Genomic DNA, 114841 nt, shown 5'->3' on the forward strand with positions numbered 1-114841 from the left:
CCATACGGTCCAGCAACGGCGCAGGAATGTTCATCGAGTTCGAGGTAGCAACGAACATCACGTCGGACAGATCGTAATCCACTTCCAGGTAGTGATCGTTAAACGCCACGTTCTGTTCCGGATCCAGCACCTCAAGCAGGGCAGAAGCCGGATCGCCACGCATGTCGGAAGACATCTTGTCGATCTCATCCAGCAGGAACAGCGGGTTTTTCACCCCGACCTTGGCCATTTTCTGGATCAGTTTACCCGGCATCGAGCCGATGTAGGTACGACGGTGACCGCGAATTTCCGCTTCGTCACGCACGCCGCCCAGCGCCATACGCACGTACTGGCGACCGGTCGCTTTGGCGATCGACTGTCCCAACGAGGTTTTACCTACGCCAGGAGGCCCCACCAGACACAGGATAGGCCCTTTGATTTTGCTTACGCGGCTCTGTACTGCGAGATACTCAAGAATACGGTCCTTGACTCGCTCCAGGCCATAGTGATCGATATCGAGCACTTCTTGCGCTTTAACCAGGTCTTTTTTAACCTTGCTGCGCGCATTCCACGGCACCTGCAGCATCCAGTCGATGTAACCACGGACCACGGTCGCTTCCGCAGACATCGGTGACATCATTTTCAGCTTTTGCAGTTCCGCTTCGGTTTTTTCACGCGCGTCTTTCGGCATTTTCGCCGCTTCAATCTTGCGCTTCAGCGCTTCATGCTCGTCCGGCGCGTCGTCCATCTCGCCCAGTTCTTTCTGAATCGCCTTCATCTGCTCATTCAGATAGTACTCGCGCTGGCTTTTTTCCATCTGCTTTTTGACGCGGTTACGGATACGTTTTTCAACCTGAAGCAGGTCAATTTCCGATTCCATCATCGCCATCAGGTATTCCAGACGTTCGGTGATATCGAACATCTCCAGTACCGACTGCTTGTCGCTGAGTTTCAGCGGCATGTGCGCGGCGATGGTATCCGCCAGGCGTGCAGCATCGTCGATGCTGTTCAATGACGTCAGCACCTCCGGTGGAATTTTTTTGTTCAGTTTGATGTAGCCTTCAAACTGATTGATTGCGGTGCGCACCAGGACTTCTTGTTCACGTTCGTCAATCGCCGGTGACTCAAGATATTCTGCCTGGGCGGCAAAGTGCTCCCCGCTATCGGAAAGCGTAGTAATACGTGCCCGCTGCAGGCCTTCTACCAGCACTTTTACCGTGCCGTCTGGCAGTTTTAGCATCTGTAAAATCGACGCTACGGTGCCGACAGAGAACAAGTCATTAATGCCAGGTTCATCCGTTGAGGCCTCTTTCTGTGCCACCAGCATGATCTTTTTATCATGATCCATTGCTGCTTCGAGGCACCGAATCGATTTTTCCCGGCCAACAAATAACGGGATCACCATGTGCGGATAAACCACCACGTCGCGCAACGGCAAGACGGGGATTTCAATGCGTTCGGAACGCTCAGGGTTCATAGAGCTCTCTCTTAAGTTTAACTTCCGCCAGGTTGAGGGGAATCTCATGAGACGCAAGCATCAAACGTTTCATAAAATCTGGTTAATGAGTATATGGGGATGAATCTCTTACATTCAACGGCAAGAATGCAGGAAAAAGAAATGGGGGATAAAATCCCCCATTTTGACATTAACTTTCTGGTTTGACTGGCGAATTATTCGCCTGAAGCCTGTGCTTCCGGTTTGCCGTAAATCAGCAAAGGTTTGGACTGGCCGGCGATAACCGATTCATCGATCACCACTTTATCGACGCTGTCCATGGATGGCAGGTCATACATGGTGTCCAGTAACGCGCCTTCTACAATGGAGCGCAGACCACGTGCACCGGTTTTACGCGTCATGGCCTTCTTGGCGATGGCGTTCAGCGCTTCTTCACGGAATTCCAGTTCCACGCCTTCCAGATTGAACAATGCCTGATACTGTTTGGTTAAGGCATTTTTCGGCTCTTTCAGGATCTGGATCAGCGCTTCTTCGCTCAGTTCGCTCAGGGTTGCCACGACCGGCAGACGACCGATGAACTCAGGGATCAGGCCAAACTTGATCAGATCTTCCGGCTCAGCCTGCAGCAGCAGCTCGCCTTCGGTCGCTTTCTCAGCTTCACCCTTCACGGTCGCGCCGAAGCCGATACCGGAACCGGTATTGACGCGCTGACCAATCACCTTATCCAGGCCGGCAAATGCGCCGCCGCAGATAAACAGGATTTTCGAGGTATCAACCTGCAGGAATTCCTGCTGAGGATGCTTACGGCCACCCTGCGGCGGAACTGCGGCAATGGTGCCTTCGATCAGCTTCAACAGGGCCTGCTGCACGCCTTCACCCGACACGTCACGGGTGATGGACGGATTGTCTGACTTACGGGAAATCTTGTCGATTTCATCGATGTAGACGATGCCGCGTTGTGCTTTCTGCACGTCGTAGTCGCACTTCTGCAGCAGCTTCTGGATGATGTTCTCCACGTCCTCACCCACATAACCGGCTTCGGTCAGCGTGGTAGCGTCGGCCATGGTGAAAGGCACGTCCAGGAAGCGCGCCAGCGTTTCTGCCAGCAGGGTTTTACCGCTACCGGTCGGGCCAATCAGCAGAATGTTGCTTTTGCCCAACTCGATACCGTTGCTGGTATCGCCGTTACGCAGGCGTTTGTAGTGGTTATACACCGCTACCGCCAGCACTTTTTTCGCCTGCTCCTGGCCAATGACATAATCATCCAGGTGGTGGCGAATTTCGTGCGGCGTCGGCAGCGCACTGCGCTCACGATGCGGGGCAACTTCTTTAATCTCTTCGCGAATAATGTCGTTACACAGGTCAACACATTCATCGCAGATATACACTGACGGACCGGCAATCAGCTTACGCACTTCATGCTGGCTTTTGCCGCAGAAAGAGCAGTACAGCAGCTTTCCTGAACCGTCTTTGCGCTTATCTGTCATCAGTAAACCTCTTCTTTAGTCTTTGTCCCGCAGGAATATCACGGCGGCAGTGCGCCCAAAACGCATACCGGGAACGCCGATTATGCTCACCAGAGCGAGCTGCGCCCGCTCTGATTACTATAGCCTATCGGCTCGCACATATACCTCGCCAGCCGCGTGGTACTTACTTGCGGTGCGTCAGAATGCCGTCAACCAGACCGTATTCTACCGCTTCTTCCGCGGTCATAAAGCGATCGCGCTCGGTATCGCGTTCGATCTGCTCCAGTGACTGGCCGGTATGCTCTGCCATCAGCTCGTTCATGCGTGCCTTCACCTTCAGGATTTCACGCGCATGGATTTCGATATCCGTCGCCTGGCCCTGATAACCGCCCAGCGGTTGGTGGATCATCACGCGTGAGTTCGGCAAGCAGAAGCGTTTGCCCTTGGCACCTGCGGTCAGCAGGAAAGAGCCCATCGAGCACGCCTGGCCCATACAAATGGTGCTGACGTCCGGCTTGATGAACTTCATGGTGTCATAGATTGACATGCCGGCGGTGATCACGCCACCCGGGGAGTTAATGTACAGGTAAATGTCTTTTTCCGGGCTTTCCGCTTCGAGGAACAGCATCTGCGCCACAATCAGGTTGGCCATGTGATCTTCGACCTGGCCGGTCAGGAAAATAATGCGCTCTTTCAGCAGGCGGGAATAGATGTCGTAAGAACGCTCCCCGCGTGAAGTCTGCTCTACCACCATCGGCACCAGGGCCATGTTAGGTGCAAATTGATCTCGTTCGCCACTGTATGACATTACCGTCTCCTAATAGAAATTGCCTTGGCGGCCAGGGTTACACCCTATTACACCGATTCTACTTGAGAACGGTCATGATGACTATGCTCAAGCATTCGACCCGCGCCACACGTACCCGACGGTTTTTCTCATACCGCGCACTCTGGCAAACAGCCCATACCCATCATCTTTCAAGTCGCAGCGTTCAAATCTGTTCCCGACAGATTTGTCGCTCACCCCAGTGACTTACTCGAGTAAGCGCCTGAGGATGAGCGAGCTGGGCGCCTGACTGCGACTTGAAAGCTACAGGGTATATATACATTTTACAGATTGGGGCCGCTGACAGAATTTCAAGCCCAACTGCGTATTTTAACGCGGCCAGCATTGTCGACGATGACCATCATGCCAGACTGTCCCAAGAGCAACAGGGTAAATATAGTGCATATTGTCACGCTTAACCTGAGATTAATCAGCTACGTGGCAAAAAGAAAAGCCCGCAACCGAAGGTTACGGGCTTTTTTAACGCCGGGACCGGCAAGCCAGCCCCGAAGGCGCGTTAGATTGCGCCCTGGCGTACAGACATTACGCCTGTTGAGTCTGGTTCATCAGCTCGCTGAAGGTAGTGGCTTTTTCAGTCACTTTCGCTTTTGCCAGCAGGGCTTCAACCGCTTGTTCTTCCAGAGCAACGTTGCGCATGTTGTTCATCAGCTCTTTGTTTTTGCTGTAGAACTCAACAACTTCACTTGGATCTTCGTAAGCGGAAGCCATTTCTTCGATCAGCGTCTTAACGCGATCTTCGTCAGCTTTCAGATCGTTGGTGCTGATCACTTCGCCCAGCAGCAGGCCAACAACTACGCGACGCTTAGCCTGCTCTTCGAACAGTTCGCGTGGCAGTTCCAGCGCTTGCTTCTCGTTGCCGCCGAAACGCTGTGCAGCCTGACGGCGCAGAACGTCAACTTCGCCGTCGATCAGCGCAGCAGGAACGTCGATTTCGTTAGCGCTGACCAGGCCGTCGATTGCCTGAGTCTTGATGCGGTTACGCACTGCGCCTTTCAGCTCGCGCTCCATGTTTTTACGCACTTCAGCACGCAGGCCTTCGATAGAACCATCAGCCACGCCGAAACGTTTGATGAATTCTTCAGTCAGCTCTGGCAGCTCACGCTCTTCCACTTTCTTCAGAACGATAGCGAATTTAGCCGCTTTGCCCTTCAGGTTTTCAGCGTGGTAATCTTCTGGGAAGTTAACGTCGATAGTGAATTCTTCACCGGCTTTATGACCAACCAGACCTTCTTCGAAGCCTGGGATCATGCGGCCCTGGCCCATAGCCAGTACGAAGTCAGAGGCTTTGCCGCCTTCAAACTCTTCGCCATCGATAGAACCGGAGAAATCTACGGTTACGCGGTCTTCAGCTTGCGCTGCGCGATCGCTGTCTTTCCAGGTCGCCTGCTGCTTGCGCAGGGTGTCCAGCATGGTGTCAACGTCGGCGTCGTTAACTTCAACAACCGGCTTCTCAACTTCGATGCTGTCCAGGCCTTTCAGCTCAACTTCCGGATACACTTCGAATTCAACCGCGAAAGTGAAATCTTCACCTTCTTTGTACTCGCCCGGCACGTAGTTTGGTGCGCCGGCCGGATTGATCTTTTCTTTGATGATCGCATCAACAAAGCTGCGTTGCATCGCTTCGCCCAGCACGTCTTGACGAACGGAAGCGCCATAACGTTGCTCAACGATGTTCATCGGTACATGGCCTTTACGGAAGCCATCGATACGAACGCTTTTTGCCGCGTTGATCAGCTCTTTTTTAATAGCCTGCTTGATAGTATCAGCGGGTACAGTAATAGAGAGACGGCGCCCAAGGCCTTGAGTGGTTTCTACTGAAACTTGCATCTTGTTACCTCAAAAAAATCACAGTGCTCGGTCAACTCCGTTCCAAGAACCAGGACGGCTACATTACAGAACCGAGTTTCCTGATGACAGAAGCGTCCCGAAACCATTCCGGAAAAATAAGACGCGACATTATAGCGGCGCAAGCGGAGCGAGTCGAGGAAAGCAAGGCGGCGGCGGCGCGCTAAAACTCACACTTTTGCCGATTTGATCGCCAAAAGGCCGCCGAAGCCGACCCGGCCTTCGCTGCATTACGCATCGGCTATGTCGTCGTCAAAAACAGAAACGGCCCGCAGGCCGTTCCAAAATTCGTCTGTAGTAATACCCCAAATCGTGGTCAAAGTTCCACTGATACCGCAAATTTAGCCGTCAGGCCAAGGTTCCGGCCCCACGACAAGGCGGAGACGCCGGCACGGTATCCTGCAACCCTTCCCACTCTTTCAGGGTGTAGGTGTGCAACGCCAGCGCATGTACGCCATCCGCCAACTCCTCTGACAGCACGCCGTAAATCGAACGATGCCGCGTCAGGAAGCGTTCGCCAACGAAGCGATCGCTAACCAATACCACCTTGAAATGGCTTTCTGAACCCGCCGGAACGTTATGACGATAACTTTCATCAACGACTTCCAGATACGCGGGCTCAAACGCCGCCCTTAACTTTGCTTCTATTTGCTCGCGAATCATAGGATCTCCTTACTACACCGGCAGAGGACCGCCCCCATCTATTTCAATCTTAGCCGCTTTCGTCCCTTTTAGACCATTCCTCAGGTAAATTTCTCTTTTTTGCGGACAAAAAACGGTCAACATCCGCCGTCGCTTGAGGTTTATCTGATTGAGACGGCCAAAAAAGCATGTTTTTATCAACGGCAGGTAAAAATTTGTCACTCCATTGCGTTCTGCGCTTCCTCCGGCCGGCGGCGATGCTATGATGTCGACAATTTGTTGTTGGCTATCCCGCTCTGATTATTACAGAAAGCTTGCTCAAACCCGCTTCGTTAATCCTGGCAGTTTGCGGCGGCTTAAAATCCATCGAGAATGAGACAGTAACTATGTTAAAAAAACTTTGCCTTCCACTGTTGGCCGCACTGATGTTGGCCGGCTGTGCCACCAGCAGCAACACCCTGAACGTGACGCCGAAGATCGTCCTGCCGCAGCAGGATCCGACCCTGCAGGGCGTGACCATCAGCATTAACGGCGCGGATCAGCGTCAGGACCAGGCGCTGGCGAAAGTGAACCGCGACGGCCAGTTGGTGACGTTGACGCCATCACGCGATCTGCGCTTCTTGCTGCAGGAAGTGCTCGAGAAACAAATGGGCGCACGCGGCTACATGATTGGCGCTGACGGCGCAGTTGATCTGCAAATCGTGGTCAATAACCTGTATGCAGACGTCTCCGAAGGCAACCTGCGCTACAACATCACCACCAAGGCTGATATTTCTATTACTGCCCAGGCCAAAAACGGCAACAAACAGGTGAAAAACTACCGTTCAACCTATAACGTTCAGGGTGCCTTCACGGCAACCAACGAGAAAATCACTAACGCGGTCAACACCGTGTTGGGCGACGTTATTGCCGATATGGCGCAAGACACCAGCGTCAACGACTTCATCAAGCAAAACGCGCGTTAATCCGCGGACGCCTTGTGCCGCCCGAACCATCGGGCGGTGCAGACAGGGAACTCATGTCGAAACAGTATCTGAATATCTTTACCCAGCGTAATTCCGCCATCCTCCTGCTGCTGGGCTTCGCGTCGGGTCTGCCCTTGGCACTGACCTCCGGCACGCTGCAAGCCTGGATGACCGTCGAAAACATCGATCTGAAAACCATCGGCATTTTTTCGCTGGTCGGTCAGGCCTATGTGTTCAAATTCCTCTGGTCGCCCTTTATGGATCGCTACACCCCGCCCTTTCTCGGGCGGCGGCGCGGCTGGTTACTGATCAGCCAGCTGTTGCTGGTGGTGTCGATTGTGGCGATGGGCTTTATGCAGCCGGCACAGCACCTGTGGTGGCTGGCGGCATTGGCGGTACTGGTGGCGTTCTGTTCTGCGTCACAGGATATTGTTTTTGACGCCTATAAAACCGATCTGCTGAGCGCAGAAGAGCGCGGCACCGGTGCCGCCGTCTCGGTATTGGGTTACCGGCTGGCGATGCTGGTGTCCGGTGGGTTGGCGCTGTGGCTGGCGGACCGCTACTTAGGCTGGCAGTCGACCTATTGGTTGATGGCCGGTTTGATGTTGATCGGTATTGTTGCCACCCTTTTGGCGCCTGAACCCGACGACAGCATTCCGGCACCGCGCACCATGGAGCAGGCGGTAGTCGCTCCGCTGCGTGATTTCTTTGCGCGTAACAATGCCTGGCTGATTTTACTGCTGATCGTGATGTACAAGATGGGCGATGCCTTTGCCGGCAGCCTGAGCACCACCTTCCTGATCCGTGGCGTCGGCTTCGATGCCGGTGAAGTCGGCTTGGTCAACAAAACGCTCGGCCTGTTCGCCACCATCGTCGGCGCGCTGTTTGGCGGCGTGCTGATGCAACGCCTCAGCCTGTTCCGTGCCCTGATGCTGTTCGGCATTCTGCAGGCGGTTTCCAATCTCGGCTATTGGATACTGGCGGTCACCGATAAAAACATCATGACCATGGGCAGCGCCATCTTCCTGGAAAACCTGTGTGGCGGCATGGGCACCGCGGCCTTTGTCGCGTTGCTGATGACGCTGTGCAACAAGTCATTTTCCGCCACCCAGTTTGCCCTGCTGTCGGCATTATCTGCCGTCGGGCGGGTATACGTCGGGCCGATTGCCGGATGGTTTGTTGAAGCACACGGCTGGCCACTGTTCTATTTATTCTCGATCGTTGCCGCGGTGCCTGGTCTGCTGCTGTTGCACCTGTGCCGTCAGACGCTGGAATATACTCAACGCACCGATAACTTCATGCCGCGTACCGAATTCCGCCAGTTTTACCGCTGGGCATTGCGCCTGCTGACGCTGGGCTGCTCCTTGCTGGGCCTGTGGCTGCTCCTGCTTATCACCAATGCGCTCGACTGGACCCTCTTGCCGAACCTGGCCGATCGGTTACTGCAGATGGGCGCCGCGCTGAGTCTGGTAGGTATTGCGATGGGGAGCCTGCTGGACTATCTGGCACTGCGTCGTACCCGGCTGGCCTGATCGAGTCGACCGGCCATCGTGCCGGTCGACAAAAACGCATCAGAGTGATGTATTTATTTAGTTAAAAAATATAATTCCTGTCCAAATTATTTTTTTATCCGAGTACGGCGCTCGGAAATAAAATTAAATTCACCTTTAAGACACAATTATTTTACATTAAATAAACCTTTCATTCGTATTTCAAAAAAGCGTTTTCACCTGAAAGATTCATCATACCTTTAGTTTTCCTTAACATACGAATTACCCGGAACGATTCAGCGCGCCAACGCGTTGTTGCCATTAGTAAATTGTCACGTAGCGTGACATCTGTGACACCCTTAACAGAAAGTGTCAACAAGGCGCTGACACTCCCTTAAGCATGTTTACAGTACTGCAACCTTCCCGTAAAATGCCCGCACACATGAAACGACAATAGAGCCTTTGTAATTGAGGTCGTTAGATGAGACTTAAGAAATACAATAAAAGTATTGGGATGTTGTCATTAATTGCCTCCACTGTAATGCTCAGTGGTTGCAATATGGTATTGATGAATCCCAAAGGAGCAATTGGTGTTGAGCAACGGACACTGATTATCACTGCAATCGCATTGATGTTGATCGTAGTGATACCAGTTATCTTTATGGCGTTCGCCTTTGCCTGGAAGTACCGTGCTTCCAACAAAGACGCCAAATACAGTCCGAACTGGTCACATTCCAACAAGATCGAAGCGGTCGTCTGGACCATCCCTATCATTATCATCGCCATCCTGGGCACCATTACCTGGAAGACTACCCACGAACTGGATCCGTTCAAGCCGATTGTCACTGACAAGAAGCCGATGACGATCGAAGTGGTGTCGCTCGACTGGAAATGGCTGTTTATCTACCCGGAACAAGGTATCGCGACGGTTAATGAGCTGGCCTTCCCGAAAGATGTTCCAGTCGAATTCAAGATCACCTCTAACTCGGTAATGAACTCGTTCTTTATTCCTCAGTTAGGTGGGCAGATTTATGCGATGGCCGGGATGCAGACCAAACTGCACCTGATCGGCAATGAAGCAGGCAAATACGACGGTATTTCAAGCAGCTTCAGCGGTCGCGGGTTCTCCGGCATGAAATTCACCGCCATTGTCACCCCAACCGAAGGCGACTTCGATCAGTGGGTTGCCAAGGTGAAAGCATCGTCGAATAACCTAAACGCCACCAGCGACTTTAACAAACTGGCAGAGCCGAGTGAAAACAACCCGGTCGAGTACTTCTCCAGTGTCAAACCGAATTTGTTCAAAGAAACTATTGGCAAATTCATGGGTGATATGGACATGCACAAAGGCGCTAGCGCGCACGAAGGTATGGACATGAGCCAGGGTATGGACATGGGTGAACATGCTCACGCCGGAGCCGAGGAATAAACTGATGTTGGGAAAATTAACGATTGATGCGGTTCCGTACCACGAACCGATCATCATGGTCACCGTTGCTGCAATTGTTATTGGGGGCCTGGCACTGCTGGCGCTGATAACCTATTTCGGCAAGTGGAAATGGCTATGGAGCGATTGGTTGACTTCGGTTGACCATAAAAAAATTGGTATCATGTACATCATCGTGGCAATGGTTATGCTGCTGCGTGGTTTTGCCGATGCCATCATGATGCGTAGTCAGCAGGCGCTTGCGTCCGCCGGCGAGGCCGGATTCCTGCCGCCGCACCACTACGACCAAATCTTCACCGCCCACGGCGTCATCATGATCTTCTTCATGGCGATGCCTTTCGTGGTCGGTCTGATGAACGTAGTGGTACCTTTGCAAATCGGTGCGCGCGACGTTGCCTTCCCGTTCCTGAACTCCCTGAGCTTCTGGTTCTTCGTGGTGGGCGTAGTGCTGATCAACATCTCTCTGGGGGTTGGTGAGTTCGCGCAGACAGGTTGGCTGGCGTATCCGCCGCTGTCGGGCAAGGAATACAGTCCTGGCGTCGGGGTCGACTACTGGATCTGGAGTCTGCAGATTTCCGGTATTGGTACCCTGTTGACCGGTGTGAACTTCTTCGCCACCATTCTGAAGATGCGTGCTCCTGGCATGCCTCTGATGAAGATGCCGGTGTTCACTTGGGCGGCTCTGTGTACTAACGTCCTGATCATCGTTTCTTTCCCAATTCTGACCGTAACCATCGCGTTGCTGACCCTGGATCGCTATCTGGGCACCCATTTCTTTACCAATGATATGGGCGGCAACATGATGATGTACATCAACCTGATTTGGGCCTGGGGTCACCCAGAGGTGTATATCCTGGTTCTGCCGGTGTTCGGTGTGTTCTCCGAAGTCACCGCGACCTTCTCGAGAAAACGTCTGTTCGGCTATACCTCACTGGTATGGGCAACCATCGCGATTACCGTTCTGTCGTTCATCGTATGGCTGCACCACTTCTTTACCATGGGGTCCGGCGCGAACGTAAACGCCTTCTTCGGTATTGCCACCATGATCATTTCCATCCCTACCGGGGTGAAAATCTTCAACTGGCTGTTCACCATGTACCAAGGCCGCATTCAGCTCAACTCCGCTATGCTGTGGACTATCGGCTTCATCATCACCTTCTCCGTGGGTGGTATGACCGGTGTTCTGTTGGCCGTGCCGGGCGCGAACTTCGTGCTGCACAACAGTCTGTTCCTGATTGCCCACTTCCATAACGTTATCATTGGTGGTGTGGTGTTCGGTTGCTTCGCGGGCCTGACCTACTGGTTCCCTAAATCCTTCGGCTTCACGCTGAACGAAAAATGGGGTATCCGTGCGTTCTGGTTCTGGATCATCGGCTTCTTCGTGGCCTTTATGCCGCTGTATGCTCTGGGCTTTATGGGTATGACTCGTCGTATCAGCCAGAACATCAACCCAGAGTTCCACCCACTGCTGCTGGTAGCGGCTGGCGGCGCGGCTCTGATTGCCTGCGGTATCCTGTGCCAAGTGATTCAGGTGTTCGTCAGCGTGCGTGACCGTGAGCAGAACCGTGACCTGACCGGTGACCCATGGGGTGCTCGTACGCTGGAGTGGTCGACTTCGTCTCCACCGCCGTTCTATAACTTTGCCGTAGTGCCACAGATTCATGACCGTGATGAATTCTGGGACATGAAAGAAAAAGGCGTAGCTTATAAGAAACCGGCTAAATACGAACCGATTCATATGCCGAAGAATACCGGTGCCGGTGTGATTATTGCTGGCTTCAGCCTGGTATTTGGTTTCGCGATGATCTGGGACATCTGGTGGATGGCGATCGCTGCCTTCGTAGGTATGATCGTGACCTGGATTGCCAAGAGCTTCGATGAAGATGTTGATTACTATGTGCAGGTTGATGAGATCGAGCGCATTGAAAACCAACACTATGAACAAATCAGCAAAGCAGGCGTGAAACATGTCAACTGATACTCTGACTAACCATAACGCAGCCCATGCAGAGCATGGGCACCACGACGCAGGAGAGACCAAAGTCTTCGGATTCTGGATCTACCTGATGAGCGACTGTATTTTGTTTGCGAGCTTGTTCGCGACTTATGCAGTACTGGTGAACGGGACCGCTGGCGGTCCCTCTGGCAAAGACATCTTCGATCTGAAGTTTGTCCTGGTTGAAACCTTCCTGCTGTTGTTCAGCTCCATCACCTACGGTATGGCGATGATCGGCATGAACAAAGGCAAGGTTAGCAGCGTTAACACCTGGCTGTTCCTGACCTTCCTGTTCGGTCTGGGCTTCGTTGCGATGGAAATCTACGAATTCCATCACCTGATCGTTGAAGGCTATGGCCCGGATCGCAGTGCGTTCCTGTCCAGCTTCTTCGCGCTGGTTGCGACCCACGGTCTGCACGTAACTACCGGTCTGGTTTGGATCATCATCATGATGATTCAGGTCAGCAAGCGTGGCCTGACCGCAACCAACAAAACCCGTTTGATGTGCCTGAGCCTGTTCTGGCACTTCCTGGACGTGGTCTGGATCTGCGTCTTCACCGTTGTTTACCTGCTGGGGGTTATGTCATGAGTCATTCATCCCATGAAACTTCTCACGGCGGCGCAAGCCACGGTAGCGTCAAGACCTATCTGATCGGCTTTATTCTGTCGATCATCCTGACGGTGATTCCATTTGCGATGGTGATGAGCGGTACCGCCTCTCACTCAACCATCCTGGCGGTTGTTGTTGGCATGGCAGTGATTCAGGTCGTCGTTCACCTGATTTACTTCCTGCACATGAATACCTCATCGGAAGAGCGCTGGAACCTGGTGGCATTGCTGTTCACCGCTATGATCATCGGTATCGTTGTTGTGGGTTCACTCTGGATTATGTACAACCTCAACATCAATATGATGGTCAGTTAAGAGTCGAGCTGCACGTGATGATTAAGCAATACCTGCAAGTAACTAAACCAGGAATTATTTTCGGCAATTTAATTTCTGTCGTCGGGGGATTCCTGTTGGCTTCCAAAGGAAGCATCGACTATCCCCTGTTTCTCGCCACCCTGGTGGGTGTCTCGTTGGTTGTCGCTTCGGGCTGTGTGTTTAACAACTACATTGACCGCGACATCGACAAGAAAATGGAGAGAACGAAGAATCGGGTGCTGGTAAAAGGCCTGATCGCGCCGAGTGTAAGCCTGGTTTACGCTACCGCCCTGGGTATTGCGGGCTTTGCGTTGCTGTATATTGGCGCCAACCCGCTGGCCATGTGGCTGGCGGTGATGGGCTTTGTGGTTTATGTCGGCGTCTACAGCCTGTACATGAAACGCCACTCGGTATATGGCACGCTGATCGGCAGCTTGTCGGGCGCTGCACCACCGGTTATCGGTTACTGTGCGGTCACCAACGAGTTCGATGCCGGTGCGTTGATCCTGCTGGCTATCTTTAGCCTGTGGCAGATGCCGCATTCCTATGCGATTGCCATCTTCCGCTTTAAAGATTACCAGGCGGCCAACATTCCGGTACTGCCTGTCGTCAAAGGCATCTCGGTGGCGAAGAACCACATCACCGTCTACATCGTGGCGTTTATGGTTGCTACGCTGATGCTGACTTTGGGCGGCTACGCCGGCTACAAATACCTGATCGTCGCTGCGGCGGTGAGCGTTTGGTGGCTGGGGATGGCGCTGCGTGGTTACAAAGCCGAAAATGACAGCGTTTGGGCACGCAAACTGTTTGTGTTCTCGATTGTTGCCATTACCTCGCTTAGCGTGATGATGTCTATCGACTTCAGCGCTTCGGCCTCGCCGGAAACCTTGATGACTTACGTCTGGTAAGCCAAATCGTCTGTGAATGGGCCGCTTAGCGGCCCATTAAATTGATGACAAACACCCGAAAAACGTGGTTTTCGGATGTTTGGGGCAAGGCAGAGATATAATCCTTTGTTTCTATTAGTACTCAATGCATTACTACTAGCTACTGAGGTCTTTGTCCGCTCTCTATGGGCCGCTTAGCGGCCCATTTTATTTGTCTCGCAGAAAAACCGACGAACTGTAATATCTGCTAAACAACATTAGATTTACCCCCCCCTGCCCTTCACACTAAAATGACGCAGTTTTAACAGAAGCTATCCCATCAGGCGTTATCACCGATAACCTGACGGAATGGCTTTTAATGAGGTTTTAATGAACGATAATGCAATGACCCCGCTGGAACGACGGGCGACCTGGGGATTAGGAACGGTATTCTCACTGCGCATGCTCGGCATGTTTATGGTGCTGCCGGTACTGACCACCTACGGTATGGCGTTGAACGGCGCCAGCGAAACGCTGATCGGTATCGCCATTGGCATTTACGGCCTGGCGCAAGCGGTGTTCCAAATTCCCTTCGGCCTGATTTCCGACCGCATCGGCCGCAAGCCGCTGATTGTCGGCGGGCTGTTGATCTTCGCGCTGGGTAGCGTGATCGCCGCCGCCACCGACTCCATCTGGGGGGTGATCCTCGGCCGGGCATTGCAAGGTTCCGGCGCTATCGCCGCGGCGGTAATGGCTCTGCTGTCTGATTTGACCCGGGAACAGAACCGTACCAAAGCGATGGCATTCATCGGCGTCAGCTTCGGTATTACCTTCGCCATCGCCATGGTGGTCGGCCCGATAGTCACCCACGCTTTTGGCCTGCATGCGCTGTTCTGGATGATTGCCGTGCTGGCATTGGCCGGTATCGTCATCACCCTGGCGGTCGTGCCTTCCGCCAGCAGCCACGTGCTGAACCGCGAATCCAGTATAGTCCGTGGCAGTTTCAGCAAGGTGTTGAGCAATTCCCGCCTGCTGAAACTGAATTTCGGCATCATGTGCCTGCACATCTTGTTGATGTCCAGCTTCGTGGCACTGCCATTAGCAATGGAAAAAGCCGGTTTGGCGCCCAGCGAACACTGGATTGTCTATCTGGTCACCATGCTGGTGTCTTTCGCCGCCGTAGTGCCGTTTATCATCTATGCCGAAAAGAAGCGCCGCATGAAGCAGGTGTTTATGGGCTGCGTGGCGGTATTGTTCTGTGCTGAAGTGCTGCTGTGGCTGTCTGGCGCGCATCTTTGGGGCATTATTGCCGGCGTTCAGTTGTTCTTTATGGCGTTCAACGTGATGGAAGCGATCCTGCCTTCCCTGATCAGTAAAGAGTCGCCGGCGGGCTATAAAGGCACGGCCATGGGGGTTTACTCCACCAGCCAGTTTATCGGCGTGGCGATTGGCGGCAGCCTGGGAGGCTTTCTGTACGGCCTGCAGGGCGCGGGATTGGTCTTTATCGCCGGGGCAGTTTTAGCCGCCATCTGGTTTATGGTCAGCAGCACCATGCAGGAACCGCCTTACGTGAGCAGCCTGCGTATTACGCTGTCGGAACTGGCAGTGAAAGACTCGGCGTTGGAAAGCCGCCTGAAGGCCCAGCCGGGTGTAGCAGAAGCGATTGTGGTGCCGGAAGAGCGCAGCGCCTACGTAAAGGTCGATACCAAGCAAACCAACCGCGGCCAGTTGGAAGCGCTGGTGAATTCGCTGTAAAGAAAAGGGCCGGCAAGCCGGCCCCCAGATTGCTGATAAAGCCCTTTGCAGTTAAAAGTCCTGACCTTGGGGCTAATAAAAACAAAGGATTATATCTTCTGATTTACCCCAAACATCCGAAAACCACGTTTTTCGGGTGTTTGTCATCAGACTAGGGGCCGGCAAGCCGGCCCCATCAATATATTCTTCTTGGCGAAAGGATCAGTCGCGGAAGTTTTTGAACTGGAAAGGCTGCCCCAGATCGGCACCGCGCACCAGCGCCATCACGCCCTGCAGGTCGTCGCGTGATTTACCGGTTACCCGTACTTCATCCCCTTGGATCTGCACCTGAACTTTCAGCTTGCTGTCTTTGATCAGCTTGACGATTTTCTTCGCCTGGGCGGCTTCAATACCCTGCTTCAGCTTGGCTTCCACACTGTAGGTTTTGCCGCTGTGGGTCAGCTCCTCGGGGATCTCAAGCGCGCCGCCGTCAATGCTGCGCTTGCTGAGTTTTTCACGCAGAATATCGAGCAGCTGCTGCACCTGAAAATCAGATTCGCTGGCAACCTTGATGCTTTCGTTTTTTTCGTTCAGCTCAAAGCTGGCCGGCACGTTACGGAAATCCCAACGGGTACCAAGATCGCGCGTGGCGTTCTCAACGGCGTTACGTACTTCTTGCATATCAATTTCGGAAACAATGTCGAAAGATGGCATACTTCTTCCTCCTGAATTAGAGCCTAATGCGGTAGGCGATTTCGATGCCGAGCATGATAACCGCTTTAGCGCCTCAGACAAAATTTGCCGGCCCCGCCGCGCAGCAGAAAAGTCTATAATTATAGGATAGATACTGGGCGTTCTTCCCGTTACCCCAAGGAGTCTGGATGAAAATAACTGTTCTTGGTTGCGGCGCGCTCGGACAGCTGTGGCTCTCCCGGCTTTATCAGCAGGGCCACGACGTACAGGGATGGTTACGAGTACCGCAACCCTTTTGCGCAGTGAACGTCATTGAGCCTGAAGGCCTCTCGTTCAACCGTAATTTGCCCACCAACGATCCTGAACATCTGGCCCAGAGCGAACTGTTGCTGGTCACGCTAAAAGCCTGGCAAGTCTCTGGGGCGGTTAGCGCCCTGCTGCCGAAGCTGCACCCGCGTTGCGCCATCCTGCTGCTGCATAACGGCATGGGCACGCAGGACGAACTGCCGCCGAACAACCAGCCGATACTGCAGGGTACCACCACCCATGCGGCACGCCATGACGGCAGCACTATTATCCATGTTGCCGGCGGCACCACCCATATCGGCCCGACATCTCCGGCGGCGACTTCGCTCAGCCACCTGGCGGAAGTGCTGCATCAGGCACTGCCTGACGTCGCCTGGCATAACAACATTGCCTCGGCGAACTGGCGCAAACTTGCGGTCAACTGTGTGATTAATCCGTTAACGGCCCTGTATAACTGCCGCAATGGCGATTTGCAGCGCTATCCGGAACAAATTGAGATTATCTGCCGTGAAGTCGCCGGCGTGATGGCGATGGAGGGTTACCATACCTCCTGCGAAGGCTTACAGCAGTATGTGATGGAGGTGATCCAGAGCACTGCGGACAACGTCTCTTCGATGCTGCAAGATATCCGCACTCAGCGGCATACCGAGATCGACTACATTACCGGCTATCTGCTGCGTCGCGCACGCAGCCACGGCGTGACTCTGCCGGAGAACGCGCGACTGTTTGAATTGATTAAGCGAAAGGAAAATGAATATGAGCGTATCGGCGCTGGTCTGCCTGGCACCTGGTAGCGAAGAAATCGAAGCCGTCACCACGATAGATCTGTTGGTTCGGGCGGGCATCAAAGTCACTACCGCCAGCGTAGCCGGCGATGGCGACCTGACTATTGTCTGCTCACGCGGCGTCAAGCTGCTGGCAGATGCGGCGCTGGTGTCCATCGTCGATGATCCCTTCGACGCGATAGTGCTGCCCGGCGGCCTGAAAGGTGCCGAGTGTTTCCGCGACAGCCCGCTGCTGGTGGAGAAAGTGCGTCAGATGCATCTTCAGGGCAATATCGTCGCCGCCATTTGTGCCGCACCCGCGCTGGTGCTGCAACATCACGATCTGTTCCCCGTCGGCAATATGACCGGCTTCCCGGGGCTGAAAGAACAGATCCCGGCCGATAAATGGATGGAACGACGTGTGGTATACGACGCGCGCGTTAATCTGCTCACCAGCCAGGGGCCGGGAACTTCGATGGAGTTTGCGCTGAAGCTGATTGATCTACTGCTGGGGAAAGCCAAAGCGGCGGAGATTGCCGCTCAACTGGTCTTGATTCCGGGGATGTACGACTTTCGCGATTAAATCACAGGGGCGGTTTACCCGCCCCTGGATTGATTACGGGCGGTAAACCTTGACGTTGCTGTAGCCCTGCTCCAGCAAATACAGCGCCTGCAAGCGGCTCATCACGCCACGCTCACAGTACAGCAGGTAGGTTTTGCTCTGGTCCAAATCGCCAAACTGGGTGCTGAGTTTATAGAACGGCAGCGGTTTCACCTCAACCTGATCCAGCTTCAGCGGCTTGTCTTCCTGCTCGTCATTAGAACGAATATCCAGAATCACCTCGTCAGCGCCAAACGCCGCCACGGTTTCCACTTCGGTAACCTGTTCCTGCGTCTGCTCGGCGATGGTGCGGATGTCCACGTTCTTGGCTTCGCTGACCACGCGATCGAGAATGCTGAAGTCAAAGTGGGCTTCTTCTTCTTCGATTTTGGCTTTGACCGCCTTCACCGTTGGGCTTTTCGAGATCACGCCGCAGTATTCCGGCATAGTCTTGGCGAAGTCTTCGGTGCCAATCTCACGCGCCACTTTGATGATGTGCTCTTTGTCGTGGGAGATCAGCGGACGCAGAATCAGCGTATCGGATGCGTTGTCGATCAAACGCAGGTTAGTCAGCGTTTGGCTGGAAACCTGTCCCAGCGCCTCACCGGTCACCAGAGCCTGCACGCCATAACGCTCCGCTATCTGTGAAGCGGCGCGCACCATCATGCGCTTAAGCACCACGCCCATTTGACCGTCTTCGACCTTCTCGAGGATCTCGCCGACCACAGGTTCAAAATCGATGGCGATAAAGCGCACCTTGTGCGAACTGGCAAAACGGTTCCACAGGTAGTGAGCCACCTGCCGCACGCCAATTTCATGCGCGGCGCCGCCCAGGTTGAAGAAGCAATAATGCACGCGGCAACCACGGCGCATCAGCATATAGCTGGAAACGCCCGAGTCGAAACCACCGGAAATCAGCGACAGCACGTCTTCCTGAGTGCCCACCGGGTAACCGCCAATGCCTTCACGGCGGGCTTTGACCAGCATCAGCTTGTCGTCTTCGATTTCCAGGTTAACCGTCACCTGCGGGTGCGACAGTTTAACGCGCGCGCTCTCAATGTGCTGGTTCAGACCGCCACCAACGTAACGCTCAACGTCCTGCGAATTGAAGTCCTGCTTGCCGCGGCGCTTTACGCGCACGCAGAAAGTTTTCCCCTGCAGTTGCTCGCGGTAGGCTTCCAGCGTCTGCTCGAAAATATGGTGGATATCGGTATAGTCGCGGTCTTCCACTTCCAGAATGTGATGAATGCCGGGAATGCGCGTTAACGCGTCGGCAATTACCGGCCGCTGGTTTTCATCTTTGGCGCGAACTTCGATATGATCCCAGTGACGGACGACCGCCAGTGTTTCATCATACTGCTTCAGGACGTTACGGATACTGGTCGAGAGGATCTTGATAAAGCGCAAGCGCACAGATTGGCTCTTGATGGTGATTTCCGGGAACAATTTAATGATAAACTTCATGGCGGTCTTTATTGTCAGAATTACGAGGGAAAAGGATTTACAATGTATATGCGATTGATAAAACCCACGGGGTTGCCGAATGTTTTATCAATCGCATTTGCGGCGCAGAGTATATCACTATCTGGTGAGCCTCGGTGCACAAAACCACACATGCGCGCCATGATTTGCCAATCAAGATCCGCTAGGATAGGCTCTGGCGCCACTGTTCACATGATGATGTAAAAAGAAAATTATGCCGAAAAAACCTGCACAATCAGACAGTACAGAGCAAAACGTCAGCTTTGAGAGCTCCCTCAGCGAGCTGGAAAACATCGTGACGCGTCTGGAATCGGGTGAGTTACCGCTGGAAGATGCGCTGAATGAATTCGAACGCGGCGTGCAGTTGGCGCGTCAGGGCCAGCAGAAGCTGCAGCAGGCGGAGCAGCGCGTACAAATTTTGCTTAACGACAGCGCCGATGATGCTGCGCTGACGCCTTTCACACCGGATGCCGAGTAATCACCATGTCCGTAACTGTCCAACAGACCGCTTTTTCTGACCAGTTGCAGGCCTTGCGCCAGCGGGCCGACCGCACGCTGCTGGATTTTATCGCACCGTTGCCATTCAACGATGGCAATATGGTGGCGGCAATGCGTCACGGTGCACTGCTTGGCGGGAAACGCCTGCGTCCGTTTCTGGTGTACACTACCGGGCAGATGTTTGGCGTATCACTGAATAATTTGGATGCTCCCGCAGCTGCGGTAGAATGCATTCACGCCTACTCGCTGATCCATGACGACTTGCCGGCCATGGACGACGACGATCTGCGTCGCGGTCAGCCAACCTGCCACATCAAATTTGGCGAGGCCAATGCCATTCTGGCCGGAGATGCGCTTCAAACGCTAGCATTCACCATTCTGGCCGATGCCGACATGCCCGACGTGGCGCTGCGCGATCGGTTGGCGATGGTTTCCGAGCTGGCCACCGCCAGCGGCGTTGCCGGCATGTGCGGTGGGCAATCGCTGGATCTGGAAGCCGAAGATAAGCAGATAGGTCTGGAAGCGTTGGAACAGATCCATCGCCACAAAACCGGCGCGTTAATTCGCGCAGCAGTTCGCCTTGGGGCTCTGGCCGCCGGTGAACCCGGCCGTAAAGCGCTACCGCAGCTTGACCGATACGCCGCCGCGATAGGCCTGGCTTTTCAGGTGCAGGATGATATTTTGGACGTGGTCGGCGAAACCGAAAAAATCGGTAAACGCCAGGGGGCGGACCAGCAACACGGAAAGAGCACCTATCCAGCTTTGCTCGGGCTTGACAGCGCGAAAGCAAAAGCGTGGGATCTCTATCAGGAAGCTTTAGCTGCATTAGACACTTTGGCAGCACAATCTTATAACACAGCGCCATTGCGAGCGTTAGCCAGCTTCATTATTGAACGCGACAATTAACGTGTGACGTTAACTCCTCTGATATGAGTATCGAATGAGTCTTGATATAGCCAAATACCCGACCCTGGCGCTAGCGGAAAATCCCGATGAACTCCGTTCGCTGCCGAAAGAGAGCCTGCCGAAACTGTGTGACGAACTTCGGCAATACCTGCTGGACAGCGTCAGCCGTTCCAGCGGCCACTTTGCCTCCGGGCTGGGAACCGTCGAACTGACGGTGGCGTTGCACTATGTGTACCACACCCCCTTCGATCATCTGGTGTGGGACGTGGGTCATCAGGCCTACCCGCATAAAATTTTGACCGGTCGCCGCGACAAGATCTCCACCATTCGCCAGAAAAATGGCCTGCACCCTTTCCCATGGCGTGCGGAAAGTGAGTATGACGTGTTGTCGGTTGGTCACTCCTCGACTTCGATCAGCGCCGGTCTCGGCATGGCGGTAGCTGCAGCTCGCGAAGGCAAAAACCGCCGTACGGTTTGCGTGATCGGCGATGGCGCCATCACCGCCGGTATGGCATTTGAAGCCATGAACCACGCCGGTGACATCGATCCGGATATGCTGGTAGTGCTTAACGACAATGAAATGTCGATTTCGGAAAACGTCGGTGCGCTGAACAATCATCTGGCGCAGCTGCTGTCCGGCAAGCTTTACTCCACCCTGCGTGAGGGCGGTAAAAAAGTGCTGTCCGGCCTGCCGCCAATCAAAGAGCTGGTCAAGCGTACCGAAGAACACCTGAAAGGCATGGTCGTGCCGGGCACGCTGTTCGAAGAGCTGGGCTTTAACTACATTGGCCCGGTCGACGGCCATGACGTTCAGGGACTGGTCGCTACCTTGAAGAACATGCGTGACCTGAAAGGCCCACAACTGCTGCATATCATGACCAAAAAGGGCCGTGGGTACGCACCGGCAGAAAAAGACCCGATCAGCTTCCACGCGGTACCCAAATTCGATCCGGCCAGCGGTACCCTGCCGAAAAGCGCCGGCGGCCTGCCGACCTATTCAAAAATCTTTGGCGATTGGCTGTGCGAAACCGCCGCCAAGGACAGCTCACTGATGGCGATTACCCCGGCAATGCGTGAAGGCTCGGGCATGGTGCAATTCTCCCGCGACTATCCGCAGCAATATTTTGACGTAGCGATCGCAGAACAACACGCGGTGACCTTCGCTGCCGGGTTGGCGATTGGCGGCTACAAGCCGGTGGTGGCGATTTACTCCACCTTCCTGCAGCGCGCTTACGATCAACTGATCCACGACGTCGCGATTCAAAATTTGCCGGTGATGTTTGCCATCGATCGCGGTGGTATTGTCGGCGCTGACGGCCAGACTCACCAGGGTGCGTTCGATCTGTCATTCATGCGCTGTATCCCGACTATGGTGATCATGACGCCAAGTGATGAGAACGAATGCCGCCAAATGCTCTACACCGGTTATCACTATAACGAAGGCCCAAGCGCCGTACGTTACCCTCGCGGTACGGGTACCGGCGCGCCGCTGGAGCCCCTTAGCGCGCTGCCGATCGGCAAAGGCGTTGTCCGCCGTGAAGGTGAAAAACTGGCGATCCTGAACTTCGGCACCTTGCTGCCGGAAGCTGCGCAGGTGGCGGAAGCGCTCAATGCCACGCTGGTGGATATGCGCTTCGTAAAACCGCTGGACGAACAGCTGGTGCTGGAGCTGGCAGCCAGCCATGACGCGCTGGTCACACTGGAAGAAAACGCCATTATGGGCGGTGCCGGTAGCGGTGTTAACGAGTTGCTGATGGCCAAGCGTCGCGCTATCCCGGTACTGAATATCGGCCTGCCGGACAGCTTTATCTCACAAGGCAGCCAGGAAGAGGTGCGTGTCGATCTGGGTCTGGATGCCGCAGGGATACAGCAGAAGATTGAGGTCTGGCTGGCGCAATAATTTTCGCGCCTGATTTGACCGACGCCTCCGCATTGCGGGGGCGTTTTCATTTGCGTCGCCCGAAAACCCGCTACAGTTAAAGTTCTGTGCTGATACCGGGAGGAAAGCATGAAGTATCTGAAACTGGGCAATACCGACCTGAACGTTTCCCGCATCTGCCTTGGCTGCATGACCTACGGTGAACCCGACCGTGGCAACCATGCCTGGACGCTACCGGAAGAAAGCAGTCGCCCGCTGCTGAAACAGGCACTGGATGCCGGCATCAACTTCTTCGATACCGCCAACAGTTACTCAGATGGCAGCAGCGAAGAGATCGTCGGCCGGGCGCTGCGCGATTACGCTCGCCGTGACGAAGTAGTGCTCGCCACCAAAGTCTATTTCCCGATGAGCAATCTCGAGTCTGGGCTATCGCGCGCTAAAATCATGCAGTCCATCGACGATAGCTTGCAGCGACTGGGCACCGACTACGTTGATCTGTTGCAGATCCACCGTTGGGACTATGAAACGCCGCTGGAAGAAACGCTGGAAGCGCTGCATGAGGTGGTGAAGGCCGGCAAGGCGCGTTATATCGGCGCGTCTTCGATGTACGCCTGGCAGTTCGCCAAGGCACTTTATACCGCCGATCTGCACGGCTGGACGCGTTTCGTCAGCATGCAGGATCAGTACAACCTGATCCAGCGGGAAGAAGAGCGAGAGATGCTGCCGCTGTGCGCCGCCGAGGGTATCGCGGTGCTGCCCTGGAGCCCGCTGGCTCGTGGGCGCCTGACCCGACCATGGGGTGAAACCACCGCGCGGCTGGTGTCCGATCAGGTCGGCAAAAACTTGTACGATGAAACCGAAGGCATTGACGCCATCATCGCCGAACGCGTGGCGAGCATTGCGCAAGAACGCGGCGTATCTCGGGCGCAAATCGCTCTGGTATGGCTATTGAGCAAGCCGGTCGTCAGTGCGCCAATCATCGGCGCGTCACGTCATGAACATCTGGAAGACGCCGTTGCTGCCGTCGATCTTGAATTAACCCAGGAAGAGATAGCCGAGCTGGAAACGGCTTATGTGCCGCATCATGTGACAGGATTTGAATAGCACAGTGAGTATCAAGGGCGCAGCATGATGAACTGCGCCCTTGTCATCAGAACAGCCCGGCAGGCCAGTGATGACCAATCAGGTAGATGATACCGGCGGAAATCACCCCGGCGACGATGTCGTCGATCATAATCCCCATGCCACCGTGCACGTTGCGATCGAACCAACGGATCGGCCACGGCTTCCACATATCCAGAATGCGGAAAATCACAAAGCCCGCGGCAACCCACTGCCAGTCGTTGACCGGCAGCGCCATCAGCGTGATCCACATCCCGACAAATTCGTCCCAGACGATGCTGCCGTGATCATGGACCTTCATATCTTTGGCCGTCTGGTGGCACAAATAAACGCCGATGCAGATGCTGAACATCACCAGCAGCGAATAGAGTTGCCACGGCAGTTGGATCAACAACAACCAGAACGGGATTGCCGCCAGCGACCCCATGGTGCCCGGTACCACCGGTGACAAACCGCTGCCGAAGCCGGTTGCCAACAGGTGCCACGGATTGCTCATCCGCAAGCGACGTGTTGCTTCATCCATGTTACGCCTGCCCTTCGCTGAAATGATCGAAACCGTGCCATGGCAGCTCAACCGCTTCATCGTTGCGATAGAACTTGATGCCTTCCGAAAGCGGACCAATCTGACCAATGCAGGTGTAATCCGCGCCCAAATGGCTCAACGCCACTTCCAACGCGCCGCGATTGATCTCCGGTACGGTGAAGCACAGCTCGTAATCCTCTCCGCCGGTCAACGCCCAGCGTAACGCCTGTTCAGCATCGGTGTGGCTGCTTAGCGCCTGCGACAGCGGCAGCTCATCCAAATTGATGCGCGCACCGCACTCGGAGGCTTTCAATACGTGCTTCAGATCGGAAATCAGACCGTCCGAAATATCAATCGCCGAGCTGGCCAGATCGCGCAGCGCCTGCCCTTGCAGCACCCGCGGCTGGGGCCGCAGATGACGCCCAATCAGGTAATCGCGAGCGTCGGCGTCCGCCACCTGCAGGCGATCCTGCAAAATAGCCAACCCGGCGGCGCTGTCACCCAGCGTACCGGTGGTGTAGATCCAATCGCCAATACGTGCGCCGCCACGGGTCAACGCCCGGCCGGCCGGGATCAGACCGTGGATCGTCAGCGTCATGCTCAATGGGCCGCGCGTGGTATCGCCGCCAATCAACTGCATGCCGTAATAATTAAGTTGTTCGAATAGACTGTCGCTGAACGCCTTCAACCAGGGCTCATTCACTTCCGGCAGGGTTAATGCCAGTGAAAGCCAGGCTGGATCCGCGCCCATAGCCGCCAGATCGCTCAGGTTAACTGCCAACGCTTTGTAACCGAGATCGGCCGGATCGATGTCCGGCAGGAAGTGAACGCCCGAAACCAGGGTATCGGTACTGACGGCCAAAAGCTGTTTTTCTGCCACTGTCAGGAGTGCGCAGTCATCTCCAATGCCCAACTGTACGTCCCGGCGCAGACTCTTAAACCGGTCAAAATAGCGGGCAATGAGGTCAAATTCGCCACATGCCATGGTCGATGTTCCAATAGAAGAAATTAAGGCCGGGGATACCGGCCTTAATTTTTTATTTTTTCTTGCGGATGCTTGGTGCTGCTTTATCCAGCACGCCATTCACAAACTTGTGGCTGTCTTCAGCGCCGAAGGTTTTCGCCAGCTCGATCGCTTCATTGATAGCCACCTTGTACGGCACGTCCTCACGCATTTTCAGCTCAAACAGCGCAATGCGCAGAACGGCTCTTTCCACCTGGCCCAGCTCTTCGAGCTGACGCGACAGGTAAGGTGCCATCAGGCCATCCAGCAGACCTGCATTCACCGCCACGCCGGACAGCAGCTCCCGAAAATAGGCGATGTCCACATCTTTGACATCTTGCTCCGTCAGGAACTGGTGTTCAACATCGGCAATGTCATTTTTAGACAACTGCCAAGAGTAAAGCGCTTGAACAGCGCACTCACGAGCGCGGCGACGAGCAGCAGGTTTCACGGAATTCCCCTTAACTAAATTCAGGCTTTAATAGCTTTGATAACATTAATCATTTCAAGTGCGGTCAGAGCAGCTTCAGCACCCTTGTTGCCCGCTTTGGTGCCGGCACGTTCGATAGCCTGTTCGATGCTCTCGGTTGTCAGCACGCCAAAGGCAACCGGGATTTCAGTGTTCAAAGAAACACTGCCCAGGCCGGAGCTGGCTTCGCCCGCGACATATTCGAAGTGCGCGGTGCCCCCACGGATAACGGTGCCCAGTGCAATAACCGCATCGTATTTGCCGGTGTTAGCCAGCACGCGTGCAGTCAGCGGCAGCTCGTAAGCGCCCGGGACCCAGACAACGGTGATGTTGTCGTCAGCAACCTGGCCAATGCGCTTGAGTGCATCGATAGCACCTTGCAGCAGGCTGTCGTTGATGAAATTGTTAAAACGTGCAATTGCGATCGCCACACGGGCATTTGGAGTAGCAACAACACCTTCGATAACTTTCATGGGCTTTCCTTAAAAATGGGTTCAATACCCCGCAGGGGGGCGGATTCTATCACATTCTTTATCTGCCTGCGCGGGCGGTTTTGTAAAACGCTGACCGCCCCGGCTCGCGGGCATTAAATTCAGTATTTTGCCTTCAACCGCAGCCGCAAATCGGGGCCAATTTGCCGTACTTCGCTGAAAACAAACTCCGGCGCATCGGCCAGACGCTCAAGGCCTGGCAGTTGACACAGACCGCGGCCATTATCGCCCAACAGTTTTGGCGCGATGTACAAAATGAGCTCATCGACCAGCCCCGCCTGCAGCAAGGCACCGGCGAGCTGTGCACCGGCCTCTACCCAGATCGAGTTCACCTGGCGTTTCGCCAGTTGCATCATCATCACCACCAGATCGACTCCGCCGCCGTGCGCCGGAAACGTCAGTTGCTCGACGTCCTGCGGCCAGGTTTGAGCGTCCGCCTGCAGGCGTGCCAACCAGGTTGCACCCGGCTGATTAACCACCCGATGCTGAGGCGTGACGCGATTTTGGCTGTCGAGGATAATGCGCAACGGCTGGCGCAGGTTTTCACGCGGATAAATGCTTTGAGTTTCGGCGTCCAGCTCATCCCAACGAACCGTCAGTGACGGATCATCAGCCAGCACCGTAGCGCTGGTGCTGAGAATCGCGGCGCTTTGCGCCCGCAACCGCTGCACGTCCTGACGCGCCTGCTCAGAGGTGATCCATTGGCTTTCGCCAGAGGCCATTGCCGTGCGCCCATCCAGCGAGGCACCCAGCTTCAGTTGTACATAAGGGAAGCCGGTGCGCATGCGCTTGAGGAAGCCCAGATTCACCGCCTCGGCTTCGGCCAGCATCACACCGTGGCGTACGTCCAGCCCGGCCTGCTGCAGCTTATACAGACCACGACCGGCGACCTGCGGATTAGGATCTTGCATCGCCGCAACCACACGGGTAATGCCGGCGGCGACCAATGCATCGGCACAAGGCGGCGTGCGGCCATGGTGGCTACAAGGCTCCAACGTGACGTAAGCCGTGGCACCACGGGCTTTTTCGCCCGCCATGCGCAACGCATGCACTTCCGCATGGGGTTCACCGGCGCGCAAATGGTAGCCTTCGCCGACGATTTCGCCATCGCGCACAATCACGCAGCCGACGTTAGGGTTAGGTGCCGTAGTAAAACGCCCCAGGCGCGCCAGTTCGAAGGCGCGCGCCATATACAATTCGTCGTTATGCATCAAAGCTCCCTTAGTCCTGCAGACGGGCGATCTCTTCGCCGAATTCGCGGATATCTTCAAAGCTGCGATAAACCGAGGCAAAGCGAATATAGGCCACTTTATCCAGCTTTTTCAGCGCATCCATCACCAGGTTGCCCACCAGTTTAGTCGGCACTTCACGCTCGCCGGTGGCGCGCAGTTGGGATTTAATGTGGTTAATCGCGTTTTCCACGTCGTCGGAGCTGACCGGGCGCTTTTCCAACGCTTTCAGCATGCCGCGACGCAGTTTGTCTTCGTTGAAGGGCTCGCGAACTTCATCGCTTTTTATGACCCGCGGCATCACCAGTTCAGCCACTTCAAAGGTGGTGAAACGTTCATTACAAACCAGACATTGGCGGCGACGGCGCACCTGCGAACCATCACCCACCAGGCGAGAATCAATGACTTTGGTATCAACGGCGGCGCAGAAAGGGCAATGCATAACACGTCCTGATAAACGTTTTCATAGTTAAGAACAGTTTACCCCGAAGTGCGGTCACAACAAAGGCCGCCGGTTATTTGTTGCGAGCCCCTCTTCGAAATAGCGCCCCAAAAGGCGACGAACATGACTTTCCCCACCAGCCGGGCTAAGCTGATATCAGGAGATGTTGAATAGGAAATACCCGCCATGACAACCCATTACCCCAAAATTTGCCTGCTCAGCGCACTGGTTCTGCTGGCCGGATGCGCACAAACTCGCGAAGTGCCGAAGCTGCGTAACCAGGTGGTTGAACTGAATCAGAAACTCACCATCCTGACCAATCAGGCCACGGCGCTGGAACAGCAAAACCAGCTGAATCAGAACTCCACCAGCGGCGTCTATCTGGTGCCTGCTGCCAATAATGCCGCCCGTCTGCACAGCAATCTCGGCGAACTGAGCGTGTCACTTAGCCACGTAAAAACCGAGGCTAACGGCGCCCAGGCCTTGTTGCACGTTCGCACCTTGTCACAAGCCTCCTTGCCTGCGTTCAAGGCGGTAGTGGAATGGGGCCAGCTAGATGCGGCCACCGGTAAACCGCTGACGGCCGAGGCGCTTTCACAACCTATCGCCACCGCGGACTCGCTGCTGCCAAAAACAGAATACAGCTTTGAGCTGCGTTTCAGCGGCCTGACGCCAGAGCAATTGGGCTATGTGCGACTGCACAGCGTAGAACCCACTGCGGCCGCCGTCCCTCAGCACTAAGCTTTTGAATGCCCACGCCCGGCCTTGACCGAGCGTGGGCCTACCGCTTAGCTCAACCGCTGCAGCCTTGCCGGCAACCCCTGGCGCACCGCCGCGCCGCTGACCCAATCCAGCCAGCTATTGCTGATTTCGCGGGTCGGATCGGGCAAACCGAGGTCGTTGAGATTAATGCCGGCGGCAATGCGTGCATCCGCGGCCAACGGTTGACCATCCAGTGTGTGCGTCCGCGCGCCCATCTCACGATGGCCATAACCATGCTCAATAGCAATTACGCCAGGCATCACACCATCCAGCAGGCTGATCTGGGCTTCGACGCTGCCCCCCGGGGTCTGCAACCTGACCCGATCGCCATGCCGCAGCGCATAGCGTCGCGCATCGGCCGGATTCAGAGCCACCAGATTGACCGGTTTCACCGCACGCAAGCGGTCGATCGGTGCCGTAGAGCTGCTCATCAGATGCGATTTGAACGACATCAAACGGAACGGCCATGCCTCTGGCGGATAGTGCTCCCCGACATCAGAGCCGTCGGCAAAACGCGGCGGGTAATAGGTCGGACAGCCGCTATAGCGTTCTCCCGTCATCGCATGGCGGTGGCGGGCCACCTCTTCATTCCAGATATTCAATCCCTTTTTCCACTGCGGGCCGGTTTCATCGCCACGCCAGGCCTGCTCATAAGGCGCAAAACGCCCACCGCGCGCCAGCAGATAGCCCACACGCTGTCGCTCATCCGCTTTCAACACGCTATCCAGCGCCGGTTGCAGGCGATCGACCCCGGTCAATCGCAGCTCACTTTCCGTCGCCTCGGGCAGCGGTTCACCGGCAAAGGCCACGTTGGCCGCCGCCCGCAGATAATAATCTTCGGCATTGTGCAGCCCGAAGCGGTTGCCCTGTAGATCCTGCAATGCGCCGTCGCCAAAGCCCGGTAACCCCAGAGCTTTAGACAGCGCAATGACAAAGCTCTCCAGCGCCACCGGCTGCCCATCGGCCGTTTTCGCCGTACGTGACGGCACCACCGGCCAACGTGCAGTGCTCGCCCGCACCATCACACCGGACCAGGGGGCGGTAAAGCCCCAACTCTCGAAGTTATGCGTATCCGGGACGATATAGTCCGCCAGCGCACTGGTTTCGTTAATAAAAGCATCGATCGCAATAAACAGCGGTAGCTGCCGCGGGTCCTTCAGCCGCCGCTCAACCACCTCACGCAAACCGGCCACGCCATACAGCGGGTTGCCCATATGGCTGATCCAGGCTTTTAGCGGGTAGGGATATCCCATCAGCGCCGGTGCCAACTGTTCGGTGAACTGACCCGCCACGAACGGGTACCAAGGCCCGCGCGCCGGGTAAGGTTTTTCCCCTTGCTCAAGCTTGCGGCGATATTCGTCGGATTGTTCATACGCCTGCTTGCTGCGTGATAGCACCAATCCTTTCGGTTTCACCATGCCGGGAAACGTCTTGAGGTTATAGCGTGGCCCGTCGGCAAACTCTTTGAATTTGCCGCCGCCTACCGAAACACCGCCCTTAAGGTTCAGGTTGCCGATCAGCGCATTGAGCATCATCACCGCCCAACTGTTATAAAAGCCGTTGCCGCTCATCATGCCGCCGTGGGCAATCACCGCCGCTTGCCGTTGGTAAGAGGTAAACTCTTTGGCCAGTGCGGCAATGGTCTCGGCACTGACGCCGCAGCGCGCGCTGTATTCAGCCAGCGTAAAGCGCTCAGCCGCCTGTTGCAGACACAGGAAGCTCGAACGCACCCGAACCTGCGAACCGTCGGCCAACTGTAATGGCTGATCCACCCGCAACGGCCCCTGCAGCGCCAGGTTGGCCGCTACCGGCTGACCGCGCTGCTCATCCCATACCAAAGGCGAACTCTCTGACTCTCCTGGCGTGCTGCCGTCCAGATGTTCCTGACGCAAAAACTGTCCGCACAAGGGGTGATCTTCATCGGTGACTACCAGGTGCGTGGCATTGGTCCAGCTTTTTTCACCGGCGGCCTGCATTGCCACCTCGCCTGGCAACGCCAGGTAGTCTGCGTTATAACGTTCCTGTTCGATAATCCAGCGGATCATCCCCATGACCAACGCAGAGTCTGTACCGGGCAACACCGGCACCCAACGGTTGTGATCGTTGGCCAGGGTCGTGGTCAACGGCAATGCCGGAGCCACGACCACGTAACGAAACTCGTCGCGCATGCGGGCATTGGCCAGTTGGCGCCCCTGGCGCTTGAACGGGTTGCCGGACTGCGCCGGTGAAGTGCCGAGAAACAGGCCAAAGCGCAAATTATCCCAGTCCGGTTTGACGTGGGCATTGGTTTCCAAATCGCCCATTAAAGCCCCGGAACCGGCACGATAGGCCAATCCACAATAGGCACCATGATGACCGAAGTTACGTGTCCCGAAGGCGTTTTGCGCGAAACGTTTGATGAACGCGTCCCGGCCTTCATCGCCGGCATTGGTGACCAACAGTTGATTGGCCTTGGGGCCCAACGAAGGCTGAGCCGGATCGAGCGGCGTGTCGAGATCGCGGATAGCCCGCAGCCCCTCGATCGGCCCTTCGCCAAACAGATCGCCGCCCTCCACCACTTCCTGAATCAGCTGTTCAAAGCTGATGCGTTGCCACTGCCCGCTGCCGCGCGGCCCTACCCGCTTCATCGGCTCCAGCACGCGGTAAGGGCTGGTTAATCCCTCCAGCAAGGTCGCGCCCCTAGCGCAGGCCGTCGAGCGTTGTTCAAGGCCCTCATCGCCCCCCAGACGGTTGAGCGCGTCCGCCACCGGCAAAGCGTAGGGAAAGTGACGATCGTGAGATAGCGGATGGTAAGGATTACCGGCGATCCGCAAGATCTGGTGGTTCTGGCGATCCACCCTGGCCCGCACCCCGCATAGCGTCCAACAGCCAAAACATTGGGTCATCGATACTGCCTGCTGCGGGTTGGCCTGCCAGCCATCGGGGTGCCGACGCCCTTCGGTCGGCAAGGCGTTGGCGCTGATCCTGTCCAGCGTCAATTTACCGCTGCTGCCGTCGCGCAGCCCGGTAAACACCTTCTGCACCATCTCGCTGTAGCTGGCGCCGAACAGCGTCAACCCGCCGAGGGCAAGGCCGCCTTTTAACCACTGACGCCGCGTTGACTTAGCCATAATGTTTTTTCTCCATCAACTGATGCTGTAATTCACGGATCCCAATGATTAACGCTATCCACAACCCCAAAGTGCCCAGAATCGCCAACAGCCCTTCGCTGCCGAGCGGTAGCACATAGGGATTGGTTAATACGTTGAACTTAGGCAGCGTCTGGGTTTGCATCAGCAGCAGCCAACGCACACCCCAGCAAAGCAACAGCGCGACCATGCACTGGCCCAGCAACCCTTTTGCCCCCAGCGCTTGGCTGCGAACTCGCCAGGCCAGCGCCAACAACAACAAGATCGAGACGACAACGGCGATGCCGGCCAAACGCCAAACCACGCCTTGACTTGCCAAGCGATGCAACGCGGCAGAGGACGTGCTGCCATCCAGCCACCAGCCAAGGCAAGAGAAGCACAGCAACAGCAAACTCACTGCCTGATAGCCAGCCAGACGTGGCTGCCACTGCGGTTCGTACCGCAACCAGCAGGCCAACAGCGGCGGAACGGCCTGCACAGCGGTAAGCAACAGCAACCAGGGCAACCACAGGCTGTACCACAGCGGCTGCGCCCTGAGGACGGATACCTCGCGCCCGGTATAGAGCAAGATGCTGGCTGCCGAAAGCAAGGTGGCCAGCGCCACCCAACGTAGCCATTTTTCCTCGCGCCAGGCCGGGAATATCTGCAACCAACGCGCCCAGAATGGCAAGGTTTCCGCTCTCAACCGGCTACGCATCAGCAGCGCGAAATAGCCCATCACTAACAGGGTAAACAGCGGCAAGAACAGCGAGCCGAGCGACATCCACGACCAGGGCGTAAAGTGCGCGTAAAAATGCCAGATACGGGCAGGTTGGTGCAGATCGGCACTCAGAGCCAATGGCGCGACTGTGCCGCTCACGACTGCCAACGAGACGGCGGCCAGTTCCAGCCGGACCGTTTTGTTGGGTTCACGCCAGCGCAGCCAGACGGCAATAACGACGCTGCCGCAGGCCAAACCGATGAAGAAGAAATACTGCACCGCCCAGGGCAGCCAGGCGATCTCCTGCGGACGGGCCATGATTTCGCGGATCATGCGTGCACCTCCTGCCACAACGCCGGTTGCCCCCGGACATGGCTGACGAAAGCCTCATCCAGCCCCAGATAGAAAACCTGCGGATGCGTGCCCTGCTCGGGCTTGAGTACCTTGAGCTGAGGCTGGTGCTGTTCCAAAGTGCGCCTCAACACTCCCTGACGATCGTTAAGATCGCCAATCATCCGTGCGCCTCCGACACAGGATTCGACACAGGCCGGTAGCAGTCCGGCATCCAGCCGATGCACGCAGAACGTGCATTTGTCCGCGGTTTGAGTTTCATGGTTGATAAAGCGCGCCTCATAAGGGCAGGCCTGTACGCAATAGGCACAGCCAACGCAACGGGTGTTATCGACTACCACAATGCCGTCCTGCCGCTGGAAAGTGGCCTGTACCGGGCAAACCGGCACGCAGGGCGGGTTATCGCAGTGATTGCACAGCCGTGGCAACAGCACGTTGGTGGTCGATGCCTGGCCCTCCAGGGTGACCTGATATTGCAGTACACTGGTGCGAAATTGCCCCTGAGGCAGTTGGTTTTCCACCGCGCAACTGACCGTGCATGCCTGACAGCCAATGCAGCGACGCAAATCAATCAGCATCGCCATGCGTTTTTCGCCGTTGCCTTCGCGACGGGCCGGCTGTAACTGCCAACCTGACTGCGCCAGCGGCACCAGCGCAGCGCCGGCGGTGAGCGCACCTAGCCGTTGTAAAAACTGACGTTTCCCACTGTCCATTGATTTCTCCCAATAAGTACCTGCCGGGGAACTGATACAAGGGAGTGTAAAAAGGGCAACCGGTCGCCAATATTGTGGTTTACCACATTACCGTCGACGGCTTGATCCAGGACAATTCAGACCGGTGATGGGGATCATAAAAGCGGAGATGATGTGAAAAGAGCAGCGCTACTTCTGTTGCTGGGCAGTTGGTTGAGCTCAGCCTGGGCGGAACAATGGACGATAGCGGTGCTGGCGCTGCGTGGCGATGCCCATGCGCTGGTCCAATGGCAGCCGTTGGTCGATCACCTTAACCGCCAGTTTCCCGCTGACCATTTCCAACTGTCGCCAGTGAGCCTCAGCGGTATGAAAGAGGCCGTCCGCAGCGAGCGCGTCGATTTTCTGCTCACCAACCCGGCTCAATACGTTCAACTGGATAACCGCTATCCACTGCGCTGGCTGGTTTCACTGCGTTCAGCCCAACCCCCTCTGCAGGGCTCAAGCAACGTCGTCGGCAGCGTCATACTGGTGCGCAGCGACAGCCTAATAACCACGCCCCGCCAACTGACCGGAAAGAACGTTGGTGCCGTCGCTACCGATGCTTTTGGCGGCTACCTGCTGGGTTACAAAGAACTGCTTTCCGCGGGCCTGAACCCGGAGAAAGATCTGCGGCTGCACTTCAGCGGTTACCCGGCGGATGCTCTACTGTATCAATTGCGCGATCGGGCATTGGATGCGGTGATTGTGCCGGTTTGCCTGTTGGAAAAAATGCAGGCGGAAGGATTACTGCGTGCCAGTGATTATCGCGCACTGCTGGCGAAGCAAAGCGGCCAGCGCTGCCTGACCAGCACCGAACTGTACCCTAACTGGTCCTTTGCCGCCTTAAACCACGTGCCGGACCGGTTGGCAGACGAATTAACTCGCCAGTTGCTGCAGATGAACACCCCCGGCTTGCCGGTTTGGGGAGCCCCAGCGTCATCACGTCAGGTTAATCAGCTGCTGCAGGATCTGAATATCCACCCGACGCAGCGTTCTCTCTGGCAGGAACTGTACCTTTGGGCACAGCAGCATTGGCTGCTGCTCAGTGGAATTTTCGGGGTGATGGTATTGCTCGGCGCCAATCATCTGTGGGTAGGTTATCTGGTACGCCGCCGCGGGCGCCAACTCGAACAAATGCATCAGACGCTACGTGCCAGAGAAACTGCTCTGGCCCGGGCGCAGCGCCTCAGCGCCCTGGGCGAAATGGCCTCCGGTTTTGCCCATGAGCTTAACCAACCGCTGGCGGCGATCCGCCACTATGCGGAAGGGTGTCGTATCCGTCTGGAGCGCAGCGACAACCAACATGAACTGCTGCCAATCCTCGAACAGATTGGCCAGCAGGCGCAGCGTGGTGCGGAGAGTATCGTTAATTTGCGACGCTGGGCCAGCAAAACACCCCATGACGAAAATGCACAATGGCTGTTACTGCGCCCGCTGGCGGCACACGTCATCCAATTGATGCAGATCGAACAACAATATCCGCAGTGCCGATTAACCATTAACATCCCGTCGCAGAGTCAGCTGTACAGCCAGGCGACGTTATTAGAGCAAGTGCTCACCAATCTGTTGAGCAACAGCCTGCAAGCGGGTGCCCGACAAATCACGCTGCGCCACGAAGCCGACGCACATCAGCACCGGTTGCTTATTGAAGACGATGGCGGCGGGCTCAACGCCGAACAACTGGCACTGCCGTTCGTGCCCTTCCGCAGTACCAAACAGGAAGGTCTCGGGTTAGGGTTGGTGATCTGCCAGCGGCTGTTGAAGGGCCAAGGCGCAGAGCTGACGCTGGAAAATTACTTAGCTTCCCCACAACGACAGGGGCTGCGCGTGATTCTGCACTTCCCTGTCATTCAAAAGGATCCCAGCCATGGCGCTGATACATCTGGTTGATGATGATTTTGCCGTTACCGACGCCTGCCGCTTTTTACTCGAAGGGCTGAATTATCGGGTACAAACCTGGCACGACAGTCAAAAATTCATCGACAGCATCGATCCCTATCAATGCGGCGTCGTCATGCTGGATATCCGGATGCCGGGGATTGACGGGCAACAGGTTCATCAACAGCTGCGGCGGCAAAACAGTACGCTGGCGGTGGTGATCGTCACCGGTCACGGCGATATTGCCATGGCCGTGGAGGAAATGAAGCTGGGAGCCGTCGATTTTCTACAAAAACCGATCGCCGCCGCGCCGCTGATTGAAGCACTGGAGCGCGGCATTATCCATTCGCAACGTCAGGTTGAGCAACGCCAACGGCAACAGCTTTTCGGCGCGCTGACACCGCGCGAACGCGATATTGCCCGTGCGGTAGCCGCAGGAATGACCAACAAACAGATCGCCGAACATCACTTTATCGCGGTACGCACCGTCGAAGTGCATCGGGCCAGAGTGATGGAAAAAATGCAGGCGAGTAGCCTGGCAGAACTGGTGAACGCGCTTAACCGACTAACGCTAACCAGTCTGGATTAGCGATTTTCAGGCAAAAAAATGCCGGTCGGGATAAACCGGACCGGCATCGTATTTCAACTCACCGACAGATTACGGCAAGAGAGAAGGCTGATCTGCGCCCTCTTTCTCCACTTTCTGCTGCAGCATGTGTTCACGTTTCATACCCAGCTTCAACGCCAGCGCGGACGCCACGTAGATGGAGGATACGGTACCGATAGACACACCGATCAACATAGCCAGAGAGAAGCCGTGCAACATCGCGCCGCCGAAGATGTACAGCATCAGCACCACCATCAGGGTGGTACCGGAGGTCATCAAAGTACGGCTCAGCGTCTGGGTCAGCGACACGTTCATGATTTCGTAAGGCGTCCCGCGGCGGATCTTGCGGAAGTTCTCACGAATACGGTCGGAAACCACGATGCTGTCGTTCAACGAGTAACCGATAACCGACATCAATGAAGCGACGATGGTCAGGTCAATCTCGATATGGAACAGCGACAGCACGCCCAAGGTGATGACCACGTCGTGCGCCAGCGCGATAACCGCCCCCAGCGCCAAACGCCATTCGAAGCGGAAACCGACGTAGATCAGGATACTGATCAACGCCACCAGCAGCGCCATGCCGCCGTTTTGCGCCAGTTCGGTGCCCACGCTCGGGCCGACGAACTCTATGCGTTTTACGCTAGCGTTTTTGTCGACCGAATCGTTGATCACGCCGATCACTTTGTTACCCAGTTCCTGGCCAGCGGTACCGGTCGCCGGTGGCATACGCACCATCACGTCACGGCTGCTGCCAAAGTTCTGAATAACCGGGTCCTGGAACCCGGCTTTTTCCAGCGTATCGCGCATCAAATCGAGGTTGGCCGGTTTTTCCAGGCTGATTTCAATCACCGTACCGCCGGTGAAATCCAGACCCCAGTTAAAACCGCGTACCGACATAACGGCGATTGACGCGATCAGCAGCACCAGCGAGATGCCGAAGGCCACGTAATCCCAGCGCATAAAGTCATAGACTCTACGGCCGTAGTTGAGTTGTTCAACAGTATAATCCTGTGCCACAACGCACTCCTCAGATAGACAGCTTGTTAATGCGTTTGCCGCCGTAAAGCAGGTTGACGATGGCACGGGTACCGACAATCGCGGTGAACATGGACGTCGCCACACCGATCGCGGTGGTAATCGCAAAGCCCTTGATCGAACCGGTACCTACTGCGTACAGAATGATCGCGGTGATCAGGGTGGTGATGTTGGCGTCAACGATACTGGAGAACGCGCCTTTATAGCCCTCATGGATCGCCTGCTGAACGGAACGTCCGTTCTTCAGCTCTTCCTTGATACGTTCGTTAATCAGTACGTTGGCGTCGACCGCCACCGCCAGCGTCAGCACGATACCGGCAATCCCCGGCATGGTCAGCGTCGCCCCCGGCAGCAGGGACATCACGCCGACAATCAGCACCAGGTTGGCGACCAGCGCCGTGGTGGCGATCATGCCGAACTTACGGTACCAAACCACCATAAACACGATGGATGCCACCAAGCCCCACAAGCAGGCTTCCAGACCTTGGGTGATGTTCTGTTGTCCCAGGGTCGGGCCGATTGTACGCTCTTCCACAATCTGGATTGGCGCAATCAGCGCACCGGCACGCAGCAGCAGCGAAAGCTGACGTGCTTCGTTCGGGTTGCCGATACCGGTAATACGGAAGCTGTTGCCCAGACGTGACTGAATGTTCGCCACGTTGATCACTTCTTCCTGTTTCACCAGAATCGCACGGCCATTGGCGTCTTTCTTGCCGCTGTCCTTGTACTCCACAAACAGGGTCGCCATCGGCTTGCCGATATTGTCCTTGGTGAAGTTGGACATCGCAGTGCCGCCGGCACTGTCCAGCGAGATGTTCACCTGCGGTTGGTTATATTCGTCGGTGCTGGAAGTGGAGTCGGTGATATGGTCACCGGTCAGGATCACACGCTTGTACAGCACGACAGGCTGGCCTTCACGGGTGTCTTTCACTTCTGAGTCGCCTGGGACACGGCCATTTGCCGCAGCCGTGACGTCCGCATTGGTGTTAACCAGGCGGAATTCCAGCGTAGCGGTAGCGCCGAGGATCTCTTTGGCGCGAGCGGTATCCTGAATGCCCGGCAGTTCGACCACGATGCGGTCGGAGCCCTGACGCTGCACCAGCGGTTCGGCAACGCCGAGCTGGTTAACGCGGTTACGCAGGATAGTGATGTTCTGCTGTACCGCGTATTCGCGCGCTTCGCTCAGGCGGGCATCCGTCAGGTTGGCTTTCAGGGTGTTGCTGCCGTTGGCAGAGAACACCATATCGCGCTGACGCGGACTGAGGTAGCTGATGGCCTGATCGCGGGCAGCATCGTCACGGAAACGCACTTCCACGCCGTTGTTGTCCAGCTTGCGGATAGACGCATAAGGAATGCCCTTTTCACGCAGCTCGCTGCGCAGGGTATCCATGGTCTGTTCCTGCAGCTTGCTCAGGGCAGTGTCCATGTCGACTTCCATCAGGAAGTGCACGCCACCGCGCAGGTCCAGACCGAGTTTCATCGGTTCGGCGCCCAGCATGGCCAACCAGGCTGGTGTGGCCGGCGCCAGGTTCAGCGCAACCACGAACTTGTCACCCAGTTCCGCCATCAGGGCTTCACGGGCGCGCAGCTGAATATCAGGATTGCTAAAGCGAGCCAGGATGGCGCCATTTTCCAGCGCAATCGACTTGCTCGTAATCTTGTCTTTTTCTAATACGGTACGGACTTGGTCCAGTGTAGTTTCACTGGCGGCGACACCGCGCGCGCCAGTGATTTGTACAGCCGGATCCTCACCATAGATGTTGGGAAGCGCGTAAAGCAGACCGATGAAGATCACCACGATCAGCATCAGATACTTCCACAAAGGATAACGGTTTAGCACGGCAATTCCCTTCGGGAAAACAAAATTACAGGGCCTTCATGGTACCTTTCGGCAGAACGGCCGCCACGAAGTCACGCTTGATCATCACTTCCGTGGTGTCGTTCAGCGCAATGGCGATAATGCCGGTGTCAGCCACTTTGGTCACGCGGCCAATCAGGCCACCGGTGGTCAGCACTTCATCACCCTTGCCGATCGAGTCCATCAGCTTCTTGTGCTCTTTAGCGCGTTTCTGCTGTGGGCGCAGGATCATGAAATAGAAAATCAGACCGAACACCACCAGCATAATGATCAGAGAGTACGGGCTTCCCTGAGCCGGAGCCCCTGCGGATGCGACGGCGTCAGAAATGAAAAAGCTCATTGAAATTCCCTCATTAAGTTATCAATTATTAATTCAAGCGTTTAAAGGTGGAATCGGTTTACCGATCCGACCGTAGAAATCCGCAACAAACAGCTCTAATTTACCCTGTTCAATGGCCTCGCGTAAACCCGCCATCAGGCGTTGGTAGTGACGCAGGTTATGAATGGTGTTCAATCGGGCACCCAGTATTTCGTTGCAACGATCAAGATGATGCAAGTAGGCGCGGCTGTAATTGCGACACGTATAGCAATCACAGTCTTTATCCAGCGGAGAAGTATCATCCTTGTGCTTGGCATTACGGATTTTTACCACACCGTCAGTCACGAACAGATGGCCGTTACGGGCATTACGCGTTGGCATCACGCAGTCGAACATATCGATACCGCGACGCACGCCTTCAACCAGGTCTTCCGGCTTGCCGACGCCCATCAGGTAACGCGGCTTATCTTCCGGAATTTGCGGGCAAACATGTTCAAGAATGCGGTGCATATCCTCTTTTGGCTCACCGACCGCCAGGCCGCCCACAGCGTAACCATCAAAACCGATATCCACCAGCCCTTTTACTGAAACATCACGTAAATCTTCGTAAACACCGCCCTGAATAATGCCGAATAACGCATTTTTATTATTCAGTTCGTCAAAACGCTGGCGGCTGCGCTGCGCCCAGCGCAGTGACATTTCCATCGAACGCTTGGCGTAGTCCCAATCTGCCGGGTACGGCGTACATTCGTCGAAAATCATCACGATGTCGGAACCCAGGTCATACTGGATTTCCATCGATTTTTCCGGGCTGAGGAACACCTTGTCGCCGTTGATCGGGTTACGGAAATGAACGCCTTCCTCTTTAATCTTGCGCATTGCGCCCAGGCTGAACACCTGGAAGCCGCCGGAATCGGTGAGGATCGGGCCATGCCACTGCATGAAATCATGCAGATCGCCATGCAGCTTCATGATTTCCTGGCCTGGGCGCAGCCACAGGTGGAAGGTGTTGCCCAGCAGGATCTGCGCGCCGGTCTCTTTCACTTCTTCCGGCGTCATGCCTTTTACCGTGCCGTAGGTGCCGACAGGCATAAAGGCCGGGGTTTCCACCACGCCGCGGTCAAAGATCAGGCGGCCACGGCGAGCGCGGCCATCGGTAGTGTCTAATTCGTACTTCACAAAGCCTCCAGCATCAGAGAAACAGTCTGATGTCGTTAAAACAGGGCCGCGCCAGATGCGCAGCCCAGAAAATCAGGCGCCGACGGACTCTTGCTCCGCCTGCGGGTTACGGCTGATGAACATCGCATCGCCATAGCTGAAGAATCGGTACTGCTCGGCCACCGCCTGCTGATAAGCATTCATGGTGTTTTTATAACCGGCAAAGGCGGAAACCAGCATAATCAGCGTGGACTCCGGCAGGTGGAAATTGGTCACCAGCGCGTCAACCACCTGATAATGGTAGCCGGGGAAGATAAAGATGCTGGTGTCGCCGAAGAACGGGGCAATTAACGCATCCTTGCTGGCGTTGGCGGCGCTTTCCAGGGAACGCACCGAGGTCGTGCCTACCGCCACCACGCGCTTGCCGCGAGCTTTACAGGCCAATACCGCGTCAACCACGTCCTGCGGCACTTCCGCATATTCGGCGTGCATGACGTGTTCTTCGATGGTTTCCACCCGCACCGGTTGGAAGGTGCCGGCGCCCACATGCAGCGTGACAAAGGCCATCTCGATGCCCTTCTCACGCAGCGCGGCCAGCAGCGGCTCGTCGAAATGCAGCCCGGCGGTCGGCGCAGCGACGGCACCCGGCTTCTCGCTGTAGACCGTCTGATAAAGCTCGCGGTCAGCGTCTTCGTCCGGGCGATCGATATAAGGTGGCAGCGGCATGTGGCCGACGGCATTGAGAATAGTGAACACATCGCGCTCATCGTTGAAACGCAGTTCGAACAGCGTATCGTGACGCGCCACCATGGTGGCGGCGATGCTTTCATCGTCGCCCAGCAGCAGGTCGGCGCCCGGCTTAGGGGCCTTCGACGCGCGAACATGCGCCAGCACACGATGGTCATCCAGCACGCGCTCGACCAGAACTTCAATCTTGCCGCCGCTGACCTTGCGGCCAAACATGCGGGCCGGGATCACCCGGGTATTGTTGAACACCAACAGATCGCCGGCTTCCAGATTATCCAGCAGATCGGTGAATACGCCGTGCGTCAGCGCCCCGCTCGGCCCGTCCAACTGCAGCAAGCGGCAACCGCTACGCTCAGATTGGGGATAGCGGGCAATCAGGGACTCGGGAAGTTCAAATGAAAAATCGGCGACGCGCATGGGTATTCACTTCTTCAATTGTATATACCCTATGAATTTCAAGTTGCAGTTAGGCGGACAGCTTGCCCATCTCCGGGAGCTTACTTGAGTAAGTGACCGGAGTGGGCAAGTGCAGCCAACAACACTGCGGCTTGAAAGGCGACGGGTATGTTGGTCATAAAAAACAGGCGGCCTAGTCTAAAGCTGTGGGCGGTCAGCGGCAAGAAATAAGGAGGATTTGCATGACTTCAGGTATAGTTGCCGGATGAATTTTCTCGCTCATCTCCATTTAGCCCAGCTTGCGGAAAGCTCGTTACTGGGCAATCTGTTGGCCGACTTCGTGCGCGGCAACCCCGCAGGCGAGTACGATCCCGAGGTGGTGGCCGGCATTATGATGCACCGCCGCGTCGACGTATTGACCGACAGCCTGCCGCAGGTCAAAGCCTGCCGCGACTATTTCTCTGCAGAACACCGGCGCGTAGCGCCAATCACGCTCGACGTGGTATGGGATCACTTTCTGGCTCGCCACTGGCAGCAACTGGAACCGTCCCTCAGCCTGCACGGCTTTACCCAGCAAGCCCGCAGCCAGATCGTGCCGCATTTGCCACTGACGCCGGCGCGCTTTCAGAATTTGAACGGTTATCTCTGGCCGGAACGCTGGCTGGAGCGCTACGCCGAACTGCCGTTTATCGGCAACGTGCTGGCGGGCATGGCCAGCCGTCGTCCACGCCTGGCGGCGCTGGCGGGCTCTTTCGCCGACGTAGAGCGCAATTATCATCAGCTTGAAACACAGTTCTGGCAGTTTTACCCACAGATGATGCAGCAGGCAAAAGAGAAAAAGCTGTAAGGTCAAACCAAACTCATTGAAAATGCGACGCTTTACAAGAAATTGCTTTTTAAGCCTTGCCCTTTTACGGGAAAAGGTTATTTTTAAAGCTCGCTAAATTTAATCAACGACTTTGATAGGTAAAAACTATCTCATTGATTGGTCTTTTACCCTTTATTCACCCAGTCGTGGCCCCTATACTGGCCCTTGTTTTTACATCAACCCCTTAACACCTATTACAGGAGTAATTATGGTCCTGGTAACTCGTCAAGCCCCTGACTTCACCGCAGCTGCCGTACTCGGCAATGGCGAAATCGTTGAAAACTTCAACTTCAAGAAGCACCTGAACGGCAAACCAGCCGTCCTGTTCTTCTGGCCGATGGACTTCACCTTCGTATGTCCTTCTGAGCTGATCGCTTTCGATCACCGCTATGAAGAGTTCCAGAAGCGTGGCGTTGAAGTGGTTGGCGTTTCATTCGACTCAGAATTTGTCCACAACGCATGGCGTAAAACCCCAGTCGAAAATGGCGGCATCGGGGAAGTGAAATACGCAATGGTTGCTGACATTAAGCGTGAAATTCAGAAAGCTTACGGCATCGAGCACCCAGAAGCAGGCGTTGCCCTGCGTGGTTCTTTCCTGATCGACAAAGACGGCGTGGTTCGCGCTCAGGTTGTTAACGACCTGCCAATCGGCCGTAACATCGACGAAATGATCCGTACCGTTGACGCATTGCAATTCCACGAGCAGCACGGCGAAGTGTGCCCGGCTCAATGGGAAAAAGGCAAAGCAGGTATGGGCGCTTCTCCAGACGGCGTAGCTAAATACCTGTCCGAAAACGCTTCCAAGCTGTAATTTCAGCCCGTTAGCGTATCAACCGGCCCTCGTGGCCGGTTTTTTTTTGCGCCAAATTAGGGCGTATTGCCCAGTTATCGTGCTTCATTTCCTTGTTTCCGCTCACATTTCCCCGGCGGTTTTCCGCGCGTATCCCTATCAGCAGCTAGTATCAATAACGCTGGCCCACTCTTTGCACGACACCGGTGGCAAGCCAAACACAATAAAAAAACTGACAGGGTAGGAATAACTATGTTTTTACAGAAATGGAGCAAGCCGCTGACCATGGCGGCGCTGCTGGTCAGCAGCAGCCTGTATGCCGCATCCAATCCGGCGGTCGAAGCCAAAAACGGCATGGTGGTAACATCGCAACATCTGGCCTCTCAGGTCGGCGTCGATATCCTGAAGCTGGGCGGTAATGCCATAGACGCAGCCGTGGCTGTGGGTTACGCGCAGGCGGTGGTCAACCCGTGCTGCGGCAACATCGGCGGCGGGGGCTTTATGACGGTGCACCTGGCTGACGGCACCGATACCTTTATCAATTTCCGTGAAACCGCGCCGGCGGCGGCCAATGCCAACATGTATCTGGATGCCGAGGGCAACGTGAAGAAAGGTGCCAGCCTGTATGGCTATCTGGCGGCGGGCGTGCCGGGTACGGTACTGGGAATGGAAACTGCGCGCGTTAAATACGGCAAGCTGAGCCGCGAACAGGTCATGGCGCCGGCCATCAAACTGGCGCGCGAGGGCTTTATCTTGACCCGTGCCGATACCGATATTCTCGATACGACCGTCGCGCGCTTTAAGCAAGATCCGGAATCCGCCAAAATCTTCCTGCGCGCTGACGGCACACCACTGCAGCCGGGCGATCGCCTGGTGCAAAGCGATTTGGCCAACACCCTGACCGCTATCGCCAAAGAGGGGCCAGACGCCTTCTACAAAGGCAAAATCCCCCAAGCGGTAGAGGCGGCAGCCAAACAAGGCGGCGGTATCCTGACCGCGGCCGATTTCGCCAACTACAAAGTGACCGAAACCCCGCCGATCACCTGTAGCTATCGCGGCTATAAATTTGTATCGGCGCCCCCACCCAGCTCAGGCGGCGTGACGCTGTGCGAAATCCTCAACGTGGTTGAGGGTTATGACCTGAAAAGCATGGGCTTCAATTCGGCAGCGGCAATCCATACCATGACCGAAGCGATGCGCCACGCCTATATGGACCGCAACACCTACCTTGGCGACCCGGAGTTCATCAAGAATCCGATCGACAGGCTGGTCAGCAAGAGCTATGCCGAAGAAATCCGCAAGAAAATCGTCGCTGACAAAGCTACACCGTCGGAAAACGTACAGCCCGGCATGGAACCCCACGAGAAGCCGGAAACCACTCATTACTCGATTGTCGATCATGATGGCAACGCCGTCTCTACCACCTATACCGTTAACGGCCGCTTTGGCGCGGTGGTGATCGCACCGGGCACCGGCTTCTTCCTCAACGATGAAATGGATGACTTCACCGTCAAGGTCGGCGAGAAAAACCTCTATGGCCTGGTGCAGGGTACCGCCAACAGCATTGCCCCCGGTAAGCGCCCACTATCGTCGATGAGCCCGACGCTGGTGACCAAAGACAATAAAATCTTTATGGTACTCGGCTCGCCGGGCGGCTCCCGCATCATCACCATCACCCTGCAGACCGCGCTCAACGTGATTGACCACGGCATGGCGCCGCAAGAGGCGGTAGATGCGCCACGTATCCACCATCAGTGGTTGCCGGATGAGGTTTACTACGAGCAGCGCGGTGTTTCTGCCGATACGCTTAAAATCCTTGCCGGTATGGGTTACAAGATGGTTGAGCAAACGCCGTGGGGCGCGGCGGAGCTGATTCTGGTGGGCCTGCCGGGTGCCGCCGGAGTCAGCCCGGCCAACTCCGGCAACGATTCGGCAGTGTCCGGCAAGGTGCGCGAAGGCTACCTGTACGGTGCCAATGACGTTCGCCGCCCAGCCGGTTCTGCCGTGGGATATTGATCGGCTCATTGGGCGTGTGAACGCCCACTCACTGAATTAAGGGCCGGGATACCGTAATGTCGTTCACTTAAGGTGTTTTTTACGCCTGTTCAATATTTTTTCGGTCGATAAACGGGTAAAGCTCCATGAAGCTCTTAAGCTCCGACCGAGCAAGGCGGCGTTGTCAGGGGCAACCGGCCAGGGAAGGCCGGTTGAGGCGAGACTAACAGGGAGGTTTGTCGTAGCCGACCCGCCCGACAACGTGGGTGCAGCGAGGGTATCAGCGCAGCGGACAGAGGGTGTTAAGCGAAGGCGCGGGTGGAGGGGCCGCGCCTACGGCCCCTCCCATTGCCGTTCATTGCGGTGGCAGAGAAATGCGGGATATTGACGGCAATTCTGCCTGCACTGAGCCTTCAGGGACCGAATAAAAAATGCCCGTCAGGCTTAAGTGAACAGCATTGCAGAATATCGGCCCTTCCTGCCTTAACCCAGCCGCCGCCACAGGGTCACGGACTCTTCACCCAGCTGCAGCGTCATCGCATTCTGCGTTTCTTCCATTTCGCCCTTTCCTTCCAGCCGCTGCCATTGGCCTGCGGCCAGCAACGGCGTGTACGGCAACGTCACTGCACCGCTGCCCGCACGCTGCAATGCCACCAACACCTGTTCTTGTTGATAGAGACGCACAAATACCAAGGTCTCTCCGACCGCGTGCAGCACCTGACAGCCACCGCGACGCAGCGCCAGGCTCTGTTTGCGTAGCGCCGCCATTCGCTGGAACAAAGCCAGCAGGGGCCGATCCCAATGGCTCTCATCCCACGGGAAGGGTTTACGACAGAACGGATCGTTGGCGCCATCCAGACCAATTTCATCGCCATAATATAAACAGGGCACACCGATCCAACTCATCAGCCACACTGCCGCCATCTGCATCCGCGCCCGGTTGCCCTGCAATAGCGTCAGAAAGCGCGCGGTATCGTGGCTGTCGAGTTGATTGAACTGGATCAACTGGCGGCCATGCGGCAAGCCTGCCCGGTAGCCGTCCATCCATTGTGCACACTCCGCCGCCGACATCCGCACCGGGTGATGCGCGACGTCCAATCCGGCGAGAAACCCCCTCACCGGCAGGGCAAAGCCCATGTAGTTCATCGCCGCATCTTCAACGCCGGCATGCAGCCAGCGCCGCGCATCGCCAAAATGCTCGCCCAGTACATAGGCCTGCGGATTTTCCTGCTTAACCGCGTGATAAATGCCTGCCAGATGCCGCAGGTTGCCGGCGGCCCCGCCGTTTTCACCCAGCATATGCACCACGTCCAGCCGCCAGCCGTCAATGCTGTAGGGCGGGCGTAACCAATGGCGCACTACACTGCCCTCACCGCGATAAATCGCCTCCGCCACCTGGGGTTCGGCAAAGTTGAGCTTCGGCAGGCTGGCGTTGCCCTTCCAGTCAAGCGCACGGCCATCCGGGTAGAAATTAAACCAGCCACGATAGGGAGAATCCGGGTGGTGGCAAGCGCCGCTGTCGCCTTGCTGGTGACGATCAAACCACGGGTGGGAATCGCCGGTATGGTTAAATACCCCGTCGAGTACCAGTTTCATCCCCACCTTGTGAGTGCTCACTCGCAAACGTTGCAAGGCGACGTTGCCGCCCAAATAGGGATCGACCTGATAATAGTCTTCGGTATCGTATTTATGCACGCTGGGTGCGGTAAAGATCGGGTTCAGATAGAGCGCCGTCACGCCCAACTGCTGCAGGTAAGGCAATTTTTGGCTAATGCCGTCCAGGTCGCCGCCATAGAAGGTGGACGCGGCGTGTCGGTCCTCCAGCGGCTGCTGCCAGTCACAGCGAACGACATCGCAGCCGGCGGCATGGTGACGATAGCTGCCGCTCTGAATGCCGTGTTCGCCGCCGCTGCTGGCAAAGCGATCGGGAAAGATTTGATAGAAAATCTGGTCGGCCACCCATTGCGGGCTGATGTCGGGCACGTCGACGGCAAATTGCGTCAATTGTCCCGGCGGCGTCAGAGACTCTCCCTGTGGACCGAACCATTGCTGGCGGTCGGCCCAGACCAGCTTGAAGCAGTAACGGCGGGTTGCCTCGCCCTCATTCAGGGTCAGGCTGGCCTGATATCGCTGCAACCCGCCAACCAGCTGCCCTTTCATGATCAGCAGCCATTCTTCATTGTCCGGCTCGGCGCGCAAAAAAACCTGTTCAGGCAGTTCATTGCCCTGTAACCACAGCGTGATATCCAGGCGTTGTCCCTTCTTCACCACAAAAGGCGGGACCGGTTGATGCCAGGCGTTAAGCATGACTTTCCTCCAGCTGTACAAAACGAAATCGACGACGTTATTCAATGCCACGAACAATGCCACGTTGAGTGTCAGTCCCCCTCCTCTCTGGCCGGTAAACTCGGGGAGGAGCCGGGGGGTGGAGATAAGCAGTCAGCGCTAACCCTATGTAAAAAAGGGTAAACAGCCGCACATTATGACCCGTAACCATTAGGCTAACGTCTTTTGAGTGTATTGGATATTTTTTGCGCATTTTTTAAAGGAGCGGCAATGCAACAACAGATAACCCTGTGGCTGGAAAAATTCGGGCTGGAATTTAGCGGAGTCATGTCCCTGTTGATGGTGCTGGGACTGATCGTCCTGATTTCGGTAGTGATCCACCTGGTGTTGCACCGCGTGGTGTTGGCAGCAATCCAACGCCGTGGCCAACGGTCGCAGCGTGTCTGGCAGCAGGCGATCACCCAGTACAAGCTGTTCCAGCGCATGGCACTGTTGCTGCAAGGGGTGATCATTAATCTGCAGGCGGTGCTGTGGCTGCACGCCGGCAGTGAGACCCAGGCGATTATTGTCACCGCCGCTCAGGTGTGGATCATGGGCTTCGCCCTGCTGTCGCTGTTTTCCTTACTGGATACGCTGCTGGCAATGCTGCGCCAAAGCCCGATCTCCAATCAGTTGCCGCTGCGCGGTATTTTCCAGGGCCTGAAGCTGGTCGCGGCGATCCTGATCGGCATCATGATCGTTTCACTGCTGATGGGAAAATCACCCTTGCTGCTGCTCAGCGGCCTGGGGGCGATGACTGCGGTGCTGATGCTGGTCTTTAAGGACCCGATCCTCGGCCTGGTGGCCGGCATCCAGCTTTCCGCTAACGACATGCTGAGCATCGGCGACTGGCTGGAAATGCCGAAATACGGCGCCGATGGCGCGGTGACCGACATTGGCCTGACCACGGTGAAAGTGCGCAACTGGGACAATACCGTGACCACCATCCCGACTTACGCGCTAATCTCCGACTCCTTCAAAAACTGGCGCTCCATGTCGGAATCCGGTGGCCGTCGCATCAAGCGCAGTATCAATATCGACACCACCAGCGTGCATTTCCTGTCGGGAGAAGAACAACAGCGCCTGAACCGTAACCCGCTGCTGCAACGCTACCTGAACGATAAAACGCAGGAGCTGAGCCAGCATAATCAGCAGACTGGCGTAGATCTCAGTTCACCGCTCAACGGCCGCCGCCTGACCAACCTTGGCACGCTGCGCGCTTACCTGGTGGCCTATCTGCGCGCTCACCCCGGCATTCACCAGAATATGACGCTGATGGTGCGCCAGTTGGCACCGCTGCCAGAAGGTTTACCGCTGGAGATTTACGCTTTCACCAACACCACGGTTTGGGCTGAATACGAGAGCATTCAGTCGGATATCTTTGACCATATCCTGGCGGTGATTAACGAATTCGATTTGCGGGTGCATCAAACGCCGACCGGTAACGACATGCGCAGCATGCTGAACCCCCTGCGACAGGCGGCAGACATTTCCTGACGCAGGCTGACGTAACTGTTTCTGCTGGTAATTATTCTCCGCCAATTGCCAGCAGATATCTCCAGCCTCTTTTCTTGCTCACCTAAAGCGGTGTTAATACGCTCACCCAGCCACCGGAAAGAAGAGATGCCATTGCTGAAACAGGTAAAACATCGGCTGTTTACCCTGCTGGCCACGCTGTTGTTCATCGGCTGTCTGCACAGCGCTTCGCTGGATGAAAGCCGCATGAGCCGTACTCTGCAACCGTCGCTTAGCGCCCTGAGCAGCAACATGCAGGATATTCGCGAAGTGCTGGCACGCTGTGCCGGCGAGGGGAAAGAGGAAAGGCTGAGCGACAGCAGCCTGCGTATCGAAGCGCGCGCCTCCGGTGACGACGAACCTGAGGAAAAGCATTAAAAAAACACCGGCTCATGGCCGGTGTTTTCATCTTCAATCCTGTTGCTGCGCCAGCGTCGCCAGCTTCTTCTGGCGGTTGACCTTGAAGTAATATCCCGCCAGCAGCACCGCCACCCACACCAGCCCGGCGTACAGCGATACGCGAGTCGTTGGGAAGTAACCAATCAGACCGATGATAAACACCAGGAAGATGATCGCTACCACCGAGGTAAACACCCCGCCGCGCAGTGGGAACGCCAGGCCTTTCACCTGCTCTTTGCTCAGACTGCGACGGAAGGCAATCTGCGAGAACAGGATCATGATCCACACCCACACGGTGGCGAAGGTCGCCAGTGAAGCAATCACCAGGAACACGTTTTCCGGCATGATGTAGTTGAGATACACCGCCAGCAACAGCGCCAACATCATCACCACCACTGTGACCCACGGGATCCCGCGTTTGGACACCTTGCTGAACATCTTCGGCGCATGGCCCTGCTCGGCCATGCCGTGCAGCATGCGGCCAACACCAAACACATCGCTGTTAATCGCCGACAGCGACGCGGTGATCACCACAAAGTTAAGGATGCCCGCCGCCACGGTAATGCCCATATGCTGGAAAGTCAGCACGAACGGACTGCCGTTGGTACCCACCTGATTCCACGGGTAGATTGACATAATGACAAACAGCGTACCGACGTAGAACACCAGAATACGCCACGGTACCGAGTTGATGGCCTTGGGAATGGAGGTTTTCGGGTCTTTGGCTTCACCGGCAGTGATACCGATAATCTCGATACCGCCGTAGGCGAACATCACCAACTGTAGCGACAGGATCATGCCGATAAAGCCGTTGCTGAAGAAGCCGCCGTTAGACCACAGGTTATGGATGCCGGTCGGCTGCCCACCGTTGCCAATCCCCCAGATGATGATACCGATACCGGCGGCAATCATGATGATAATGGTGGCGACTTTAAAGAAGGAGAACCAAAACTCCAGCTCGCCGAACACCTTCACGCTCATCAGGTTGATGGCGCCTATCACCAGCACCACGCTCAGTACCCAAATCCAGTGCGGCACCTCGGGGAACCACACGCCCATATAGATGCCGAAAGCGGTCACGTCGGCAATCGCAACGATCAGGATTTCAAAACAGTAGGTCCAACCGGTGATATATCCGGCCATCGGGCCCAGGTAGTCCTGAGCATAACGCGAGAACGAACTGGCCTGCGGGTTGTTGACCGACATCTCGCCCAGCGCACGCATGATGATAAAAGCGACGATGCCGCCGATCAGGTACGCCAGCAAAACGCTAGGGCCGGCCATTTTAATCGCGTCCGCCGAACCGTAGAACAGGCCGGTGCCGATAGCCGAACCCAAAGCCATAAAGCGAATGTGACGGGTGCTGAGACCGCGTTTTAGCTTATTGGGCGTGGGAGCGGTGGGTGACTGTTGTTGCATGAAAATAACCCGTGTTTTTTAAACGTAAAAAAGCCACGGACAAGTCCGTGGCCCAAAATTTAGCCGGGGGATTAGGAGTGCGCGGTCACTTCGGAACGCGTACAAACCCGGTCATAAATCGCGACCAGCACCAGCATCAACAGCGAAGGCGACAACCATGCCAGACCCTGTTCTGCCAGCGGCAGGTGATTGGTCCAATCCGGCAGCACTTGCTGGAAGGCGGACGCTTTCACCGCGTCAAGGATACCAAACAACAGGCTGACTAACATCACCGGCGCGATAATACGCGGCGCGCTGTTCCACCAACGCAGGGTGAAGCTCAGCACCACCAGCACGATGCACGGCGGGTAAATCGCGGTCAGCACCGGAATGGAGATTTGGATCAGATGGCTCAGGCCCAGGTTGGACACCACCATCGAGAACAGCCCCAGAATAAACACCAGCGTCTTGTAGGAGAACGGCAGATATTGGGCAAAGAACTCGGCGCAAGCGCAGGTCAGGCCAACCGCAGTCACCATACAGGCGATGAAAATCAGCGCCGCCAGGAAGAAGCTGCCCAGCCCACCGAAGGTGTTTTGCACGTAAGCATGCAGGATCACCGCGCCGTTGGTCGCGTCGGGTACCAACACGCCGCTGCCGGAGCCCAGCTTAAACAGGCTCAGATAAACCAGCGTCAGGCCCACACCGGCAATCAGCCCGGCCAGGATGGTGTAACGCGTCAGCAAACCGGCATCTTTAACGCCGCGGGAACGCGCAGCATTAACGATGACGATGCCGAATACCAGCGCGCCCAGCGTATCCATGGTCAGATAGCCGTTGACGAAGCCGGAAGAGAAAGGAACGTTCTGATAAATGTCGGTCGCCGGGATAGGCGTACCTGCCGGCCAAACCAGCGCGGCGATGCCGAGCGCGCCCAGCGCAACAATTTTCAGCGGTGCCAGCACGTGGCCCACGGTATCGAGCAGGCGGCCCGGATACAGCGAGATGCCGATCACCAACGCGAAGTACACCAGGCTGTAAATAAACAGCGGCATGGCGCCATCACCGGTCAGCGGTGCAATGCCCACTTCAAAGGAGACGGTCGCGGTACGCGGCGTGGCGAACAGCGGGCCTACGGCCAGATAGCAGACGGTAGCCAGCAGCAGACCGGCGCGACGGCCAATCGGCGAGCTCAGGGCGTCAATGCCGCCACCGACGCGCGCCAGGGCGATCACGGTCATCACCGGCAGACCGACGGCGGTGATCAGAAAGCCGATAGCTGCGGTCCAGACGTGTTCACCGGACTGTAAACCGACCATCGGCGGGAAAATGATATTCCCGGCGCCGACGAATAAGGCAAAGGTCATAAAACCCAATGCGATAATATCTTTTGACGTTAAACGATGACTCATACGATGTCGTGTTGCCTGTTCAAATGAAAAAAAATGCCCGATATGGAGGTAGCGTTAAGCCCCATCCGGTTGCCGGCTTGCCATTTCATCGCGAGACCAATAAGAGCAGAAAACGCATAACGTCCGGCGTTTTGTCCTTATTCGAAAGTGACCACTCATGATGATGGGCAGAGTTTTAGGAGTTATAAATGGAGGTTTAGTCCGACAACGGAGGCTAAGTTAAACGTTTATAGCGTTGAAAGGCAAGTCGCATGACAAAAAGCAGAGCTATCGACCAGATTATCTTTCGACACCAGTCGATCATAGGGGCTATCAATAAATATACAATACATGATTTGTATCATTTTTGAGCAACGCATTCACAAAACGTGAAGAAGATGCCTCATGACCGCGCGAAACCGCCAATAAACCACCAGTTTCCGCGCGGTCTGAACCGATTTTTTGCCCTACCAAACCTGCTCGGCAATATTGACCACGCTTTGCAGTTTATTCCACTGCTGCTGCTCACTCAGGCTGTTGCCCTCTTCAGTCGAAGCGAAACCGCACTGGGTGCTGAGGCAAAGCTGTCGACGATCGACAAACTGCGCCGCCTCTTCAAGTCTTTGTTTCACCTGCTCGGGGTTTTCCAGATCCCCGTTTTTGGTGGTAATCAGGCCCAGCACCACCTGCTGTTTGCCCGGTTTGATAAAACGCAGCGGCTCGAAACCACCGGAACGCTCATTGTCGTATTCCAGGAAGAAAGCGTCGATATTCACCTGACCAAACAGGATCTCCGCCACAGGTTCATAGCCGCCCTCGGAGATCCAGGTGGAGCGGAAATTACCGCGGCAAACGTGCAACCCGATGATCAGATCCTCCGGCTTATCGGCGATCGCCGCATTCAGCACATCCGCGTAAATGCGCGCCAGAAGATCCGGATCCTCTCCACGTTCGCGGATCTGCCGCCGTTGATCGTCAGAGCACAGGTAGGCCCACACGGTGTCATCCAGTTGCAGATAACGGCAACCGGCATCATAAAACGCCTTGATCGCCTCGCGGTAGGTCTGCGCCAGATCGTCAAAATAGCCGTTCAGATCCGGGTAAACCTGGCTGTCGATGGCCTTACGCCCACCGCGAAAGTGCAGCACGCTCGGGCTTGGAATGGTCATCTTCGGCACCGCATCACCGGCGATGGCCTTCAGAAAACGAAAGTCCTCCAGCATCGGATGTTGCGGGTTGAAGCCCAATTTGCCGACCACCTTGATACTGCGCGCCCGCGTTTGTACGCCGTTAAACTGGATCCCCTGCTCCGCGTCATAACCTTCCACGCCGTCCAGTCCTTCCAAAAAGTCGAAGTGCCACCACGCTCGACGGAATTCTCCATCCGTCACGACTGCCAAACCGAGATCTTTCTGTTTTGCCACCGCCAGACGGATCTGTTGGTCTTCAACTTCCCGTAACTGAAGGGCATCAATCTCGCCCTGCAGAAACTGTTGGCGAGCGGTTTTCAGCGCCGCAGGGCGTAACAGACTGCCGACAACGTCAGCGTGAAAGGCAGAATTGCAATCGCACATAATATGACTCCCGCTAGCCGGCAAAAGCTCGGGCCTTTGCCTCAGTGATTTACAGTGTGAACTATTACGCCGGGTTATTAAATAGACTTCCAGACGTCTAGATGACTTATAATCAGCATGCTGTCACGTCGACTGACGGGCGGCAACGGAAGAATTTTCACAGGGGATGAAAGAAATTCATGTTGGGCACTCAAGGTGCCCAGAGGCAGGCTTATTGCAGGCCCAGCGCCAGGCGGGTTTTCTGCAGAGTCTGCGGCGGCAGTGGCAGATAGCCGTCGTGATTGACCAGATTTTGCCCGGTGTCCGACAGCACGCGATCGAGAAATGCCGCCGTCAGCGGCTCCAGCGGCTGGTTGGGCGCTTTATTAATGTAAATATACAGATAGCGCGACAACGGATAGCTGCCGTTACGCACGTTGGCATCATTTGGCGTCACATAGTTTTGGCCGGTCTCCGCTAACGGTAACAGCCGTACGCCGCTGGCGCGAAAACCGATGCTGGCATAGCCGATACTGTTCAGCGAACCGGCCACCGCCTGCACGACTGAAGCCGAGCCCGGCAGCTCATTGACGCGCGGCATAAAATCGCCGCCGCACAGCGCACGCAGTTTGAAATAGCCGTAGGTGCCGGAGGCCGAATTACGTCCAAAACGTTGCAGCGCACGCTGTTGCCAATCACCGGTCAGCCCCAGTTCCCCCCACCTCGTCAAAGGCTGGCTTTCGCCACAGCGCAGAGTCGCGGAGAAAATTCGGTCGAGCTGCTGCAGATTAAGACCGCGCAGCGGATTGTCCTGATGCACCAGCACCACCAGCGCATCGACCGCGACCGGTACCGCCAACGGCGCATAACCGTAACGATGCTCGAATGCAGAGACTTCCGCGGCCTTCATCGGGCGACTCATCGGGCCAAGCTGCGCTGCACCAGCCGCCAATGCGGTTGGCGCCGTGGAGGAACCGGCGGCCTGGATTTGCAGATTAACGTTGGGATAATGCTGGCTGAAGTCCTGCGCCCACAGCGCCATCAGGTTCGCCAGCGTATCGGAGCCGACGCTAGACAGGTTGCCGGACAGCATGCCATCCGGCTGTGCCAGCGCGCCTCGGCTTGCCAACAGCGCCAGGCAAAGCAACAGCCCTCGGGTGATTCGGATCATGCCAGCCTCTCGCGTTAATTTTTCACCGCATTCTCTGACAAAGCTGCGGGAACAATCAACCGGTTAGGCAAGGTAAAGATAAATCGGGTGCCGATGCCCTGCTCGCTAAGGATCTCCAGCCGCGCATCGTGGTGACTGAGCGCATGCTTGACGATCGCCAACCCCAGCCCGCTGCCGCCGGTCTGGCGTGAACGGGCTTTGTCGACGCGGTAGAAGCGTTCGGTCAAACGGGGAATATGTTCGGCCGCGATGCCCGGCCCATTATCACTGACCTGAAACTGCGCGCCGTTTGGCGTCTGCTGCCAGCTGACCTCAATATTGGTGCCTTTCGGCGTATGATTGACGGCGTTATACACCAGATTCGACACCGCACTGCGAAGTTGGTCATCGTTACCGAACACTTTCAACTGCTCATTCACCCGGAAGGTGATCTCGTGGTTGCCGCCGCTCAGCGATTGCGCCTCACGTTGTAACACCCGCAACATCAGGGGGATATCAACCCGCTCGTTCATTTCAACGTTAGGCGCCGCCTCGATGCGCGACAGCGTCAGCAGTTGCTTGACCAGTCCGTCCATGCGGCGAGTCTGCTCCTGCATGGTGCCCAACGCCTTACCGCGCAGCGAACCATCCAGCTCTTCGTCGCTCATCATTTCCAGGTAACCCTGCAATACCGTCAGCGGCGTACGCAACTCGTGGCTGACGTTAGCGAAGAAGTTGCGCCGAGCCCCTTCCAGTTGACGCATCTGGGTCACATCGCGGGCTACCATCAATAATTGCCCTTCGGAGTAGGGCATCACACGAAACTCGACGTAATGCTCGTTATTCAGTTGCAGCGTCAAAGGGCGGGAGAACTCCTGCTGTTGCAGATAGTGACTGAACTCCGGATAACGCAACAGGTTGAGAATGTGCTGGCCATTGTCTTCCGGCCAGCGGAAACCCAGCAAATGCTGCGCCAGCCCGTTGCACCAAAAGATATTGCCTTCGACGGTAGTCATCACTACCGCATCGGGCAGCGATTCCGCTCCGCTACGGAAGCGTTTGATCAACAGCGCCAGCTCACGACGCCGACGACGGTTCCGTTGCTGCATCTGATACAAGCCGTAAAACAGCGGTTCCCAGCTCCAGCGGCCAGGCGGCGGCGTCATGCTGCGGTCAACCCACAGCCAGTGGGAAAGTTTGAGTTGATTGTAGAAATTCCATACCAACGCCGCCAGCACGGAGGCCAGCAGCAGCCAGGGCAGATAACCGAAAATCAGCCCCAACAGTAAGGCAGGCAGGCAGAAAAGGGCCAGCTCCAGGGCCAGCCTCTTCCAGGATAGACGTTCTAACACGGCATATTCTCCAGCGCGGCGCGATCAGTAGCGCGTTGAGAATCGGTAGCCGGTGCCCCGAACGGTTTGAACCATTTTGTCATGACCACTGGTCTCTAACGCCTTACGGAGCCGACGGATGTGCACGTCAACGGTGCGGTCTTCCACATAAACGTTAGTGCCCCAGACGTGATTAAGCAACTGCTCACGGCTATAAACGCGTTCAGGATGGGTCATAAAGAAGTGCAACAGCTTGAACTCGGTCGGCCCCATATCCAGCGCTTGTTCGTTAGCCATCACGCGGTGTGAGGAAGGGTCCAGGCTCAGCCCTTGCATTTCAATCACTTCTTCCACCGCCATCGGTGAAATACGGCGCATTACCGCCTTGATGCGCGCCACCAGTTCCTTCGGTGAGAAGGGTTTGGTGATGTAATCATCCGCCCCGACTTCCAGGCCGCGCACCCGGTCTTCTTCTTCACCGCGCGCGGTCAACATCATCACCGGAATATCGCGGGTTAGCGCTTCACGCTTCATATGTTTAATAAACTGAATGCCGGATCCCCCGGGTAACATCCAGTCGAGCAACACTAAATCAGGGAACGGCTCAGACAGGCGCGTCACGGCGCTGTCATAATCCTCAGCTTCCAACGGTTGGTAACCATTCTGTTCCAACACAAAGCACACCATCTCACGGATCGGCGCTTCGTCTTCCACCACCAGTATGCGTCTTGCCATCGTCAATCCTGCCAATGTGTTAGCGATCACAGTTGATTGCGGGCGCCATTATGCGTCAGTTTTGTGACACTTTTATGAAAAAAGCGGGCTGTTATAGGCAGTAAGCATAGCGATTATTTCCAACGTCAAAGAAAAATCATTCAGTTGTCATAATGATTGCGTCACGACAGCCGCCGCAACGCCCTTTATAATCACCGCCATTACCCTATCGCCCCGGGAGTGTCATGCGCCTGATCCACACCTCTGACTGGCATCTTGGCCAGTACTTTTTCACCAAAAGCCGCGCCGCCGAGCATCAGGCATTTCTGCGCTGGCTGATCGAACAGATCGAACAACACCAGGTGGATGCGCTGATCGTCGCCGGGGATCTGTTCGATACCGGCTCGCCGCCAAGCTACGCCCGCGAGCTGTATAACCGCTTCGTGGTGGAACTGCAGCGTACCGGCTGCCAGTTGGTGGTGTTGGGCGGCAATCACGACTCCGTGGCCACCTTAAATGAATCGCGTGAATTACTTTCCTGCCTGAATACCACCGTGATCGCCAATGCGCAGAGCGAAATCGAACAACAGGTGCTGGTGCTGAATCAACGCGACGGCCAACCGGGTGCGGTATTGTGCGCCATTCCTTTTCTGCGCCCGCGCGATCTGCTCACCAGCCGCGCCGGTGAGTCCGGGGTGCAAAAACAGCAGGCGCTGCAAGAGTCTATCGCCGACCACTATCACACCCTGTACCAGGCCGCCTGTGCGCGCCGTGATGCGCTGGGCTTGCCGCTGCCCATCGTCGCTACCGGCCATCTGACCACCGTCGGCGTCACCACGTCCGACTCGGTGCGCGACATCTATATTGGTACGCTGGATGCCTTCCCCGCACAGGCGTTCCCGCCGGCCGATTACATCGCGCTGGGGCATATTCATCGCGCGCAAAACGTCGCCAAATCTGAACATATTCGCTATAGCGGCTCCCCTATCCCGCTCAGTTTTGACGAGTTGGGCAAGGCCAAAAGCGTGTTTATGGTGGATTTCGCGGCGGGTGCCCTGCAACAGGTCAGCGCGTTGGAGATCCCAAGCTTCCAACCGATGCAGCTCATTAAGGGAGATTTGGCGCAGATCGAGCAGCAATTACGGCTGTTCGCCGATTATCAGGGTGAATTACCGGTATGGCTGGATATCGAAGTGGCGACCCAGGATTACCTTAGCGACATTCAGCGTCGCATTCAGTTGCTGGCCGATCAACTACCAGTAGAGGTCGTGCTGCTGCGCCGCAGTAAGGAGCAGCGTCGCCAGGCCATTGAACAGCAAGACAAAGAAACGCTCAACGAACTGAGCGTCACCGAGGTCTTTGAGCGGCGGCTGGCGCAGGAACCCGAGATGGCCGAAGCGCGCAAACAGCGAATGAGTCAGATGTTCCAACAGGTGGTCGAAGCCGTACGGCACCAGGATCAGGAGCCGAACCAATGAAAATCCTCAGCCTGAGATTAAAAAACCTGAATTCGCTGCAGGGGGAATGGAAGATAGACTTCACCGCCGAGCCCTTCGCCAGCAACGGATTATTTGCCATCACCGGCCCCACCGGCGCGGGTAAAACCACCCTGCTGGACGCCATCTGTCTGGCACTGTACCACCAGACGCCGCGCCTGAATGTCACGCCAAGCCAAAATGAGCTGATGACCCGCCACACCGCCGAGTCGCTGGCGGAGGTCGAGTTTGAGGTTAAAGGCATCGGTTACCGCGCGTTCTGGAGCCAGCGCCGTGCCAAAAACTCCCCGGACGGCAACCTGCAGGCGCCGAAGGTGGAGCTGGCGCTGCGCGATGACGGCAAAATCCTGGCCGATAAAGTCCGCGACAAGCTGGATCTTACCGCTGCGATCACCGGGCTGGATTTCGGTCGTTTTACCAAATCGATGATGTTGTCTCAGGGGCAGTTCGCTGCCTTCCTGAATGCCGATGCCAATGATCGGGCCGAACTGCTGGAAGAGTTGACCGGCACCGAGATTTACGGCCAGCTTTCCGAGCGCGTTTTCGAGCAGCACAAACAGGCCAAAACCGATCTGGACGCGTTGCATCAGCGCGCCAGCGGCATTGAGTTGCTGAACGAAGAACAGCGCCAACAGCTGGAAAGCCAGCTCGTGGAGCTCAGTTCGCAGGAAAATGCCCTCAGCGAACAGACCCAGCGTCAGCAACGGGCGTTAAACTGGCTACAGCAATGGCAGCAGACGCAGCAGAAACAGCAGGAATACCAGCGTCAGTTGAGCGCCGTACAACAGGAGCAGGCTGAAGCAGAACCCCAGCTTCAGCAGTTGGCGCGCAGCGAGCCGGCAGAGAAACTGCGCCCACTGCTCAACGAACGCAACCGCTGCCGCAGCGATCAACAGGCGCTACAACAGCAGATTGCCCAGTTGACGCAGCAACAGGAGCAACAGCTTGCCCAGATGACCCCGTTGCAGCAGGCAGTGGAACAAGCACGTGCTCAACTGCAGGCGCATGTCGAACACCAGCAGATCCAACAACGGCTGATCGACGAGCAGATCGTCCCGCTCGACCACCAGATAACCCAGTTGCAAAAAACGCAGACAGAACTGCAACAGGCCTGCGATGCCGCCACGCAACAGTACGCTCAGCAACAAGCGGAGCTGGAACAACTTGAGGTTTTACGAGCCCGGCTCACCGCCCAGGCCGGACAGCAGCAGGAGCAGCTTAACGGCCTCACTGCCGCACTGGCAGCGCAGCAACAGCAGCAAAATGCGCTGGAAGCCCAAGCCCCCCTAACTGCGCTGCGCCAACGTCAGACCGAACTGGCCGAGCTGCGTCCGGTGCGCCAGCAATTATTTACCCTCTCCTCGCTGTTTGGCCAGGTCAGCGAACGTCTGGAACAACAACGCAAGGAGTTCACGGCCCGTCAGACCCAGCTCAGCGAGCTTGAAAAGCAGCTTGAAGAAACACGCCAGCAGTACAAACAGCAAAAAGCACATCAGACGGACGTAGAGAAAGCCCTTGAGCTGGAGCAACGCATCGTCAGCCTGGAGGCGGAACGCGCTCGCCTGCAAACCGGCGAACCTTGTCCACTGTGCGGATCTTCCGAGCATCCGGCCATCGAACAGTATCAGGCGGTAAAACCCTCTGAGACAGCACTGCGTCTGGCCGATATGCGCGTCAAAACCGAGGCTTTGTACACCCAGGGCACCGAGCTGCGCACCCGCTGCGAAAGCCTGAAAGAGCAACTGCAGCGCCAGCAACATCTTATCGGCCAAGATGAACAACAGCTGGCCGCTCATCGTCAGCAATGGCAAAGCCTCAGCACGCCTCTGGCGTTTGATTTTGATCTGCAGGACACCGCTCGCCTTAGCCAGTGGTTAAGCGACTGCGACAATGAGGAGCGTCAGGCTCAGGCCAGTCTGCTGCAACACGAGCAGGCAGCCCAGGCGGTACAGCAGGCTAAAGACCGGTTGGCCGCACTGCAGACACAGCAGCAACAGGCGCAGCAAGAAAAGGCACTGCTGGACGAGCGTTTCAAACTGCTGGAAAAAAGCCACGCCGAGGCCCAATCTCAGCAGCAACGCCTGCAGCAACAGCGTCAAGAAGCAGAGCAAGCTCTGGGCGAACAACGTACGCAGCGGCTGGCGCTGTTTGGCGAACAGCAAATCGTGCAGGTGCGTGAACAGCTGCGTGCCCGGCAGACGGCCTGCGAACAGGCTATACAACTGGCCGCAGAGCACTGGCAGAAGGCGCAGGAACAACGCGATCGTCTTGGCGGGCAACTCACCGGGTTGCAGCAACAGCTGTTGCACCTGGCCGAACGGCTGCAACAGGCGGAGCAAGATTGGCTGCAAGCGTTGTCCACCAGCGAATTCGACGACGAAGCGGCCTTCAACGCTGCCCTGTTGAATGACGATCAGCGCCAACAATTGCAACGGCGCAAAGAGCAGCTGCAGCAACGACAGGTTGAAGCCAGCGCCCTGCTGACCCAGGCCGTAGCCAATCTGGAACAGCAACGCCAACAGCGTCCGGAAGGGCTGGATGAAAGCCAGGCCGATCCCCAAACCCTGGGCCAGGATCTGGCCGCGCTGGCGCAGCAGCTCAAAACTCTGCAGCTCCGACAGGGTGAAGTGCGCAACCAGTTGGAAAGTGATGCCGCGCGCCGTCTCAATCAGCAGTCGCTGTTTGAGCAAATCAGCCAAAGTCAGCAACAGTACGACGACTGGAGCTACCTCAATCAGCTCATCGGCTCCAAAGAGGGGGATAAATTCCGTAAGTTTGCCCAAGGACTGACGCTCGATCATCTGGTGTATCTGGCCAATAACCAGCTGGGGCGGTTGCACGGCCGCTATCTGCTGCAGCGCAAAACCAGTGATGCACTGGAATTGCAGGTGGTGGACACCTGGCAGGCGGACGCACTACGCGACACTCGAACCCTGTCCGGCGGTGAAAGCTTCCTGGTGAGCCTTGCGCTGGCGCTGGCGCTGTCCGATCTGGTCAGCCACAAGACCAGTATCGATTCGTTGTTCCTTGACGAGGGCTTCGGTACGCTGGATGCGGAAACTCTGGACACCGCGCTGGACGCACTGGACAGCCTGAACGCCTCCGGCAAAACCATCGGCGTGATCAGCCACGTTGAAGCCATGAAAGATCGTATTCCAGTGCAGATTAAGGTGAAAAAGGTGAACGGCCTGGGTATCAGCCGGCTGGAGCCGCAGTTCCGGCTGGAATAACGTGACCCTGAGCTCGGAAATGTGACCGTGGCGTCACTCCCCGGTCAAAAACATTGAGCCGCCGCTGACAAGGTTTATGATGCTATCGATAACAGGATTGTTACTGTAAATATACAGGCAAAACCTGACGCACGGGATCGCTCCTGGACGTCAGGTTTTTTCGTTTTCAGCATGCTGAAACATCCGGGAAAAACCATGAAGATCGCAAAAATACTTAATAATAACGTGGTGATTACGCTGGACGACCGTCAGGAAGAGACGGTGGTTATGGGAAAAGGTATCGGCTTTAAAAAGAAGGCTGGCGATCTGCTGGACGAAAACCTGATAGAGAAGGTCTTCACCCTTAACGGCAGCGAAATGGCCGAGCGCTTTAAAACGCTGCTGTCGGAGATCCCCCTGGCCTGCGTGACCACGGCCGACAAAATCATCACCCTCGCCCGCCAGCGCTTGCCGGGCAAGCTGCATAACATCGTTTATATCACGCTGACCGATCACATCCACTTTGCGCTGCAGCGCCATGCCCAGGGGCTGGACATCAAAAACGTGCTGCTGTGGGAAATCAAGAAGCTCTACCCGGCCGAATTTGCCGTCGGGCTGGAGGCACTGACGCTGATCGCCGAACGGCTCGGCACCACGCTGCCGGAGGACGAAGCCGGGTTTATCGCCCTGCACCTGGTCAACGCCCAGTTGAACGATGAAATGCACAACACCCTGCATATCACTCGCGTCATGCAGGAAATCCTGAATATCGTCAAATACCATTTCCGTTTTGACTACAACGAAGAAGCCCTGAGCTATCACCGCTTTATCACTCACCTGAAGTTCTTCGCCCAGCGTCTGCTGGGTAAAAACTACGTCGACAGCGATGACGACTCACTCTATCTGGTGGTGAAAGAAAAGTACCCTGACTCCTTTGCCTGCGCAGGCAAGATCAATCAGCACATCGAAAAAAACTATCAGCATCAACTCACGCGGGAAGAGATGATGTTTCTGACCATTCATATCGAACGGGTGCGCAGCGAAAGCGAGGCAAGATAGGTTTAGCGACGGGCGTCAAACACCCGAATGCCGTACGGCGGAAACCAGCGTCAGCCCTTCGGCCTGTGCCTGGGCGAGCAGCATGCGATCGAAATCTCCCAAATGCTGGCCGCGCTGACAAACACCAGATTAGCGCATGGGTATCCAGCAGCAGACGCCTCATTCATCAGCTAAGTTAGCCAAAGCATAGAGCGCGTCTGGTTTTTATACGGTGAATGGATTAAAGCGCGAGCAGGCCCGCGCTTTTTTGCAACGGTTACACTTGCGGCCACAGCCAGGCTGCACCGCGTACGCCGCTGGAGTCACCGTGAACGGCTTTACGGATCGGGGTTTCACACTCGCCACCGAAAACCCAGGATTTCACCAACTGCGGCACACGCTGATAAAGACGGTCCACATTGCTCATACCGCCGCCCAACACCACCACGTCCGGATCAAAAATATTGATCACGTGCGCCAGCGATTTGGCCAACCGCAGCTCATAGCGGCTAATGGCTTGCTCCGCCAGGGTATCTCCCTGCGCCACCAGCGCCATGATCTCATGCCCCTTTAGCGGATTACCGCTCAGGCGCGAATAATCGGTGGCAAAGCCGGTGCCGGAGATAAAGGTCTCGATACAGCCCTGCTTGCCGCAGTAGCAGGGAACCTCTGCACGAAAACGCAGTTCGTCATCGTCCAGCCACGGCAGCGGGTTATGCCCCCATTCGCCAGAGATGCCGTTACCGCCCGAATGCGCCTGGCCGTTGATCGCCACCCCTGCGCCGCAGCCGGTGCCAATAATCACCGCAAACACCGTTTGTTTGCCGGCGGCCGCGCCGTCGGTAGCCTCCGAAACCGCCAGGCAGTTGGCGTCGTTGGCGATACGGACTTCACGCGCCAGCATCGCCGACAGGTCTTTATCCAGAGGCTGGCCGTTGAGCCACACCGAGTTGGCGTTTTTTACCAAGCCGGTATAAGGCGACAGCGTACCGGGAATGCCCACCCCGACCGATCCCTGCTGCCCAGTATTTTCTTCCGCCAGTTTCACCAGACCGGTGATGGCCTCCAGCGTTTGCTGATAGTCATGGCGCGGCGTGGCAATACGATGGCGGAACAGTTCCCGTCCGTCGTTGGCCAACGCGATCACTTCAATTTTGGTGCCACCCAGGTCGATACCAATGCGCACGATTTTTCTCCTCAATGCACAACAACGTTGCTACAGCCTAATGTAACCGGCTTTCGGGATCACCCCATTAACGCCGAGTGTGACGGCGATGGCAATTTCCGCATCAGAACCGCACCGGCTGCCGCTTATTAATTAGCCATCGGGTACACTGGATTTTATCAGTTAACCTATTGATAACATTTTTACGCATCATAAAATTCGGAGAGCAGCGATGAAACCTGCCATATTGATCGTCGACGACGATCCCGCTATCTGTGATCTGCTTTGTGACGTGCTCAATGAGCACGTGTTTACCGTACATGCCTGCCACCGGGGCAGCGAGGCGCTGACGCTACTCAGCCAGCAGCCGGATATTGCGCTGGTGCTGCTGGATCTGATCCTGCCGGACACCAACGGCCTGCTGGTGTTACAGCAGATCCACCGCCTGCGTCCGGATCTGCCGGTGGTGATGCTGACCGGTCTCGGCGCCGAGTCCGACGTGGTGGTCGGCCTGGAAATGGGTGCCGACGATTACATCGCCAAACCCTTTAATCCACGCGTGGTGGTCGCTCGCGCCAAGGCGGTTTTGCGCCGTACCGGTGCGCTGGCGTTGGAACCTGCCGCTGTCGGCCAGACCAGAGCGGAGGGCTGGCAGTTCAACGGCTGGTGTCTGGACACCAACCGCTGCACGCTGCACAACCCTCAGCGCCAGGCTGTCGATCTGACTCAGGGCGAATACGGCTTGTTGCTGGCGCTGGTACAACATGCGCGTAAAGTACTGACCCGCGATCGCCTGCTGGAGCTGACCCACGGCGAAACGCTGGAGGTCTTCGATCGCACTATCGACGTGCTGATCATGCGGCTGCGCCGCAAGATCGAAATCAATCCGCATCAGCCCGAACTGATCCGCACCATTCGCGGGCTGGGTTACGTCTTTGCCGCCGACGTCAGCCAGCCGGTGGCTGCCGCCTGATAAAATCCTGCAGCTCCGGCAGCGGCCGAGCACCGTCGACAGCATTGGCGCACAGCAGATTGAAACGCGCACAGGCATGCGCCAGCTGCAGTGTCTCCACCAAAGGCCAGTCTTCATGGCTGGCATACAGCACGCCGGCGCAGAACGCATCACCGGCACCGACGCTGCCGACGATTTCAGTTTCCCTCACCTGCCACGAGGGTTGCCAACGCGCTTCGCCACCGCTCTCCAGCCCGTAGGCCCCTTCCGGGCAATGGATCACCACCCGCCGCCGCACACCGGCCTGCAATAATTGTTCTGCGGCCTGCGCCATCAGTGACTGCTGTAACGAGCCATTAGCCGTACGCAGCGCCAGTCCGGTAAATTCACCGGCTTCCAGCTCGTTGATCACCAGATAGTCCAGCCAGCGCAGCGCCGGCAACACCAAAGGCCGATAGCGTGGATCGCCCTGGCGCGACACCAGATCCAATGAAGTCTGGTAACCGCGCTGCTGCATTTGCGCCAGCAGGCGTGCGCTACGGGTGCCGAATTCCTCGTCCGGACAATCCAGGCTGTCGAGCAGCAGCAGATAGCCCAGGTGGAAAATTTTATGATTGCTGTGCAGCGCGTCAAAATCGCCGAGGTCCAACAACCGATTCGCGCCCGGCGCATGGAAAAAGGTCCGCTGTCCACCCGGCTCGGTCATCACCTGCGACATCGAGGTCATCGCCGTTTCGCTGCGACGCACCCGGCCGCTGTCGACTTGGTACTGCGCCAGCATTTGCAAAATATAGTCACCATCGGCATCGCAGCCGATCAGCCCCAGCGCCGCCAGCGGCAACCCGGTTTCCATACGCGCCAGCGTCAGCAATACATTAAGCGGCGCACCGCCGGTGGCACGCTGGCTATGTTCAATCTCCACCAGCCAGCCCGGCTGAGGCCAATGCGCAATTTGATGGACATGATCCACCAGCATGTTACCGGCAGAAACAATGCCACGCCGGCTCATCACAACCGCCCGGCGCTGCCGAAAATATGCATCTGCTGCTGCACCACTTCGCTGATCGAGCGCTCCACCGCCAACAGCACTTCGGCAAACTCATCATAAATCGCGTGACGCTGCGTCATCCGCTGTTCAATCGCCCCCAGCGCCGCTTGCGACATGCCGGTATAGAAGTTGATTTTGTGAATGCCCAGGCCGATGGCCCGCTTGAAGTCTGCATCACTGATGCCGGAACCGCCGTGCAGCACCAAAGGAATGCCAGCCTGCTGCTGGATAGCCGCCAGACGTTCGAAATCGAGCTTAGGTTCGCCCTTGTATTTGCCGTGCGCGTTGCCGATCGCCACCGCCAGTGCATCGATGTCGGTCAATTCGACAAACTCGCGCGCCCGCCGTGGGTCGGTAAATTTATTGCTGTCGGCCTCGCCATACAGAGCACCGCCTTCGTCACCGCCGACGGCACCCAGTTCGGCCTCCACCGAGACGCCCACCGCATGACACATGCGCACCACTTCCTGCGTTTGACGCACATTTTCTTCATAACTCAGGCCGGAACCGTCAAACATTACCGAGCTGAATCCGAGACGCAATGCCTGCACCACCGCCTCAAAATGCAGACCGTGATCGAGGTTCAACACCACCGGAATGTCGTGCTGCGCCGCCTCACTTTTGATCGCCGCGACCAAAGACTCCAGCGACACGTACTTAAAGTGGACTTCGGCAATATTGATGATAAAGGGCGATCGCGCGGCCTGCGCCGCGGCAAACAACGCGCGCAGGAAATGGCTGTCGAGCACGTTGAACGCACCCAGCGCATAGCCGTGTTGACGCGCGTGCGCTAACCCCTGTGCCAGTGAAATCAATGCCATGGTGCATCTCCTTAATCGATAAAGCGCAAGTATTCGTTACACAGCAACCACTGGGGCGGCTGATCCTCTTCGATTTGGCTAAAGCGGCTGAGCGGCGTCAGGAAACGGTTATCGTTGTCGTCGTCATTCACCGTCGAAACCTCACCCACCAACACGTCGCCGAAACCTTCCTCGCCCCAAAAGCTGTGATAGATGCCCGGCGTCAGGCAGATGCTTTCCCCCGGCGCCAGCCGCAGGCGTGAACCGGGAGCATGAGTCTGTCGGCAACCGTCCAGGGTCACGGTCACCGGGCTGTCGGCCAGCCCTTCCTGCGGATCGGCGTTATGCAGCTCGACGATCAGGTTGCCACCACCGCGATTGATGATGTCTTCCCGCTTGCGCCAGTGGAAATGCATCGGCGTCACCTGTGCTTCGCGGCAATGCATGATTTTCTCCGCATAGCATTTGGCATAAGGTTGACCGCCGGGCGAACCGTTTCGCAACGTGAACAGCGTCAGCCCCTTGTGAGCAAAATCCTCGCCGCCGAACGCCGTGACGTCCCAACCCAGCTTCAGGTCGAATACCTCCTGCCACGGCTGACGATCGAGCTGACGCCAAACGGTTGGGCTAAAGTGCGCAAAGGGCGGCAGATGGACGTCGAAGCGGGCAAAAAAATGCTGGGTTTGTTGCAGAATCTGGTTCACGGCGGAACGGTTCATATCGCCTCCGAAAGTGGGGATGAAATGAGGGGCCTGGCGTAGCAGACCCCGCCGATAGCAGGTTATTTCACCGTCCAGCCTTTGTAGCTGCCGATATTGTTTTTATCGATCATGGTGACCGGGATCAGCACCGGCCCGGTTGGTGCGGGTTTACCCTGCAGAATTTCGTAACCGATCTCGACCGCCTTGGCCGCCATCACCTGCGGATCCTGTGCAGGGGTTGCCACAAACAGCGAGTTGCCGCGCTTGAGCGCCTCTTCGCCATCCGGCGATCCGTCTACGCCAACGATGAAGAACTCGCTGCGCTGCGCCTGCTTGGCAGCCAGATCGGCACCGATCGCCGTAGGATCGTTAATCGCGAATACGCCGTCGATCTTCGGATTGGCCGCCAACAGCGCGGTCATGATCTCCAGTCCGCCTTCGCGGCTGCCCTTGGCGTTCTGGTTATAGGACAGCAGTTTGATCTCCGGGTGTTTCTTCAGTTCGGTCATGCAGCCTTCTACCCGGTTCTGTACCGCGGACACCGGTGGGCCGTTGATGATCACCACGTTGCCTTTCTCTTTCAGGCGATCGCTGATGTATTTACAGGCCATGGCGCCGGCCTGGGTGTTGTCCGAGGTGATGGTGGCATCGGCACCTTCGGCCGCTACGTCAACCGCCACCACCACGATGCCGGCGTCCTTGGCGCGTTTCACCGCCGGGCCGATACCCTTGGAATCTGCGGCGTTCAGGATGATCATATCGACCTTGGCGGCGATAAAGTTATCGATCTGCGCCACCTGTTGACCGAGATCGTAACCGCTCGACACCAGCGTCACGTTAACCTTGTCACCGGCCAGTTCGCGCGCTTTCAGTTCCGCACCTTTGGTGATCTGCACAAAGAACGGGTTGGCCAGATCGCCCACCGTCACCCCTATCGATTTCAACTCTTTCGCCTGCACCAACGAAGCACTGCCGAGCGCGGCGGTAACCAGCAAAGCGGTAATCAATGGTTTGAAACGCATAGTGTTTTCCTCATTATTTTCTGAGATACGAAAAACCTGCCCCGGTGGGCGCCAACCAACCTTTCTTTCTCACTCAACCTTGCCCTATGGATTTCCAGTGGCAGCGAGTGCAAGTCACAACGCTGCGGCTTGAAAGAGGACGGGTAGATCAGTGTTGATAATTGCGAGTGCGGTACTTGTCGATTAACACCGCGATGATGATCACCGCCCCTTTGATCACCAACTGCCAAAAATAAGAAACGCCCATTAACGTCATGCCGTTGTTCAGGGTGGCGATAATCAACGCCCCTACCAGCGTGCCGGTAATGGTACCGATGCCGCCGACGAAGCTGGTGCCGCCAAGAATGACTGCGGCGATCGCATCCAGCTCATAGCCCATGCCGAGGTTGCCGTTGGCGCTGTAAAGCCGCGAGGCGCTCATCACCCCCCCCAATCCGGACAGCAGGCCGCTCATGCCATAGACGAACAGCAGCACGGCACCGACCTTGATCCCGGTCAGGCGCGCCGCCTGCATGTTGCCGCCTACCGCGTAGATATGAACCCCCAGCGTGGTGCGGCGCAGAATGAACCAGCACACGGCAATCACCGCAAAGGCAATAATCACCAACCAGGGGATAGGCCCCAGGTAGGCGTTGCCGATCCATTCAAAACTGATATTGGAATTGATGATGGTGGTGCCGTCCGCCAACAGGTAAGCGGCACCGCGCAGTGCGGTGTAGGTACCGAGGGTGACGATAAACGGCGGCAGGCCAGCGTAGGCCACCAGAAAACCATTAAACAGCCCCATGCCCAAACCGGCCAACAGCGCCAGCGGGATCGACATTCCAGCCATGCCAGGCATCAGTGACACCGCCATCGCTACTACCGCGGTGGTGCCCAGCATCGAACCGACCGAAAGATCGATGCCGCCGGTCAGGATGATAAAGGTCATGCCCGCCGCCAACACGATGTTGATCGACGCCTGCCGGGCGATATTCAGCAGGTTGGCATCGGTAAAGAAATTCGGGGCAACAAAGCCGAAAACCGCGACGATCAGGATCAATATCGGCAAGATACCGACGGTTTGCATCATATCGCCCAACAGTGCCCGTTTCAGCGTCGGATTTTTTGCGCCTGGCGGCAATGGATTCGAAGTCATGGTCGGCTCCTTGAGCGTAGGGATGGAATTATTCATGCGGTAGTCGCCTGCGGTTGGGTGGTGTCAACGCCGGTGGCCAGCGTCATGATGTTTTCCTGGCTGATCTCACCGCCGCCCAGTTCCCCGACAATGCTGCCTTCGTGCATCACGTAAACCCGGTCGCTCATGCCGACCACCTCAGGCAATTCACTGGAAATCATCAGGATCGCCACGCCCTGCTGTGCCATCTGGCTCATGATGCGATAGATCTCGCTCTTGGCCCCCACGTCCACACCGCGTGTCGGTTCATCGAGGATCAGGATCCGTGGGCCAATGGCTACCCAGCGTGAAATCAGCAGCTTTTGCTGATTACCGCCGGACAGGCCGCCGGCCCGCACCTGAGCATGCGGCACGCGGATATTCAGCAGGCCGATAGCGTCACTGGAAATACGCTGCGCCTTGCGGCGATTGAGCAGGCCATAGCGACCGTCACGTTCCAGCGTCGCCATCACGATGTTTTCATGCGCGGCCAGATCGAGAAACAACCCCTGCTCCTTGCGGTTTTCGGTGAGGAAGCCGATGCCCAGAGCAATGGCATCGCGCGGCGAGTGGATACTGGCCGGCTTGCCGTCGACTTCCACCGTACCGCCACTGGACTTGCGCACGCCGAAAATCAGCTGCGCCAGTTCGGAACGACCGGCGCCCACCAGCCCGGCAAGGCCGACAATTTCACCGGCGCGGACCTGAAGACTGACCGGCTTCACCTTTTTGCCGTCAGTCAGGCCGTGCAGCGTCAGGCGAGGTTCCCCCACCGGGATGCCCTGTTCCTTATTGAACAAGTCGCTCAGCGGGCGGCCCACCATCATGCGCACCAACTCGCTGGCGGACAGCTTGTCGCGCATCAGGCTGCCAACATACTGACCGTCGCGCAGCACGCTGACGCGATCCGACAGCTCGTACACCTCCGCCATGCGGTGGCTGATATAAATGATTGCCATGCCTTCATCGCGTAGCCGTTTGATCAGCTCGAACAGTCGATGCGTTTCGCGTGAAGAAAGCGCCGCCGTAGGTTCGTCCATCACCAGAATGCGGCTGTTACGGTGCAGCGCACGGGCGATTTCCACCTGTTGCTGCTCGGCGATGGTTAATTTCATCACGCGATCGCCGGCGCTGAACTGCGCCCCCAAACGATCGATCACCTTCTGCGCTTCCAGCAACATCTGCCCGCGCTTCACCAGGCCGCCACGCTGGATCTCGCTGCCCAGAAAAATGTTTTCCGCCACCGTCAGATTCGGAGCCAAGTTCATTTCCTGGTAAATCAGCGTGATGCCTGCCGCCAGGGCATCTTTTGGCCCCTTGATGGCGAACGGCTGCCCATCGATAAAAATTTCCCCGCTGCTGGCGATATAAGCGCCGGCCAATATTTTCATTAAGGTACTTTTACCCGCGCCGTTTTCACCCATTAGCGCGTGGATCTCACCGCGATACACCGTCAGGTTGACGCCTTTCAGCGCATAGAACTGACCAAAACTCTTGGCGATGTTGTGCATTTCCAGAATCGGGGTCGCGCTCATCGTCATACCTCAGGTTGCGGTTCGGATGGCATGCAGTTAACCACGCATAAATAAATGCAAAATGTCAGCGCCCGTTCATCTTTGTCATATTGTTAATGGGACGGGGATTTATACTGCGAACAGTCAGTTACGGGGGATTCGATGCGCAGACTGCCTTTCCTTGCCGGCGCGCGTGGGCGCCTGTTGATGTTCAATCTGCTGGTGGTGGCGGTGACGCTGATGGTCAGCGGCGTGGCGATCTTCGGTTTCTACCATGCGGGCAAGCTGCAGGAACAGATGCAGGCGCAAACCCTGGCAGAAATGAACGGCAGCATGGCGCTGAGCCGGGATACCTCCAACGTGGCGACCGCGGCTATTCGGCTCTCGCAAGTGGTGGGTGCGCTGGAATACCAGAGCGAATCCGCCCGGCTGAAGCAAACGCAACTGGTGCTGCAAACCTCGCTCAGCCGGCTGGCCGACGCCCCGTTGGCCCACAGCGAACCGGCGCTGGTCAAGCGCATCATCAGCCGCAGCAACGCGCTGGAAAGCAGCGTAACGCGCATGCTGGATCTGGGACACCAACGGCATCTGCAGCGCAATATCCTGCTCAGCGGGCTGTATCAGTCGCAGAGCACGCTGCGGCATATCGCCACCCTCAATCAGCGCAATAACCTCAACCAGCCCTCGCAGCCGCTGCTTAGCCAGATCGACCGGTTGCTGGCGATCGCCATACAGACCCCTACCCCCAAGGCCGCAGCCCAGCAGCTCGACAACGTTATGGCCTACTGGCCGCAACACAGCCCGGATGTCCTGGTAGACGAGAAAATGCGGCAGTTTCGGCTCAGCGAACAGCGCCTGCTGCCCGAAACGCTGGAACTGGAGCAAAGCGACCTGGCCCTGGCCTATTACACCTACCATATCAAAGCGTTAGTCGCGATGCTCAACGACGATATCAACCTTTACGTGCAAAAGGTGGCCAACGAGTCGGAGCTGCGCACCCACCAGACCCATCATGAGCTCAGTTCCATAAGCTGGTTTATCGGCCTGTTCGCGTTGCTGGCACTGGTGATTACCGGCTTCGCCGGACTGTATATCTACCGCAATCTCGGTTCCAACCTGACGGCGATCGCCGGTGCCATGACGAGGCTGGCGCGCGGCGAACGTGACGTCAGCGTACCGGCGCTGCACCGCCGCGACGAACTGGGCGAGCTGGCTCGGGCATTTAACGTCTTTGCCCGTAACACCGCCTCGCTGGAGCAGACCTCCCGCCTGCTGAAAGAAAAAAGCACCCAGTTGGAAACCACCTTTCTGGCGATGCGCGACGGTTTTGCGCTGTTTGATAACGACGGTCAACTGGTGGTGTGGAACCCGCAATACCCCTTGCTGCTGGGGCTCAACGAACACCAGCTGCACCGCGGCTTGCACTACCGCGAGCTACTGCAGCAGGTTACGCCACCGGCGGGGCAACGTTGGGAAGCGGTGCTGGCCAATCTGTCTAGCGAACTGCCACAGCCGCAGGAACTGCGCCTGAGCGATGGTCGTACCGTAGAGCTACGCTTCAGTCCGGTACCGAACCGTGGCGTGGTTAACGTGGTGTTGGAACGCACCGAGCGCAAAGCGCTGGAAGAAGCGCTGCTGCACAGCCAGAAAATGAAGGCGGTCGGCCAGCTCACCGGCGGCCTGGCGCATGATTTCAACAACCTGCTGGCGGTGATTATCGGCAGCCTGGAACTGACCACTCAACAAACGCAGGACGCACAGACCGAACAGCGCATTATTCGGGCGCTGAAGGCCGCCGAACGCGGCGCACAGCTTACCCAGCGGCTGCTGGCCTTTTCCCGAAAACAGGCGCTGCACCCGCAGGCCATCACGCTGCAATCGCTGGTGGAAAATTTGCAGGAGCTGTTGCGCCATTCACTGCCCAGCACGCTCTCACTGAGCATCGAGGCACAGCGTCCTGGCTGGCCTGCCTGGATCGATGCCAATCAGTTGGAGAACGCGCTCATCAACCTGGTGGTCAACGCGCGGGATGCGATGGAAGGCCGCAGCGGCGTGGTGAATATTCGCATCTACAACCAACGGGTGGTGCGCAGCGGCGGCAAAAAGCAGGACATGGTGGCGCTGGAAGTGATTGATACCGGCTGCGGCATGTCGGAAGAGGTGAAGGCTCAGGTGTTCGAACCCTTCTTCACCACCAAGGCGGTAGGCAGCGGCAGTGGCCTGGGGCTGTCGATGGTTTACGGCTTTGTCCGCCAGTCCGGTGGACGGGTCCAGATTGAAACCGCGCCGGGCAAAGGCACGTTGGTGCGCCTGCAGCTCCCGCGAGCGCCTACGGCGGCGATAGAGGAAGTTCCCGCCCCGCAGCTCGAAGAATGCAAGAACACGGATAATCTGGTGCTGGTACTGGAAGACGAAAATGACGTTCGCCATACGCTGTGCGAACACTTGCACCAGCTCGGCTACCTGACGCTGGACAGCGCGGACAGTCAGGAAGCTTTGGCGCTGCTGCGCCAGACGCCGGATATAGACATACTGATCAGCGACCTGATGCTGCCGGGCGAACTGGACGGCGTGCAGGTGATTGGGCTGGCGCGAGAGATTAACCCACAGCTTACCGCCCTGCTGATCAGCGGCCAGGACATCCGCCGTCAGCACGAAGAAAATCTGCCAAACGTTGAACTGCTGCGTAAGCCTTTCAGCCAGCGGCAACTGGCGTTGGCGCTGCAACGAGCACGACGTTCAAACGCGGACGGCGACGCAATTCGGAGGGAATGAGGCGATTTTTCGCCTCTGATTCGTTATTATGCCGCCCTGCTTTTGATGAATAAGCGTGCCAGGTGCACGCCCAGCCAGGGATAACATTATGCTGTGGTTTAAGAATTTGATGGTTTACCGTTTGAGCCGCGAAGTTGCGCTAAACGCGGATGAAATGGAAAAACAGCTCAGCGCTTTTGCTTTCACCCCGTGCGGCAGCCAGGACATGGCGAAAACCGGCTGGGTCTCCCCGATGGGCTCCCACAGCGACGCATTGACGCATGCGGTTAACGGCCAGATCGTCATCTGCGCACGTAAGGAAGAAAAAATCCTGCCGTCGCCGGTCATCAAGCAAGAGCTGCAGGCCAAAATTGAACGCCTCGAAGGCGAACAGCACCGTAAACTGAAGAAAACCGAAAAAGACGCGCTGAAAGACGAAGTGCTGCACAGCCTGCTGCCGCGCGCCTTTAGCCGTTTTAACCAAACCTTTATGTGGATCGACACCGTTAACGATCTGATCATGGTTGACGCCGCCAGCGCCAAGCGCGCGGAAGATACCCTGGCGCTGCTGCGCAAAAGCCTGGGCTCTCTGCCGGTAGTGCCATTGACCATGGAAAGCCCGATCGAGCTGACGCTGACCGAATGGGTGCGTTCAGGTGAACTGCCGGCCGGCTTTATTATTCAGGACGAGGCGGAACTGAAAGCGATTCTGGAAGACGGCGGCGTGATCCGCTGCAAGAAGCAGAACCTGATCAGCGATGAAATTGCGGTACATATTGAAGCCGGCAAACTGGTAACCAAGCTGGCAGTGGACTGGCAAGAGCGCATTCAGCTGGTGCTGGCGGATGACGGCTCGTTGAAGCGTCTGAAGTTCGCCGATACGCTGCGTGAGCAGAATGACGATATCGATCGTGACGACTTCGCCCAGCGTTTTGATGCCGATTTCATCTTGATGACCAGCGAATTGGCGGCGTTAATCAAAAACACCATCGAAGCTCTGGGTGGCGAAGCGCAGCGTTAAGTACACAAAGGCGCAAATCGCTGCGCCTTTGTTCCACATGAGTAGCTTCGCAACACAGATAGCATACCCAAATTAATTGGAGTTGCAGCTAGGCGGCAAGTGCGGGAATCCCCAGGAGCTTACTCAAGTAAGTGACTGGGGTGAGCGCATGCAGCCAACAACGCAGCAGCTTCAAGTAAGAAGGGTATGAATTACTTGCTCAAATAACGGCACAGATAAGCGGTTGCATCGGCAACCTGCAGGTTGAACTCACTGTGGCCCGGTACGAAGAACTTCTCACCCGGCATAAACACCTGCCAGTCCGGCGAGCCCGGCAGCAGGACTTTCAACGCCCCGGTAATCACGGTCATTTCTTCCGGCTGTGCGGTGGTGAAGGTGTACTCACCCTCTTCCATCACACCGACGCTGGTAAGGCCGATGCTGCTACTATCGAAACCGATAGACTTCACTTTTCCGGCAAAATACTCGTTCACTTTCAGCATAGACTGGCACCCGCGTAATCAACTTTATGGGAAATCCATATTGGGGGATTGTGGTTGATCTGTCACTGGTTTTTCACGCGAAATGCGATCGCGACGCAGAGTAAAATTCTGCCGGGCAATGGCTCATCAGCCAGCCACTCTGGATCCGCTGATAAAAACGCGCCAGACAGCCGCTGTCATTCGCCAGGCTAAGGATTTATTCTATATTAAATCAGTTAATTAGCTCAGCCGCCAACTTGGCGACCAGCACGTTGGATAGCAGCACCGGTATTTCAAGCCGCGCCTGCAGGAAATCGCGATGCTGGCGGTGATAGCCGATGCAATCCAGCACCACCACCTGCGCCCCTTGTCGCTGCAACTCACTTGCCGCCCGTTCCAGCACCGCGTCGTCCGCCAGATAGGGACTGGCCACGGCGAAACAGGGCGGCGTCGCCAGCCGTTGCCATTTGCCTGCTTGCTGGCTGATTTGCTCCGCTACCGGCACCACAATGCCGACCCGATGCTGGCTGACAATGGCGGAAATCAGCGGCGGAATAATGCGATCCGGCTCCAGCAACAGCGCGCGTTCGGCGTGCAGTCGGCCAAATTCTCCGGTGCATAGCAGCAGGATCACTTCACAGCCCTCGGCTTCCAGCTCATGGATTTTCTGCTGCAATCCCTTTTCGACCCGCGAGGCGCCCAGCCTCACCTGCGTACCGTCCAACAAGCGTGAAACCAGCACCTTCTCACCGGCCATAGGAGCGTAGCCTTGGTCAATCTGGCCGAAGCTCAGTCCATCCAACAGCCCGACATGCCTCACCTGATCCGCAGGCAGAAAGGCCGACAGCAGCGGCATGATATCGTTACGCGGCGCCTGGCCGATAGTCAGCGTGGCAAATGAGGCATTCATCCGGTTATTTCCTTTTTTGCAGGTGGCTGAGGCTGCCGTACAACGCCAGAAGCTGCGCGTATTCATCGGCCTGGTAAAACTGGCAGGTACCGCGCCCGAACTCTTTCGCCACTTCCACCGCGAACTTCACGGTCAGCGCAATATCCACTTCATGGCTGGCACCGGTACCGCAGCCCGGCACCACCGATTCGGTACAGATCGCTACGCCAACCACCGGCGCAGAAGTCGCGGTGGAAGGTTGCAGGATGCTGTTCAGGTGATGCACCCCATTGCCGTACGGCGTAATGTCCTGCGTGGTGATCGGGAACGTCACCGCCGGACGACCGCTGGTCATCTCCATAATCCGCAGCAAGTCTTCCGCCACCCGCAGGATGTAGCCTTCTTTCACCGTCGGCGACAGCGCGTAACCTTTGTGATTGATGATGCGGTTGCCTTTGGTAGTGTCGATAGACAAGATTGCATCGGCTTCCGCCACCACTTCATTGTCGTTCATCGTCACGTCGTCGATTGGCGAATCCATAAAATCGACCGGATCGTGCGGGCGGGTTGGCGCGTCAGGGCAAATATGGGTAGTGATAATGACATCCCCCGGCAACACGTCCCCTTTGCGCTGCATTTCTGCCAGCTTCAACGCGCTGGCAATCGCGGCAATTGCCCCGTCGCCGTCGGACACCAAGCCGATACGCGTAGGCCGCGCACCGATGCCGCCCAACCGGCCGACAATGCCCAGGGTTGGCGCATCCCCACCCTGGTTTTTACCGGCGCTGCCGGGGATATCGATTCGCACGAAATCGGTGGCGCCTTTCGGTCCGCTGGCACGCAACGTACTGGCCCGGATGCCGGGATAAGACGCAAACAGATCGACGACGTCCTGACCGCTCACGTAGGCATTATCTATTAATTCAAAAACCTGCAGCGTTTGTTGCAAACTCATAATCGGCTGACCTCACAATTTAACCGGGGGGTTATTTCCCTTTGCTGGAAAAAATCGAATTGAAAAAGTTGTACAACGCGTCACCGGCAATAAAACCGGCCGCCATGATTTCCATCGGCGTGCGGCCCTTGTCGCCCCAGCGACGGATAATCAGGATGCGCAGCGCAATGCCAAGGAGCACCGCCCACCCCGCCAACGCGTTGTTGATCAGCAGGCCCGTAGCTAACAGCACGCCGAGCTGGCGTTTGGGCCCGCCAATCAGCTGCACGATGGCCCCGGGAATGGCCCAGATCAGCAAGCTGAAGGCAATGCCCGGCTGCGCACCCGCCTCGATGGTTTTGGCGTACACCCGCGCTACCGGTGGGATCAGGTCCTGCAGGAAGTAGCTGCTGTAAGCGAAGTACACCACCGGGATGGCAATAACAAAGGCGATCAAGGCGGCAAACAGTTGAATGCGACGCCCCAACAGCTCCTGCTGCAAATCTTTGCCGTAGCCGCGCAGAATAAAGCCGGCTTTCAGATCAAACCCCATGTCGGCAAACGCCGGGCCAGTGGCGGCGGTAAACCCGGTCAGCACGCACAGTGCCACCGGCGGAAAACCAATCAAAATGCCGATGATCAGGGTGATTAGCGCCACCGCAAAGGCCGGGAACCAGCCAGAGTGCATGGCGGCGATACCGACGATCAACTCATGCACAAAGGCAGCAAATGCAGCGTAAATCACAAACAACACCAGCATGGTCAGCGACATCTCGCTATACAGCCCGCCGGCCAACGCCAGCAACGCAGCGATAACGATATAGCCAACGGCTCCCAGCCCCAGCGCCTTGCTGACTTCGCTATCTGCCTGGCTGTAACCGGCGGCGTCGACGTTTTTGCTACGGATCACCTGCACCACCTGGATCAACGCCACCAATCCGGCGCCAACCATTACCCCATGAGGAATAAAATGCGCATTGATGTCGAAACCCGCCATAGGTTCTGCGTAGGCGCGCAGCAGCAGGCCGACGCCAAACATCCCCAAAGCCCAAATATTGCCGATAAATGCGGTACCGAAGGCCGCCATCGGGATTTTAAGCATCGACCCGGCGATACCCACCGCCACGCCCACCACCAGTAACCAGGCCTGTTTGCCCCCTCGATCGCCGGCCTTGATGGCTTCCGCCGCCGCAACGCCAGGCGGCCAGGCGTTGGCGGCAGGAAAGATTTTGGTGTCAAACATGCGATACAGCAGGTAGGCGTCAAGCAACATTGCCACGGCCACACCGCAAAACATCGGCAGGATCAGCTGCGGCTGCCCCATCACATAAGGCACGGCAATTGGCATCAGCAATGAATTGGCAGCGCCAAAGGTGGCGGAGGAAATCACCGTTTGCGCCAGGTTTTGCGTATGTACCGATCGATAACGCTGGAACATTTGCAGCGGAATGCGCGCCAATAGCATCGCGAACAGCGCCCCGATGATCGACGTATTGGGGGTCACGCCCAACGTAGTGATTAGCTGCACACCGATGATCGCCCCAACGATGGACAGAATCACCATCACCAGCAGCGTACCGATATCTTTCAACGGATTTATGGTGGTATTGGATTTCATAGAGTCAATTTCCCTGAATATTCGCTGGCGCATGGCAAAGGTCATTTTTCGGCGTCAAGCTGCCGTCGTAGTTCCGGTATTTGGAACTACGATTTGAATTAATAATTTTTTGACCCGTAACCTTAAGTGAAATAACTAACGAATTCCCTGGTGTTGGCTTTCATTAATTATTCCGTGCTAGCAGAACTATTTCGATGCGTTATTTGATCTGTTGCCAATAATCATCACCGAACTTTTCCGCCAATTGCCGAGATACCGTTATCAATGCTTCTAATACGGCAGGAGAAAACGGTTGTTCGTCCGCTTGGGTGGCAAAGGACAAACAGAGCCCTACCGTCTCATTGCGGTGTTTGTTGGTCACCGCCGTCGCCAGCGAACTGATACCCTGCAAGGTTTCGTTACGCGCCAGGGACCAACCCTGCCGCCGAATTTGCGCCAGCTTGCTCAACAACGCATCCGGCGATTGCGGGGCATTGGGCGAAGCCACACGGTAACCCGCGGCATAGCGCGCAATAGCCTGTTCATCGCTAGCACGCGCTAAAATTGCCCTGCCCACCGACGTTTCCGCCGCCGGTGAACGGCTGCCCGCCGGCGTCACTACCTGGAGGAAGTGACGGCCTGGGAACATACGCATCACCATGATCTCCTGCCCCTCGAGCACCGAAACATAACCCGTGCAGCAAGTCAGTTGACTGAGCTGCACCATGCTGGCCGCCACGCTGTCCACCAGCGGCGTCGACAAATAATGGCTGGAAACCGATAACAGCAAACGACCGATTTTATACAGCTTGCTGTCGGGATCGCGCTCCAGCATGCCCTGTGTTTCCATGGTCTGCAGCAGGCGCGATACGGTACTTTTCGGCAGCGCCAGTTGGCTCACCACATCGCTGAATGAAATACCGGGTTGCCCGTGCATCATTCGTTGTTGTGAAAATAACTTTAATACCGCTGCGGCATTTTCCAGGGTTGTCATGGCACACCTTGTTCCACTATATGGAACTTAGTTCCTGTTCGATAATTAGAAACTAAAACTCGCACAACTTATCGTCAAGAAGTTTATTTTTTACGCTGTGGAAAATTAAAGAGAATGATGCTTTTGAAAATAAAATAGCGGACAGATCGCCAAAGCCATGTCGGAAATTAATTTGCACATATACTTAAGCAGGGGAAAATATCAGCACAAGCTGCTGAAAACGCCATTCACCTGAGCAAACAAAATACGCTTTGCCGCCCCATAATCAGAAGCGAGCGTTATGCAGACTGAAATCGATCGGCACAGTTAATTCCACCACGCCGTTATAGAAAGTGTCGCCCGGCAGCGTAGGCAAAACGAAACGCGTCTTTGGGGTAACGTTTAAGGCGGTTGAGACGACTACGCCTGCTGCAACAACATCAGCATATGGCGTTGAAACAACGCCTGTAACTCGGAATTGGACATCTCTTTTCCCAGACGTGAAACACCCATAGGGGCGATAAAAATCATAAAAATGATGATCAATAAAAGACTGGAAAACAGAGGCTATCGCGGGAAAAACAAGAAACCGGCTTTACGCCGGTTTCTGAGGGATAACGATTAGTCTTCCAACGCAGGGTCCTCATAGCGGTGCTTGGCATCCAACGCTTCCTGCTCGGTTGCATGCTCGCTGAGCAGCGTGTTGGGTTCTATATCGTCGGTGCGCACCTCGAAACGGTGCATATGCAAGCTGGGATCGCCCCGGTCAACGGCGACCACTCGGGCGGTTCTCGGATAGCCTGGTCGGTTATTTTCGCGCATGTTGATCTCCCGTGTGATTCCACAGGATTAAGTATAGCAGCGCGATTTATACCGACATGCGTGACCCCAGATCGCGATCGGCGTGATCGCCTTCCAGCAGTTGCGTCAGTTCATCGCAGGCGCAGATTTTGCCGTCACGTACGGTGAAATGCGCCAGCACCTTAACCAAACTAAGGCTGCCATCGCGCTTTTCCACCCGCACCCTATGATGCGTCAACACCGAATCGTCCTGCCCGGCAATGGCGACCATCTCCAGCGTCATACTGCGAGTCAACTGCTTGAGCAACGCCATATGTTGCACAAACTGCATGTAGTCCAGCGTCTTGCCGTCCACCTGTTGACGGTAATCCGCACTGAAAAGCTCAGCGATCAGCGTCGGCTGATGTTGCGGGGCGGCGACAACCTTTTGCAAGGCATCGAGCACCAGGGCTGTGGGGGTTTTCGGGGTCATGGTCGATCTCCAGAATTGAATGACGTGGAGATCATAAAACGAACAAGGCATGGCATAATAACCACACTTGGACTTTTAATACTGCAAATCGGCCAATCATTATGATCCTGCAGAGCCAGCGACTTTGGCATGAGAAAAAACACCTGACGCCCTGGCACCAGCATGCCAGCGGACAGATCTACCTGTTGACCCATGGCATGATGGCGTTGGAAACCCGGGAGCGCCAATGGGCAATGACCGCCGGCAGCATCGGCTGGCTGCCACCCAACTGTGCGCACCAGGCACTGGCATGCGGCAACGTCGTCGGCTGGGGTCTGTATCTGCCGGAGTCCTACTGTGCGACGCTGCCAGCGCAGCCGCATCTGAGCCCTGCCTCCGCATTGATTCAGGCGTTAATGGAACGTATTGCTCCTTTTGCCGGACAAGAGCTGGATCCGGCGCAACAACGCCTATTGCGGGTCTTGTTGGATGAGATTTCTGTGGAAGAGAGCGTACCGCTGCAGTTACCGCTACCGCAGGACGCCAGGCTGTTGAAAATCGCCCGCGCCCTGCTGAATGAACCCGCCAGCGCGCGTACCCAGAGTGACTGGGCCGCCTGGGCCGGGGTGAGCGTGCGCACCCTCAGCCGCCGTTTTATCAGCGAAACCGGTGTGACCTTCGCCCGTTGGCGCCAGCAAGCACGGGTGATTCGCTCGCTGGAGCCGCTGTCGCGTGGTGAATCGGTCGGTCGCATCGCCGGTGAATGCGGTTATGACAATGTCAGCGCCTATATTGCCGCCTTCCGTCAGCGTTTTGGCACCACGCCGGGACTGTATTTTAGTCAGCCTCAGCCGGTAACAGCGCCTGACGCGTCGCGTTAAGAAACTGTTCTGACAGCGCATCGCCCTGCGTTGCCCTTGCCAACGTCAGTGCCCCCACCAGCATCGCCATCTGCACCAGCGCCTGCTGTTGTCGTTGGGGTTGTTGTTCATCTGGCGAAAGCGACTCCAGCCGCGCCAACATGGCTTTCACACCGCTCAGGTAAGCCTGATGCACGGGTTTATCCGCCTCTTCGCGCGCCACGTCACCGGCCAGAGCGGCAACCATGCAGCCTTCGCCCGGGCAGTCGCGGTGCCTGACGTTCAGATAAGCGTCAACCAGAGTCTGTAAATTGTGCTGGTCGGGCTGACGGCTGGCGGCTTCCCAGCGCTGAGCGGATTCCTCTACCGCCCTGCGGCTGGCCACCGCCGCCAGTTCGTCCTTGGAAGCAAAATGGCCATAGAAGCCACCGTGCGTCAGCCCTACGGCCGCCATCAGATCGTTAACGCTGACGCCATTCAGGCCGCGTTCGCGAAAAAGCTGTGAAGACACCTGCTCAATCGCCTCGCGATTGCGCTCCATCTGCTGCTTTGAAACCCGTGCCATGGCGTTTTCTCCTTATCAATCAGGCATCATCTTAGGCTATCCACCGACAGCGCTCAATAGATGATGCCTTTCATCCAAAGAGTCAGGCGCGCGGGGTACGCGGCGCGGCAAAGCGGGAACTGTCACCGCCCTGCGCACGCGCCAGCGTGTCGGCAATCTGCCGATGAGGCGTGCCCGGTTCAATCGCGCTGACCCGATCCAGACGCGCCATCTGCTGCTCGTCCAACGTCAAATCAAGCGCCGCCAACGTATCCTCTAACTGGTCCAGCGTGCGCGAACCCAGAATAGGGATCAGACTGGTGCTGGAATGCGCGGCCCTGTTGCGCAGCCAGGCGATAGCAACGTGGGTCGGCAGGGCCTGGTGTTCTTGCGCAATCGCCAGCACTTCATCCAGCAACGCGGTGTCTTTTTCGCGATGCACCAGGCGCCCCAACTCACTCAATCGACCAGCATCGCTATGGCGATACTTCCCGGTCAACAAACCACCGCCCAGCGGCGACCACAGGGTGGCGGCCATCCCCAGCGCTTCGGCCATCGGCAGCAATTCACGTTCTGCGGTCCGCTCTACCAGGCTGTATTCCACCTGTATACCTGCAATGCGCGCCCAGCCACGCAATTCTGCCAGCGTATCTGCACGGGCAATGCGCCAGGCTGGGAAGTTGGACAACCCGGCATATTGGATCTTGCCGGCGCGGATCAGATCGTCAAAGCTGCGAACGATCTCTTCAAGCGGCGTCAGGTTGTCGGAAAAATGCGCCCACAGCAGATCGATACGATCGGTTTTCAGCCGCTTCAGGCTGTTCTCTACCGAGGCAATCATGTTTTTGCGGCTGTTGCCGGTATAGGCAATACCCGCGTCCGGCGCAGCACCCAAGGTGTATTTAGTGGCGACCACGAAACGGTCGCGTTCGGCGGCGATGAAATCTCCTACCATCTGTTCTGACTGGCCGAATTGGTAAGTATCAGCCGTGTCGATAAAGTTGCCGCCGGCGTCGACATAACGATCGAAAACCTGTTTGGCCTGTTCTTTTTCCGAACCGTAGCCCCAGCCGGTGCCAAAGTTGCCGGTTCCTAATGCCAGTTCAGAAACGCGCAGGCCGGTATTGCGGCCAAAGGTGGTGTATTTCATGGTAAAACCTCACGATTACGTTGCATTTATCAAAATAGATGATGGTCATCATTATTTTATATATGTCACTCATCATTTATAAAAGCAAGCGCAATCTGCGGCGAAGGCAAAAACCAAGGGAAAATACGAAGAGATCGGGCACGCAGCGCGGTGCCCGAAAATGTCAGAGGGGATTACTTTACCGTTTCCAATTGCAGTACGGCGAGGATCTTTTCAACCACCTGCTGTGGGTTACCGGTGCCGTCCATCACGTAGTGCGCGGTCTCCTGATACAAGGCCTCGCGTGCGGCCAGCACTTCCAGCATCTCCTCAGCGATCGGACGACCGGTCAACGTGGGGCGTTGCGCGTCTTGCGGATACTCTTCCAGCCGCTGCGCCAACACCTCGGCCGGTGAGCGCAGATAAATGACGGTGCCGTGCTGACGCATAAATTGACGGTTCTCTTCCGCCAGGATCGCGCCGCCGCCGGTGGCAACTACAGTTGACGGTTGGGTGACGGTTTGCAGAGCAATGCTTTCACGGCGGCGAAATCCCAGCCAGCCTTCATTTGCGACCATTTCCGCCACGCTCATTTGCGTGGTCTGTTGCATAAACAGATCGGTATCGGTGAATTGATAGCCCAGCGCCAACGCCAGTGCACTGCCCACCGTGGTTTTACCGGCGCCGCGCGCGCCCACCATGAAAATGGTTTGTGTCATTACGGGTTGTCCCTTATACGGTGACTTGAATGCGTTAGCACGCCAGAATCCAGCGTGCAGATCGTGCGATGGCGTAGTTGCTGCATCATACCGCCATCAGCCTGTATTTCAATATTTACGATAGTGTAAATTCCATGGCACAGCGGCTGCCTGCGGCAAAACCCTGCGCCACCTCTTCCGCCAACCTTGCCCTCAACGACGAGCTGAGCCGTTCGGCGGCTATCGGACTGAACCCCAGACGCCGGTAATAAGGCGCATTCCAGGGCACGTCAATAAAAGTAGTTAGCGTCAGGCGCTGCGCGCCCGATAACGCGGCCTGCGCCGCAACCTCAACGAGCAGGTGGCGCCCGATGCCCTGACGTTGCCAGTTGGCAGCCACAGACAGTTCGGCGATATGCCAATCATGCTGTTGCGGCACGACGGCGATAAAGCCGGCGACCTCCCCCGCCGCACCTTCCGCCAGCCATTCATGCTGTCGCTGAATAAAATCAGCATGCTGCTCTGCGCTCATCACCGGACCTTCAGCGATAAAACGCCAGGCCGGTTGTTGATGAAACAGCTGCGCCGCCGAGCGCTCAACGGCTATCAGTTGAGCGATATCCTGCGGCTGCGCCAAACGGATTTGCAGGCTCATCGGGTTCTCCTTAACAACGGGGCCGGCTATTTAACCAGATTTCCCCGACGGCAGATACCTGCTCGCCGGGACGTATTCCTGTACGAAAAATCAGAAGTCGACACTGGCGCGCAGCACCACTTCTCGCGGTTCCCCTACCGCCACGCGCAAATTGCCGCCGCTGGAAGGGTAATAGGTTTTGTCGAACAGATTCTTCACGTTCAATTGCCACTTCACCCGATAACCCTGCACCGGCATGGTGTAAGCGGCGAAGGCATCGGCAACGGTGTAATTATCAAGACTGAAACTGTTGGCGGCGTCGCCTGGACGACGGCCAACATAACGCGCCCCTGCGCCAATGCGTACGTTGTCGCCGCTATACAGCCCCGGGGAGCCCAGATCCTGCGTCAGGAACAGCGAGGCGGTATGGCGCGCCACGTTGGTCATCTCCTTACCCTTGTTGTCCGGGTCATCAACCACACGCGCGTCGGTGTATGCGTAAGAGCCGATCATGCTTAACGAATCAGTGATGTTGCCAGCAACATCCAACTCCACGCCTTGCGAGCGTACGCGTCCGGCGGTTCGGGTGACGGTTTCACCATCCACCAGTTCGCTGACCATCACGTTACGTTTGGTGATGTCGAACAACGCCAGGGTCCCGGTAACGCCGTTGGGCAATTCGACCTTGCTGCCGACTTCCCAGGCCTTACCCTGTTCCGGCGGCAATGAGCCAATCTGGCTGGCAATGGACGAATTTGGCTTGAAAGACTCGGTGTAACTGCTGTACAGCGACACATAGGGCGTCAGTTTGTAGACCACCCCGGCGCGCGGCACCAATTTGCCGTCGGAGCTGTCGGTGTTGGTGACAAACGGCCGCCCTTTACCGGCAAAAACGTCAAAAGCGTCATAACGCAGCCCGCCCATCACCAACCATTTATCGGTCAATTGAACGGAATCCTGCATAAACCAGCCGTAGCTGGTGAGGTTTTCACGCTGATCGCTGTCTTTGGCACTGACGGCGTTCGAGGTTGGCATCAGGCCATACACCGGATCATAGATATTGAAATCGCTGTTCTTCTTGCCACGGATCATATCGCCGCGGTAGGTACGGTTATCTTCAAAATCAAAGCCAAACAGCATCTGGTGGTTGATGCTGCCCCAGTCAACGTCACCGTTGAGCGTCAGCTGTACCGCGTTGGCATGGCTGACAGCATGGGCGGTGGAGTCGGCCTGGCGCGACAGCACGCCAGTTTCAGGATCCAAAGCCAGCGCGCGCGCCTGATTGTCACTGTAACTGTTACGGCTATAGGCGTAGGTCAGAGAGCTTTTCCAGCTTTCATTCAGCACCTGATCAACCTGCAGGGTGACGCTGTCCTGATCGCCCCGCGTGGCGTTATAACTTTCGTCGAAGCGGCGGTCGCGCGGCGTATTTACCGGTTTGCCGGTGCGCGAATCAATGATGGTGCCGCGGTCGAACGGCACCAGATATTCCATATGTTCGTAGGCAACGCGTACCGTGGTGCTCTCGCCGTACCACATCAGCGACGGCGCAATCACCGTTTGGCGGTTACGGCCAAAGTTACGCCAGTAATCGGTTTCATCGTGATCGACAATCATCCGGTATGCGAACCCGGAGGTACCAAGCGGACCGGTGACGTCCAACTGACCGCCGCCGCCCTTGAAGCTGCTGCCCCAGCCTTCCACATGGGTGTGCTGCTGCAGCTGCGGCTTTTTGGTGATCATGTTGATCATCCCGCCCGGTTCACCCATGCCGTAAAGCATCGAAGCCGGGCCTTTCAGCACCTCAACCCGCTCAGTGGTCGGGGTAAAATTACGCGCCTGCACCGAACGCACGCCGTCACGCAAAATGGAGCCGTCGCGGTTATCACCAAAACCGCGCTTCATCACCGCGTCCTGGGTACCGCCCAAGGTGTTCGCCTGGGTAATGCCACTGACGTTATACAGCGCTTCATCCAGGCTGCTGACCGCCTGATCGGTAATCACCTGCTGCGGCACCACGTCGATTGCCTGCGGCACGTTCAGCAGGCTGGTCTCGGTTCGGGTGCCGGTCACGCTGGTCAGCGGCTGATAACTTTGCACGCCCTTCGCAGAGGCCTGGCCGACCACCACCAGGGTTTCCCCTGGTTCTTTTTCGGCGGTTTTGTCGGCGCCGATCGCCGGTGCAGACGCACAGGCCGCCAGAGGCAGTGCGCACCACCAGCCGCGCTGGGTATTATTCATTTTGTAACTGACTCCAATAGGTCCCTGAAAAAGGTAACGGCAAAAATTGTTGATAGAGTTGCTTAAAGGTCTGTTGCGGGTTGATGTCAGCAAACAGATCCGGGTAAAACGCTTTGGCGAACATTTCGACTGCCACGACGTGGTACGGGCTGAGATAGAAGTTGTGCCAGATACTCCAGGCCTGATGATTTTTTATCGCTTTCAGGTTGGCGAGCATCGGCTGTTTTTGCATGATCTGACGGAAGCTTTCATCCGCTTCCTGCTGGGTAACCAGCGGCCCCAGGCGCAAATCGGAAAAGCGCTTACCCTGTGGACCGGCCATGCCGGTGGCAATGTAAATATCAGGATTGGCGGTCAGAATGGTTTCCGGGTTCAGTTCGCCATAAACCCCTTTGATACTGGCGCTGGCGATATTGTCGCCGCCGGCAAAGGCCAGCAGATCGCCGAGATTGCCATGAGCCGCGGTGGTGCAGCAGGTTTCACGCCGCCCGAGGTGCAAATGCAGCATGACCTTGGGCTTTGGCCCCCGATAGCTGGCCAGACGCTGCTGGATCACCGCCATATGCTGCTGGTAGAAGTCGATAAACTGCTCCGCACGCTGCTGACGGTTGAGCACCTCACCCAGCAGTCGAACGCTGGGTACGGTGTTATGCAGCAGGTCGACCCGTAAATCGACGTAGATAACGGCAATACCCGCCTTACTCAGCGCCGTTAGCAACAAATCGCTGTCGCCCTCCTCCTTCGCATAGCGGGCAAGGATCACCAGATCCGGTTTCAACTGGATCAGATTTTCAATGTTAACCTGGCGGAAGTTGCCCTTGCTGATAGAGGGTATGGCTTTGATCTGAGGAAATTTCTGCGTATACAGCTGCCAGCTTTGCGCATCGAAACGCGCCATGTCTTCCGGCCAGCCGACAATGCGTTGCGCAGGATTACCCGGCTCCAGCAACGCCAGGGTATACAGCATGCGGCTTTCGCCTACCACGATGCGCTGCGGATTATCCGGCACCTCAACCTGGCGGCCAGTGATGTCGGTGACCATTTTCGCCTGAACGTTAAAAACGCCAAGCAGCAAGGAAAACAGCAGTAACATGAGGGAATTGCGCATGGGTAAGCCGGATCGGTAAAATATGCGCGCATGATAATCACTCTCATTAACACTTTCAATCACAACGCTTGGCGGATCGGTTAAATCCGCTGAATCACGCTATTTCGGCGCTGATACGTGAAAAATCGCTGTAAATGCCGTTTTATAAAGTTAAAAAATCGGTCGATAATGCGATCTGTGGCAAGCCAGATTGCAGATAATTCAGGAGGTACCGAGATGACCCAACGTATTATTCCATTGGCGGAGTGCCCACAGTTCAGCGACGTTTGCGCCGCATGGGCGTTTGGTCAATGGGGTTCGCAACGCGGCGGTTCACTGGAACGCACGCGTCAACGCTTTGCACAGTGCGCGCAGCCGAGCGAAGATTACACCACCCTGCTGGCGGTCGAGGACGAACGCCCATTGGGCATGGCCAGCCTGTGGCCGAGCGACGATCATCATCGGATGGACCTTTCTCCCTGGCTGGCCGGCGTATTCGTCCATCCGGATCACCGTCGCCAGGGCATTGCACAGCGGCTGGAGGCGGCCATCGTGTTGTTGGCACGCCAACGCAATCACCCCGTATTGCACCTGATCACCGATAAATCCGAGGCGCTGTATGCGGGTTGGGGCTGGCAGACCATCGAACGCCGACGGCAATATGATGGCGAAGTGGTGGTGATGGAAAAAAAGCTGGGCTAACGCGGCGTGCAAATGTAAACCAACGCCGGCGGGAAGTTGCGCACCACCCGCAGCCGCTTCCAGTGAAAATAGCGGGACAGCAGCTTTTCCGACAGGTGGCTGTACTGAAACAGCACCAAGGTTCCGTTGCGCGCGAGCAAACGCTGCTGTGCCTGCTGCAAAATACGAATGCTGATTTTTAGCGGGATCGACAGCAACGGCAGGCAAGAGAACACCACGTCATAATCGCCGGCCATCTCTTCAGCCGAGCGATCCATCACCTGCAGACGACGATCGTCAATTTTCCGCAGCTGATGAACAAAATGAGATTGGATTTCAAAGGCCTCGAGCGAAGCATCTGCACGCATCCGGCCTAATATCCGCTTGGTCAGCACGCCGTCCGCCGCGCCCAGTTCGGCGATCGACAGCGCCCCGGTCCATTCAACCTGATTCAACATCGCCTGACATAACCAGGGGGAAGAAGGTGCCAGCGTACCAATGGTGCGCGGCGAAGCCATAAACTGCTGGAGGTAGGAAAAGTGATTTTTCAGTTGCAGCCGTGTCGCGTTTAACATTGGGGCCTCCTTAGGTTGAGTAGTCACCAATCTGACCCCAATTCCTTAAGTATTCATTAACATGTTTCCTAAAACCGCCGACACAGTTGTAATAAAATGCAACCGAGCGCAGATAAAAAAGGGTGTGGACATCATCATCGGGTAATCAAGTAATTGCATTACCGGTCAGATTATTATCCACACCCGTTTATTTTATCGGCCACCTGTTACAGTGGCCGAATTTTATTTACTGCAGACGATTAACGATATATTTCTGCATTACCGCGCCAGTTGCTGGAATCCCCCGGGGTGTCCAGCCCGATAATACGAATGCTGCTGGCGCCGTCCGCCTGAGCTTTTTCTTTCAGTGCGTGAACCGCATCGCCCGGAGAACCGCTAACGCCGGAAACCGACACTACGCCAAGGCTTTGCATACCGCTGGCCTGCTCTGTATTGATCTGTTTTACCGATGACAGCGGCGCTGCAAAGGAAGAGAATGAAGCGGCTGCCAAAAGAACTGCTGCGATGCCAGGTAATAGTTTCATAATGAACTCCAGATGTTTTTGTTTATTTTCTCGTATCAGTGGAGTTAATTATCTACCAGGCAATGAAAGCAGACGTAATCCAATGTAAAGAACATCAATCATTGTGATGAAAATAAGGAGGAAGTACGTGCAGGTATGTCTCTGGCAGGACAAAGCGGGTCTATACCGTCACTCTACCCCTGACAGATGACAATTTAAAGTCTGTTTGGCCAGGGAATATAAAAACCGCCCCTTTTAAGATTCTTCTCCCCGCAACCGCGACTGAACTACGCTATTTCTGAAGGTTATCATTATGGAAGGACTCCCTATGTCGCAAACCTTACTGCGTGTTCGTGATGGTCATGGTGCTTCGGTTTCGTTTTCGGAACTGCTGTTCGATCTGATTTACGTTTTTGCCGTTACCCAACTTTCCCACTACCTGCTGCACCATCTGACGCTGACCGGCGCGGTGGAAACGCTGCTGCTGTGGTTCGCCGTTTGGCTGGCCTGGCAATACACCGCCTGGGTCACCAACTGGTTTAACCCGGATACCCGTCCTATCCGTATTCTGCTGTTTGGCATCATGTTGTTGGGCCTGTTCGCTTCTTCTGCTCTGCCACAGGCCTTTGGCGAACGCGGGCTGACTTTTGCGCTGTTTTACGTGGCGATCCAGGTGGGCCGATCGTGCGTGGTGCTGAACCTGCTGCCCGCCGGCCATCCACTGAAACAAAACTTCCGCCGTATTCTTGGCTGGATGTGTATTTCAGCGGTGTTCTGGATCCTTGGCGGCCTGGCGGAAGGTCATAACCGACTGGTGCTGTGGGCGCTGGCCGTATTGTGCGAATACGTTTCGCCGATGTTCGGCTTCCGCTTACCGGTGCTGGGTCGCTCCGACAGCAGCAGCGAATGGACTATCGAAGGCCATCATCTGGCGGAACGCTGCCAACTATTCGTGATCGTAGCGTTGGGGGAAACCATTCTGATTACCGGTTCGACCCTTAGCGAAATGGAGTCCTGGAGCGCACCGGTGTTGATTGCCTCACTGGTGGCGTTTCTCGGCAGCCTGGCGATGTGGTGGGTCTATTTTGATACCAGCAGCAAAGCCGGCAGCCATGCTATCAGCCAGGCGGAAAACCCCGGCCAGCTGGGCGCTAACTTCCATTACGTACACGTGGTGCTGGTTGGCGCGATCATCGTCTGCGCCGTTGCCAATGAACTGGTGATCGCCCACCCTGACGGCCATATCGACAATGTGACGGCAGCAGTGCTGCTGCTGGGCCCGGCGATTTACCTGCTCGCCAACGCACTTTACAAGCGGTTGGTGTATCGTCGGTTCCCGCTTTCGCACCTGGTGGGATTGATCGCTTTGGCGGTATTGGCGCCGATAGCTTACCTCACCGATTTACTGATGGTGAATGGCCTGACCACGCTGATTATGGTGGCCGTCGCGGTGTGGGAGAGTATTTCACGCGGCAGAACGCCGCAGGCCGGCGGCGTTCACTGATAAATCAGAAAACAGGGGGCAGCGCGCTATTGAGACGTCGCCCCCTGTTGCCTTATTTACTTCAGCGGTTGCGGTAGCGTCAGCACCCACAGCTCGCTAAGCGATTCCGGTTTCTCCAGCGGTTGCAGCTCGATACGGGTGGATACCGCTTTGCCGTCCAGGCTCAGGCTGCCTTGTTTATCCAGCTGATAATCGCCGATTTTCTTGGCCTTGGGTTGTGCGTCCACCAGCTTGGCCTGCAGGCCAAAATCGTTATCGTTAATCACCGCCAGGGTGCGATCGTCAATTAGCGACAGGCCCTCTACCTTCTCCTGTTGCCAACCCAATTTACGCAGATCCACCACTTCACGTTTCTGCGCCAGCTTCACGCCGCGCTTGGCGAGATCTTTGGCATCGTCAAACTCCAGCGCCTTTCCTTTACCGTCGAAAGCCGTCAGATCGCTCGCCTGGCTGAGATCGACCAGATAGATCTTATTGATCATCTGCTTGTCTTTATCGCTGCCCTGCTCAACCAGCAGGATATGTTGGTTGTCCACCGCCACGATGTCACCCACCTTGGCGTCTTTGGCTTTTTTATAGCTGTCGATATCGATCGGATAGCCGTACATGGCCGTTTTGCCGCTGGCCGGATCAAAACTGACCAAGCGCGTAAACTGCGCCTTGTTTTTACTCTTGCCATCGACGTCGAGCGTACTCTGCACCGCAGCCAGAATACGGCCGTCCGGCAAACGGGTGATCCCTTCGAAGCCCCGGTTCGGCTGGCGCCACTTGATGATATTCGGTAACCCGCTGGCCACTGCTTGCTCCCCCTGATCCGGGGTCGGGCCGTATTTGGCGAGGATCTTGCCCTGATTGTCGATATGGATCAGGAATGGACCATATTCATCACACAGCCAATAGCCGCCTTTACCGTCCGGCGTGATGCCTTCGGTATCCAGCCCACGTCGATCGCTTTCCAACGTTTTCAGCGTGTCGCTCAGCGCCACTTCATTGGTTGAACCAATCAACCCCGCCGGTAGCGGTAATCCGCTGATAGGGCCTTGCTGGTCATGCAGCGGACGCAAGTTGCTGGCGACCGCCTTGCCGTCGCCAACGCGAATGTCCATCAGCAACGGCACAAACTGCGGATTAGCGAAGATTTTCGCTTCCTGATCGCCTACCGCAGGCGCGTCGGCATTCGGGCCGCGATCGGTCAACGTCGTTAACAGCAAGTCCTTACCCTCACGCCCATTGAATACCAGGCCCGATCCGATACCCACCGGTAATCCTTGCGGGAAATTCTTGGCGAATGCTCCCTGATAACTCACATGCTCGCCCCCCGGAAAACTGACAATATAACGCGCCACTTCAACGTCGGTGGCAGCATAAGAAAACAGGGGGAACAACGCGCTGATTAACAGCGAAACTGATTTTATTTTCATGATGTTGGCTCAGTGTTATGGGGGTAGAGTTGGCAGCTTGCTAAGGTATTAGTCTTACATGACAGCCTGATGACAAACGGACCTAATGCTATGAATTGCAGCAACAATTAAATATGGCAAATAGGAATTAGCAATTAACGCAGACAATTCGAATGGAAAAAACAGATAGAAAATCAAATTTAACCATAGCTATTTTCCGCTAAAAATACCTATACCAGCTAAGCTTAGGGTAAATTCTTATAACAGCGATAAAAAAAACAGCAAACGCACGAAAAACCTAAGAATAGGGATGAAGTCGCATAGACAAAATTAATTCCCGGGGATTTAATACCCGCTGTTACTCAAGGTGCATTAAGAAATTACTTATAGAAACCTGCATTAATTTAAAAAGGTGTTCTATAGTTTTTAGTGCTAACGCCCGTTAGTATTTTCCGTGGGATGGAATCTATGTCAAAGCGACTTTTTGCCGAATTTTTTGGCACATTTTGGTTGGTGTTCGGTGGTTGTGGTAGCGCAGTATTAGCAGCTGCATTCCCACAACTGGGTATTGGTTTTCTTGGTGTCGCACTCGCTTTTGGTCTGACTGTAGTCACTATGGCTTATGCCGTTGGCCATATTTCTGGCGGGCACTTTAACCCGGCCGTTACCGTAGGTTTATTTGCCGGCGGTCGCTTCGCCGCGAAAGACGTTATTCCCTACGTGATTGCTCAAGTGATTGGCGGGATTGCTGCAGCGGCGGTGTTGTATTTGATCGCCAGCGGCAAAGCAGGTTTTGATCCTACCGGCGGCGGCTTTGCTTCCAACGGTTACGGTGAACATTCACCGGGCGGTTATTCTCTGCAATCCGCGATTGTTATTGAATTGGTATTGACCGCATTCTTCCTGATCGTTATTCATGGCGTGACCGATAAGCGTGCACCGGCAGGATTTGCTCCGCTGGCCATCGGTTTGACATTAACGCTGATCCACCTGATCAGTATTCCGGTAACCAATACTTCTGTTAACCCGGCACGCAGTACCGGTGTAGCAATATTCCAGGGAACCTGGGCATTGCAACAGCTTTGGGTATTCTGGCTGGTGCCATTAGTTGGTGGTGCTATCGGCGGCCTGATTTATCGCTGCCTGTTGGAAGACAAGAAGTAATTTATACCCGGTAATGTTCTGTCAGGGCAGCCGCTATATCCAATGGACTTCCGGTTATCGCTAATCACGCGGTAATCGTAAAGATAGAGGGTATATAGGCTGCCCTGAAATTATTTATCCTCTGACCGCCTCAAACATCATAATATCGCTGGTGAATGAGCCGTCCGGCTGAATGGCAAAATGCTGCAGCACCTCTTCAGAAACCCCCTGTTGCAACGCTCGGATCGCGGTAACGAAATGCTCCGGCGTACGCATACGCGCGACCCAACTGCTGAATTCCAGATATAACCTGTCCGACGTCACTTCCCGTACCAGCAGCCCTGATTCAGTCAGTAACCCCAACCATTCACCCGGCGCATAATTGCGGACATGCGAAGTGTCATGCAGCACCTCAACGGTTTGCAGATAGATATCCAGCAGCGGATGCCCCGGTGAGACCACATCCATAAAGATCGCTCTGCCGCCCGGTTTCAACACCCGGCGCACTTCGCGCAGCGCCTGGCCGACATCATGCCAATGGTGGGCCGAATAGCGGCTAATCACCAGATCGAAGCTGGCGTCCTCAAACGGCAGTGATTCCGCGACGCCCTGCTGCACCTGAATATTATTGAAACCTTTCTCTACCGCGGCCTGGCTCACTACCGCCAGCATTTGCGCCGACAAATCGTAGGCCACAACCTGAGCCACTTTCGCTGCGGCGGTAAAGCTGGCATGCCCGGCCCCACACCCCAGATCCAGCAGCCTGGCATCGGGATAAGGCTCCAGCAACTGCGCCAGTCGCTGCAGATCCTTCCCCTGTGCATGAACTGCGCTGGTCAGATAGGCGCTGGCCTGCTCACCAAATTGACGATCGACCGCATCTTTATGGCTGTTGCTGTTGCTCATATGTGCTTCCTTTTTTGTCTGGCTTGCGCCGGTGCCGGATGGCTTTTTTATTACTATAATCAGCTTAATATACGGGTACAATATGAGCAGTTATCCTAGTATGAGCAGGTACCAGCCTATGCAATCTGAAGCCTTATCCGGCCCCAAAGCCCTCGGCGCTTTCCTGCGTGCGCACCGTGAACGCATCACGCCGGAAATGCTGGGCTTACCCACCGCACCACGCCGCCGCACCAGTGGACTGCGCCGTGAAGAGCTGGCGCAAATCAGCGGTATCAGCGCCACCTGGTATACCTGGATCGAGCAAGGCCGCGAGGTATCCATCTCGCCGCATACGCTGGCGCGTATCGCCAAAGCACTGCGGTTAGGGCATGCCGAGCGCCACTACCTGTTTACCCTGGCGCGAGTCGCAGACCCCGAACAGGAACAGCCTCACGAAGCCGACAACAGCGCGGTGCTGCAAAGCGTTAACCAGGTGACGGTGCCTTGCTACCTGCTGGATATCACCTGGAATATCGTCGCCTGGAACCCGGCGGCGGAAAGCCTGTTCTGTGGTTGGCTGGGCCAAGCCGCTACGCCCAATCTGCTGCACTTTATGTTTTTCCACCCGTTAGCCAAAACGCTGGTCAGCGACTGGGAGGAACGGGCACGCCGCGTGGTCGCCGAGTTTCGTGCCGAAACCAGCCACCATCAAAATACCGAAGAGATGCGCGCTTTCGTGCGCAACATGACGCACAACAGCGAAGCCTTCCATCACTGGTGGAAACAGCATGACGTACTGGCACGCGAGGGGGGCGAGCGTACCTTCTCTCATGTGCAACACGGGGAGTTGCGCTATCGTCAACTGACGTTTAATCCATCGGAAAATAGCGGTCTGAAACTGGTGATGCTGATCCCTCTGACGTAACGGGTAACAAATTCATAAACAGGTTTACCTGCCATTTATTTATTGGTTCATCTAAACGCGCTAGGGTGACAGTTACCGATGATATCTATCATCCAGTATCGTTATTCATCTCCTAGAGGTAATCCTATGCAATCCGAAGAACAACGTCTTATCGATGGTCTGTTTGGCCGCTTGAAAGAAGCCGAGACCAAGACGGGCCAGAGGGATCTCCAGGCAGAGCAGCAAATCAACCAACACATCCGCGAACAGCCTTCCGCACCTTATTACATGGCTCAGGCGATGATCATTCAGGAAGCGGCGCTGAAGCAGCTCGACCAGCGGGTGAAGGATCTGGAGAGCCAGATTGCCCAGCAACAGCAAAATAACGCCAACCAACAAAGCAGCGGCGGCTTTCTGGCCGGGCTGTTTGGTGGCGGTAATCGCAACGCGCCAAGCCCGCGCGAGCAGTATCAGGCGCAACAGCAGAATAACGCGGCATGGAACAACCAGCCGCAGGCGGGCTATGCTCAACAGCAGCAACCAGCTTACAGCCAACCGCAGCAAGCAGCACCTTCACGTGCCGGCGGGTTCCTCGGCGGGGCATTGCAGACTGCCGCCGGCGTGGCGGGCGGTGTGGTGCTGGCCGACATGTTGACCGGTATGTTCCGCCATTCACAACCACAGGAAATTGTTAATATTATCGATGAAACGCCGGCAACACCGGTGGATGACAGCGCGATGAATAATTTCGACGCGTCCAACAATCTCGATACCTTTAACAACGGCGGTGATAGTCGCTTCCTCAACCAAGATAACGGCTTCCAGAACGCGGATTATCAAAACGACGATAACACCGATTTCGCCGACGACGACTACAGCGACGACGATTCGTTTATCTGATCCTTCCCCCCCTTTCCACCCGGAGAGGGGGGGTTTCTGTTTCTTCTTCCGCACCGCTGGTCTACAGTTAAACCTGTCCAATCACAGCAGGTTACGCAAGCTATGCCGAAGATGAACCCTATCGCCCCCTATGCAAGCCCTCGCCTGTTGATGCGTCCGCCGGTGGCCGACGATTTGCCGCGTTTTTACGCCATTTTTGGCGATCCCGACACCCAGCGTTTTAATCCCGCAGGCCCCATCGCCAGCGAAGAACAGGCACGATTGGCGCTGACGGGGCGGATCGAAAATTGGGCGCAACACGGCTATGGCTCCTGGGCAATTGCACTGCGTGAGCAGCCGGAGCGGGTCATTGGCTTTGGCGGGTTGTCCTGGCGGCCGTTAGGGGCTCAGCGCACGGTGAATTTGGGCTATCGTTTTGATACGCAGGTTTGGGGCAGCGGCTTGGCCACTGAGTTGGCGCAGGCCTCGCTGGAGTATGGTTTCAAGCATCTGCAGTTGACAGAAATTTCGGCTATCGTGCGCGAAAAAAATCTGGCCTCATGCCGCGTGCTGGAAAAAGCGGGGTTACGTTTGGTCGATACTCTGGATGACGTGCCCGGCGATACGCCAAGCCTGGTTTACAGCATTACGCGCAGTGAGTATCAGGGCTGCTGAACCGGCGGTTCATCATTGATCTTCGCCAGCGCCCGACGGTAGGACTTAACCTTTTGGCGCTTCTTCAACCAGGTGGTGGTTGAGACAATAAAAATTAGCCCGGACATGGTCAGTACGCCGATCGGGTGGCCGTAAAACACCATAAGGGCGAAATAAATAGCGGAGACAATCGCCACCCATTTTGCCGTATTTCCCACCGCATTTTTCTCCTGACTCAAACGGCGGATGTACTCTTCTTCACTGATCCCCATACGCGCTCCTTTTTAGCTGAACGTTCCACTATATTGGGGCGGAATGATGATAATTCAATCGATTAAAGGGTAAAGAAGCGTAAAGCTCAGCGAGATTGCTCACGACGATGACGCAGATAACGCCCCGGCAAAACCTCTCCAGGCAACGCCGTGCCAGCATTGCGGCCAAATAACCTATAGCGATTGCTCGCCACTGCATTGTAAAACCTATCCGCCAGGCGCTGCGGCAAAAAGCGCGCCAGTGCCAACAGGCGAAATGGCCAGCCAAGCTGACGCAACGCCTGAAAAAACGCCGCCGAACGCAACCAATGTCGGCCCGGTTCAAGATAAACGATGGAGTCAAAACGGTCGGTAGGCAAGGCCAGCCAATTCAGGATTGCCTGACCTTCTTCGGATTGCACAGTGGCCAACAGGATCTTGCCCTGCCGATCGGCACGGATCAAAAATCTCACCAGCCCGTGACACAAATTACATTCGCCATCGAATAACAGCACCCGGCCACCGGGCTGGAGATAAGGGGGGAGCGTTGACGGATTCATCCTGCCTCCTGAGGTTTACCCCAGACTAACGCGCATTCCCCTTCAGAACCAGCGGGGCCGCTTACGGCGCTGGGGACGCAGGTGGCGTATCCGGCAATGCCACTACCGAGATTCGTACTTCGTAATGCTTGGCGTTACCGGCGGGGATCACCGAAGTCAGCTTATTGATGGTTTCAGTGGGATTATCGCTGGCGGAAGTCGCACAGAACAGCTCACCGCCGTGGCAGAAGCCCGGTTTAGGCATATGCCCACCAGGGAAAGGAGGTAAACGGAACTGCTGTTCTGCAGGGGGGACGTTTTTTTCTGCCGGAGCCGGAGCGGAAAGCGCGCTAACGCTGAACAGCGTCACGGCAGCCAGCACAGGAAGCGTCAGTACTTTGATTGCATTTTTCATGTTGTCGATCTCATTTGCCGGGATTGGGCCTAACCTACCCCGCCCCCGGCCGATGAGAAAGCCGCTTTTCACGACCTTTGCATCCCGATGATCTTTGCTTACATCCCTCCGCTAACGTGATGAAAGCTTAAGGATTGTGTAAAGGCATTAGGGAAAATTTTTATTGTTAACGCCTTGCAAGTACGTTATGAAAAAAACTCATCCCTGCGTTTTTTTCTTCTGCCTGAAGTTCTCATCATCAATACAATAATGGTAGGAGTCGATAATCAACCCCGTGAGCCGCAAGATATTCTCAGGTCGATCGATAATGATGTGCCCTCCTGCGGCAAGCTCCAAACCTGCACGGACAATTTCCGCATGTCTTTCCTCATTAATTTCCAAGGGGAGCAGAACTGTAGGTCTTTGTTTATTATCAAAATAACGAAGAATCCAGCGAGTGGTTTTGCCCTGTACCAGAATGCTGTAATAACTTTCCGTATCTTTTGCTGTTAAATCTGCACTCTCACCCAGAATCATCGCCACATTATCGAATAAAGCTCTTTCAGCATAAGTAGTAACTATCTTGCTGTTTTCTGGATCAATGATCGGCGCTAACGGGTCTGCGTTATTGTTTTGCTCACCTTCGCCGCTCTCTTCGGATAGCGCTTTATTTTCAGACGTCACAGACAGTCCAGATACCACCATAGCACTCACCGCTTTCTCAACGGCCAGACGGACCAAAGGAGTGATAGTCTCTAGAAAACGCTGGTTAAGTTGGCGTTGAACATTGGATCTGTTCGCCACATACCTGACAAAGTCCAAGTCTACGTCTCTCAGGCTAGCACTGATTGTTTTAGTGAATGATGTCAGATAAATGCTCTCCTCAGCCAGCGTCCTCAGGGCTTCCGGCTGAAATTGATCATGTCTAAATCTATAAAGCTGTTCAATATCAGAGTCGTTTAAATCATTAAAATCTATTTTTAGGAAGGGCGTATCATCCATAATATTTTTATCTTTCAGGTCGGTAAAGAAACGCCATTCTTTACCGTTGGTGATCGCAGAAACCGTGACTTCAGGTGTGGCATTAAAGTAACGTGATAGCTGCGGGCTGTGATTTGTTAAGTTTTGATTGAAGGACTTTGCCTCAATAAACATGACCGGTACGGCATGGCAAAAAAGAGAATAATCGACCCGTTCACCGACCTTAACTCCTGGAAAATCAGCACCATATTCTGCTTTTACTTTCGTGGGATCATAAGGATGGAAACCTAGGATCTCCAATAAGGGTAAAATTAAAGCCTGCTTTGTCGTTTCTTCTGTATTGCAATGCTGACCGACCGCGGACACATGATGCACATGCGCTTTAAGCTTATCTCTGAATGCATTCATCAACCATCCCTCTTGCTGTGTTAGACATTCTTCATCTCTTAAAATCAGGCCTACAGAAAGTTTTGTTCTTTCCCACAGCACGACCTTATAGACCGCTGGCTGTTTTATTTATTGAATTAAATAACTTTAAACATTAAATATATAGCAGAACACTACTGCTTTAATCAAAGGCATTAAATCAATATTAATACCGAGTTCAAAATAATCGATCAGGTATTTTTAAACCAAAAGTATTTATAGATATTAAATAATTTCAAACACAATTAAATTTCACTGTTTACACGATATTTTTTCAAAATGATGGGCTGCAGGGCAGGATAATTACAGGACGGAAGGCGAATGAATGGGTTTATCTACTAAAAGACTTCAGATATGCAATCTCACGTAATCTGGCTCAAACGGGGCGCAGCTGTGGGCTGCGCTCCGGGGGAGTTACTTGCCTTTGGTCAGCGTGCTGTAGCTGGTCATCAGGTTGCGGTAATCGGGAATGTGGTTGGAGAACAAGGCCCCCAGCCCTTCGACATCGTTGCGCCAGTCGCGGTGCAGCTCACACGCGACGCCAAACCAGGTCATCAGTTGCGCGCCTTCGGCTTCCATACGGCTCCAGGCCGATTGACGCGTCAGCTCGTTGAAGGTGCCGGAAGCATCGGTGACTACGAACACTTCGAAACCTTCGTTCAGGGCAGACAACGCCGGGAAGGCCACGCACACTTCGGTGACGACACCGGCGATAATTAACTGTTTGCGGCCGGTGGCTTTCACTGCCTTGACGAAGTCGTCGTTATCCCAGGCATTTATCTGCCCAGGGCGTGGAATAAAGGGTGCATCGGGGAATTGAGCTTTGAGTTCAGGGACCAGCGGGCCGTTGGGGCCGTCTTCGAAGCTGGTGGTCAAAATAGTCGGCAGGTTAAAATACTTCGCTAAATCACCCAGTGCCAGTACGTTGTTTTTAAAACGATCGGGATCGATATCGCGTACCAGTGAAAGCAGCCCTACCTGATGATCCACCAGCAAAACGGCAGCCTGATCCTTATCGAGGCGTTTGTAATTTGCAGTCATGGTTTACTCCTGTGGGGTGTTGATTATTGCGGTTAAAGGTTGCCTTGGCCAAGAGGCCAAAGTGCAGAGGTTACCTAAGTGTAGAGCCGGATCCGGAGGTGTTTTTCCGGATCGGCTCTAAGGTGTGCGGTGAGGGCTTAGCCGGCGTGCTTCTCTGCCGTCATGCTGCCGAACTTGCCGCCGTTGAAGTCACGGAAAGCCTGCTGGATTTCCGCGTCGCTGTTCATCACGAACGGGCCATAACCGACGATAGGCTCATCGATCGGCTCACCGCTCAGTACCAGCAAGCTGACATCATTGTTGGCTTCGAGGGTGATTGAATCCCCTGCACGGTCAAACCTGACCATTTGGGTTTCGCGCACCACTTCCTCACCGTTAACATGAATCGCGCCATGCAGTATCACCAGCGCCAGCGTATGCCCTTCCTCCACCGTCAACGTGGTGGTATGACCGGCATTCAGCTTCATGTCCCAGACATTAAGCGGGCTAAAAGTACGCGCCGGACCGGCGTGGCCGCCGAAGTTACCGGCAATCACCCGCACCTGGCCTGCGCCATCCGCCAGTGGAACCACCGGGATATCCGCATTCAGCAGCGTCTGATAACCCGGCTCAGCCATTTTGTCCTTGGCCGGCAGGTTCACCCACAGCTGAACCATTTCCATGGTGCCGCCGTTGCGCGAGAAATCCCGTGAATGGAACTCTTCGTGCAAAATACCCGAGGCGGCGGTCATCCACTGTACGTCACCGGGGCCAATCACCCCGCCGCTGCCGGTGGAATCACGGTGCTCCACTTCGCCTTGGTAGACGATGGTGACCGTTTCAAACCCGCGATGCGGATGCTGACCCACGCCGCGGGTGCCGGAGGCAGAGCGGAACTTGGTTGGCGCAGCATGATCCAACAGCAGGAACGGGCTCATTTCTGCCCCCAAATCGTTATAGGAGAACAGCGAATTCACCAGGAAACCGTTGCCGACCCAGTGGGCTTCAGGGCTGTTGTAAATACCGAGGATCTTTTTCATCTTGAACTCCTGTTTCAGGTCTCACGACCTTAAGTTGATGTCAGAAGTTTAATCCTGCGGCGTTTGCCGCAGTAGTAGGCAAGATGTACACTCAGTGTTCTAGATATAGAACGATGACAAGGACAGGCGATGTTCACCGATTTGAACGATCTTTTTTATTTCGCCAGCGTAGTCGACCATCAGGGCTTCGCCCCCGCCGGCCGGGCGTTGGGTATCCCCAAGTCCAAACTGAGTCGACGCATAGCGCTACTGGAAGAACGCCTGGGCGTACGCCTGATCCAACGCTCGACGCGACGGTTTTCCGTCACCGACGTCGGTCTGAATTACTATGCGCACTGCAAGGCCATGCTGGTAGAAGCCGATGCCGCACAGCAAGCCATCGAACAAACCCGCGCCGAACCCTGTGGCACGGTGCGCATGACTTGCCCGGTGGCCATTCTGCACACTCGGGTCGGCAGCATGGTGGCGGCCTTTATGGCCGATTACCCGAAGGTCACGGTGCATCTGGAAGCGACTAATCGCCGGGTAGATGTGGTGGGTGAAGGCCTGGATCTGGCCATCCGCGTGCGGCCACCGCCGCTGGAAGACAGCGATCTGGTGCTGAAAATTTTGGCGCAGCGCACTTGGTGCGTTGCCGCCAGCCCGGCGCTGGTTCGAACCCTGGGTCCAGTGGACAAACCGGAAGAGCTGCATAAATACCCCACCCTGGATCTCGGTCCGGCACGCGCACAGCACCTGTGGCAGTTGACCGGGCCGCAGGGAGAAAAAATGGAGTGGGAACACAGGCCACGGCTGGTGACGGACGATATGCTGATGCTGCGAACTGCGGCGATTGCCGGTGCAGGCATCGTGCAATTGCCGTCAATGATGATGCGTGACGATATGCTGCGCGGTGAGTTGGTGCAGTTGCTGCCGGGTTGGCAACCGCAGGGCGGCGTGGTGCATGCGGTTTACCCGTCACGCCGCGGCCTGCTGCCGGCGGTGCGGCTGCTGCTCGACTATTTGGGGCAGCAGTTCGCCAGCATCGAAGAGGAGTGATCAGGCGGTGATTTCGATGGCGTTACCGTCCGGATCACGGATGATCGCCTCATAAAAACCGTCCCCTGTCCAGCGTGGCGCCGCCTGCAGGATCCCCTCCTGCTGCGCGCGCTGCGCCAACTGATCGACACGGCTTTCCTCTCCCACCGACAAAGCAATATGCGCCCAACCCACACGTTCACTGGCCTGCTCCGCTGACAGCAGATCCGGCAAACTCATGATCTCCAGCGTTGGCCCCGCCGCAAGGCTGACAAAGCGGGAAACAAACCCCGGACGGTTCCGGCTAACGTATTGTTCCCCGGCAACACCGTCAAAGTACCGCTGCCAGAACGTCACCTGGGCATCAATATCGCGGGTCCAGAGTGCAACATGGGCTATTTTCATCTCAGTCTCCAATGGGTTAATCGCTGTACAATACTTTGCCGCCACTGTGCGTGATCTGCTGTTCGAGCTGCGGATGACGGCCAGGTGGCGTGACTAAATAATCGACCCGATGGGCGGGCAAAAAGCTGTAGGGGGCATAGGTGTTGAGTTTGTCGCCGGTGCATAGCACCGCCAAGGCGCCTGACCGCGCCAGCAGACGCTTCTTGAACTGGGCATCCTGATAATTCAGCGCCGAGAAACCGCAGCCCGGGTCATAAGCACAAATGCCGACGAAAGCGAGGTCAAAGTAAAAATCGTCGATTTCCTGTACCGCCTTGGCGTCCACACAGCCGCCAATGTCGGCATCCAGCTCACCGCCGATTAAAATCGTGCGGATCCCCGGCTGTTCCAGCATTTTGCCGGCAATAGTCAATGCGTTAGTCACCACCGTCAGCCGCAAATCGCGCGGCAACAGCTCGGCTAAATAAAGGTGGGTACTGCCGGCATCGAGGAAAATAACCTGCCCTTCCTTGACCAATGCCAGCGCAGCCAGCGCCAGTGCCTGCTTCTCGTCACCGCTCAATTGCAGCCTTGCGCTGATAGGGCCGGTTGCCGGCGTGGGTGCCAGCGCACCGCCATAAATGCGTTTACACAGGTTTTGTGCCGCCAACTGGCGCAGATCGCGCCGAATGGTGGCTTCGGTGGTGTTCAGGCGTTCCGCCATTTCAACCGCCAGCACTCGCCCCTGCTGCTGCAAGGTAGCGAGGATCGCGTCGTGGCGCTGATTGGGCAACATTTTGGACATTCGGCTTCTCGATGACGAACAAGTGATCACAAATGTACACAAACGTGCATAAACGTACAAATTTTTATGCAACGCTACGAAAGGGCAGCGCTGGGCTAGACTGAAACTTTACGTCTCAAATAAAGGACTATTGATGACCTCAGCCGTGCTTTATACCTTATTCCCCGCCGCAGCAACCGTCATTGGCGCCGCCATCGCGCTGTACCGCCGCCCTGGCGATGCCGCCATGCGCATCATTCATCACTTTACCGCTGGTATCGTCTTTGCCGCGGCCGCGACCGAAATTCTGCCCGACCTCAAGCAACAATCGCCCTGGGCAGTACTGCTCGGTGGTGCCGCAGGTGTGCTGATGATGCTGCTGGTCAGGCGTTTGGGCGAACGGGCTCAGGGGCCGGTGGGCTTTGTGGCAACCGTCGGCGTGGATATTTTTATCGATGGCCTGGTGCTGGGCATCGCCTTCGCTGCCGGCGCAAAAGCGGGCCTGTTATTGACGCTCGCGCTAACGTTGGAAGTGCTGTTTCTGGGGCTGTCGATCGTGGGCGATTTACGTGATTTTTTCGGCCGACGGATAAAAGCCATGCTGGCGATTGGCGGCCTGGCTCTGCTGTTGCCACTAGGCGGTATGCTGGGTGCGCCGATTGCCATGCTGGGGGCATTCTGGCTAACCGCGTTTCTGGCCTTCGGCCTGATTGCCTTGCTCTATCTGGTCACGGAGGAGCTGTTGGTTGAGGCGCATGAAGGAGGTAAAGATACCCCGCTCGCCACCGCGATGTTTTTTGTCGGTTTTTTACTGCTGTTGCTGCTGGAAGAAGGGATGGGTTAAAACTCAGGAATTTTACGGGGTTATTACCTCACCCCAAGTGATTTGGCTATACTGAGGCGAGCAAGGTTACCGCAGAACGTAACGGCTTGGGCGCTAAGGGAAAAGGATGCTGTCAAAAATTGCGAAGTGGCTATTTCAATTGCCGGGCAGGCTGTTTGGGGGCATTTTCAGGAGCCGCCTGACGATTTTTATCTTCTTTATGCTGATTGCCGCTGGGGTTTTCAGCGCCAAACGCTATCTGCGAGCCGATCAAAATGACGATGAGTTTGTCGCGACGGCTACCACAGATTACAACCGGGCCATCCAGCGTGAAATGCCGATGCGCGAAGCACGCGAACAGTGTGGTGGCCCGCTGCATGACAATGCCGGGCAACCCTGGCCTCTTTCGGCTGGCTACCTGCATCAGCCGGAAGGCAAAGCCGCCAACCCACTGCAACAACTGACGCTGGATAATCAAAACAACAATTTTGCGGTGTTGGTCAAACTGGAGACGCCGGGCGCGCCACAGCGTTTGGCGGAAGTTTTTATTCCCGCAGCCGGCAGTTTTAATATCAAAACCAACCCGGCCGGGGAATACGTGATGAAAATTAAAAACATCAAAACCGGCTGTAACTTCCGCTCCAAACCTTTCACCCTGAGTCGTCATCAGGATTGGCGGCTGTCGCTGAAACTGCAAACGGACGGCAGTGTGCAATACCAGCCGATCAGCGACCGCGAGTTTTAATCGCGAGGCTTATTTCTTCACCGGATGATCGCGGCGGAATAATTCCCAGCTTTCGATTTCCTGACCGTTTGGCAAGGTACAGGTGGAATACTGGCCGTCAGCATTTTGCTTGGCGTTCAGCTTGCCGCCGATCTTGGTGCAATACACGTCCGCCGGGTTCGCCATGCCAATTGGTTTTACCTGCGGCGGCGGTGGCGCATCGTTGGATTTCATGCTGCAGCCCTGTAATATCGCCATCCCTGCCAGCAGGGAAACCATCAGAATTTTTTTCATTTTTTCTCTTACCACTCCCGGTCTATTTCACGTCGCAGATAGCCGGCCCGTTTGAAATACGGCGGGGAAAGTTAAAAACGGCGGCAGCCGGAGCATACCGCCGTTCAGGCTATCAGGAAATAAAGGACGCGCCCTGTTTCAGGACCAAATCACAGGCTTTTTGCTTCACTTTTTCAGTGATTTGCGAAGTGCCCAGGCTGTTCAGATCCAGACTCTTGCCTTCGCCGGTTTTCAGCAGACCGCCCAGCCCTTGCTGGTAGTCCTGGCTTTTGGCGTTCTCCGTGCTGGTGATGCCCAATTTGCTCAGCAGTTGGTCTTTCACCGCTTCGGTGCCGTTGGCCGACAGGACGTTATTTTTCACGCAGTACTGCAAGATGCCGGCCGCGTTGGTCATGCTGCTGGAGCTCAGCGCTTTGTCGCCACCGTTCAGTAAACCGGTCAGGGAAGACAGTGAAGTGCCACTGGTGCTGCCACCCGATTTACTCAGTTCACCGGCCGCGCTGCTGAGGGAGTCCATCAGGCCGGCTGCCTGAGCGGCGCCGCAAGTCATGGCGGAAGTCAATGTCAGCGCCAGCAGTAAACGATGCTTGGTGTTCATGGGGTAAAGCTCCTGTTTATCTCGCCATCTTTTCAGCATCCCCCCTTGCCATTGGCAACAGGACAAAGCGGATGGGCGAATCGTGTGCAATCAGCGCAATGCGCCGGGTCACCTCTTGGGACGTCACCTACGGCGACAAGTTCCTTTTAGCCGGCAATACGGCGTTTTTTCAGAATTCAGGTAATTTTTTGAGCGAGGAATGTACAGCTCGGGGGGCTATGGGCCGCCAAACTGGGCGACCCGCTGGGGATCAGAACTGCCAACGCAGCCAAGCGAAGAACACGTTGCCGTTATTATAGGTGCCAGGAATATAAGTGGCCTGGAAGGTCAGGCGCTTATAACCGATAGAAGCCAAAGGCAGCGGGGCCGGGATAGGAATGTAATTCCAGTTATCTCGCGCAGTAACACTGGCGGTGAAGCCCAGACCCAGACGGAAGTCCTTGTCGTCCAAAGGACGCCAGATCTTCTCATAAGCGTAACCGCCGATCGGCTCCCACTTATTGAATGAATCTTTGAATGCCATCAGATAGATACCGTGCCAGTCACCGTCGCTGTCGTAACGCGAAATACCATAGCCAGCGCCCCAGGGGCGCTCGTTGTACTTATCGATATGTTCGTCGTCGTAAGTCCAGCGGTTATGCCAGGTGATGGCCGGCAGATAAATGTCTTTATTCGGCGAGTTGTTCCAGGTTTCCGCCACGTTATCGGTGAAACGCTGCCACAACCCCGGTTTTTCAGCCTGCGCCGCGCTGCCATTTTCTGCACCAACCTCAGCGTAAGAAGGTAGTGCAGGAAATAGCAGCGCCACTGAGCAAGCCAAAATTGTCCGTTTAAAAAACATCATCAAACTCCTGTAAAAAATAAGGCCGGCGATTCTTACCGATCGACCCATCAAGATCAAGCTGTATCTTATTTATCCAACTGCTTTCTCCTACCTCGTTGTCACTTGGTTAAGTTTAGCCGCAGGTAAAGGGAAGCGCGCCCGGCGGGTCGACTCCGGGCGCTCAGGCTACTGCGCTCCCTATGCACCGTCTGTCGGAATACTCCGCAATAATGCCGCTGCCGAAGTAAAACCCGGCGGCTCACCAACCTGCTAGCGAACTTCTTTCCTGCTCTGAACGTAGCGAAATCTTTACTGCCGCCCAAAGAGCAACTGCAATCGCCGTCACGCTTTTCGTGGGTTTTCTCCCCCCATTTTGCGGCAATCTCAATAAGCTCAAGGCCCTGTCAGGCGGCACGACTGTAAATTTGCAGTTACATCGCTGTTTTAGAGCCCTGCAACGGCGAAAACGGATGACTTTCCACCGTCATTTTTAGCGGCAGGCAAAAGTACCGGTGATCATCCCGTGCGCCATGTTCCGGCCACAGTCGCCATATTTCACATATCTATTACATTTGGTGAAAAATACCACCCACAACATCGCTGCGGTTAATCCCCATCACCCCCAACGTAAACCCGCAAATACAACAAACTACCCTCTCATGCGCCCCACTCAACTTGAACAAGCCGATAGTTTAAATAATTGTTAAAGCTAACGAGCATGACCCGGTCTGCAAGGGCTGAACGTTTATTGAATTGCTCATAACACAACATCGCCAGCAAGTTATTTGCTGCTCTCTGCCTGATAAAAGAAAGATAAAAAATCCGGAGAAACACATGAAAATCACTATCGGGGCATTCATCCTGCAACAGCTCCGCACCCTGAATATCGATCGTATTTATGGCGTACCCGGCGACTATAATCTGGCGCTGCTGGAATTGATCGAGCACGACAGCAATATTGAATTTATTGGCAACTGCAATGAGCTGAATGCATCCTACGCAGCCGACGGTTATGCACGGTTAAAAGGGGCTGGGGCACTGATCACCACCTACGGCGTCGGCGATCTGGCCGCGCTGTCCGGCATTGCCGGGGCTTACGCCGAGTCCGCACCGGTTGTCTGCCTGGCCGGTACCCCGCCGCTGCACGCAATGAAAAATCATGAGCTGCTGCACCACACGCTGGCGGACGGCAATTTTGATAACGTCATGAACTGTTTTAAACAATTCACCGTCGCCCAAGCGTTGATCACGCCAGAAAATGCGGCGATGGAGATCCCTCGCGTTATTTCCCGTGCCTGGACGGAAAAGAAACCGGTTTATTTACAGTTACCTTCTGATATTTGTGATGTGGAAATTGAAATCACTCAGGCAATGGTCGCGCCGCAATTGCCAGCCAGCGACCAATATAATGTCCAGTTGGCGGCCATGGCATTGCTGGCGCGAATAAAACAGGCAAAGAAATCGATTATTCTGGTCGACCAAATGGTGGATCGCTTTCAACTGCAGCAATTAGTGATCGAGGTCGCACATAAATTTGCCATTCCCCTCACCAATATGCCGACGGCCAAATGCATCATTCCGGAAACCACGCCGGGTTGGATCGGCGGTTACAGCGGCAACCTTTCGCGCCCCGAACTCTATGAACATATGGCGCACGCCGACTGCGTGCTGAGCTTTGGCGTTCGCCTGGTGGACTCGACAACCGGGTATTTTTCGCACCAGATCCCGGCTGACGCGCAAATTGATATTCAGCCGTTCTCCGTGAAGCTGGGCACCACCTCTTATCCGGCAGTGGCGACCGCCGACCTGTTGCAGGCGCTGCTGGCACTGGGTGAAGAGGTAACAGGCCACCCGCCGACGCCCCTGCCTGAAGCGCGGCATCGGTTGGCAACCCCCAGCGATGCCCCTATCGATCAGGCTTACTTATGGCAACGTATACAACGCTTTATTCGCGCCGATGACGTAATTGTGGTGGAGAATGGCACCTCGGGCGCGGCGATTGGCGGCATGCGTATGCCGGACGGTGTTCAGGTGGTCAATCAACCGATCTGGGGCTCGATTGGCTATACCCTGCCGGCGCTGCTGGGGACCATGATGGCCGCACCGGATCGCCGGCATCTGCTGTTCATTGGCGACGGTTCTTTCCAACTTACCGCTCAGGAAGTTTCCACCCTGCTGCGCTACGATCAGAAGCCGATTATCTTCTTGATTAACAATGATGGTTACACCATCGAACGTTATATTCTTGGCGAGAACTCGTCGTACAACGATATTGGCCCCTGGGACTACGCAAAACTGCCGGCGGTGCTCAATACCCAGGCGAAGCCGTTCAGCGTGGCGGTAGAAACTACCCACCAGTTGGAATTGGCGCTGGAACACGCCTCGCGTCAGGATCGGCTGGCCTTTATCGAAGTTAAGGTGCCGATGATGGACACCCCGCCGGTGATGAAGGAATTCTGCAACCGCTGCAATAACTTTAACTTCGGCTTGACCAACCCGCGTCGCGCTTAACCGCGTCAAGATCCGCCGTAGCTCAATGCGCGGCGGATCCCTCCAGACCTTGCACCACCTGCCGCTGTAAACTTTGCAGCAGCGGGTGTTGCCGCAGGTTTAACCTGCCGAAGCGCGCGTCATGCAGCGTTGGCGCCGCTCATCCACCCGTTTGGCAAACCAGGCGGTGGTCAGCTTACGGGTGATTTTCGGGCTTTCCAACTGAATGCCTGGCAGCATTTCCCGCGGCAGTTTCTTGCCGGTGGTTTTCTCTGCCAGCGCATACACCCGCTCATACAGGTCGGTATCGGCAAATTCGGGCAGGTCCCCCTTCTCCAGCGCCCGGCGAATTGCCGAGTCGCTCATATTGAGCCGCTTGCCGAGGGTACGCACCGCCAGCTCGGTGGTGCCGGGTTTGTCGGTGCCGTAGTTAATCAAGTCGCCATCCAGTGCCAACGGAATGCCCGTCGTGCGGCTGACCGCACTTTGGAAAGCGGCGTTGCGGCTGGCGTACCAACCGGCATTGAAGTCGGCGAAGCGGTAGATCGGCTGGCTGTAGTCAGCCGGGTAACCCAACAGGTGGGCAATGCCGAAATACATGCCGCCGCGGCGGGTGAACACTTCACGGCGGATCGAGCCGTCGATCGGATACGGATAACCTTTGGCATGCGCTTCGGCAAAGGCGATGCTGACCTGCATCGGCCCGGCGGTATGCACCGGGTTCAGGCTGCCAAACAGCTTTTGCCCCATCGGCACCGAATCAATCATATCGTCAAAGATATCGCTCAGGTCTTTTTCGGTGCGAACCTTATCCAAACGCTCGCTGTAGCTCTTGCCGTTCGATGACTTGATCAGCAAAGCGGTATGCACCAAAAAGTTGGGAATATGCAACTGATCAGCGCGGCGGTCGATCTCTTTCCAGGCGATTTTGGGCAGCCCTGGCACCGGCGGATTGGCCTGGAAGGTCGACTCCTGCTCGGTTACCGCCAGCACTGAACACAGGTTTTGGTCGCTGGGCTCGATACCCTGTGCGGCAAAAGCGGCGGTGATATCGGTGGCCCAGCCCTGGCGATCGGCGGTGTTAGCCGGCATCAAGCGCACCAGTTGAGCTTTGACGTCAGCCGGGCGCTGCACCGGTGAAGTCGTGGTGGTTTTCGTGGTACAACCGGCCAGCACCAGCAGCGCGGCCAGGCTCAACGGACGCAAGGTCATCGGGTTGATAAAACGGCGAATTGGCATCTTTTCCCTGATCGTTTTGACATACACTGCAGTGACGTTAGCCCAGCAGCGGACCCCGATCCAGTCTAAATGTGTTGATCCGGAGCTGAGAGCAGGCGTTTGCCAGGAAATACACCTTAAAGGAATGACCGTGGGGTTAAGCATCTTGCCTTGCTCACTTCTAATCACACCTTTCATGATCGCGGGCATTTTCAATGAGCTGATAAAGATGTATTTTATATACAACATATAAAATCATTTTATTCGCCCACACCGGGGCAACGCAAAATTTAAGGAGAGACGCATGAATGAGCTGCTTTGTTATAAAACCCTGCCGGTATGGAACAGCGTGACGCTGCCGGAGAGTTTCCAGCAAAAGCACAACACCCAAAGCGGCACCTGGGCCAAACTCACGCTGCTGAGCGGCACCCTGACCTTTGCGTTGATGACCGAAGAGGGCGAAACTACCGAAACCTGGCAGTTCAGCCCTGAGAGCCAGCCGCCGTTTATCGAACCACAGCAATGGCACCGCATCGTTTCATTTTCCGATGATATGACCTGCCAACTGGCTTTCTACTGTTCACCGGAGGATTACTACCACAAAAAGCACCAACTGACCCGCACCCATTCCGAGGTGATCGAAGCCGTGCAGCGCATAAAACCCGGCAAAGCGCTGGATCTGGGCTGCGGCGGCGGGCGCAACTCGCTCTATCTCAATCTGAAAGGCTTTGACGTCACCGCCTGGGACAAACATGGCCCGTCGATCGACAACCTCAATAGCATCATTGATAGCGAAGGACTGACGCACATTCGCGCCAGCGTGCAAGACCTCAATGCTCACACCTTCAGCGGCGATTACGACTTTATTCTTTCCACCGTGGTGTTTATGTTCCTCAGCCGCGAGCGAATTCCAGGGCTGGTGAAAAACATGCAGGACAGCACCCTGAACGGCGGTTACAACCTGATTGTCGCCGCGATGGATACTCCGGATTACCCTTGCAGTCTGCCCTTCCCCTTCACCTTTAAACCGGGCGAGCTGAAGGAGTATTACGCCGACTGGGAAATCCTGAAGTACAACGAGGATGTCGGCCAACTGCACAAAACCGACGCCGCCGGTAACCGCATTTCGCTGCGCTTTGCCACGCTGCTGGCGCGTAAACCCTAAAATCCCTTCAATTGGCGCCGCTCGATACAGTATTGACCGGCGCCGACCTGTAGCAAAATACGGCAAACAACATGAAGTTTAATACGTTGCCAACCCGCCGCTGCGGCGTTAGGATCGCGCCCGGCTACGGGTGTAGCCAGTGTTATTGGCTGTCAGTTCCGCGCATGGAGAGGTTATTGTGTTAGAGAGTTTTGGCGTCCTGAATCTTTGGACCTATCTGGCCGGGGTGGTATTTATCATCATTCTGCCAGGCCCGAATACGCTGTACGTACTGAAGACCGGTGTGACACGTGGCGTACGTGCCGGTTATACCGCCGCGCTGGGCGTGTTTATCGGCGATGCGATCCTGATTTTCTGCGCCTATATTGGCGTGGCTTCACTGATCCGTACCACGCCGTTCCTGTTTACCCTGGTGCGTTTTCTCGGCGCAATTTACCTGCTGTTCCTCGGTGCGAAAATTCTCTACGCCACCTTTATCCAGAAAAATACGGCGCAGCAACAACAGATTGAAGGCGGCCACAGCATCCTGCGCAAATCGCTGACGCTCAGCCTGACCAACCCGAAAGCGATCCTGTTCTACGTGTCGTTCTTCGTGCAGTTTATCGACTTCAACTATGCGCACACCGGCCTGTCGTTCACCATTCTGGCGCTGATCCTCGAATCGGTCAGTTTTATCTACATGACCACGCTGATCTTCTCCGGCGCGATGCTGGCGCATTTCTTTAACCATAAGAAAGGCCTGGCAAAACTGGGTAATGGCCTGATCGGCCTGCTGTTCCTCGGCTTCGCCACTCGTTTGGCTACCCTCAGCTCCTAGTTCGCCGCATTAACGGCTGATCCCCTCAGCCGTTTTCTCTACTCTGTCACGCACGACAAACCGAATGTCAGACAGACAAAAGCCCTCCTTCTCTGCCTGCTATAGACTTTTAAGGTTAACGATAGCGACCTTTTTTGTCTGACAGGAGGGCGTATGCCTGACAATAACGTAGCAGTGATGGACAGCGTTTCGCGTTTTCTCGATCGTCATCATGGGCTGTATATCGACGGCCAATGGTGTGGTTCCACCGCCGAAGGCCGGCTGGCGGTGTATAACCCCGCCAATGGACAACAAATTTCCTCCACCGCCGACGCCAACGCGCAAGACGTCGCTCGCGCCGTACAATCGGCCCATCAGGCGTTTACCTCTGGGGTCTGGGCGCAACGTTTACCTGCCGAGCGCGAGCGTATTTTATTGCGCTATGCCGATTTGGTTGAACAGCACACCGAAGAACTGGCCCAGTTGGAAACGCTGGAACAGGGCAAGTCGATCAATATTGCCCGTATGTTCGAGGTAGGCTGCACGCTGAACTGGATGCGCTACACCGCCGGGCTGACCACCAAGATCACCGGCCAAACCCTGGACGTGTCGATCCCCATGCCGCCGGGGGCCAAATATCAGGTGTATACCCGTAAAGAGCCTATTGGCGTGGTGGCCGGCATTGTGCCGTGGAACTTCCCGCTGATGATCGGTATGTGGAAAGTGATGCCGGCGCTGGCCGCAGGTTGTTCCATCGTGATCAAACCCTCGGAGACCACGCCGCTCACCCTGCTGCGCATGGCCGAATTGGCGACCGAAGCCGGCATTCCACCGGGGGTATTCAACGTGGTGACGGGTAAAGGTACCGGCTGCGGCAAAGCGCTGACCGAACACCCGCTGATCGCCAAAGTGAGCTTCACCGGCTCCACGCCGGTCGGCAAAGGCATCGCCCGCGCAGCGGCGGACCGGCTGACACGCGTGACGCTGGAACTGGGCGGTAAAAACCCGGCCATCGTGCTGAAAGATGCCGACCCGCAGCAGGTTATCGAAGGCCTGATGGCGGGCAGCTTCCTGAACCAGGGGCAGGTGTGCGCCGCCAGCTCGCGGATTTATATTGAAGCGCCAATCTACGACACTTTGGTGGCCGGGTTCGAGCAGGCGGTGAAATCCCTGTCCGTTGGACCGGGCATGGATGCCAGTGCGCAGATCAACCCACTGGTCTCCAGCGACCACCGCAATAAAGTGGCGGCCTATCTGGACGATGCCAGATCCAAGCTCGCTGAGTTGATCAGCGGCGCGACCGGGCCGGACTCGCAAGGGTTCTATATTCCGCCGACGCTGGTAATTAACCCGGACGACAAGCTGAACCTGACGCGCGAAGAAGTGTTTGGCCCGGTGGTCAATCTGATCCGCGTGGCGGATGCTGAAGAAGCGTTGCGCAAAGCCAACGACACCGACTACGGCCTGACCGCCAGCCTGTGGACCACCAGCCTGCAAGCGGCGATGGCCTTCACGCCACGAATTCAGGCCGGCACGGTGTGGGTCAACACCCATACGCTGATCGACGCCAACATGCCTTTCGGCGGCTTCAAACAATCGGGTAG

Annotated in this window: 106 protein-coding genes (2 of these 106 only partly in view); 42 read left to right on the forward strand and 64 right to left on the reverse strand. The window is 56.0% G+C overall.

The genetic code is table 11. The features are described 5' to 3' along the window. The 5 genes from lon to bolA all read right to left on the reverse strand — a co-directional run. A protein-coding gene (lon, locus tag AC1RKG_RS14345) for an endopeptidase La (protein ID WP_020825493.1) crosses the window boundary here: on the reverse strand, nucleotides 1–1456 show its 5' portion. The gene continues 899 nt to the left of window position 1, outside the view; only the first 1456 of its 2355 coding nucleotides appear in the window; it begins with the start codon at nucleotides 1454–1456; the stop codon falls past the left edge of the window. Nucleotides 1457–1650: 194 nt separating this feature from the next. Further along, on the reverse strand, nucleotides 1651–2922 hold the full coding sequence (clpX, locus tag AC1RKG_RS14350; RefSeq protein ID WP_020825492.1) for an ATP-dependent protease ATP-binding subunit ClpX: 1272 nt from the start codon (nucleotides 2920–2922) through the stop codon (nucleotides 1651–1653). Between the two features lie 163 nt (nucleotides 2923–3085). Further along, a complete protein-coding gene (gene clpP, locus AC1RKG_RS14355) occupies nucleotides 3086–3709 on the reverse strand; it encodes an ATP-dependent Clp endopeptidase proteolytic subunit ClpP (RefSeq protein WP_020825491.1) in 624 nt (207 codons plus the stop codon). 561 nt (nucleotides 3710–4270) lie between these two features. Next, nucleotides 4271–5575, reverse strand: a complete 1305-nt coding sequence (gene tig, locus AC1RKG_RS14360) for a trigger factor (RefSeq protein ID WP_020825490.1) — start codon at nucleotides 5573–5575, stop codon at nucleotides 4271–4273. A 366-nt stretch (nucleotides 5576–5941) separates the two neighbouring features. Further along, nucleotides 5942–6256, reverse strand: coding sequence for a transcriptional regulator BolA (gene bolA, locus AC1RKG_RS14365; protein ID WP_004940361.1), 315 nt, complete (start codon nucleotides 6254–6256; stop codon nucleotides 5942–5944). 365 nt (nucleotides 6257–6621) lie between these two features. Between bolA and AC1RKG_RS14370 the strand changes: the two genes are divergently transcribed. The 8 genes from AC1RKG_RS14370 to AC1RKG_RS14405 all read left to right on the forward strand — a co-directional run bounded on the left by AC1RKG_RS14370 (nucleotide 6622) and on the right by AC1RKG_RS14405 (nucleotide 15678). After that, nucleotides 6622–7200, forward strand: coding sequence for a lipoprotein (locus tag AC1RKG_RS14370; protein WP_006319785.1), 579 nt, complete (start codon nucleotides 6622–6624; stop codon nucleotides 7198–7200). Nucleotides 7201–7253: 53 nt separating this feature from the next. Next, nucleotides 7254–8732 carry a muropeptide MFS transporter AmpG gene (ampG, locus tag AC1RKG_RS14375; RefSeq protein ID WP_048759602.1) on the forward strand — a complete coding sequence of 493 codons (1479 nt, stop codon included), beginning with the start codon at nucleotides 7254–7256 and terminating at the stop codon, nucleotides 8730–8732. A gap of 439 nt (nucleotides 8733–9171) precedes the next feature. Next, nucleotides 9172–10119, forward strand: a complete 948-nt coding sequence (gene cyoA / locus AC1RKG_RS14380) for a cytochrome o ubiquinol oxidase subunit II (protein ID WP_142815791.1) — start codon at nucleotides 9172–9174, stop codon at nucleotides 10117–10119. 4 nt (nucleotides 10120–10123) lie between these two features. Further along, nucleotides 10124–12115 (forward strand): cytochrome o ubiquinol oxidase subunit I, encoded by a 1992-nt coding sequence (cyoB, locus tag AC1RKG_RS14385; RefSeq protein ID WP_020825487.1) that lies wholly within the window; start codon nucleotides 10124–10126, stop codon nucleotides 12113–12115. After that, on the forward strand, nucleotides 12105–12722 hold the full coding sequence (locus AC1RKG_RS14390) for a cytochrome o ubiquinol oxidase subunit III (protein WP_046374351.1): 618 nt from the start codon (nucleotides 12105–12107) through the stop codon (nucleotides 12720–12722). The genes cyoB and AC1RKG_RS14390 overlap by 11 nt, the downstream gene beginning before the upstream one ends. Beyond that, entirely contained in the window at nucleotides 12719–13057 is a 339-nt protein-coding gene (locus AC1RKG_RS14395) for a cytochrome o ubiquinol oxidase subunit IV (RefSeq protein ID WP_020825485.1), read from the forward strand. Before AC1RKG_RS14390 ends, AC1RKG_RS14395 begins: the two co-directional genes overlap by 4 nt. 17 nt (nucleotides 13058–13074) lie before the next feature. Then, nucleotides 13075–13965 (forward strand): heme o synthase, encoded by an 891-nt coding sequence (cyoE, locus tag AC1RKG_RS14400; protein ID WP_020825484.1) that lies wholly within the window; start codon nucleotides 13075–13077, stop codon nucleotides 13963–13965. A 348-nt stretch (nucleotides 13966–14313) separates the two neighbouring features. Continuing rightward, nucleotides 14314–15678 carry an MFS transporter gene (locus AC1RKG_RS14405; RefSeq protein ID WP_020825483.1) on the forward strand — a complete coding sequence of 455 codons (1365 nt, stop codon included), beginning with the start codon at nucleotides 14314–14316 and terminating at the stop codon, nucleotides 15676–15678. A 201-nt stretch (nucleotides 15679–15879) separates the two neighbouring features. Here the strand turns inward: AC1RKG_RS14405 and AC1RKG_RS14410 are convergent, their stop codons facing one another. Continuing rightward, a complete protein-coding gene (locus AC1RKG_RS14410; protein ID WP_020825482.1) occupies nucleotides 15880–16371 on the reverse strand; it encodes a YajQ family cyclic di-GMP-binding protein in 492 nt (163 codons plus the stop codon). 167 nt (nucleotides 16372–16538) lie between these two features. Between AC1RKG_RS14410 and panE the strand changes: the two genes are divergently transcribed. Next, entirely contained in the window at nucleotides 16539–17450 is a 912-nt protein-coding gene (gene panE, locus AC1RKG_RS14415) for a 2-dehydropantoate 2-reductase (RefSeq protein WP_122077492.1), read from the forward strand. After that, complete coding sequence (gene yajL / locus AC1RKG_RS14420; RefSeq protein ID WP_020825480.1) at nucleotides 17413–18003, forward strand: protein deglycase YajL; 591 nt, start codon at nucleotides 17413–17415, stop codon at nucleotides 18001–18003. The genes panE and yajL overlap by 38 nt, the downstream gene beginning before the upstream one ends. A gap of 33 nt (nucleotides 18004–18036) precedes the next feature. On the opposite strand, the gene thiI is transcribed toward yajL, so the two are convergent. Further along, on the reverse strand, nucleotides 18037–19485 hold the full coding sequence (gene thiI, locus AC1RKG_RS14425; protein ID WP_044548680.1) for a tRNA uracil 4-sulfurtransferase ThiI: 1449 nt from the start codon (nucleotides 19483–19485) through the stop codon (nucleotides 18037–18039). A 232-nt stretch (nucleotides 19486–19717) separates the two neighbouring features. On the opposite strand from thiI, the gene xseB reads away from it, so the two are divergent. The 4 genes from xseB (at nucleotide 19718) to AC1RKG_RS14445 (ending at nucleotide 23890) form a co-directional block, all read left to right on the forward strand. Then, nucleotides 19718–19981, forward strand: a complete 264-nt coding sequence (gene xseB, locus AC1RKG_RS14430) for an exodeoxyribonuclease VII small subunit (protein ID WP_020825478.1) — start codon at nucleotides 19718–19720, stop codon at nucleotides 19979–19981. A gap of 5 nt (nucleotides 19982–19986) precedes the next feature. Beyond that, the gene (gene ispA, locus AC1RKG_RS14435) at nucleotides 19987–20907 is read left to right on the forward strand and encodes a (2E,6E)-farnesyl diphosphate synthase (RefSeq protein WP_122077490.1); all 921 of its coding nucleotides are present in this window, start codon (nucleotides 19987–19989) and stop codon (nucleotides 20905–20907) included. A 34-nt stretch (nucleotides 20908–20941) separates the two neighbouring features. Continuing rightward, entirely contained in the window at nucleotides 20942–22807 is a 1866-nt protein-coding gene (gene dxs / locus AC1RKG_RS14440; RefSeq protein ID WP_116691066.1) for a 1-deoxy-D-xylulose-5-phosphate synthase, read from the forward strand. A gap of 108 nt (nucleotides 22808–22915) precedes the next feature. Beyond that, nucleotides 22916–23890, forward strand: coding sequence for an aldo/keto reductase (locus tag AC1RKG_RS14445; protein ID WP_493183296.1), 975 nt, complete (start codon nucleotides 22916–22918; stop codon nucleotides 23888–23890). A 46-nt stretch (nucleotides 23891–23936) separates the two neighbouring features. Here the strand turns inward: AC1RKG_RS14445 and pgpA are convergent, their stop codons facing one another. The 6 genes from pgpA to nrdR all read right to left on the reverse strand — a co-directional run bounded on the left by pgpA (nucleotide 23937) and on the right by nrdR (nucleotide 28065). Further along, the gene (pgpA, locus tag AC1RKG_RS14450) at nucleotides 23937–24431 is read right to left on the reverse strand and encodes a phosphatidylglycerophosphatase A (RefSeq protein WP_041414271.1); all 495 of its coding nucleotides are present in this window, start codon (nucleotides 24429–24431) and stop codon (nucleotides 23937–23939) included. Between the two features lies 1 nt (nucleotide 24432). Beyond that, nucleotides 24433–25416: a thiamine-phosphate kinase gene (gene thiL / locus AC1RKG_RS14455; protein ID WP_046374359.1), complete on the reverse strand. Its 984-nt coding sequence runs from the start codon at nucleotides 25414–25416 to the stop codon at nucleotides 24433–24435. Nucleotides 25417–25468: 52 nt separating this feature from the next. Further along, nucleotides 25469–25885: a transcription antitermination factor NusB gene (gene nusB, locus AC1RKG_RS14460; protein ID WP_020825472.1), complete on the reverse strand. Its 417-nt coding sequence runs from the start codon at nucleotides 25883–25885 to the stop codon at nucleotides 25469–25471. 20 nt (nucleotides 25886–25905) lie between these two features. Then, nucleotides 25906–26376, reverse strand: coding sequence for a 6,7-dimethyl-8-ribityllumazine synthase (gene ribH, locus AC1RKG_RS14465; protein WP_012005513.1), 471 nt, complete (start codon nucleotides 26374–26376; stop codon nucleotides 25906–25908). A 119-nt stretch (nucleotides 26377–26495) separates the two neighbouring features. Beyond that, the gene (gene ribD, locus AC1RKG_RS14470; protein WP_020825471.1) at nucleotides 26496–27605 is read right to left on the reverse strand and encodes a bifunctional diaminohydroxyphosphoribosylaminopyrimidine deaminase/5-amino-6-(5-phosphoribosylamino)uracil reductase RibD; all 1110 of its coding nucleotides are present in this window, start codon (nucleotides 27603–27605) and stop codon (nucleotides 26496–26498) included. A gap of 10 nt (nucleotides 27606–27615) precedes the next feature. Further along, a complete protein-coding gene (gene nrdR, locus AC1RKG_RS14475) occupies nucleotides 27616–28065 on the reverse strand; it encodes a transcriptional regulator NrdR (RefSeq protein WP_004949256.1) in 450 nt (149 codons plus the stop codon). A gap of 186 nt (nucleotides 28066–28251) precedes the next feature. On the opposite strand from nrdR, the gene AC1RKG_RS14480 reads away from it, so the two are divergent. Next, nucleotides 28252–28806: a SadB/YajI family lipoprotein gene (locus AC1RKG_RS14480; RefSeq protein WP_493183299.1), complete on the forward strand. Its 555-nt coding sequence runs from the start codon at nucleotides 28252–28254 to the stop codon at nucleotides 28804–28806. Nucleotides 28807–28853: 47 nt separating this feature from the next. Here AC1RKG_RS14480 and ttrA read toward each other — a convergent pair whose 3' ends face one another. Genes ttrA through ttrB form a run of 3 tightly spaced genes read right to left on the reverse strand, consistent with a single transcriptional unit; the run spans nucleotide 28854 to nucleotide 33719 of the window. Beyond that, on the reverse strand, nucleotides 28854–31937 hold the full coding sequence (gene ttrA, locus AC1RKG_RS14485) for a tetrathionate reductase subunit TtrA (RefSeq protein ID WP_493183301.1): 3084 nt from the start codon (nucleotides 31935–31937) through the stop codon (nucleotides 28854–28856). Further along, entirely contained in the window at nucleotides 31930–32988 is a 1059-nt protein-coding gene (gene ttrC, locus AC1RKG_RS14490) for a tetrathionate reductase subunit TtrC (protein ID WP_130016243.1), read from the reverse strand. The genes ttrA and ttrC overlap by 8 nt, the downstream gene beginning before the upstream one ends. Further along, nucleotides 32985–33719, reverse strand: a complete 735-nt coding sequence (gene ttrB / locus AC1RKG_RS14495) for a tetrathionate reductase subunit TtrB (protein WP_048759620.1) — start codon at nucleotides 33717–33719, stop codon at nucleotides 32985–32987. The genes ttrC and ttrB overlap by 4 nt, the downstream gene beginning before the upstream one ends. A gap of 153 nt (nucleotides 33720–33872) precedes the next feature. On the opposite strand from ttrB, the gene ttrS reads away from it, so the two are divergent. Both ttrS and ttrR read left to right on the forward strand, forming a co-directional pair. Beyond that, a complete protein-coding gene (ttrS, locus tag AC1RKG_RS14500) occupies nucleotides 33873–35627 on the forward strand; it encodes a tetrathionate respiration histidine kinase TtrS (protein WP_493183304.1) in 1755 nt (584 codons plus the stop codon). Further along, nucleotides 35605–36204, forward strand: a complete 600-nt coding sequence (gene ttrR, locus AC1RKG_RS14505; protein ID WP_493183306.1) for a tetrathionate respiration response regulator TtrR — start codon at nucleotides 35605–35607, stop codon at nucleotides 36202–36204. Before ttrS ends, ttrR begins: the two co-directional genes overlap by 23 nt. 69 nt (nucleotides 36205–36273) lie before the next feature. Here the strand turns inward: ttrR and secF are convergent, their stop codons facing one another. The 5 genes from secF to queA all read right to left on the reverse strand — a co-directional run bounded on the left by secF (nucleotide 36274) and on the right by queA (nucleotide 41759). After that, complete coding sequence (gene secF / locus AC1RKG_RS14510) at nucleotides 36274–37242, reverse strand: protein translocase subunit SecF (RefSeq protein WP_020825464.1); 969 nt, start codon at nucleotides 37240–37242, stop codon at nucleotides 36274–36276. 10 nt (nucleotides 37243–37252) lie between these two features. Beyond that, nucleotides 37253–39100 (reverse strand): protein translocase subunit SecD, encoded by a 1848-nt coding sequence (secD, locus tag AC1RKG_RS14515; protein ID WP_071844576.1) that lies wholly within the window; start codon nucleotides 39098–39100, stop codon nucleotides 37253–37255. A 25-nt stretch (nucleotides 39101–39125) separates the two neighbouring features. Next, the gene (gene yajC / locus AC1RKG_RS14520) at nucleotides 39126–39458 is read right to left on the reverse strand and encodes a preprotein translocase subunit YajC (RefSeq protein ID WP_004949246.1); all 333 of its coding nucleotides are present in this window, start codon (nucleotides 39456–39458) and stop codon (nucleotides 39126–39128) included. A 33-nt stretch (nucleotides 39459–39491) separates the two neighbouring features. Further along, nucleotides 39492–40616, reverse strand: coding sequence for a tRNA guanosine(34) transglycosylase Tgt (tgt, locus tag AC1RKG_RS14525; RefSeq protein ID WP_020825462.1), 1125 nt, complete (start codon nucleotides 40614–40616; stop codon nucleotides 39492–39494). Between the two features lie 72 nt (nucleotides 40617–40688). Beyond that, nucleotides 40689–41759, reverse strand: coding sequence for a tRNA preQ1(34) S-adenosylmethionine ribosyltransferase-isomerase QueA (gene queA / locus AC1RKG_RS14530; RefSeq protein ID WP_115059873.1), 1071 nt, complete (start codon nucleotides 41757–41759; stop codon nucleotides 40689–40691). Between the two features lie 244 nt (nucleotides 41760–42003). Between queA and AC1RKG_RS14535 the strand changes: the two genes are divergently transcribed. From AC1RKG_RS14535 to ggt, 3 genes are all read left to right on the forward strand, one after another. Continuing rightward, nucleotides 42004–42585 (forward strand): ACP phosphodiesterase, encoded by a 582-nt coding sequence (locus AC1RKG_RS14535; protein WP_020825460.1) that lies wholly within the window; start codon nucleotides 42004–42006, stop codon nucleotides 42583–42585. A 229-nt stretch (nucleotides 42586–42814) separates the two neighbouring features. Continuing rightward, nucleotides 42815–43417, forward strand: coding sequence for a peroxiredoxin C (locus AC1RKG_RS14540; protein WP_020825459.1), 603 nt, complete (start codon nucleotides 42815–42817; stop codon nucleotides 43415–43417). A 231-nt stretch (nucleotides 43418–43648) separates the two neighbouring features. Further along, entirely contained in the window at nucleotides 43649–45412 is a 1764-nt protein-coding gene (gene ggt, locus AC1RKG_RS14545) for a gamma-glutamyltransferase (RefSeq protein WP_046374366.1), read from the forward strand. A gap of 462 nt (nucleotides 45413–45874) precedes the next feature. Here ggt and malZ read toward each other — a convergent pair whose 3' ends face one another. After that, the gene (gene malZ / locus AC1RKG_RS14550) at nucleotides 45875–47698 is read right to left on the reverse strand and encodes a maltodextrin glucosidase (RefSeq protein WP_493183309.1); all 1824 of its coding nucleotides are present in this window, start codon (nucleotides 47696–47698) and stop codon (nucleotides 45875–45877) included. A gap of 249 nt (nucleotides 47699–47947) precedes the next feature. On the opposite strand from malZ, the gene AC1RKG_RS14555 reads away from it, so the two are divergent. Beyond that, nucleotides 47948–49213: a mechanosensitive ion channel family protein gene (locus AC1RKG_RS14555; RefSeq protein ID WP_128864409.1), complete on the forward strand. Its 1266-nt coding sequence runs from the start codon at nucleotides 47948–47950 to the stop codon at nucleotides 49211–49213. Nucleotides 49214–49345: 132 nt separating this feature from the next. After that, nucleotides 49346–49609: a hypothetical protein gene (locus AC1RKG_RS14560; protein WP_048759760.1), complete on the forward strand. Its 264-nt coding sequence runs from the start codon at nucleotides 49346–49348 to the stop codon at nucleotides 49607–49609. Nucleotides 49610–49642: 33 nt separating this feature from the next. Here AC1RKG_RS14560 and proY read toward each other — a convergent pair whose 3' ends face one another. The 6 genes from proY to phoB form a co-directional block, all read right to left on the reverse strand. Continuing rightward, on the reverse strand, nucleotides 49643–51049 hold the full coding sequence (gene proY, locus AC1RKG_RS14565; RefSeq protein WP_020825454.1) for a proline-specific permease ProY: 1407 nt from the start codon (nucleotides 51047–51049) through the stop codon (nucleotides 49643–49645). 71 nt (nucleotides 51050–51120) lie between these two features. Next, nucleotides 51121–52440 carry a branched-chain amino acid transport system II carrier protein gene (gene brnQ, locus AC1RKG_RS14570; RefSeq protein ID WP_020825453.1) on the reverse strand — a complete coding sequence of 440 codons (1320 nt, stop codon included), beginning with the start codon at nucleotides 52438–52440 and terminating at the stop codon, nucleotides 51121–51123. 446 nt (nucleotides 52441–52886) lie between these two features. Further along, a complete protein-coding gene (locus AC1RKG_RS14575) occupies nucleotides 52887–53993 on the reverse strand; it encodes a cobalamin-independent methionine synthase II family protein (protein WP_493183312.1) in 1107 nt (368 codons plus the stop codon). Between the two features lie 211 nt (nucleotides 53994–54204). Then, entirely contained in the window at nucleotides 54205–55143 is a 939-nt protein-coding gene (locus tag AC1RKG_RS14580; RefSeq protein ID WP_046374370.1) for a PstS family phosphate ABC transporter substrate-binding protein, read from the reverse strand. A 14-nt stretch (nucleotides 55144–55157) separates the two neighbouring features. Continuing rightward, nucleotides 55158–56474: a phosphate regulon sensor histidine kinase PhoR gene (gene phoR / locus AC1RKG_RS14585; RefSeq protein WP_046374371.1), complete on the reverse strand. Its 1317-nt coding sequence runs from the start codon at nucleotides 56472–56474 to the stop codon at nucleotides 55158–55160. Nucleotides 56475–56498: 24 nt separating this feature from the next. Next, a complete protein-coding gene (gene phoB / locus AC1RKG_RS14590) occupies nucleotides 56499–57188 on the reverse strand; it encodes a phosphate response regulator transcription factor PhoB (protein ID WP_020825449.1) in 690 nt (229 codons plus the stop codon). 224 nt (nucleotides 57189–57412) lie between these two features. Here phoB and sbcD point away from each other — a divergent pair, with 224 nt between their 5' ends. The 3 genes from sbcD to licT all read left to right on the forward strand — a co-directional run bounded on the left by sbcD (nucleotide 57413) and on the right by licT (nucleotide 62931). Beyond that, nucleotides 57413–58645 carry an exonuclease subunit SbcD gene (gene sbcD / locus AC1RKG_RS14595; protein WP_020825448.1) on the forward strand — a complete coding sequence of 411 codons (1233 nt, stop codon included), beginning with the start codon at nucleotides 57413–57415 and terminating at the stop codon, nucleotides 58643–58645. Continuing rightward, on the forward strand, nucleotides 58642–61893 hold the full coding sequence (gene sbcC / locus AC1RKG_RS14600; RefSeq protein WP_493183314.1) for an exonuclease subunit SbcC: 3252 nt from the start codon (nucleotides 58642–58644) through the stop codon (nucleotides 61891–61893). The genes sbcD and sbcC overlap by 4 nt, the downstream gene beginning before the upstream one ends. A 195-nt stretch (nucleotides 61894–62088) precedes the next feature. Continuing rightward, nucleotides 62089–62931 (forward strand): BglG family transcription antiterminator LicT, encoded by an 843-nt coding sequence (gene licT / locus AC1RKG_RS14605; RefSeq protein WP_041415225.1) that lies wholly within the window; start codon nucleotides 62089–62091, stop codon nucleotides 62929–62931. 256 nt (nucleotides 62932–63187) lie between these two features. On the opposite strand, the gene mak is transcribed toward licT, so the two are convergent. After that, nucleotides 63188–64096, reverse strand: a complete 909-nt coding sequence (gene mak, locus AC1RKG_RS14610) for a fructokinase (RefSeq protein ID WP_122077468.1) — start codon at nucleotides 64094–64096, stop codon at nucleotides 63188–63190. Between the two features lie 211 nt (nucleotides 64097–64307). Between mak and AC1RKG_RS14615 the strand changes: the two genes are divergently transcribed. Continuing rightward, nucleotides 64308–65048, forward strand: coding sequence for a response regulator (locus AC1RKG_RS14615; protein ID WP_046374374.1), 741 nt, complete (start codon nucleotides 64308–64310; stop codon nucleotides 65046–65048). On the opposite strand, the gene AC1RKG_RS14620 is transcribed toward AC1RKG_RS14615, so the two are convergent. The 6 genes from AC1RKG_RS14620 to AC1RKG_RS14645 form a co-directional block, all read right to left on the reverse strand. Next, nucleotides 65023–66039 carry a carbohydrate kinase family protein gene (locus tag AC1RKG_RS14620; protein ID WP_170868520.1) on the reverse strand — a complete coding sequence of 339 codons (1017 nt, stop codon included), beginning with the start codon at nucleotides 66037–66039 and terminating at the stop codon, nucleotides 65023–65025. The two genes, AC1RKG_RS14615 and AC1RKG_RS14620, sit on opposite strands and share 26 nt — an antisense overlap. Then, nucleotides 66036–66896 carry a ketose 1,6-bisphosphate aldolase gene (locus tag AC1RKG_RS14625; protein WP_128864405.1) on the reverse strand — a complete coding sequence of 287 codons (861 nt, stop codon included), beginning with the start codon at nucleotides 66894–66896 and terminating at the stop codon, nucleotides 66036–66038. The genes AC1RKG_RS14620 and AC1RKG_RS14625 overlap by 4 nt, the downstream gene beginning before the upstream one ends. 11 nt (nucleotides 66897–66907) lie before the next feature. After that, nucleotides 66908–67594 carry a D-lyxose/D-mannose isomerase gene (locus tag AC1RKG_RS14630; RefSeq protein ID WP_122077464.1) on the reverse strand — a complete coding sequence of 229 codons (687 nt, stop codon included), beginning with the start codon at nucleotides 67592–67594 and terminating at the stop codon, nucleotides 66908–66910. A 62-nt stretch (nucleotides 67595–67656) separates the two neighbouring features. After that, nucleotides 67657–68598, reverse strand: coding sequence for an ABC transporter substrate-binding protein (locus AC1RKG_RS14635; RefSeq protein ID WP_048759639.1), 942 nt, complete (start codon nucleotides 68596–68598; stop codon nucleotides 67657–67659). Nucleotides 68599–68746: 148 nt separating this feature from the next. Further along, a complete protein-coding gene (locus AC1RKG_RS14640) occupies nucleotides 68747–69736 on the reverse strand; it encodes an ABC transporter permease subunit (RefSeq protein ID WP_044548626.1) in 990 nt (329 codons plus the stop codon). 32 nt (nucleotides 69737–69768) lie between these two features. Next, nucleotides 69769–71289: a sugar ABC transporter ATP-binding protein gene (locus AC1RKG_RS14645; RefSeq protein ID WP_020825437.1), complete on the reverse strand. Its 1521-nt coding sequence runs from the start codon at nucleotides 71287–71289 to the stop codon at nucleotides 69769–69771. Between the two features lie 141 nt (nucleotides 71290–71430). On the opposite strand from AC1RKG_RS14645, the gene AC1RKG_RS14650 reads away from it, so the two are divergent. Both AC1RKG_RS14650 and rdgC read left to right on the forward strand, forming a co-directional pair. Further along, nucleotides 71431–74043, forward strand: coding sequence for an ATP-binding protein (locus AC1RKG_RS14650; protein ID WP_493183318.1), 2613 nt, complete (start codon nucleotides 71431–71433; stop codon nucleotides 74041–74043). A gap of 88 nt (nucleotides 74044–74131) precedes the next feature. Beyond that, nucleotides 74132–75043: a recombination-associated protein RdgC gene (gene rdgC, locus AC1RKG_RS14655; RefSeq protein WP_020825435.1), complete on the forward strand. Its 912-nt coding sequence runs from the start codon at nucleotides 74132–74134 to the stop codon at nucleotides 75041–75043. Nucleotides 75044–75234: 191 nt separating this feature from the next. Here the strand turns inward: rdgC and ppnP are convergent, their stop codons facing one another. From ppnP to AC1RKG_RS14690, 7 genes are all read right to left on the reverse strand, one after another. Next, a complete protein-coding gene (ppnP, locus tag AC1RKG_RS14660; protein WP_020825434.1) occupies nucleotides 75235–75525 on the reverse strand; it encodes a pyrimidine/purine nucleoside phosphorylase in 291 nt (96 codons plus the stop codon). Nucleotides 75526–75736: 211 nt separating this feature from the next. Then, nucleotides 75737–76414, reverse strand: coding sequence for an AroM family protein (locus AC1RKG_RS14665; RefSeq protein ID WP_400824892.1), 678 nt, complete (start codon nucleotides 76412–76414; stop codon nucleotides 75737–75739). Nucleotides 76415–76418: 4 nt separating this feature from the next. Continuing rightward, entirely contained in the window at nucleotides 76419–77348 is a 930-nt protein-coding gene (locus AC1RKG_RS14670; RefSeq protein ID WP_046374380.1) for a DUF1177 domain-containing protein, read from the reverse strand. A 31-nt stretch (nucleotides 77349–77379) separates the two neighbouring features. Continuing rightward, a complete protein-coding gene (locus AC1RKG_RS14675) occupies nucleotides 77380–78945 on the reverse strand; it encodes an OPT/YSL family transporter (RefSeq protein WP_020825431.1) in 1566 nt (521 codons plus the stop codon). Nucleotides 78946–79144: 199 nt separating this feature from the next. Beyond that, nucleotides 79145–79918, reverse strand: a complete 774-nt coding sequence (locus AC1RKG_RS14680; RefSeq protein WP_493183319.1) for an IclR family transcriptional regulator — start codon at nucleotides 79916–79918, stop codon at nucleotides 79145–79147. A 600-nt stretch (nucleotides 79919–80518) separates the two neighbouring features. After that, nucleotides 80519–80719, reverse strand: a complete 201-nt coding sequence (locus AC1RKG_RS14685) for a YaiA family protein (RefSeq protein WP_020825429.1) — start codon at nucleotides 80717–80719, stop codon at nucleotides 80519–80521. 46 nt (nucleotides 80720–80765) lie between these two features. Continuing rightward, on the reverse strand, nucleotides 80766–81170 hold the full coding sequence (locus AC1RKG_RS14690) for a nuclear transport factor 2 family protein (RefSeq protein ID WP_020825428.1): 405 nt from the start codon (nucleotides 81168–81170) through the stop codon (nucleotides 80766–80768). Nucleotides 81171–81271: 101 nt separating this feature from the next. Here AC1RKG_RS14690 and AC1RKG_RS14695 point away from each other — a divergent pair, with 101 nt between their 5' ends. Continuing rightward, on the forward strand, nucleotides 81272–82030 hold the full coding sequence (locus tag AC1RKG_RS14695; protein WP_493183321.1) for a helix-turn-helix domain-containing protein: 759 nt from the start codon (nucleotides 81272–81274) through the stop codon (nucleotides 82028–82030). Here the strand turns inward: AC1RKG_RS14695 and AC1RKG_RS14700 are convergent. From AC1RKG_RS14700 to AC1RKG_RS14725, 6 genes are all read right to left on the reverse strand, one after another. Then, complete coding sequence (locus AC1RKG_RS14700) at nucleotides 81987–82574, reverse strand: TetR/AcrR family transcriptional regulator (protein ID WP_115059898.1); 588 nt, start codon at nucleotides 82572–82574, stop codon at nucleotides 81987–81989. The genes AC1RKG_RS14695 and AC1RKG_RS14700 overlap by 44 nt on opposite strands. 82 nt (nucleotides 82575–82656) lie before the next feature. Further along, on the reverse strand, nucleotides 82657–83703 hold the full coding sequence (locus tag AC1RKG_RS14705) for an aldo/keto reductase (RefSeq protein ID WP_048759653.1): 1047 nt from the start codon (nucleotides 83701–83703) through the stop codon (nucleotides 82657–82659). 173 nt (nucleotides 83704–83876) lie between these two features. Further along, on the reverse strand, nucleotides 83877–84401 hold the full coding sequence (aroL, locus tag AC1RKG_RS14710; protein ID WP_020825424.1) for a shikimate kinase AroL: 525 nt from the start codon (nucleotides 84399–84401) through the stop codon (nucleotides 83877–83879). 115 nt (nucleotides 84402–84516) lie between these two features. After that, entirely contained in the window at nucleotides 84517–85035 is a 519-nt protein-coding gene (locus tag AC1RKG_RS14715; protein WP_493183323.1) for a GNAT family N-acetyltransferase, read from the reverse strand. Between the two features lie 90 nt (nucleotides 85036–85125). Continuing rightward, nucleotides 85126–87255, reverse strand: a complete 2130-nt coding sequence (locus tag AC1RKG_RS14720) for a TonB-dependent siderophore receptor (protein WP_201895691.1) — start codon at nucleotides 87253–87255, stop codon at nucleotides 85126–85128. Beyond that, on the reverse strand, nucleotides 87248–88363 hold the full coding sequence (locus AC1RKG_RS14725) for an ABC transporter substrate-binding protein (protein WP_020825421.1): 1116 nt from the start codon (nucleotides 88361–88363) through the stop codon (nucleotides 87248–87250). The genes AC1RKG_RS14720 and AC1RKG_RS14725 overlap by 8 nt, the downstream gene beginning before the upstream one ends. 216 nt (nucleotides 88364–88579) lie before the next feature. Between AC1RKG_RS14725 and AC1RKG_RS14730 the strand changes: the two genes are divergently transcribed. Continuing rightward, nucleotides 88580–89044, forward strand: coding sequence for a GNAT family N-acetyltransferase (locus tag AC1RKG_RS14730; RefSeq protein ID WP_115059906.1), 465 nt, complete (start codon nucleotides 88580–88582; stop codon nucleotides 89042–89044). Here the strand turns inward: AC1RKG_RS14730 and AC1RKG_RS14735 are convergent. After that, nucleotides 89041–89598, reverse strand: a complete 558-nt coding sequence (locus AC1RKG_RS14735; RefSeq protein ID WP_044548579.1) for a class I SAM-dependent methyltransferase — start codon at nucleotides 89596–89598, stop codon at nucleotides 89041–89043. The two genes, AC1RKG_RS14730 and AC1RKG_RS14735, sit on opposite strands and share 4 nt — an antisense overlap. 239 nt (nucleotides 89599–89837) lie before the next feature. Continuing rightward, nucleotides 89838–90122, reverse strand: a complete 285-nt coding sequence (locus AC1RKG_RS14740) for a YdgH/BhsA/McbA family protein (RefSeq protein ID WP_020825418.1) — start codon at nucleotides 90120–90122, stop codon at nucleotides 89838–89840. 307 nt (nucleotides 90123–90429) lie between these two features. Here AC1RKG_RS14740 and AC1RKG_RS14745 point away from each other — a divergent pair, with 307 nt between their 5' ends. Beyond that, nucleotides 90430–91605 (forward strand): low temperature requirement protein A, encoded by a 1176-nt coding sequence (locus tag AC1RKG_RS14745; protein WP_115059910.1) that lies wholly within the window; start codon nucleotides 90430–90432, stop codon nucleotides 91603–91605. A 56-nt stretch (nucleotides 91606–91661) separates the two neighbouring features. Here the strand turns inward: AC1RKG_RS14745 and AC1RKG_RS14750 are convergent, their stop codons facing one another. After that, on the reverse strand, nucleotides 91662–93026 hold the full coding sequence (locus AC1RKG_RS14750) for an esterase-like activity of phytase family protein (RefSeq protein WP_493183326.1): 1365 nt from the start codon (nucleotides 93024–93026) through the stop codon (nucleotides 91662–91664). Between the two features lie 447 nt (nucleotides 93027–93473). Here AC1RKG_RS14750 and aqpZ point away from each other — a divergent pair, with 447 nt between their 5' ends. Continuing rightward, nucleotides 93474–94169 (forward strand): aquaporin Z, encoded by a 696-nt coding sequence (gene aqpZ / locus AC1RKG_RS14755; RefSeq protein ID WP_041414261.1) that lies wholly within the window; start codon nucleotides 93474–93476, stop codon nucleotides 94167–94169. A gap of 114 nt (nucleotides 94170–94283) precedes the next feature. Here aqpZ and AC1RKG_RS14760 read toward each other — a convergent pair whose 3' ends face one another. Continuing rightward, entirely contained in the window at nucleotides 94284–95054 is a 771-nt protein-coding gene (locus tag AC1RKG_RS14760; RefSeq protein WP_493183328.1) for a class I SAM-dependent methyltransferase, read from the reverse strand. A gap of 118 nt (nucleotides 95055–95172) precedes the next feature. Here AC1RKG_RS14760 and AC1RKG_RS14765 point away from each other — a divergent pair, with 118 nt between their 5' ends. The 3 genes from AC1RKG_RS14765 (at nucleotide 95173) to AC1RKG_RS14775 (ending at nucleotide 97491) form a co-directional block, all read left to right on the forward strand. Next, nucleotides 95173–95958, forward strand: a complete 786-nt coding sequence (locus tag AC1RKG_RS14765; RefSeq protein ID WP_129982452.1) for a helix-turn-helix transcriptional regulator — start codon at nucleotides 95173–95175, stop codon at nucleotides 95956–95958. A 126-nt stretch (nucleotides 95959–96084) separates the two neighbouring features. Then, nucleotides 96085–96837 (forward strand): DUF2076 domain-containing protein, encoded by a 753-nt coding sequence (locus AC1RKG_RS14770; protein WP_116691201.1) that lies wholly within the window; start codon nucleotides 96085–96087, stop codon nucleotides 96835–96837. Between the two features lie 102 nt (nucleotides 96838–96939). Beyond that, nucleotides 96940–97491 (forward strand): GNAT family N-acetyltransferase, encoded by a 552-nt coding sequence (locus tag AC1RKG_RS14775; protein WP_493183330.1) that lies wholly within the window; start codon nucleotides 96940–96942, stop codon nucleotides 97489–97491. Here AC1RKG_RS14775 and AC1RKG_RS14780 read toward each other — a convergent pair. The 6 genes from AC1RKG_RS14780 to AC1RKG_RS14805 form a co-directional block, all read right to left on the reverse strand. After that, nucleotides 97479–97742: a hypothetical protein gene (locus tag AC1RKG_RS14780; protein WP_046374395.1), complete on the reverse strand. Its 264-nt coding sequence runs from the start codon at nucleotides 97740–97742 to the stop codon at nucleotides 97479–97481. The genes AC1RKG_RS14775 and AC1RKG_RS14780 overlap by 13 nt on opposite strands. An 86-nt stretch (nucleotides 97743–97828) precedes the next feature. After that, nucleotides 97829–98281, reverse strand: coding sequence for a thiol-disulfide oxidoreductase DCC family protein (locus AC1RKG_RS14785; RefSeq protein ID WP_493183331.1), 453 nt, complete (start codon nucleotides 98279–98281; stop codon nucleotides 97829–97831). Between the two features lie 61 nt (nucleotides 98282–98342). Then, on the reverse strand, nucleotides 98343–98675 hold the full coding sequence (locus AC1RKG_RS14790) for a hypothetical protein (RefSeq protein WP_046374397.1): 333 nt from the start codon (nucleotides 98673–98675) through the stop codon (nucleotides 98343–98345). A 198-nt stretch (nucleotides 98676–98873) separates the two neighbouring features. Further along, on the reverse strand, nucleotides 98874–100043 hold the full coding sequence (locus AC1RKG_RS14795; protein WP_174573798.1) for a type I restriction endonuclease: 1170 nt from the start codon (nucleotides 100041–100043) through the stop codon (nucleotides 98874–98876). A gap of 432 nt (nucleotides 100044–100475) precedes the next feature. Beyond that, nucleotides 100476–101102 (reverse strand): isochorismate family cysteine hydrolase YcaC, encoded by a 627-nt coding sequence (ycaC, locus tag AC1RKG_RS14800; RefSeq protein ID WP_493183334.1) that lies wholly within the window; start codon nucleotides 101100–101102, stop codon nucleotides 100476–100478. Nucleotides 101103–101239: 137 nt separating this feature from the next. Beyond that, a complete protein-coding gene (locus tag AC1RKG_RS14805; RefSeq protein WP_046374398.1) occupies nucleotides 101240–102121 on the reverse strand; it encodes a pirin family protein in 882 nt (293 codons plus the stop codon). A gap of 129 nt (nucleotides 102122–102250) precedes the next feature. Here AC1RKG_RS14805 and AC1RKG_RS14810 point away from each other — a divergent pair, with 129 nt between their 5' ends. Next, nucleotides 102251–103159, forward strand: coding sequence for a LysR family transcriptional regulator (locus AC1RKG_RS14810; protein ID WP_493183336.1), 909 nt, complete (start codon nucleotides 102251–102253; stop codon nucleotides 103157–103159). On the opposite strand, the gene AC1RKG_RS14815 is transcribed toward AC1RKG_RS14810, so the two are convergent. Together AC1RKG_RS14815 and AC1RKG_RS14820 are read right to left on the reverse strand one after the other, a co-directional pair. Further along, a complete protein-coding gene (locus AC1RKG_RS14815) occupies nucleotides 103160–103543 on the reverse strand; it encodes a VOC family protein (protein ID WP_020825404.1) in 384 nt (127 codons plus the stop codon). It abuts the gene before it with no gap. 16 nt (nucleotides 103544–103559) lie between these two features. Next, on the reverse strand, nucleotides 103560–104327 hold the full coding sequence (locus AC1RKG_RS14820; RefSeq protein ID WP_493183337.1) for a DeoR/GlpR family DNA-binding transcription regulator: 768 nt from the start codon (nucleotides 104325–104327) through the stop codon (nucleotides 103560–103562). A gap of 133 nt (nucleotides 104328–104460) precedes the next feature. On the opposite strand from AC1RKG_RS14820, the gene AC1RKG_RS14825 reads away from it, so the two are divergent. Further along, nucleotides 104461–105150 carry a ZIP family metal transporter gene (locus tag AC1RKG_RS14825; protein WP_020825402.1) on the forward strand — a complete coding sequence of 230 codons (690 nt, stop codon included), beginning with the start codon at nucleotides 104461–104463 and terminating at the stop codon, nucleotides 105148–105150. Nucleotides 105151–105256: 106 nt separating this feature from the next. Continuing rightward, nucleotides 105257–105874 (forward strand): hypothetical protein, encoded by a 618-nt coding sequence (locus AC1RKG_RS14830; RefSeq protein WP_020825401.1) that lies wholly within the window; start codon nucleotides 105257–105259, stop codon nucleotides 105872–105874. A 9-nt stretch (nucleotides 105875–105883) separates the two neighbouring features. On the opposite strand, the gene AC1RKG_RS14835 is transcribed toward AC1RKG_RS14830, so the two are convergent. From AC1RKG_RS14835 to pagP, 3 genes are all read right to left on the reverse strand, one after another. Beyond that, on the reverse strand, nucleotides 105884–106147 hold the full coding sequence (locus AC1RKG_RS14835) for a putative hemolysin (RefSeq protein WP_020825400.1): 264 nt from the start codon (nucleotides 106145–106147) through the stop codon (nucleotides 105884–105886). 112 nt (nucleotides 106148–106259) lie between these two features. Next, nucleotides 106260–106745, reverse strand: coding sequence for a YjjA family protein (locus tag AC1RKG_RS14840; RefSeq protein ID WP_020825399.1), 486 nt, complete (start codon nucleotides 106743–106745; stop codon nucleotides 106260–106262). A gap of 250 nt (nucleotides 106746–106995) precedes the next feature. Further along, entirely contained in the window at nucleotides 106996–107589 is a 594-nt protein-coding gene (gene pagP / locus AC1RKG_RS14845; protein ID WP_170868519.1) for a lipid IV(A) palmitoyltransferase PagP, read from the reverse strand. Between the two features lie 813 nt (nucleotides 107590–108402). Between pagP and AC1RKG_RS14850 the strand changes: the two genes are divergently transcribed. Then, on the forward strand, nucleotides 108403–110079 hold the full coding sequence (locus tag AC1RKG_RS14850) for an alpha-keto acid decarboxylase family protein (protein ID WP_129941105.1): 1677 nt from the start codon (nucleotides 108403–108405) through the stop codon (nucleotides 110077–110079). Between the two features lie 99 nt (nucleotides 110080–110178). Here the strand turns inward: AC1RKG_RS14850 and AC1RKG_RS14855 are convergent, their stop codons facing one another. Then, nucleotides 110179–111297 carry a DUF1615 domain-containing protein gene (locus AC1RKG_RS14855; RefSeq protein WP_142815818.1) on the reverse strand — a complete coding sequence of 373 codons (1119 nt, stop codon included), beginning with the start codon at nucleotides 111295–111297 and terminating at the stop codon, nucleotides 110179–110181. A gap of 283 nt (nucleotides 111298–111580) precedes the next feature. On the opposite strand from AC1RKG_RS14855, the gene tehB reads away from it, so the two are divergent. The 3 genes from tehB to AC1RKG_RS14870 all read left to right on the forward strand — a co-directional run. Continuing rightward, nucleotides 111581–112441, forward strand: coding sequence for an SAM-dependent methyltransferase TehB (tehB, locus tag AC1RKG_RS14860; protein ID WP_176983605.1), 861 nt, complete (start codon nucleotides 111581–111583; stop codon nucleotides 112439–112441). 178 nt (nucleotides 112442–112619) lie between these two features. After that, complete coding sequence (gene leuE / locus AC1RKG_RS14865; protein WP_142815820.1) at nucleotides 112620–113258, forward strand: leucine efflux protein LeuE; 639 nt, start codon at nucleotides 112620–112622, stop codon at nucleotides 113256–113258. A gap of 153 nt (nucleotides 113259–113411) precedes the next feature. Then, on the forward strand, nucleotides 113412–114841 hold the 5' portion of the coding sequence (locus AC1RKG_RS14870; RefSeq protein ID WP_493183340.1) for an aldehyde dehydrogenase family protein. 70 nt of this gene lie beyond the right edge of the window; 1430 of the gene's 1500 nt are visible here — the first part of the coding sequence; the start codon lies at nucleotides 113412–113414; its stop codon lies beyond the right edge, outside the window.

Source organism: Serratia sp. GW822-FHT06D09 (assembly GCF_058799515.1).

What these genes read in the sequence shown, in the direction of transcription:
- AC1RKG_RS14725 (WP_020825421.1), bottom strand. Translation starts at nt 88,363, where the DNA reads ATGCGCAATTCCCTCATGTTACTGCTGTTTTCCTTGCTGCTTGGCGTT.
- AC1RKG_RS14745 (WP_115059910.1), top strand. Translation starts at nt 90,430, where the DNA reads ATGTCGCAAACCTTACTGCGTGTTCGTGATGGTCATGGTGCTTCGGTT.
- AC1RKG_RS14805 (WP_046374398.1), bottom strand. Translation starts at nt 102,121, where the DNA reads ATGAAAAAGATCCTCGGTATTTACAACAGCCCTGAAGCCCACTGGGTC.
- thiL (WP_046374359.1), bottom strand. Translation starts at nt 25,416, where the DNA reads ATGGCATGTGGCGAATTTGACCTCATTGCCCGCTATTTTGACCGGTTT.
- AC1RKG_RS14635 (WP_048759639.1), bottom strand. Translation starts at nt 68,598, where the DNA reads ATGCGTTTCAAACCATTGATTACCGCTTTGCTGGTTACCGCCGCGCTC.
- ggt (WP_046374366.1), top strand. Translation starts at nt 43,649, where the DNA reads ATGTTTTTACAGAAATGGAGCAAGCCGCTGACCATGGCGGCGCTGCTG.
- AC1RKG_RS14665 (WP_400824892.1), bottom strand. Translation starts at nt 76,414, where the DNA reads ATGAATGCCTCATTTGCCACGCTGACTATCGGCCAGGCGCCGCGTAAC.
- tehB (WP_176983605.1), top strand. Translation starts at nt 111,581, where the DNA reads ATGAATGAGCTGCTTTGTTATAAAACCCTGCCGGTATGGAACAGCGTG.
- rdgC (WP_020825435.1), top strand. Translation starts at nt 74,132, where the DNA reads ATGCTGTGGTTTAAGAATTTGATGGTTTACCGTTTGAGCCGCGAAGTT.
- sbcC (WP_493183314.1), top strand. Translation starts at nt 58,642, where the DNA reads ATGAAAATCCTCAGCCTGAGATTAAAAAACCTGAATTCGCTGCAGGGG.
- AC1RKG_RS14775 (WP_493183330.1), top strand. Translation starts at nt 96,940, where the DNA reads ATGCCGAAGATGAACCCTATCGCCCCCTATGCAAGCCCTCGCCTGTTG.
- AC1RKG_RS14855 (WP_142815818.1), bottom strand. Translation starts at nt 111,297, where the DNA reads ATGCCAATTCGCCGTTTTATCAACCCGATGACCTTGCGTCCGTTGAGC.
- panE (WP_122077492.1), top strand. Translation starts at nt 16,539, where the DNA reads ATGAAAATAACTGTTCTTGGTTGCGGCGCGCTCGGACAGCTGTGGCTC.
- AC1RKG_RS14830 (WP_020825401.1), top strand. Translation starts at nt 105,257, where the DNA reads ATGCTGTCAAAAATTGCGAAGTGGCTATTTCAATTGCCGGGCAGGCTG.
- ttrB (WP_048759620.1), bottom strand. Translation starts at nt 33,719, where the DNA reads ATGGACAGTGGGAAACGTCAGTTTTTACAACGGCTAGGTGCGCTCACC.
- AC1RKG_RS14735 (WP_044548579.1), bottom strand. Translation starts at nt 89,598, where the DNA reads ATGTTAAACGCGACACGGCTGCAACTGAAAAATCACTTTTCCTACCTC.
- dxs (WP_116691066.1), top strand. Translation starts at nt 20,942, where the DNA reads ATGAGTCTTGATATAGCCAAATACCCGACCCTGGCGCTAGCGGAAAAT.
- AC1RKG_RS14730 (WP_115059906.1), top strand. Translation starts at nt 88,580, where the DNA reads ATGACCCAACGTATTATTCCATTGGCGGAGTGCCCACAGTTCAGCGAC.
- AC1RKG_RS14795 (WP_174573798.1), bottom strand. Translation starts at nt 100,043, where the DNA reads ATGAATGCATTCAGAGATAAGCTTAAAGCGCATGTGCATCATGTGTCC.
- tig (WP_020825490.1), bottom strand. Translation starts at nt 5,575, where the DNA reads ATGCAAGTTTCAGTAGAAACCACTCAAGGCCTTGGGCGCCGTCTCTCT.
- AC1RKG_RS14840 (WP_020825399.1), bottom strand. Translation starts at nt 106,745, where the DNA reads ATGAACACCAAGCATCGTTTACTGCTGGCGCTGACATTGACTTCCGCC.
- clpP (WP_020825491.1), bottom strand. Translation starts at nt 3,709, where the DNA reads ATGTCATACAGTGGCGAACGAGATCAATTTGCACCTAACATGGCCCTG.
- cyoB (WP_020825487.1), top strand. Translation starts at nt 10,124, where the DNA reads ATGTTGGGAAAATTAACGATTGATGCGGTTCCGTACCACGAACCGATC.
- xseB (WP_020825478.1), top strand. Translation starts at nt 19,718, where the DNA reads ATGCCGAAAAAACCTGCACAATCAGACAGTACAGAGCAAAACGTCAGC.
- AC1RKG_RS14760 (WP_493183328.1), bottom strand. Translation starts at nt 95,054, where the DNA reads ATGAGCAACAGCAACAGCCATAAAGATGCGGTCGATCGTCAATTTGGT.
- AC1RKG_RS14615 (WP_046374374.1), top strand. Translation starts at nt 64,308, where the DNA reads ATGAAACCTGCCATATTGATCGTCGACGACGATCCCGCTATCTGTGAT.
- ampG (WP_048759602.1), top strand. Translation starts at nt 7,254, where the DNA reads ATGTCGAAACAGTATCTGAATATCTTTACCCAGCGTAATTCCGCCATC.
- AC1RKG_RS14705 (WP_048759653.1), bottom strand. Translation starts at nt 83,703, where the DNA reads ATGAAATACACCACCTTTGGCCGCAATACCGGCCTGCGCGTTTCTGAA.
- AC1RKG_RS14480 (WP_493183299.1), top strand. Translation starts at nt 28,252, where the DNA reads ATGACAACCCATTACCCCAAAATTTGCCTGCTCAGCGCACTGGTTCTG.
- AC1RKG_RS14640 (WP_044548626.1), bottom strand. Translation starts at nt 69,736, where the DNA reads ATGACTTCGAATCCATTGCCGCCAGGCGCAAAAAATCCGACGCTGAAA.
- AC1RKG_RS14670 (WP_046374380.1), bottom strand. Translation starts at nt 77,348, where the DNA reads ATGAGTTTGCAACAAACGCTGCAGGTTTTTGAATTAATAGATAATGCC.
- AC1RKG_RS14445 (WP_493183296.1), top strand. Translation starts at nt 22,916, where the DNA reads ATGAAGTATCTGAAACTGGGCAATACCGACCTGAACGTTTCCCGCATC.
- AC1RKG_RS14555 (WP_128864409.1), top strand. Translation starts at nt 47,948, where the DNA reads ATGCAACAACAGATAACCCTGTGGCTGGAAAAATTCGGGCTGGAATTT.
- AC1RKG_RS14540 (WP_020825459.1), top strand. Translation starts at nt 42,815, where the DNA reads ATGGTCCTGGTAACTCGTCAAGCCCCTGACTTCACCGCAGCTGCCGTA.
- aroL (WP_020825424.1), bottom strand. Translation starts at nt 84,401, where the DNA reads ATGACACAAACCATTTTCATGGTGGGCGCGCGCGGCGCCGGTAAAACC.
- AC1RKG_RS14650 (WP_493183318.1), top strand. Translation starts at nt 71,431, where the DNA reads ATGCGCAGACTGCCTTTCCTTGCCGGCGCGCGTGGGCGCCTGTTGATG.
- AC1RKG_RS14410 (WP_020825482.1), bottom strand. Translation starts at nt 16,371, where the DNA reads ATGCCATCTTTCGACATTGTTTCCGAAATTGATATGCAAGAAGTACGT.
- AC1RKG_RS14790 (WP_046374397.1), bottom strand. Translation starts at nt 98,675, where the DNA reads ATGAAAAATGCAATCAAAGTACTGACGCTTCCTGTGCTGGCTGCCGTG.
- nrdR (WP_004949256.1), bottom strand. Translation starts at nt 28,065, where the DNA reads ATGCATTGCCCTTTCTGCGCCGCCGTTGATACCAAAGTCATTGATTCT.
- ispA (WP_122077490.1), top strand. Translation starts at nt 19,987, where the DNA reads ATGTCCGTAACTGTCCAACAGACCGCTTTTTCTGACCAGTTGCAGGCC.
- AC1RKG_RS14575 (WP_493183312.1), bottom strand. Translation starts at nt 53,993, where the DNA reads ATGTGCGATTGCAATTCTGCCTTTCACGCTGACGTTGTCGGCAGTCTG.
- AC1RKG_RS14785 (WP_493183331.1), bottom strand. Translation starts at nt 98,281, where the DNA reads ATGAATCCGTCAACGCTCCCCCCTTATCTCCAGCCCGGTGGCCGGGTG.
- AC1RKG_RS14810 (WP_493183336.1), top strand. Translation starts at nt 102,251, where the DNA reads ATGTTCACCGATTTGAACGATCTTTTTTATTTCGCCAGCGTAGTCGAC.
- AC1RKG_RS14850 (WP_129941105.1), top strand. Translation starts at nt 108,403, where the DNA reads ATGAAAATCACTATCGGGGCATTCATCCTGCAACAGCTCCGCACCCTG.
- AC1RKG_RS14630 (WP_122077464.1), bottom strand. Translation starts at nt 67,594, where the DNA reads ATGAACCGTTCCGCCGTGAACCAGATTCTGCAACAAACCCAGCATTTT.
- thiI (WP_044548680.1), bottom strand. Translation starts at nt 19,485, where the DNA reads ATGAAGTTTATCATTAAATTGTTCCCGGAAATCACCATCAAGAGCCAA.
- AC1RKG_RS14765 (WP_129982452.1), top strand. Translation starts at nt 95,173, where the DNA reads ATGCAATCTGAAGCCTTATCCGGCCCCAAAGCCCTCGGCGCTTTCCTG.
- ppnP (WP_020825434.1), bottom strand. Translation starts at nt 75,525, where the DNA reads ATGCTGAAAGTGAACGAGTATTTTGCCGGAAAAGTGAAGTCTATCGGT.
- ycaC (WP_493183334.1), bottom strand. Translation starts at nt 101,102, where the DNA reads ATGACTGCAAATTACAAACGCCTCGATAAGGATCAGGCTGCCGTTTTG.
- cyoA (WP_142815791.1), top strand. Translation starts at nt 9,172, where the DNA reads ATGAGACTTAAGAAATACAATAAAAGTATTGGGATGTTGTCATTAATT.
- queA (WP_115059873.1), bottom strand. Translation starts at nt 41,759, where the DNA reads ATGCGCGTCGCCGATTTTTCATTTGAACTTCCCGAGTCCCTGATTGCC.
- AC1RKG_RS14835 (WP_020825400.1), bottom strand. Translation starts at nt 106,147, where the DNA reads ATGAAAAAAATTCTGATGGTTTCCCTGCTGGCAGGGATGGCGATATTA.
- AC1RKG_RS14685 (WP_020825429.1), bottom strand. Translation starts at nt 80,719, where the DNA reads ATGCGCGAAAATAACCGACCAGGCTATCCGAGAACCGCCCGAGTGGTC.
- aqpZ (WP_041414261.1), top strand. Translation starts at nt 93,474, where the DNA reads ATGTCAAAGCGACTTTTTGCCGAATTTTTTGGCACATTTTGGTTGGTG.
- bolA (WP_004940361.1), bottom strand. Translation starts at nt 6,256, where the DNA reads ATGATTCGCGAGCAAATAGAAGCAAAGTTAAGGGCGGCGTTTGAGCCC.
- AC1RKG_RS14395 (WP_020825485.1), top strand. Translation starts at nt 12,719, where the DNA reads ATGAGTCATTCATCCCATGAAACTTCTCACGGCGGCGCAAGCCACGGT.
- AC1RKG_RS14645 (WP_020825437.1), bottom strand. Translation starts at nt 71,289, where the DNA reads ATGAGCGCGACCCCGATTCTGGAAATGCACAACATCGCCAAGAGTTTT.
- sbcD (WP_020825448.1), top strand. Translation starts at nt 57,413, where the DNA reads ATGCGCCTGATCCACACCTCTGACTGGCATCTTGGCCAGTACTTTTTC.
- yajC (WP_004949246.1), bottom strand. Translation starts at nt 39,458, where the DNA reads ATGAGCTTTTTCATTTCTGACGCCGTCGCATCCGCAGGGGCTCCGGCT.
- ribH (WP_012005513.1), bottom strand. Translation starts at nt 26,376, where the DNA reads ATGAAAGTTATCGAAGGTGTTGTTGCTACTCCAAATGCCCGTGTGGCG.
- ttrC (WP_130016243.1), bottom strand. Translation starts at nt 32,988, where the DNA reads ATGATCCGCGAAATCATGGCCCGTCCGCAGGAGATCGCCTGGCTGCCC.
- AC1RKG_RS14370 (WP_006319785.1), top strand. Translation starts at nt 6,622, where the DNA reads ATGTTAAAAAAACTTTGCCTTCCACTGTTGGCCGCACTGATGTTGGCC.
- AC1RKG_RS14625 (WP_128864405.1), bottom strand. Translation starts at nt 66,896, where the DNA reads ATGGCATTGATTTCACTGGCACAGGGGTTAGCGCACGCGCGTCAACAC.
- AC1RKG_RS14740 (WP_020825418.1), bottom strand. Translation starts at nt 90,122, where the DNA reads ATGAAACTATTACCTGGCATCGCAGCAGTTCTTTTGGCAGCCGCTTCA.
- clpX (WP_020825492.1), bottom strand. Translation starts at nt 2,922, where the DNA reads ATGACAGATAAGCGCAAAGACGGTTCAGGAAAGCTGCTGTACTGCTCT.
- AC1RKG_RS14535 (WP_020825460.1), top strand. Translation starts at nt 42,004, where the DNA reads ATGAATTTTCTCGCTCATCTCCATTTAGCCCAGCTTGCGGAAAGCTCG.
- ttrR (WP_493183306.1), top strand. Translation starts at nt 35,605, where the DNA reads ATGGCGCTGATACATCTGGTTGATGATGATTTTGCCGTTACCGACGCC.
- yajL (WP_020825480.1), top strand. Translation starts at nt 17,413, where the DNA reads ATGAGCGTATCGGCGCTGGTCTGCCTGGCACCTGGTAGCGAAGAAATC.
- AC1RKG_RS14680 (WP_493183319.1), bottom strand. Translation starts at nt 79,918, where the DNA reads ATGACAACCCTGGAAAATGCCGCAGCGGTATTAAAGTTATTTTCACAA.
- AC1RKG_RS14580 (WP_046374370.1), bottom strand. Translation starts at nt 55,143, where the DNA reads ATGATCCGAATCACCCGAGGGCTGTTGCTTTGCCTGGCGCTGTTGGCA.
- AC1RKG_RS14700 (WP_115059898.1), bottom strand. Translation starts at nt 82,574, where the DNA reads ATGGCACGGGTTTCAAAGCAGCAGATGGAGCGCAATCGCGAGGCGATT.
- brnQ (WP_020825453.1), bottom strand. Translation starts at nt 52,440, where the DNA reads ATGAGTCATCGTTTAACGTCAAAAGATATTATCGCATTGGGTTTTATG.
- AC1RKG_RS14695 (WP_493183321.1), top strand. Translation starts at nt 81,272, where the DNA reads ATGATCCTGCAGAGCCAGCGACTTTGGCATGAGAAAAAACACCTGACG.
- AC1RKG_RS14820 (WP_493183337.1), bottom strand. Translation starts at nt 104,327, where the DNA reads ATGTCCAAAATGTTGCCCAATCAGCGCCACGACGCGATCCTCGCTACC.
- AC1RKG_RS14780 (WP_046374395.1), bottom strand. Translation starts at nt 97,742, where the DNA reads ATGGGGATCAGTGAAGAAGAGTACATCCGCCGTTTGAGTCAGGAGAAA.
- AC1RKG_RS14715 (WP_493183323.1), bottom strand. Translation starts at nt 85,035, where the DNA reads ATGAGCCTGCAAATCCGTTTGGCGCAGCCGCAGGATATCGCTCAACTG.
- pgpA (WP_041414271.1), bottom strand. Translation starts at nt 24,431, where the DNA reads ATGGATGAAGCAACACGTCGCTTGCGGATGAGCAATCCGTGGCACCTG.
- ttrA (WP_493183301.1), bottom strand. Translation starts at nt 31,937, where the DNA reads ATGGCTAAGTCAACGCGGCGTCAGTGGTTAAAAGGCGGCCTTGCCCTC.
- AC1RKG_RS14690 (WP_020825428.1), bottom strand. Translation starts at nt 81,170, where the DNA reads ATGACCCCGAAAACCCCCACAGCCCTGGTGCTCGATGCCTTGCAAAAG.
- AC1RKG_RS14825 (WP_020825402.1), top strand. Translation starts at nt 104,461, where the DNA reads ATGACCTCAGCCGTGCTTTATACCTTATTCCCCGCCGCAGCAACCGTC.
- ribD (WP_020825471.1), bottom strand. Translation starts at nt 27,605, where the DNA reads ATGCATAACGACGAATTGTATATGGCGCGCGCCTTCGAACTGGCGCGC.
- cyoE (WP_020825484.1), top strand. Translation starts at nt 13,075, where the DNA reads ATGATTAAGCAATACCTGCAAGTAACTAAACCAGGAATTATTTTCGGC.
- malZ (WP_493183309.1), bottom strand. Translation starts at nt 47,698, where the DNA reads ATGCTTAACGCCTGGCATCAACCGGTCCCGCCTTTTGTGGTGAAGAAG.
- pagP (WP_170868519.1), bottom strand. Translation starts at nt 107,589, where the DNA reads ATGATGTTTTTTAAACGGACAATTTTGGCTTGCTCAGTGGCGCTGCTA.
- AC1RKG_RS14390 (WP_046374351.1), top strand. Translation starts at nt 12,105, where the DNA reads ATGTCAACTGATACTCTGACTAACCATAACGCAGCCCATGCAGAGCAT.
- AC1RKG_RS14720 (WP_201895691.1), bottom strand. Translation starts at nt 87,255, where the DNA reads ATGAATAATACCCAGCGCGGCTGGTGGTGCGCACTGCCTCTGGCGGCC.
- AC1RKG_RS14770 (WP_116691201.1), top strand. Translation starts at nt 96,085, where the DNA reads ATGCAATCCGAAGAACAACGTCTTATCGATGGTCTGTTTGGCCGCTTG.
- phoB (WP_020825449.1), bottom strand. Translation starts at nt 57,188, where the DNA reads ATGGCAAGACGCATACTGGTGGTGGAAGACGAAGCGCCGATCCGTGAG.
- AC1RKG_RS14815 (WP_020825404.1), bottom strand. Translation starts at nt 103,543, where the DNA reads ATGAAAATAGCCCATGTTGCACTCTGGACCCGCGATATTGATGCCCAG.
- licT (WP_041415225.1), top strand. Translation starts at nt 62,089, where the DNA reads ATGAAGATCGCAAAAATACTTAATAATAACGTGGTGATTACGCTGGAC.
- AC1RKG_RS14405 (WP_020825483.1), top strand. Translation starts at nt 14,314, where the DNA reads ATGAACGATAATGCAATGACCCCGCTGGAACGACGGGCGACCTGGGGA.
- AC1RKG_RS14675 (WP_020825431.1), bottom strand. Translation starts at nt 78,945, where the DNA reads ATGAAATCCAATACCACCATAAATCCGTTGAAAGATATCGGTACGCTG.
- proY (WP_020825454.1), bottom strand. Translation starts at nt 51,049, where the DNA reads ATGCAACAACAGTCACCCACCGCTCCCACGCCCAATAAGCTAAAACGC.
- AC1RKG_RS14750 (WP_493183326.1), bottom strand. Translation starts at nt 93,026, where the DNA reads ATGAAAATAAAATCAGTTTCGCTGTTAATCAGCGCGTTGTTCCCCCTG.